Raw genomic sequence first — 115,343 nt, 5'->3', positions numbered from 1 at the left:
AGCTCAATTTCAAAACGAGTAATGACAGGCCCAGGTAAATAGTCAACGACTCTCGCTTTCACACGATAATCAGATAAACTTTTTTCCAGAAGATTAGCCGTTGCATTTAACGCTGAATGATCGATTTCAACTCGTGTTGTTGGTGGCGCCGTCAGTAAATTTAACGATGGTAAAGGTGTTGTTGGTTTCGGTAAAGGTTTATTGTTACGCCTTAATAAAGGGTGGATTAACCCATCTTCCTCGTTTTCTTGTTCATTATTTTCATCGTCCTCTTCATTCACCCGCTCTGCTTCTACTGTGAAAGTAGGTGATTGTGGTAGTTCTTCAATCTCGTCAATCTCTTCTTCATTTAGATAGATATCATCAATAACAGGATTCTCTTTTTTTAGCGACTCAATATCGACATCGTAAGGTTGTTCTTTTTCAATGACTTTTTCTTTAAGTTCATCATGCTCATTTTGATCATTAATTGTTGTGGAAAGATTAACTTTTGGAGGTGTTATTTCACTAATAGGCTCAAACGGTGTTAACTCAGCTTTTTGGGTTTGCTCTATTTTAGATGCATCATAGCCTAATGTGAATAAAGGTTTGCTTGGAGCATCAGAAATCGTATATTTGTCTTCTTCCAAAGCTTGCATTTCTTCAGATTTATCTGATTGTGTGTCAGATGATGTTTTTCGCTCATTCATATTTTTTATGATCATTTCCATACGAGCTAAAATATCATTAGAATCAACATCTTTTTTAGATTCATCACGAGTTGCTTGATTGGTTGAATCGACTTGAACTGTCGATGTTTTTTCAAGTTCTTGTAATAGTTGTTCTGCCTTTTTGACTAGTGTCTCATCATCTTTAAGTTTGTTGGATTCAATACGTTGTTCAGCTTTATCTGTATTGATATCATGCTTTATTTTTTCTTCACTTGCTATGATTGATGTTGATTGAGTGGTATCTGTATTTACCGGCTTACTATTAAGAGAAATAGTTAATTTGGGTTCTTGTTCTTGGTCAACAACGGGTGACTTTTTGTCGGGTTGTTGGTTGGTATTTATTATTTGGTTCGTTTTACGAGATAAAATCAACTTTGAGAATGGTGTAATGAGCCACATAACCAAAGCACCTAATTTTTCCAATAAGTAAAACCAAGATAATCCAGTTAATAAAGTGATACAGGCAAGGCTGGTAATTAATAATACCAATGAAGTTGTTAAGGCATTCATTACTGGTAAAAGGCTTTCAATTACGATTGCACCTAAATATCCTCCTGCGTTAAATTGTTCTGCATCACGAATATTTAAAGCAAAAAAACCTGTACTGCTAAAAATAAACGCTAAAATACCAATAATGCGGAATGACAAACTAAAGTAATTAATAGGTGCATTGGCGTTACGATAATAGTAGACCACCATTTGTGCGCTAAAGAATATCGAGATAAAAGGTATACTGAAAGCAATAAAACCTAGGAATTGGAAAAAGATATCTGAAACATAGGCTCCAATAAAGCCGCAATAATTACTGATTGGATGATGCCATGCAGTACGAGACCATCCAGGGTCAGATGGATTATAAGAATATAAGGATAAAAATAGACAAACAGATAATCCTATAATTGCCAGTAAAATGAATTGAGTGATTATCTGTTTTCTTGTTGTTTTTGACTTTTTCAAGTACGTACCTAAACAATTGCAACAGTTAAAATTGTAAGCATTTTATCATAAATTGCACTCTCTCACAGAGTGAATAAACCATAAAGAATCATTATTCTTTATGGTATTAATCAATTGGTGACAGGCATTTGCTAAATTTTTGTCCATTTTGTACATAATTTAGAGCATTATGTTTATTAGCAACAATTTCAGCTTCAGTAAGTTTGCGAATAATTTTGGCTGGTGACCCCATAATTAAACAACCTTCTTCATAAGGTATCGTATGTGTCACTAGTGAGTTCGCGCCAACTAAACAATTTTTAGCAATTTTCGCATTATTCAAAATAGTACTTCCCATACCGACTAAAACATTATCCTCGATGTGACAACTGTGCAGAATAACGTTATGTCCAATCGTTACATTTTCCTCTACAATACAGGGTATATCAGTTTCAACATGCACCGTACAATTATCTTGGACATTGCTATTTTTGCCTATATAAATTGGTGCAATATCTCCTCGTAAAACAGCATTAAACCAAATCGATACTCCTTGCTCTAAAACTACATTACCAATAATATCAGCAGATTTGGCAATAAAACAATGTTCATGAATTTGTGGATATAAATCCCCTAATTGGTAAATCATGATTATTTCCTTTTTATCTTTCTGATTTTTAAAAATAAACCCACAGCCAGAAAATTACATAAAACCATAGAGCCTGTCATTAGCCATTCAGAACTATTGTTCGAAACTGTCGTTACCGTTGTAAGATTTGAGACTAGGAATGATAGTGATATACCAACGGCTCCCGCTACTGCGAATCGGATTGTACCGGCAAGCGAAGAGGCCGTTCCTGCGATATGCGGGTAAAAATCTAAAATAATAGCCATACTATTTCCGCCTATAGTTGACATACAGCCAATATATCCAGCAATACAGATAACTAAATAGATGAAACCTAAATTAAATAATGTCACGATCATAAGTCCAATTGCCATGACAAATTGGATAAAAAGACCTAACTGCATCATTTTAAATGAGCCTACATGTTTAACCAAACGACTATTTAGGGTATTCATAAACACCATAACAACAATATTAAGTGCAAAGTAATAACCAAAATGTGTGGATGCAACACCATGTAGGTTCATGTAAACAAAAGGTCCCAAACTTAAAAATGAGAATAAACCTGCACCGGCAAAGGCGCCTATCATCATATACGCCAATACTTGTCCATGACGGAACAACATAATGAAATTACTCAAAATGCGGGTAAAACTAAATTTAGATCGTTTTGCCTTTGATAATGTTTCTGGAATAAAGATGATAACTAAAGCCAGCCCTATTAGTGCCGTTAGACTGATAGTGTAAAAATTAGCTTGCCAATTAAACCAATATAGAATAAATCCACCAATGATCGGTGCAAGGAGTGGAGCAACATTGGATATCAACATGACAAATGACATCATTTTAGAAAATTCATCGCGATCACGATAAATATCTTTCATTAACGCATTAATTACTATTGATGTTGCAGCGGCAGCAATACCGTGAAAAAAGCGAGCAGTAATTAATTGATTGATATTCGATGCAATACCACAAATTAATGCGGCAACTATAAAAATAATTAGACCTGCAATTAAAACGTAACGCCTTCCGTAGCTATCAGTAATAGGGCCAAATAAAAGTTGTCCAAAAGAAAATCCTAACAAATAACAGCTAATAGTAAGTTGTACTGTTGCATCGGCTACATTAAAATCTTGCGCAATGGTTGGCATGCTGGGTAGATACATATCTATGGATAACGGCATTAACATAGATAATAATCCAAGAATTAAAATCAGTTTTTTTTTGGAAATATCGATTCTTAACTGTAAATGTTGATCTTGCACCTATTAAGTCCTGTATCTGTTCTAGCCTATAAAGTAATTAATATATTGTTTAAAAACGGAAACTTCACATGCAATTTTATAAAAGATTTTGAACTATTAATTCTTCGTTTAAATACTTAAAGTATTTAAATTTGTTAAGTATCTTAATTCTGATTAAACGAATTAATCTCATCTTGGGTAAGCGGACGGTATTCACCCTCGGGAATATCGACCTTGATATTACCTATTTGTTTACGATGTAATGCAACCACATGATTATCTACAGCCGCAAACATACGTTTAACTTGATGATATCGTCCTTCGCTAATAGTAAGCTCAGCATGGAAATCATCAATAATATTTAATTTAGCTGGTTTAGTTAGTGATTTCTCACTTTTTAATTGAATGCCATTATTAAAAATTTCAATGAGATCTGCGGTTAATGGGTGCTCAACTGTTACCAAATAGATTTTTTCACAATGATGTTTAGGAGAAGTAATGCGATGTGACCACTTACCATCATCAGTCAATAATACCAATCCGGTTGTATCAAGATCCAATCTACCCGCGGCATGAAGTTTTTCAGGCATAGGCTCATCAATAAAATAAAGAATCGTTGGATGATCAGGATCTTCAGTTGAACACACATAACCTTGGGGCTTATTTAGCATAAAATAGCGGTTATTGGTTACAGGTGTAATTTCATAACCATCATATTCAACTATCTGTTCGGGTGACAATTGATAAGCACCTGATTTTATAATTTCACCATCGACCGTGACTTTTTTCGCTTTTAATTCTTTATTGACAATTGTTCGACTGATGCCGAGATGATGAGCAAGAAACTTATCTAATCGCATAAATTATGAATATTCCTGTATTACTTTAAAGGGGTATAAATATCAAAACGGTGATTTTTCGTTTTAATTTCTGCTGTTGGTTTTTGGTTGGCTAAAAAAGGCGCATAACTAGGACGTTTAACCACCACTCTTTTGTTCGCTAACTGTCTTGCTGGTTCAAGTAAACTGTCTGAATCATCATCGCTGCCCACTAATTGTTGAAAAATGCGCATCTCTTTTTTGACTAGTGCACTTTTGGTTCGATGAGGAAACATAGGATCAAGATAGACCACATCTGGTGTTTGAGTGTAAGTGCATAACCCATCAATACTTGAGTGATAAATCAGACGTAGATGTTGCTGTAACCAAGCACCCATATTTTCATCTAAATAAGCACGCCGTAGACCATCTTCTAACAGTGCAGCAACAACAGGGTGACGTTCAAACATAGTGACATGACAACCGATAGCGGCAAGTACAAATGCGTCGCGACCCAGTCCAGCGGTAGCATCTACAACCGTTGGTAAATACTCACCTTTAACGCCAACTGCTTTGGCAATAGCTTCACCTCGACCTCCGCCAAACTGACGACGATGTGCCATAGCGCCAGATAGAAAATTGACGCATATTGAGCCTAATTTTGGTTCGTCGTTTTTTTGTAATTCGAGTTGGTTATTTTGATTTACAATTATGAACGGCAGATCGGTATGTGTGGCTAACCACTGCTCAGCAAATAGCTTTAGCTGAGCAGTATCTGTATTACTTAATTCCATAGTGACGAAGCAATGCCTCAAGCTGTGGTTCACGACCACGGAAATTTTTAAATAACGTCATTGGTTCATCGCTGCCACCTTGTGACAAAATATTGTCAAGAAAAGCATTACCCGTGTTAGTATTGAAGATACCTTCTTCTTCAAAACGTGAAAACGCATCAGCCGACAATACTTCTGCCCATAAATAACTATAGTAACCAGCAGCATAACCACCTGCAAAAATATGACTGAAAGCGTGTGGGAATCGACCCCATTCAACTGTTGGAACCACAGCTACTTGTTGTCGGACTTTTTTTAGTGTTTCCAAAATATCTGGATCTTTCTGACAGTGTAACGTAAAGTCAAACAAACCAAACTCTAACTGACGTAAAATAAATAATGCTGCTTGATAGTTTTTAGCATCCAACATTTTATCTAACATCTCTTTTGGTAACGGCTCACCAGTTTGATAATGTCCAGATATAAACGCTAGTGCCTCGGGCTCCCAGCACCAGTTTTCTAAAAATTGACTTGGTAATTCTACTGCATCCCATGGCACGCCATTAATACCAGCAACACCCGGTACTTCAATTTCGGTTAACATGTGGTGTAAGCCATGCCCAAATTCATGAAATAGAGTAGTGACTTCGTCATGGGTAAATAATGCAGGTTTATCACCAATAGGGCGGTTAAAATTACACGTTAAATAAGCAACAGGATTTTGTGTATGACCGTCAGCAAAGTGCATACGACCAATACAATCATCCATCCAAGCTCCGCCGCGTTTATGTTCGCGAGCATATAAGTCAAGATAAAAGCTACCTTTTAATTCACCGTTAGCAGTATAAAGATCGTAGAATTTAACTTCAGAATCCCAAACATCAACGCCTTTGCGTTCTTTCGCTGTAATACCAAAAATGCGATGTACAACTTCAAACAAACCGCTAATTACGCGTTGCTCTGGGAAGTATGGACGTAACTCTTCATCATTGATGGTGTACAGGTGCTGTTTTTGTTTTTCACTGTAATAAGCGATGTCCCATGGTTGTATATCACTGGCACCAAAAAACTCATAAGCATAACGTTTGAGTTGGGCAAGTTCTTTTTCGCCTTGTGGTCTAGCTTTAGTGGCTAGGTCGGTAAGAAATTCCATTACTTGTGTGGTGGAGTTTGCCATTTTGGTCGCAAGTGATTGATCTGCGTAAGTATTAAATCCTAATAATTGTGCTAGCTCATCACGTAATTTTAAAATTTGTTTAATGATTTGAGTATTATCCCATTTGCCAGCATTTGGACCTTGATCGGATGCTCGGGTATTATAAGCTTGATAGAGTTCAAATCTTAGATCACGGTTATCACAATAGGTCATTACGGGAAGATAACTAGGGATATCTAAAGTAAGTAACCAGCCTTCCTCACCTTTAGCTTTAGCCTGTTCTTGGGCTGCGGCAAGGGCACTATCTGGTAAACCCGACAAGGATTTTACATCCGTAATTAATTTTGACCATCCCATAGTTGCGTCTAATACATTATTGCTATAGGTTGATGATAACTCTGATAACTTCGCAACAATTTCACCATAACGTTTCTGTTTTTCATCTGGTAAGCCAATACCTGATAATTCAAAATCACGCAGGGCATTATTAATAACTTTTTTCTTAGCTTTGGTTAATTTGTCGTATTGTTCACTTTCTTTAAGTTGTTTATATGCCTGATATAAAGGTTTATGTTGACCAACCCAAGTGCTGAATTCAGAAAGCAGTGGTAAACATGCTTCATAAGCTTCGCGTAATTCAGGGCTATTTTTGACTGAGTTTAGATGACTAACAGGTGACCATGCACGACTAAATTTTTCATCCACTTCATCAATTGGTTGAATTAAATTTTCCCAAGTATATTGGCTGTTTTGTTTTAATACTGTTTCGATCGTATTTCGGCTATTTTTTAATGCTTCTTGTATAGCTGGTAAAACATGTTCTGGCCTAATCTTCGAAAATAGGGGTAATGGTGCATTTGTTAATAATGGGTTAGTCATGTTGCGATACCTTATGTATATTGATATTTTCTATTAATAGAAAACAATATTGAGGCAAAAAACGTTTATTCAAGGGTTAATAAGAATCATTCTTATAATCCCATTAGCTTGCGCTCACGTTGCCATTCAGTGGGAGTATAAGTTTTTATGGATAGCGCATGGATACGATTATCATTAATAAATTCTGCTAAAGGGCCATAAATAGCTTGTTGTTTTTTTACACGGCTAAGATCGGCAAATAATTCTCCAACAGCAATAACTTGAAAATGACTTCCGTCGTCTGTCATTACATGAATATCATCAAGTTCAAGTGAACTTTTTAGTTTATTTATAATTTCTTGTTTATCCATTATTTATACTCATCATTAATATAAACTGTATGTTTTAATTTTTGTGAAAAAGTTTCAGATTATGGGGATGTTTCAGTATAAAATCCAGTATATTAATCATCAATGACATGTTGTAAATCATATAACGTAATTAAAGTTTGTAATTGTGGATTAATATTTTTTAATTTTACACAATATTTAATACAAAAATAGACTAAAGTCGCGAGTCCTGAAGAATCAACCCGGGTAAGCTCTCCTAAATTGATGTATTTAACACCATTTAATATAGAGCTTTGTGTTGTCCATAAATCATTTAAAGAGTGAACATCAAGTTCACCCTGTAAGTACAATACATCTTGTTGTTTATCTGTTTTGATTCGCGACATTATAAAATAGCCTTTTTATTTAGCGTTAGGATCAATATTGCGATTTGATAGATCATTTAATTGTTTGGTTAATTCATCAATACCTTTTTGGCGCAGAACAGTTGCCCATTCGTTTTGTTTAGTGGTAACCATGCTAACCCCTTCAGCGGTTAGGTCATAAGCTTTCCATTCACCTGTTACAGTATTTTTTCGCCATTGGAAATCGATACGGATAGGTTGTTGATTTTTGTCTGGCTGATTTAATAATATGCGGATTGAAACAAGTGATTTATCACCTAAATCTTTTGATTTTTCAACTTGATAAGTTTGTCCGTTGTACATTGAAAGTGCTTGAGCAAATGCTTGTACTAAATAGTTTTCAAATGCATTAAAATAAGCCGTACGTTGTGCATCAGTCGCTGATTTATAAGCATTACCTAATATTAATGCTCCTGCATATTTAACTTGCACGTAAGGTAGTAAATCCGTTCTTACAATATCTTTAAGTTTGTTCGGATCGGATTTAAGTGTTGAAGCCTCTGCTTTCATCGTGTTAAAAATTTTATCTGCTGCAACTTGCATATCTTGATATGGATCGTTTGCAAATGCTGTAGCACTTATCATTAAGGTAAGTACTAAAAAAAAGGTTTGTTTAAATTTGGTTAACATAGTTACTCCTTATTGTCATTACTATCTTGTTTTTTGTCTTTATCTGATGATCCACCCGCACTATATAAAAATTGTCCAATTAAATCTTCAATAACCACTGCTGGTTTTGTGTTATATATAATAGAACCATCTTTAAGATAAGGATGATTATCTCCTTGATTAAGACTATCCGTATTTGATGAAGATGTCGGTGCATCTAAAGCATCAATATCATGTTCTGTGCTTTGATCTAATCCAAAGTTGATATCAATAAATTGTTCACCTAATAAACCCGATGTTTTAATTGAAAGTGAACTTAATTTTGGGATTTTATTATATTGAGTGTCTAAATCCATAGTTACCCACGGTTTATAATCTTCATTGTTCGTGGTTTTTAAGCTTATATCACTGACACGACCAATAACAACACCACCAATTTTAATTGGTGAACGTACTTTCAAACCACCAATGTTATCAAATTGTGCATAAACTCTATAAGAGTTATGACTAACAAAAGATGTTGGGTCAGTTACTCTAAAGCATAAAAATAGTACTGAGACAATAACCAGCACCATAAATAATCCTACTGTAATTTCTACTTTACGACTCATGTTTAATGACCTCAATTACTAAACATTAATGCGGTTAAAATAAAATCTAACCCCAAAATAACTAATGATGAATAAACAACTGTATTAGTTGTTGCCCGACTAATTCCTTCTGATGTTGGTACACAATCGTATCCATTAAAAAGTGCAATCCAAGTACTGGCAATAGCAAATGCAAAACTTTTAACAAAACAGTTACCTAAATCATGCCACCAATCGACATTACTTTGGATGGATGACCAAAAGAACCCTGCGTCAATACCTTTCCAATCTACACCAACTAATACGCCACCTATGATTCCTACCGCAACAAAAATCGCTGTTAAAAATGGCATGCTAAAAAATCCTGCCCAAAACCGTGGAGCTATAATGCGGCGTAAAGGATCAACTGCCATCATTTCCATACTTGATAGTTGCTCGGTAGCTTTCATAAGACCGATTTCAGCCGTTAAGGCAGAACCTGCACGACCAGCAAAAAGTAATCCTGCAACAACAGGTCCTAGCTCTCGTAACAATGCAAGTGCAACTAACATACCTAAACTAGCTTCAGCACCAAATGTTGTTAAAATAAAGTAGCCTTGTAGCGCTAGTACCATGCCAATAAACAGACCTGATACGATAATAATGGATAGTGATTGTACACCAACAAAATAGAATTGTTTGACTAGTAATGGGAATTGTTTTTTAAATTGTGGTTGACCAATTAATGCGCCAAATAGCATTATTCCTGAGCGCCCTATCATGGCGATCACATTTATAAACCATTGTCCCATTTTAGCGAGTAAATTCGACATTATTTTATACCTCTGCTTAGGTCCAATTTGTAATCATTCGCAGGATAATGAAAAGGTACTGGCCCATCTGCAAGTCCTTCCAGGAATTGTTTGACTCGTAAATCATCATTGTCACGTAGTTGTTCTGAAGTACCACCTGCAATAATATGTTGTTCTGCTACAATGTAGGCGTAATCGGCAATACTCAACACTTCGCTTACATCATGACTGACTACGATACATGTTAATCCTAACGATTGATTTATCTCAGAAATAAGTTTAACGATTACACCCATTGAAATTGGGTCTTGCCCAGCAAAAGGTTCATCAAACATGATCAAATCAGGATCAAGCGCAATTGCTCTTGCTAATGCTGCTCGCCTAGCCATCCCACCAGATAATTCTGATGGCATCATATTTGCTGCACCGCGAAGTCCTACGGATTGTAACTTCATCAATACCAAGTTATGTAATATTGGTTCAGGTAATTTAAGATGTTCACGCAGAGGATAAGCGACATTATCAAATACAGATAGGTCAGTAAATAACGCGCCAGATTGGAATAGCATGCTCATGCGCTTGCGTACTTCATATAGTCTTGAGCGAGACATGCTTGGTATGTCTTCACCATCAAATAAAATGAATCCTGTTTGTGGTTTTAATTGTCCACCAATCAGTCTTAATAGTGTAGTTTTACCAATTCCAGAAGGTCCCATAATAGCAGTTATTTTACCTTTTTGAACGGTCAAACTCATATTTTTATAAATAGGTCGTGTTCCACGATAGAAAGACATATCATGTATTTCGACCAAATTGGGCTGTAATGCGTCAGTCACAATGATTTCCTACACTACCAGAATTAAAATTTCGCCTATTTTACTTGATATTTATAAATAATGAAATCTATTAAACCTATTATCAGTGAGTCTGTTCTTACTAATTTAAACATGTTATAACGAGTTTATTAGTCTGTTTTAAACTCGAACGTATAGTTAACCTGAAACTTTTTAACATTCATTACTTTTTATTAATATGCAATAAAATAGTATTTGGACCTTTGTAAAAGGACTTATGTAATAAAAAAGTGTAATTTACTCTATATATTATCATTTAATTAAGCTATTCATGCCGTGCCTTGCGGGCTAAGTAGTTACCCGTACTTTGTACAAATTGAATGACAATAACTAAAATAAACACACAGATGTAAGTTACCGTCGTGTCAAAACGTTGATAACCGTATGAAACTGCTAAATCGCCGATACCGCCAGCACCAATAGCACCTGCCATTGCGGTAGCTCCAATTAAGCCAATTGTGGCAGTTGTAAGCGTTAAAAGTAATGAGCTAAAAGCTTCTGGTAACATAAAGTGCCAAATTATTTGGATTGGTGTTGCGCCCATAGCTTCAGCAGCTTCAATGATACCACTTTTTACATCTAATAACGAGTTTTCCACTAATCGAGCTATGTAAGGAGCCACATAAAAAGTGAGTGGAACAATTGCTGCTGTAGTACCAATTGAACTGCCGACAATAAACTTTGTTAAAGGCAAAATTGCCACAAGTAGAATAATAAATGGCAATGAACGTACTAGATTAATGATTGGATTGATGATGCGATAGACCCGTTTATTTTCAAGTAGACCAGAAGGACGAGTGGTTACTAAACAGATACCAAGTGGAATACCAATCAATGAGCCCAATATTAATGAAAAGACGACCATAATCAAGGTTTCGTAAGATGCTTGTATAAACTGATCAGAGGTGACTGTAGTAGCAAATGTTGTGCTTAAATAACTAAGTATATTATTTATTATTTGCATTTAATTAATCTCCCATTGTTTTATTTCGGTAACTTGCACACCACGTTCACGTAAATAGTGTACCGCTTTGTCAATGTTGTTATCTTCTCCTTTTAATTGAACAAACATACTGCCTAAAACCGTTTTTTCGATTTCTGACATATGGGCAAATAAAATATTCACGATAACTATTTGTTGTAAAATGAGTGAATTAATGACTGGCTCAGAGGCTGAACGTCCTAAAAACTCCAATTTAAATAATTTGATATTATTTTTGTTTCCTTCAATTTTTAATAAATTTTCAACTACACCACTTGGAATTTGATCGTTTATCACAGAGCTGACAAAATTTTGTGTCGTATGATGTCTCGGGTGACCAAATACATCAAGCACATTACCATGCTCGATGATGTTACCTTTTTCCATAACGGCAACTTTATGACAAATTCGTTCAATAACACTCATTTCATGAGTGATTAATACTACGGTTATTTTATATTTTTCATTGATTTGCTTTATTAAATCTAAAATGGATTGAGTCGTTTGTGGATCAAGTGCTGATGTAGCTTCGTCACACAACAATATATCTGGATTGTTAGCTAAAGCTCGCGCAATACCTATGCGCTGTTTTTGCCCTCCCGACAGCTCTTTAGGATAGCTATTAGCTTTATCACTTAATCCCACAAATTCCAATAGTTCATATACTTTTTGTTTAATCGTTTGTTTATCTTTTTTGATTAGGACTAATGGAATGGCAACATTTTCAAATACGGTTTTTGATTCAAGTAAATTAAAATGCTGGAAGATCATGCCGATTTTTCGACGAACTTGGCGTAACTCTTGACTAGATAGTTGATTAAGTAATTGATTGTGAATCCTGACACTACCTTCAGTGGGTCTTTCAAGAAAGTTAATTAAACGAACAAGTGTGCTTTTTCCTGCACCGCTGTAACCGATAATGCCATAAATATCACCTTTCGCTATAGTTAGATTAATATTATTTAATGCTTGGGTAGTAATGCCATTGCGCTCGTATTGTTTTGATACATTTTCAAATTTAATCATGAGTTACCGCCTACTTTTTATCTTGTGCTAATTGGATTAGTGCTTGCTTGGCAAGTTCAGATAAATATTTAACCGCAGGCATTATCATATCTCGATTAAGCTGAAATTTAGGATGATGTACTGCGTAAGGGCTTTGTGAACCAAGGTTAATAAAGGCGCCAGGAACATGGTGTAAGTAATGAGCAAAATCTTCGCCACCAAGTTGAGGTTTAAAGTCGACGATTTCATAATTTGCATGTTTAGCAACTTGTTTGGCAAATTCAACCCATTTAGCATCATTAATAATGGATGGTGGACCATCAAACCAGCGTAGCTCAGCTTGCGCGCCTAAGGCAGAAGCAATATTTTCCGTAATATTTTTTAGCAGCTTTTTAACTTTAGCTCTAATATCTGGAGTGAGCGTTCTAACCGTTCCCTCCATTTCTACCGTTTCGGGAATAACATTCCAAGTATTTCCTCCTTGAAATTTGGTAATACTGACTATAACCGCATCTAATCCACTTACACCTCGACTGGATATTGTTTGAACTGCGTTAACTATTTGAGCGCCAACAACGATAGGATCAATGCCCGTTTCTGGTCTTGCTGCATGTGCACCCACACCTTTAACAGTAATTTCGATACGATCAACATTAGCAGAAAACGGCCCAGCACATGATGCCATCTGATTTATGGTTAAATTGGGATTATTATGTTGCCCTAATATTGCATCAACGCCTTTTAATGCACCAATTTCAATAAAGTGTAATGCACCACTAAAGTTTTCTTCAGCAGGCTGAAACAGTAATCGAATTGTTCCTTTTAAATCTTTTTCATGTGCTTTTAGTAAGTAAGCCGCTCCCATTAAAATAGATGCATGTACATCGTGCCCACAGGCGTGCATCACATCTGGATTTTTTGAACGGTAGTCACAAGTGGTTTGTTCTTGAATAGGCAATGCATCAATATCAGCACGTAGTGCTAGCACTGGTGAACCTGAGCCTATTTCTGCTATCACACCTGTTTTAGCGCCTAATTCCAAAATACGTATGTTAGCTTTTTGTAAATAAGATTTTAATCGCTTTGTTGTTTCAAATTCCTGATTAGAAAGTTCAGGATTTTGGTGTAACTCAACAAAAAGTTTATGAATAGTATCGGCGATAGTTTGACTCATAATATATCCAACGATTAATAATGATTGATAGTATTAACGGTAACATAGGCGTATTTATCTCTCTAATAATCGTTTTTTATATCTTATTCCAAAAAGTTATAAGATAGAATTACTTGGAATAAATGAACTATTTTTTCTATGTTAGAGTGTATTTAATTTTTATAGCTTACAAAGGGTAGCACACATGAAAATATGTTTTATAAGACAAAAATTATTTAAATACCTATCATTAGCATTCATCGTATGTTCTGCATTTTTTATAAATGCTTGTAACGATTCATCCAAGCAAGCTAATAATCAAACCAAAAAAGAGATTAGTATGGGGGTATCACCAGGTCCTTATAATGATCTTTTTAAAGATGCTGTTAAGCCAATATTAGAATCAGAAGGTTACAAGGTTAAGTTGGTCAATTTTCCACATTTGCTTGAATCGGATGTTGCTTTAAGCGAAGGTAGTATTGATTTAACGGTCGCTCAGCATACTGCTTATATGGATGTTTTTAATAGTCAGCGCAAAGCTAATTTAAAGCCAGTGGTTCATGTGCCGTCTGTACCGGCAGCCATATTTTCGAATAAATATACCTCATTGCAGCAAGTTTTTGCGGGGGCTAAAGTCGCCATTCCACAAGATGCGTCAAATGCAGCACGTTCTTATAACTTACTCGAAAAAGCAGGTTGGATAAAATTGAAGGAAAATGCTAATCCAATCATCGTTAGTAAAAATGATATCGCTCAAAATATTGCGGACATTGAAATTGTTGAAATGGATTCTGCTAATATACCTCGTGTCATGAACGAAGTTGATTTTGCTGTGATACCAGGAAGTATCGTTTATTCAGCTAACATTGACTCAAATAAAGCGTTACTTTCAGAAACTATTATTCCTGATTTAGAAATTATGGTTGTTGTGAACGGTGGTAATGAAAACAGTCAGTGGGCTCAAGATGTTAAACGTATTTATCAATCCCAACAGTTTAAAGATTATATGAAAGAGCATAATCAAAATGGTTATTGGGTAATGCCTAAGGAATAAAACAAAATACCCATTAATATAAAGTATATAATATTATAAAGCCCGTTTAGTCAGGGCTTTTTAATACCTTGTCATCTGTTCATCAATAGCGAGTGCCCAAGCGTCGATCCCACCTGTAAGGTTATATAAATACTCGGTATCAAAGCCATTTTCGGCTAAATAGTTAGCCACATTTAAGCTTCTAACACCGCGGTGGCAGTAAATAACGATATCAATTTCATCAGGAATTTCATCTAAATATAATGGAATGAGATTCATTGGTATATGTGTTGATCCATTAATACTACAAATGGCAACTTCATTAGGTTCACGGACATCAAGTAAGAATAACTTTTCAGATGCCTCTATTTTTTGTGCTAGCTCAGCAGGTGTTATTTCTTTTATGGTAATTGTCATTTAAAGTCCGTTATATTATTTTTTTAAAAGGTAAAAATGTCAAAAAGTTTGAGGTTAACTATACGTTTTAGTAAAAAACATCAAATAATAAAGTCATATCATCCAACTATAATTATGTCGGATGATATGTTTTATTAATTATGCCACTAAGGCTTTACTAATTTTTTCATATAAATCTTTAGAGAGATTATCAAGTTTTAGTAATCGTTCAAGCGCTGTTCGCATCAGTTGTTGACGTTTTTCGCCATAACGTTTCAACCGAATTAGTGGATCGATTAATCTAGCAGCAACTTGTGGATTTTTCTGGTTCAACTCAGTCAAGATTTCAACTAAGAAATGATAACCACTTCCATCTTCAGCATGAAAAGCAACAGGGTTATTATTTACAAAAGCTCCAATTAATGCACGAATGCGATTTGGATTACTCATTGAGAATGAACGGTGAGTTAATAATTTCTTCACAGTTGATAGCACATGGGTATCTGGACTTGTTGCATTAAGGGATAGCCATTTGTCCATTACCAAGCCATCTTGATGCCATTTATTATCAAAATCAGTTAACAATTCATTGTAACAATCAAGTTGCGCTTTAACTGCTGTAGTTAGAGCAGCTAAGCAATCCGTCATGTTATTAGCGTGATAGTATTGCTGACTTACTAATGTGTTGGCATGGGATTTATTATCCGCATAGGCTAATAAAGTTAAACAGCAGTTTTTAAGTGATCGCTTAGCAATATCTTTATGTTCAATATGATAGTCAGCGACTTTATTATTAAAATAAACAGCATTTAATTCGTCGTTCAGTCCATTGGCAAAACGACTTAGTAAAAACTGACGAACTTGATAAATGGCTGTTGGATCGATGACCTTAAATAAATTGGCTAATTCGTTTTCAGACGGTAAAGTCAAAATTTGTGCAATTAAAGCTGGATCTGCCGTTTCTGATAATAATACTGCTCTAAAGGCATCTAATACTGATTCTGGCAGTGTTAATTCACGGTTTTCTTGTAAATTTTCTACATTTAAACGTACATATTTTGCCAACAACATTTGTGCGGCATCATAACGACTAAAAGCATTAGTCGCATGTTGCATCAAAAAAATAAGATCATCATCTTGATAATCATAAGTTAATTTAACCGGTGCTGAAAAATCCCGTAATAGTGAAATAATGGGTTTTTCATTAACATGTTCAAAAATAAATTGCTGTTTAGACTGAGTTAAATTTAAAACATGGTGAATAGGTTTACCTTGATATTGTAGTGTAATTACTTGACCATTATGTTGATATAATTCAATATCTAGCGGAATATGCAGTGCTTGTTTTTTCGCTTGATCTTGAGTTGCAGGAGTATGTTGCTCGACTGTTAAAGTATATTGCTGATTTTTGGAGTCATAACTATCAGTAACAGTTAATTCAGGTGTTCCTGATTGGCTATACCATAATTTGAATTGAGTTAAATCGATTCCTGATGCATCTTGCATTGCTGCTACAAAATCATCACATGTTGCTGCGCTACCGTCATGACGTTCAAAATAGAGCTTCATACCCGCTTGGAATTTGTCTTCGCCTAATAGAGTATGCATCATACGAATCACTTCTGCACCTTTCTCATACACGGTTACCGTGTAAAAATTATTCATTTCAATAACTTGGTCAGGGCGAATAGGGTGTGACATCGGACTAGCATCTTCGGCAAACTGTACAGTGCGCATTAATTTAACGTCATCAATACGTTTAACGGCTCTTGAACCCATGTCTGAACTGAATTCTTGATCTCGAAACACCGTTAATCCTTCTTTTAAGCTAAGTTGGAACCAATCTCGACAAGTAACCCGATCGCCTGTCCAATTGTGAAAATATTCGTGACCAATTACACCTTCAATCCCCAAATAGTCGGTATCGGTTGCTGTTTCTGGTTTAGCTAATACATATTTGGAGTTAAAGATATTCAAACCTTTATTTTCCATTGCGCCCATATTGAAAAAATCAACCGCAACGATCATGAAAATATCTAAATCGTATTCTAAACCAAAGCGTGTTTCATCCCAGCGCATTGAATTCTTTAAGCTCGTCATAGCCCAATGTGAACGGTCTAAATTACCTTTATCTACATAAATTTCTAAATCAACCTTACGATTAGATTGAGTAATAAATTGATCTCTCAATATGTCAAAATCACCTGCAACTAATGCAAATAGATAGGCTGGTTTAGGGAAAGGGTCTTGCCATTGAACCCAATGACGACCGTCAGCAAGTTCACCTTGTGCAATACGGTTACCATTAGAAAGTAGATAAGGATAATGTTGTTTATTGGCAGTGATTCGAGTTGAAAAGCGAGCAAGAACATCAGGACGATCAAGATAATAGGTGATATGTCTAAATCCTTCTGCTTCGCATTGAGTGCATAGTGCTTCACCTGAAACGTATAATCCTTCCAGCGCTGTATTATCAATTGGCTTAATTTCGTTAACAATGGTAAGGGTGAATTCGCTTGGAACATTTTGAATGATTAGACCTGTTTCAGTGATTTGATAATCTTGCCAAGGTTGTTCATTAATGTTGATCGAAATGAGCTTAAGGTCCTCACCATCTAAAATGAGATCGTTTGCTTGCTGGTTTTTTTGCACAACACGGCTACGAGCAGTGACAGTGGTTGTTTCTGGCGCCAAATCAAAATCAAGATCAATGTCTGTAATGGTAAAATCTGGAGTTTTATAATCGAGACGATATTTGGCAATGGGCTGTAATTCAGCTGTTTTGGTATTCATTTTTGTCGTGACCTTTTTGGTTGGTATTCAATCTATATCCTATTTAGTTAGTATTATAGCTGATTAAAAATAATCTTATTACATAATTAATCTATATCTTCACTATTATTCTGCTATAATCTGAGGAATTTTCTTTATAGTAGTAATAATAGATACATATGTTACCAGCAATAATTACATCAATTTTAGATACTGATGCATATAAATTGCATATGCAACAAGCCGTTTTTCATCATTACCCAGATGCAACCGTTGTTGCGCAGTTCCGTTGTCGAAGTGATGATTTATTAGGACATTATGCTGAAGAAATAATGTATCAAGTTAAATTAATGGAATCATTATCGCTTACGGATGATGAATTCAACTATTTATCTGCCATTCCTTTTTTTAAATCCGACTATTTAAATTGGCTTAAAGGTTGGCACTTCAATAGCGATTTACTTACCATAAAAAATGAAGATGGTGTATTAGAAGTTTCAATTGAAGGTAAATGGTTAGATGTTATTTTATGGGAAGTCCCCCTGCTTGCGGTAATTAGTGAAATTGTACATAAGGATCGTTCGCCACAAATCGGCGTACCAGAGGCAATCGCTAGACTAAAAGATAAATTAGCTATATTTAATGAACAAACGGCTAATATGGATATGTCTAGTTTTAGTTTAATGGATTTTGGTACGCGTCGGCGTTATTCGTTTGCGGTACAAGAAGCCGTTGTTAGCTATTTGAAAGATAATTTTCACAATTTTAATAGCACCAGCAACTATTTACTTGCCTATCGTTTAGGGTTAACTCCCGTTGGCACACAAGCTCATGAATGGTTCCAAGCGCATCAACGATTAAGTCCAATTTTGAAAGATTGTCAAAAAGATGCGCTTCGAGTTTGGTTAGATGAGTATCCTAATGATTTAGATATTGCTTTAACTGATTGTATTACTATGGATGCTTTTTTGCGTGATTTCGATCATCATTTTGCTTCTTGTTATCAAGGACTCCGCCATGATTCAGGCGATTCTATTGAATGGGGTGAAAAAGCTATAGCGCATTATCAGCAGTTAGGAATAGATCCTAAAACTAAATTACTCGTTTTTTCTGATAGTTTAAATTTTGATAAAGCCATTAAAATTTATAACCATTTTAATCATCGGGTAAAACTGTCATTCGGTATTGGTGGCTTTTTGGCGTGTGATATTCCGTCAACCGAAGCGAATACCAAAGCTTTGAATATTGTGATTAAATTAACGCAATGCAATAATCAATCAGTGGCTAAATTATCTGATAGTCCAGGTAAAACAATATCTCAAGATTTAGCTTTTATTGATGAGTTAAAACAAACTTTCAATGTTAAATATTAATAATAAATTATTATTAATCTTATAAAAGTAAATCTGTATAAAAAATTTCTAATTGAGTATTAATTCCATTTTATTATGGGGAATCGTTAAAATTTATTTAAACAAATTAATGTAGAGATGGATAATTAAAATGAATTCAGTTGCACCTATTGTTGATGTGTTACAAGGCAAAATCGCCGTTGGTAGCACCATTTCCGTTCAAGGTTGGGTAAGAACTCGCCGTGATTCTAAAGCAGGTATCTCATTTCTAGCAGTTTATGATGGCTCTTGCTTTTCGCCGATTCAAGCTGTTATCGAGAATAATTTACCTAATTATGAACAAGATATTTTGCGTTTAACTGCTGGTTGTTCGGTTAAAGTCACAGGTAAAGTTGTGGAGTCACCAGGGCAAGGGCAAAAATACGAATTACAAGCAACACAGGTTGATGTGTATGGCTTTGTTGATGATCCTGAAACTTATCCTATGGCGGCGAAACGTCACTCAATTGAATATTTGCGTGAAGTAGCTCACTTACGCGCAAGAACCAATATTGTCGGTGCAATAACGCGTGTTCGTCATACGCTTGCTCAAGCTATTCATCAATTTTTTGATGAACGTGGCTTTTTTTGGCTTTCTACGCCAATTATTACGGCATCGGATACCGAAGGTGCGGGCGAGATGTTTCGTGTCTCAACGCTTGATATGTTGAATCTTCCAAAAAACGATAATGATAAAATTGATTACGATAAAGACTTTTTTGGTAAAGAAGCGTTTTTAACCGTATCAGGTCAATTAAATGCTGAAACTTATGCTTGTGCGCTTTCTAAAGTCTATACTTTTGGTCCAACTTTTAGAGCTGAGAATTCAAATACTACGCGCCATTTAGCCGAGTTTTGGATGATGGAGCCTGAAGTTGCGTTTGCTGATCTTGATGATAACGCCAAGCTAGCTGAAGACATGCTGAAATATGTATTTAAGACAGTACTTGAAAAACGTGCTGACGATATGCAATTTTTTGCTCAACATATTGATAAAGATGCAATTACTCGCCTAGAAAACTTTATAAATGCCGATTTTGCACAAGTTGATTACACAGATGCAATCACTATTTTACAAAATTGTGATGCTAAATTTGAAAATCCAGTGAGTTGGGGGATTGATTTAGCTTCGGAACATGAACGTTATTTAGCTGAGCAACATTTTAAAGCGCCTGTTGTTGTTAAAAACTACCCTAAAGACATTAAAGCATTTTATATGCGCATGAATGATGATGGGAAAACGGTAGCAGCAATGGATGTGTTAGCGCCAGGCATTGGTGAAATTATTGGTGGCTCACAACGTGAAGAACGTTTAGATATGCTAGATAAACGTATGGACGAAATGGGTCTCAAAAAAGAAGACTACTGGTGGTATCGTGATTTACGTCGCTATGGTACAGTCCCTCACTCTGGTTTTGGTCTGGGATTTGAACGCTTAATTGTCTATGTCACGGGTGTACAAAATGTCAGAGATGTTATTCCATTCCCAAGAACACCACGCAACGCAAATTTCTAACCTGATCGCATTTCATATGTCTAAACCGATATTAAGTCGGTTTAGATAAAAAAAACTAATCAAAATCCAAAAAAGTACAAAAAGTAGCCAAACAAACCCTTTTTTAACATTAGACATCATGTTTAACGAAAAGTTCACTTGATTTTAATTAAAATTTATACATAATTTACACTGCTGTGAAAAATTAGATAAAAATAATAGATAAAGATATTATTTTTGGATGAATAATCATTGTAGTAAAAATTGACTCAAATCCTATGGACTGTGTCAGTATTAAAATAACCATGAGGGTAAAAAATGAAACTTAATTTATTAGCAATCGCTATTCCTGCACTTTTAGTTGCAGCTGGTGCAAACGCTTCTATTGAAGTATGGAACAAAGACGGCAACAAAGTTGACTTTTATGGTCGAGTAAAAGCTGCTAACAACATCACTGACCGTGCTCAAAAAGGTCAAGGTGATGATACATCAGCTCGTCTAGGTATGTCTGGTCAAACTCAAATCACTGATAGCGTAGTTGGTTATGGTCGTTGGGAATATGAAGCTGATGCTGGTAAAGATTCTCACAACGAAGTTCGTTATGCATTTGCTGGTTTGAACTTTGGTGACTTAGGTTCATTCGATTATGGTCGTAACGATGGTGTGTTAAAAGCAATCACTGCTTATACTGACGTATTACCACAATTTGGTGGTGACGCGTCAAATAACACATGGAACGTACTTTCTTCTCGTACTAAAGCTGTAGCAACTTATCGTAACAACAACTTCTTTGGTTTGTCTGATGACTTCAGCTTTGCTTTACAATATGCAGATAATGGTGATAATTCTAGTCTTATTCATACAGACAGAATCAATCATCAATCAAGAGAAGCTTATGGTGCAAATGCACAATGGCGTATTTTTGATACAGGTTTAACTGCTGGCGCAGGTTATGCTCAAACAACAAAGAAAGGTACACGTCATAATACTTGGGCTGGTGGTCTTAAATATGAAAACTATGACTTATATTTAGGTGCTAACTACTTCCAAAGTAAACTGAAAAAAGCCGACGCTAGATGGATTAATGGTTATACTGTACGTCGTGATGAAAAAATCAGAGGCTTTGAATTAGTTGCTCAATATGGTATTGATTTAGAAGTAGGTCGTTTAACTCCATCTTTAGCTTATGTTCAACATAAATCTAAATTAGATTCTAAGCACTTCGCAAAACATAATTATGTGAGTGGAGAGAATTCCCCTATAGCTAAATATGTGTCTTTAGGTGCAACTTACGATTTAAACAAAAACTTTAGTGCAATTGTTGAATACAAATTCAACTTATTAGATGATGATGATAAAGGTGCTAGATTGAATTCTAACTCTAAACGTGGTAAAGACAAATGGAAACCAGGTACAAAAGATGTGTTAGGTGTTGGTTTAATTTACCAATTCTAATCTCTTGACCTCTTATAAAAAGGCACTTAGGTGCCTTTTTTACTACCTAAAATTTATCTTTTTGAGCAAAAAAACATTTAATGTTTAAAAAAATTAATATTAAATATTAAAATAATTGCAAAACCTCAGATTTAATCTAAAGAACATTGTTAAATATATAGTGTGTACGATTAAAATCTATTTTTAAAAACTAAAATAGATATCACCGTAATAATATAATTGCTATTTTTAGTAGTTAATTATTAAGTCCAGAGCAAAGTAATTTGCTTCTTTAAAAATAAAATATACCTACGAGGGTAACAAAATGAAACGTAATCTATTAGCAATTGCTATCCCTGCGCTTTTAATTGCAGGTACAGCTAACGCTTCTATCGAAGTATGGAACAAAGATGGTAATAAAGTTGACTTTTATGGTCGAGTTTATGCTTTAAACTATATTACTGATCGCAACAATCAAACTGGCGAAGGTGACAAAACTACTGCTCGTTTGGGGATGTCAGGACAAACCCAAGTTACTGATAGTTTAACGGGGTATGGTCGTTGGGAATATGAAGCTAAAACTGGCAAAAATGCAGATAACGAAACTCGTTATGCATTTGCAGGTTTAAACTTTGGTGATTTTGGTTCATTCGACTATGGTCGTAATGATGGTGTGTTAAAAACCTTAACTTCATATACCGATGTTTTACCTGAATTTGGTGGCGATGCATCAGATAATAATCTTTATGCTTTAACTGCACGTACTAAAGCTGTAGCAACTTACCGTAACTCAGATTTCTTCGGTCTAGTTAATGGTTTACGCTTTGCTGTTCAATACGCTGACAATGGTGATAATAGTTCAACTAGTCATTTCAATGAACATACTCTAAATGGTCACAACAGTGCTGAAGCATGGGGTTCAGTGGTAGATTGGGATGTGCTTGACACTGGTCTAACTGTTGGTGCTGGATATGCACAAACAGGTGGTCATAAAGATGCTAAATCATGGTCAGCAGGTGTTAAATATGACAACAATAATCTATATTTAGCAGCACTTTATATTGAAGGAAAACAAAAATATGGTTGGGACAATGCTACAACTGAGCGTCGTGCGGATGATTTAAAAACTAAAGGTTTTGAATTTGTAGCACAATATGGTATCGACTTTGAAGTTGGTCGTTTAACTCCATCTTTAGCTTATATCCAACATAAAGTTAAAGATGCATCTAGCTTAACAAGCGATGCTGGCCTTAAAGGTAATGACCTAGCTAAATATGTTGATGTTGGTCTAACTTATGACTTCAACAAAAACCTACAAGCTATCATTGATTACAAAATTAACTTGTTAGATAAAGATGATATTGGTGCACGTCGTGCGCTTTACGAAGACGGTGCATTTACTAAATCACAAATTAAAGCTACAACTAAAGATACCGTTGCACTTGGTTTAATCTATCAATTCTAATTGGTTGTAACTTATTAAATTCTAAAAAGGCACTTCGGTGCCTTTTTTATTATCAATTGATCAATAAATATCCCTTGCACTTTAATTCATACTCTGTTAAAAAATTAAAAAAATAATAAAGAATTAGGACAACAAAAATGCTTTATACCACTCGTAAATTACCGGCAAGAAAAAATATTGCATTAGTTGCGCATGATCACTTGAAACAATCACTATTAAATTGGTGTCAAAAAAATCGAGAAGAGCTTGCACATCATAATTTATGTGGAACAGGAACAACGGGCACCTTAATTAAAAAAGAAACAGGATTAAATATTACACCAATGCTTAGTGGTCCTATGGGCGGTGATCAGCAAATAGGCGCATTAATTGCGGAAGGTAAAATTGATATTCTTATCTTCTTTTGGGATCCACTTAATGCTGTACCACACGATCCAGATGTTAAAGCATTATTAAGGTTATCAACTGTTTGGAATATACCCGTTGCTACTAACCAAGCTACCGCTAATGCATTAATACAATCGGCAATCTTTAAACAAGAAGTTGATATCGAAATTCCTGATTATCAAAGTTATTTAGCTGAAAGAGTTAAGTAAATGCCAATACCATCCCAAATTCGCAAAACTGGCAGACAAATACTCTTATTGGATAATTTATTTATTGTCTTAGGTTTTTACGTAGTTTTTCCTTTGGTCTCGACGCATTTTGTAAGTCAAGTCGGATGGAGTGCTCTATTTGTCGGTTTTGCTTTAGGTTTTCGTCAATTTGTGCAACAAGGTTTTGGTATTATTGGTGGTGCGATAGCCGATCGTTTTGGCGCAAAGCCTATGATTGTTACTGGAATGTTTTTGCGTTGCGTCGGATTTATTTCGATGGCGGTTGCTAGCGAACCTTGGCTTTTGATACTTTCTTGTTTGCTTTCAGCATTAGGAGGATTACTTTTTGATCCACCTCGCATGGGATTGACCATTAAATTCACTCGTCCACATGAGCGCGGCAAATTTATTTCGCTATTAATGATACAAGACAATGCAGGTGCAGTTATTGGAGCGCTCATTGGTGGGATTTTAATTGATTACGACTTCCATTTAGTTTGCTGGTGTGGGGCTTTTATTTTCTTTTTGTGCGGTATTTTTAATATTTTCTTTTTGCCTGCTTACCATATTGCTATAGGTAAAGCGCCGATCATTAATGGTATGAAAATGGTTGTGAAAGATAAAAAATTTACCCGTTATGTGCTTACTCTGACCGGATATTATGTGTTATGGGTACAGATAATGTTGATGTTACCGCTCACTATAACGCAAGTATCTGGTAGCCCTAGTTATGTAAAATGGATGTATGCAATTCAAGCTTGTATTTCATTGGTATTGCTTTACCCACTTGCACGCTTAAGTGAAAAATATTTTAGATTGGATCAACGCCTTAAATTTGGTCTATTTTTGATGTCATTTGCTTTTATTATCATAGGTTTTACTACACATTTATCTATACTTTTATCACTGATTGCACTCTTTTATTTAGGGGCGATTATTGCTGAACCTGCCAGAGAAACTTTATCAACGGTCCTAACAAATCCTAAAGCTAAAGGTAGTTATATGGGGTTTAGTCGGTTAGGACTTGCTCTGGGAGGATTTATTGGTTATACCGGTGCGGGATGGCTTTATGATATTGCAATAAAGATTGGTTTCCCACACTTGCCTTGGATTATATTAACCTTTGTTGGTCTATTAACATTGGCGTATTTACAGTTTTTATTTAAAGATGAACCGCCACTGGTTCGCGTTAAGATGAAAAAGATTGGTTAATTTCACCATCTTTAAATAAAATTGCTTCACTGGTGTTAAGCTTATTCCATGTCTCATTTGACGTTAAAGGTAACGTAGAAATTATCGTTACTACATCATTAGGAGTTGTATGTTTTTGAAAATCAATTTCTACATCTTCATCTAGTAATTTTGCTTTGCCAAAGGGGGCTCTACGGGTTATCCAATGTAGATTGGTGGTACAGTAAGCAAAGACAAATTGCCCATCAGAAAGTAGCATATTAAATATACCCAGCTTACTGAGATTATCAGCACAAAGCTTTATAAAGCGAAATAAGGCTAAATCATCAGTAGGTTGTTGTGGATACGTTTGATGCAGTTGGTTAATTAAGTAACAAAAAGCATACTCACTGTCTGTTTCACCGACGGGTTGAAAAAGGCCTGTATCAAGATTTTGGTAATCAGTTAATTGGCCATTGTGGGCAAAAGTCCAATTTTTCCCCCACAACTGACGCGTAAATGGATGGGTATTTTCAAGCGCGACTCCGCCTCGATTCGCTTGTCGAATATGCGCAATTACAGCCTTAGACTTTATAGGATATTCTTGAACCATTTTGGCGATTGCTGAGTAGCTACAAGGTTCAGGATCTTTGAATGTACGGCAACCTTTTCCTTCATAGAAAGTGATTCCCCAGCCATCTTTATGGGGACCTTTATCCCCACCTCGTTTGATTAAGCTAGTAAAACTAAAACAGATGTCAGTTGGCACATTAGCACTCATGCCTAATAGTTCACACATTTTATTTGATCATCTCTTTTTCAATAAGCAGAATAAGAATATGGATAATTTTAATATGGATTTCTTGTACGCGATCTGCGTAGCCAAAATGTGGAACACGAATATCCACATCAGCAAGACCATTCATCTTACCACCATCTTTACCTGTTAATGTAATAATCTTCATGCCTTTTTGTTTAGCCGCTTCAATGGCTTTAATTACATTGGTTGAATTACCTGAAGTTGAAATACCGAGTAATACATCGCCTTTGTTACCAACACCTTCAACATAGCGTGAAAAAATATAATCAAATCCATAATCATTACCTACACATGAAATATGGCTTACATCCGATATTGCAATCGCAGGATAGGAAGGACGATTATCACGAAAACGACCTGTTAGCTCTTCAGCAAAATGCATAGCATCACAATGAGAACCGCCATTACCGCACGATAATACTTTACCACCTTGCTTAAATGAATCAGCAACTAATATCGCTGCTTGTTGAATTGCTTCAAGATTTTTATTATCCGAAACAAAGTTCGTTAATACCTCAATTGCTTGAGTTAATTCGTTTCGAATGTTGTCAATATACATCAGTCCTACCTCGTAATTAAAAAAGCTTCTTACCATTGTAGTTTTTTCCTAACTGCTTGCAAGCGATAATAAAAATTAAATTACAAATTTTATAAAAAAGTTTCAGCTAAGGAATACGTTTAAGTAAAGAAAGAGAAAGTGACAAGAAATTATCAGATTAATATATTAATTTGTTATGTTAACGAGTAATAAAAAATTATTGAGTATTAATAGACAAAATATTTGTATTTCTTTTCCAGTAAATTGTCAGAGAAAGCTTGCTCGAAACGTTATTTGCCAATAGGATAAGCCGTTAATTTGTGATACAATTTCACAAGAAAATTTTCACGAATAAAGATAGTGAAATTGCATTTAAAATCAATAGATAAGGAATTAATATGCAAACTGTTACAGGTCAAGTTGTTGCGCCCAATGCTAAAGTTGCCATTATTGTGGCTCGATTTAATCAATTCATTAACGAAAGTTTGGTCAATGGTGCAGTTGACGCGTTGACTCGTATTGGTCAAGTTGATGAAAAAAATATTACCATAATTTGGGTGCCAGGTGCTTACGAAATTCCTTTAACCGCTAAAGTTGCAGCGCAATCAAAAAAATACGATGCAATTGTGGCATTAGGTACGGTTATTCGTGGTAGCACAGCGCATTTTGATTTTGTTGCAGGTGAATCGAGTTCTGGATTATTAAGTGCAAGTTTGGATAACATCATTCCGGTAGGATTTGGTATTTTAACAACCGAATCTATTGAACAAGCTATTGAACGTGCAGGTACAAAAGCTGGAAATAAAGGTGCCGAAGCAGCTTTAACTGCATTAGAAATGCTAAATATTATCAAAGCAATTAAGGAGTAATTTAGTGGCATTAGTTAATCCTCGTCGTCGAGCAAGAGAGTGTGCGGTACAGGCCATTTACTCTTGGCAAGTTTCTAGAAACGATCTTGCTGATGTTGAGACCAGTTTTATTGCAGAACAAGACATGAAAGGTGTTGATACTAAGTATTTTCGAGAATTGTTACATGGTGTTGCTAAAAACACTGCGGAATTAGACGAAAAAATGGCACCTTATCTCACTGAACGTAAAGTCGAAGAGCTAGGCCAAGTAGAACTTGCCATATTACGCATTGCACTTTATGAATTAATGAAGCGTCAAGATGTACCTTATAAAGTAGTGATAAACGAAGCGATAGACTTGACTAAAACATTCGGTGCTGCTGATAGCCATAAATTTGTTAATGGTGTATTAGATAAGATAGCCCCAACCATCCGAACGCGATAACCGATTAATTGTGAGATTGATATGACCGACAATACTGAAAAAAGTAAACCAACTATTTTTTACGCTAAACATAGCGATCCTAAAAAGCACTCTCGTGCTAATAAAGAAAGTTCTACTGGATGGAAAGATAAGCGTAAAAATGATGTATTTCAGTCTAAACCGAAGCGTGATCGTAATGACCGTATTGAAACTTTTCAAGCGCGCAGTGATAGGCCAAGGTTTGCAAAACAAAGTATTGTTGTTGAATTAAATCGATCTCCATCAGAAATTGAACACGATTCACCATGGCAGAAAAAAGTACGTGCCAATGATCAAACACCAACATTTGGTTATGACGGATATAGACAACGCAAAGAAGAAACCTTAGTTTACAGCGAAAATAGCTGTAAAGCGGTATTCAAACATCGACGCACTGCTATTGTAAAATTGTTTATTATCCAAGAGATGACTTATCAGTTTAAAGAATTAATTAATTGGTTAGTTCAAGAGCGTTTAGGTTATGATATTGTCTCTAATGAACAGCTTAATAAAATAACTCAAACACCGCATCATGGTGGAGTCTGTTTGATTGTTAAAAAACGTATTCCATTAACCTTATTAAATTATTTAGAACAAAAAAGTGATGTCGATAAGGATTGTATTTTAGCCATTGATGATGTTAATAATCCACATAATTTAGGTGGTTTAATAAGAAGTGCGGCTTTTTATCGTGTAAATGCTGTCATGTTACGTCAAACTAATCTGCTTAATAGTGGCGCTGCAATGCGAGTGGCAGAAGGCGGTATCGAAGCGGTTGAATCAATTAAAAGTGATGATTTTATTGCTTCGCTTGATATGTTAAAGCAGCATGGTTATCAAGTCGTTGCTTTATTGCCTTGTCAAACAAAATCGGTTGCTTCTAGCGAATTACATAAAATTCGATTTAATAAAAAGGTTGCTTTGGTTATTTTTCAGCAAATTAATATGAAACTTATTAGCTGTGCTGATGTCGTTGTACATTTGAAAGGTAATGATAATATGCCGGCACTGAATATTTCAGTTGCTACAGGAATTTTATTATCAAATTTATAAAAATATTGGGTTATAATATTATTAATTATTGTCAAATAGTTATACCAAACTAGCTGAAAAATTATTTGGTAAAATATCTTCAATAGCATCATTTGGTTAGAAATTGCTTTTTTTTTCTGTACATTGTTAACTAGTAAAGCATATAAATGTGTTGGTGTTTGTTATGGCGTCTGAGTATAAAGTTGGTTTAATTTTTGGTAAGTTTTATCCTTTACATTGTGGTCATATCTATTTAATTGAAAAAGCGATGACACAAGTTGATGAACTGCATATTTTCCTTGGCTGTGAAGCAACTCGAGATAAAGAGCTTTTTGATAAAAGTAATCTACCAAGACAACCTCAAGTTAGCGATCGTTTTTCATGGTTGAAAGAAACATTTAAAGATCGTCATAATATTCATGTACATATTTTAGATGAAGCGGGTATTAAATCTTATCCCAATGGCTGGAAAGATTGGAGTGATCGTGTTAAACAGATTTTATCTAAGCATAAAATTAAACCAAATGTTGTGTTCACAAGTGAACCACAAGATGTCAAAGATTATGAATTCTATTTTAACAGCCCAGTAATTATTGTTGATGCTGATCGTAATTTTATGAATATCAGTGCAACACAAATTCGTCAGAATCCTTATAAAAATTGGTCATTTATTGCTGATGCAGCTAAACCATTTTTTGTTAAAAAAGTCGCAATTATTGGTCAAGGTAAATTCAATGATTTATCGCTACAACTAGCCAATATTTACAATACGCAACATGTTAGTAATGGCTACATTAACTATATAGACCGAGAGATTTCAACTCCATATAATCAACGTTATCTTAGTGAAACTGACTATATTCGCATAGCAATTTTACATGTGGAACGACTTTCAAGAGCAGTAGAAAATAGCAATAAACTGCTTTTTACAACAATTGACTTTGATACATTAGCTCAATATTACACACAGATTTTCGAAAAAGAAAATCAAGTGTTGAAAGGGCTGAAAGAGAGTTATCATTTTGATTTAGTGATTCATCAAAATGATCTCGATCCTAATCATACTCCTGCACAACATTTTGAGACTGTAAGCAAGATGGTTGAAGCATTATTGATTTAGTTCATCACATTTATTCATGCTTATGTTAAAATAAGCTAAATCTTTGTGATAGGTAAATTTTTATGTCTCAATCATCTGACAATCAAGATAAAGCAAATCAAGAAAAAATTGATTTTGGTTATCGCCAAGTCCTAAGAGAAGAAAAAGTTAAACGTGTTGCTGATGTATTTCATTCTGTTGCGGATAAATATGATGTAATGAATGATTTGATGTCATTTGGTATTCATCGTATTTGGAAAAAAATTACCATTGAATATAGCAGTGTACGCAAAGGTCAAAAAGTATTAGACCTTGCTGGTGGAACAGGTGATTTAACTGCAAAATTTTCTCAACTTGTCGGTGATAATGGCTTAGTTGTTTTGGCAGACATCAATGAATCCATGTTAAAAGTTGGACGTGATAAGCTACGCGACAAAGGGCTATTTAAAAATATCGAATATGTACAGGCTAATGCTGAAGAACTACCTTTTGCGGATAACTATTTCGATTGTATTACCATTTCGTTTGGTCTTCGCAATGTTACTGATAAAGATAAAGCATTACGATCTATGTGGCGAGTATTAAAGCCAGGTGGGCGTTTACTCATTCTGGAATTTTCTAAACCACAATACAAAATTCTAAATAAAGCTTATGATCTTTATTCCTTTACCATGTTACCACTAATGGGCAAAATTGTGGCAAATGATTCTGATAGCTATCGTTATTTAGCAGAATCAATCCGCATGCATCCAAATCAAAATACCTTAAAGAAAATGATGGAAGATGCAGGCTTTGTCGATGTTAAATATCACAACATGACAGGTGGAATTGTCGCATTACACACCGGCTTTAAATTTTGAAGCGATGACAAATAATGACATTTTTTCGACTTTATAAAATATTAACAGTATTTCATGCTTATCGTTTGGATGAGCTTTTGCCAGCGCATCGTTTATCAAAATGGCTACGCTTTTTATTGCTTTGCCTATTTTGGGTGAAACCGAAAGCCAAACAACAACCAATTGGTGAACGTTTACGTCAAGCTTTACAAGAGTTAGGACCAGTTTGGATAAAATTTGGGCAGATGATCTCAACTCGGCGTGACGTGTTACCTAAAGACATTGCCGATGCATTAGCAAAATTACAAGATCAGGTTGATCCCTTTGACGGTAAAATAGCTAAACAACTTATTGAACAAGCACTTGAGCAATCCATAGACTATTATTTTACTAATTTTGATGAAAAACCATTAGCCTCAGCATCGATAGCGCAAGTGCATACGGCTATATTAAAACATAGCCAAGCCGAAATTGTAATAAAGGTGTTACGTCCTAATATTATGCCCGCAATTCGAGCTGATATTAGTTTAATGTATTGGGTAGCAAAACAATTTACTAAACGTATAAAATTTGGCGAGAAACTGCGTGCTGTTGAAATCGTACGAGATTATGAATCAACACTACTAAAAGAACTTGATTTACTGCAAGAGGCTTATAATACTGCTAGATTACGAGAAAATTTTATCAATAGTAATATTTTATATATTCCTTATGTATATCAAGATCTATGTCGTAAGAATGTCCTTGTTGAAGAACGAGTTAAAGGCGTTCCTATTGCCAATATTGAGCAACTTAAACAAAATAATGTCGATATGAAATTACTTGCTCAGCGTGGTGTTCAAGCTTTCTTTACTCAAGTATTTCGTGATAACTTTTTCCATGCTGACATGCACCCAGGTAATATTTTTGTTGATATCTCTGATCCTAATGATCCTCGTTATATTGGGATTGATTGTGCAATTGTCGGCATATTAAGTAATGATGATCAGCGTTATCTTGCTGAAAACTTCTTAGCCTTTTTTAATCGTGATTATCGAAAAATAGCGGAAACCTATATTGCTTCTGGCTGGGTACCTGAAACAACCGATATTGTGGCTCTTGAAAGGGCTATGAAAAATGTTTGTGAACCAGCTTTTGCTAAACCACTGGCTGAAATATCATTTTCACAAATATTATTACAATTGTTTGAGGTAGCTCGACAATTTGAGATGGATATCCAACCACAATTAATACTGCTTGAAAAAACGCTGTTTTATATTGAAGGATTGGGTCGCCAGCTTTATCCTGAACTTGATTTATGGCAAACAGCCAAACCTTTTTTAGAAAAATGGTATGAAGATAAATATAGTGCACAAAAGCTATTACAACAAGCATGGGCTTCACTACCGCAGTGGCGTATCATCTTGCCACAGTTACCAGCAAAATTGAATGATTATGAGCGAATAACCAAACAGATGAATATCCAATTAAAACAAATTAACCAAGAGTTACAACAAAGTAAAAGATGTCAGCAATATCTAATGACAATACTTGCTTTAGTTAGTATTGTGGGTATTGGACTACTTATTATTCATTAATCGCTACTGTTGGAATCTTATTATTTAAGTGTATAATTTAAATCTCAACTTTATTGGAGATAGATATCATGATGCCAAGCTTGCCCCAACTACTCATATTAATTGCTGTTGTTGTGTTATTATTTGGAACTAAGAAGTTACGCTCATTGGGCTCAGATCTTGGTGCATCAATTAAAGGCTTTAAAAAAGCTATGAATGATGACGATGAAAAGCCACAGAGCAGTCATTCAGAGAAAGTCGAAAATCTTGATTCGACTGATGACAACAATTCCAAAAAAGAGTAACACGTGTTTGACATCAGCTTTGGTCAACTATTATTAGTATTAATTATTGGACTGGTAGTATTAGGACCAGAGCGATTGCCTGTTGCTATTAAAACAGTTGCTAGTTGGATAAAAATATTACGCCGTATGTCAGCAACAGTGCAGCTGGAATTAAACAAAGAACTAAAATTGCAAGAGTTGCAAGACAGTTTAAAAAAGGCTGAACAAAGCGGTTTAAAAACGTTGACCCCAGAAATCCAGGAATCAATTGATGAGTTAAAACGTGTAACAGAATCGCTACAAAAAGAGATCGATTCGGTCACTCAATTGGATCCTCAAATTCACACAGATAAAGATAAATCATGACTGACGACGCCACTCAACCTTTAATTGGACATCTTGTCGAACTTAGAACACGCCTACTACGTTGTATTATTTGTATCTTAGTTGTGTTTACAGGTTTAATCTATTTTTCTAATGATATTTATCATATTGTGGCTAATCCACTTATCAGCCAGTTACCACAAGGCAGCAGTATGATTGCAACGGATATTGCCGCGCCATTTTTTACTCCTATTAAGCTAACTGCTGTAGTAGCAATATTTATCTCAATTCCTTATGTACTTTACCAAGTATGGGGATTTATTGCGCCAGCATTGTATCAACATGAAAAACGTCTGGTCATGCCATTAATTGTATCAAGCACCATTCTTTTTTATCTTGGTATTGCTTTTGCTTATTTTGTGGTATTTCCACTGGCGTTTTACTTTTTTATCCACACGGCACCTATTGATGTAGCGATTAATACTGATATCACTAAATATCTTGATTTTGTGATGACACTTTTTATTGTATTTGGTTTCGCTTTTGAAGTCCCCGTTGCCATTATATTACTCTGTTGGACAGGCATAACTACGCCACAAAGCTTACGTAAAAAACGCCCGTATATCATTGTTGGGGTGTTTGCGGTTGCTATGTTTGTCACACCGCCAGATGTCTTTTCCCAGATTTTATTAGCTGTACCTATCTGTCTACTTTTTGAAATCGGTACTTTCTTTGCTCGTTTTTACCAACCACGTAAACACGAAGATGGCGAGGAAGATGATTTTTCATCTGATGATGAAGATGAAAAGTAATGACAGATAACTATGATTTAAATAACCAGTAAGGATAACTAATCATAATGAAAACATCATTACCTGATTTTAACCGTGCTAATGTACTTGTTGTTGGAGATATCATGCTCGATCGCTATTGGTATGGAGGCACTAATCGCATATCTCCCGAAGCACCTGTTCCAGTTGTCAAAATTGATGCATTAGAAGAAAGACCAGGTGGGGCGGCCAATGTTGCAATGAATATCACCTCACTGTGTGGTAATGCACGCCTAATTGGTTTAACTGGTATTGATGAACCTGCCAAAATTCTGGATGAAAAATTAAGTAAACATAAAGTACAATGTGATTTTGTATCGGTTTCAACACATCCGACTATCACCAAATTACGTGTTTTATCGCGCAATCAGCAATTGATTCGTATTGATTTTGAAGAAGGGTTTGACAATGTTGATTCAACCCCCATGCTTGAACGTATTCAAACTGCACTAGAAACACATAAAGTTATGGTCTTGTCAGATTATGCCAAAGGTGCGCTATCGGCGGTGCAGACCATGATAAAATTGGCTAATCAAGCTAATGTTGCGGTTTTGGTCGATCCTAAAGGCACGGATTTCGAGCGTTACCGAGGTGCTACATTACTTACACCAAATATGTCGGAATTTGAAGCCGTTGTCGGTCGATGTCAAACAGAAGAAGATATTGTTGAAAAAGGTTATCGGCTGATTAAACAATTTGAACTAAAAGCGTTATTAGTGACTCGTAGTGAAAAAGGCATGACATTGTTGCAATTAAATAAGCCAATTTATCATTTGCCAACACAAGCGAAAGAAGTATTCGATGTAACGGGGGCAGGTGATACAGTAATTGCCACATTGGCCGCGGCTTTGGCTGCTGGTCAATCATTAGAGGAGAGCTGCTTCTTGGCCAATGCTGCTGCTGGTGTTGTGGTTGGTAAACTGGGTACATCAACTGTTTCACAAGTTGAACTTAGCAATGCTATCCGTGCACGTGCAGATGATGGTTTTGGTGTAATGACTGAAGATGAGCTTAAAGAAGAAGTTAACAAAGCTCGCATGCGCGGTGAAAAAATTGTCATGACTAATGGTTGTTTTGATATTCTGCATGCAGGGCATGTATCTTACCTTGCTAATGCAAGAAAACTGGGCGATCGTCTTATCGTTGCTGTTAACAGTGATGCATCAGTAAAACAATTAAAAGGTGAATCAAGACCGATTAATCCACTCATGCAACGCATGATTGTTCTTGGTGCTTTAGATTCAGTTGATTGGGTCGTGCCATTTGAAGAGGAAACCCCACAAAGACTTATTGCTAACATCTTGCCAGATGTATTAGTAAAGGGTGGCGATTATAAACCAGATGAAATTGCCGGAGGCAAAGAAGTTACTGCTGCGGGTGGTACTGTCAAAGTGCTCAATTTCGAAGATGGTTGCTCAACCACCAACATTATTAATACCATTAAAAATCGTTAACTTTCTTCGATACAATCGGTTACCGAATCAAGTGGCCGATTAGTTTATCGAACATTATATCAATCAAACGTTTTATGCTCTTTTTTTATTTTAATATTACTCTCATGATAGAGTAAAAATTAAGAACCTTTATACCTAAATCTTTAATAAAATGATTCTTTATTCGATCTAAGTAAGATCAATCGTTAATATCTATTGTTAAATTTTATAATTAACGCTTTTTTTATTATTCACTTTGTGCAAAGCTATTACTAAATTTGGGAGAACGATTTCAGAGGATATTTAATGACCAAACATTATGATTATATAGCAATTGGTGGTGGAAGTGGCGGTATAGCATCAGTGAATCGAGCAGCGTCATATGGTAAAAAATGTGCAATTATTGAGGCGAAATTGCTTGGTGGAACATGTGTTAATGTAGGTTGCGTACCTAAAAAGGTAATGTGGTATGGTGCACAAATTGCCGAAGCAATTAATCACTACGGTCCAGATTATGGTTTTGATACGACGATTAACCAATTTAGTTGGGATAAATTACTTGATAGCCGAAATGCCTATATTGATCGTATTCATCAATCTTATGATCGTGTTTTAACTAACAACAATGTCGACATCATATATGGTTACGCTAAATTTGTTGATGCTCATACAATAGAAGTGAATGGTGAACATTACACTGCTGATCATATTCTAATTGCAGTAGGAGGTAAACCTACTATCCCAAATATTCCGGGTGCACAATATGGTATTACTTCTGATGGTTTTTTTGCATTAAAATCTTTACCTAAACGGGTTGCAGTGGTTGGAGCAGGGTATATAGCCTGTGAAATTGCAGGGGTTGTGCATGCTTTGGGTGCAGAAACTCACCAATTTATTCGTCAAGCAACACCATTAAGATCGTTTGATCCGCTTATTATTAAAACCTTAATGGAAGTGATAACGGAAGAAGGACAGCATTTACACACGTTTGCTATTCCACAATCAGTCACTAAAAATAGCGATGATAGTTTAACCTTAACGCTTGAAAATGGTGAAAGTTATACGATTGATTGTCTAATTTGGGCAATAGGTCGTGAACCCGCTACTCGGGATATGAATTTATCTGCGGCAGGTATTGACGTTAATGATAAAGGATTTGTGATTGTCGATAAATTCCAAAATACCAACGTGCCTGGCATTTATTCTGTTGGTGATGATACTGGTGCAATGGCTTTAACACCCGTTGCTGTTGCTGCTGGGCGCCGTTTATCGGAAAGACTATTTAATAACAAACCAGATGAACATTTAGATTATACCAATATTCCAACAGTGGTATTTACGCATCCAGCAATTGGCACTGTAGGCTTAACCGAACCGCAAGCGATTTTAGAATACGGTGATGAAAACGTCAAAGTTTACACTTCAAGTTTTACTGCTATGTATACGGCTGTTACAAGTCATCGCCAACCTTGTCGAATGAAACTAGTTTGTGTGGGGCCTGAGGAAAAAATTGTTGGAATTCACGGTATAGGTTATGGCATGGATGAAATGTTACAAGGATTTGCTGTGGCACTTAAAATGGGAGCAACTAAAAAAGATTTTGATAACACTGTTGCTATTCACCCAACAGCAGCAGAAGAGTTTGTTACCATGCGCTAATGTATTAAAAATTTATTATATTTTTTACAAAAAAACAGGGCAATTGCCCTGTTTTTATTTGGTATCTTAATTAATGGATTGATCATCTGTGTTATTTTGCCAACCATTTTGAGCTAACTGAGAAAACCCAACTAAAACAGCAAGTAAAGCTACAAAAGATTTTGATAACACTGTTGCTATTCACCCAACAGCAGCAGAAGAGTTTGTTACCATGCGCTAATGTATTAAAAATTTATTATATTTTTTACAAAAAAACAGGGCAATTGCCCTGTTTTTATTTGGTATCTTAATTAATGGATTAATTATCTGTGTTATTTTGCCAACCATTTTGAGCTAACTGAGAAAACCCAACTAAAACAGCAAGTAAAGCTACAAAAGATTTTGATAACACTGTTGCTATTCACCCAACAGCAGCGGAAGAGTTTGTTACCATGCGCTAATGCATTAAAAATTTATTATATTTTTTTTTAAAAAAAACAGGGCAATTGCCCTGTTTTTATTTGGTATCTTAATTAATGGATTAATTATCTGTGTTATTTTGCCAACCATTTTGAGCTAACTGAGAAAACCCAACTAAAACAGCAAGTAAAGCTACAAAAGATTTTGATAACACTGTTGCTATTCACCCAACAGCAGCGGAAGAGTTTGTTACCATGCGCTAATGCATTAAAAATTTATTATATTTTTTTTTTAAAAAAACAGGGCAATTGCCCTGTTTTTATTTGGTATCTTAATTAATGGATTGATCATCTGTGTTATTTTGCCAACCATTTTGAGCTAGCTGAGAAAACCCAACTAAAACAGCAAGTAAAGCTACAGCTGATATATAAATACCTGCACCAAGATAACTATATTCACCTAATATATGATCAGGACTTAATAAATAGATCGTTAAAGTAGGTGTGATTGCACTAAATAGCGCATAAGCTAAATTATAAGATAATGATAATCCAGAATAACGAATCGCAGGTGGGAACGTTCTAGTACCTATAATTGGAGTCATGGCGATCGATCCAATAAATAGGCCAAATACTGCCCAAATCGAATAAAGTTTTGTTAATGACATATCAGCGCTTAATGAACTATAAAAATAGATACTGACTATCGCTAATCCACCCCAAGTCACGATAACTGTTTTTGCTGTACCTAATTTATCATCTAACCAACCAGAAATAATACAACCGATCGATAATGTTAAAGCTGCAATACATCCACCAATACGCCAATCAAGATTAGCAAAATGATACATACCACCCACAATACGACCCGGAGTAATTAAAATACCAACCATAATTGCGGTTGATAATGACCAAGTTAATAAAGCGACAATCAAACAAGCTTTTTTATGTTTTTTTATAACAGTTACAACGGGAATGCTTTTTTCTAAAGCTTTACGGGCAGCTAATTCCTTAAAAATTGGTGTTTCAGATAAAAATTTTCGTAAGTAGACGGAAATTACTCCAAAAATACCACCAATAATAAACGGAATACGCCAAGCGAAATCTAAAATATTTTGGTTTGTAAAATAGAGATCAATAATAATCGTGACGAAAAAGCCAAGTAAAATACCACCAGTGATGCCAGATGTTAACGTGCCAACGCCCAAACCATAACGTTGTTTTGGCGTATGCTCTGCGATAAATACCCAAGCGCCTGGCATTTCTCCCCCGATTGCAGCACCTTGTAGCATACGCATTGCTAACAATAGTAAGGGGGCAAAAATACCAATGGTTTCGTAAGTTGGTAACACACCAATAATAAAGGTTGGTAGTGCCATCATTGCTACGCTTAGGGTAAACATCTGTTTTCTACCTACTTTGTCGCCAAAGTGTGCCATAATGATGCCGCCAATTGGGCGAACTAAATAACCAGCAGCAAAAATACCCCAAGCAAACAAATCTAATGTTAATGGTGATAAGGTATGAGGCAAAAACAGCGGTTTGACAATGGTATCAATATATAGCGCGTAAATAACAAAGTCATAAAATTCAAGCGTTCCACCTAAAGACGACAATATTAATGTTTTAAAATCCTTACTATTTAATGGTCGAGCACTGGGTTGCCATTGGGCATTGATTTCAGATTGACTCATGAAAAAACCTTCTGTTTATTTGAGGTAGACTGAAAAAAATCTATCCTTTTTGATTTTTTTAATGTAGAAATTATTCTGCCACAAAAAATTGGCTTTTTTTTCATCATAAAAAAATTTAATGTATGCGATAAAACTGAGGATTTGATTTATAATTTATATTAATAAATTTTTAAATATAGTGAATAGGTTGAAAAAAATTAAAATGAATAATACTAAAAAAACACGCTGTGACTGGGTGTTAAATGACCAAATTTATATTGATTATCATGATAATGAGTGGGGAATAGCTCAATATGATAGTTTAAAATTATTTGAAAAAATCTGCCTTGAAGGACAACAAGCAGGATTATCATGGATCACTGTTTTAAAAAAGCGCGATGAGTATCGTCGATGTTTTTTTAATTTTGACCCTTATAAAATCATTCAACTTATGCCTGAGGATATTGAACATTTACTTGAGAACAAAGGATTGATTCGCAACCGATTAAAACTCAATAGTATTGTTAAAAACGCTCATGCTTATTTAAATATGCAAAAAAATGGTGAAGATTTTTCGCAATTTATCTGGTCTTTTGTTGATAATAAACCGATTATCAACCATTTTAAAGATAAGAGCGAAGTATCCGTTAGTACTGACATCTCTGATAAAATGTCAAAAGCACTTAAAAAACGAGGATTTTCCTTTGTAGGTTCTACCATTTGCTATGCTTTCATGCAATCAATGGGACTTGTCGACGATCATTTTGAAAATTGTTTTAAAAAGCCAAATGCGAGGTAAAGTAATGTTAATTAAATTGGTAAAATATGGTTTTTTATTAATATTAGTCTATTTTATCGTCTGTAACATTTTTATTTTTATTTATGCTCAGCAAAAACCGAGTCAACATGCTCAAACCATGGTTATATTGGGCTCTCAAGTTCTTGGTACACCCGCTGTAGCATCACCTACTTTAGCAGACAGATTGGATGTTGCTGTTCAATACCTCAATGAAAATCCTGAAACTAAAGTTGTTGTATGTGGTGGACAAGGTGAAGATGAATCAGCAACGGAATCCAGTGTAATGGCAAAATATCTTATCGATAAAGGAATCGATGCAAACCGAGTTTATCAAGAAGATAAATCAAGGCGTACTGCTGAGCAATTTATTTTTGCTAATAGGGTTTTACCTTTAGGCAAAACTGTAGTTGTCACCAATGATTTTCATATCTTACGCTCAATAATGCTAGCTAAACGTTCAGGTATTCATGATGTATCGGGCTTATCGGCACCGTTAGCGTTAAATAATGGTGACAAATATGTTGCATTAATTCGCGAGCCGCTAGCATTAGCAAATTCTTTGCTCTTTGACCACCCTAGTGACAATACAAAACCGGCAAATTAACTACGAAATGATAGATAAAATACTCTAAAATTGGCGAATAACGGCAAAAGCGATAGTCATTACTGTTTTTGCCGCGCGTCCATGATATTATTAACTATTAAACTTTAAATTAGCTATAAATAAATATGAAATCAGATACAATTGTTGCGCAAGCAACGCCGCCAGGTCGAGGCGGCGTAGGTATTTTGCGTATATCAGGCTCTAAAGTGCAAGAGGTAGCGCAGGCAGTATTAGGTAAATTACCTAAACCAAGGTATGCCGAATATCTCCCATTTTTAGCTAACGATGGCTCAACACTTGATGAAGGTATTGCTCTATTTTTTCCTAATCCGCATTCATTCACAGGTGAAGATGTCCTTGAATTGCAAGGTCACGGTGGCCCAGTTATTTTAGATCTACTTTTAAAACGCGTACTTGAAATAGCTAACGTTCGCATTGCTAAACCAGGTGAGTTTTCGGAAAGGGCATTTTTAAATGATAAACTTGATTTAGCTCAAGCCGAAGCGATTGCTGACTTAATTGATGCCAGTTCAGAACAAGCGGCCAAATCTGCTATCTCGTCTTTGCAAGGTGTATTTTCTAAAAAAGTCAATGCACTGGTTGAATCCTTGATTCATTTGCGCATTTTTACGGAAGCAGCTATCGACTTTCCAGAAGAGGAGATTGATTTTCTTTCTGACGGTAAAATAGAAGCAGAGCTTAATCAAGTTATTGAACAATTAAACGAAGTTCGCCAAGAAGCTAAACAAGGCTCTTTATTACGCGAAGGTATGAAAGTTGTTATTGCTGGTCGACCAAATGCCGGAAAATCAAGTTTACTTAATGCGTTAGCGGGACGTGATGCAGCTATTGTTACCAATATTGCAGGTACTACTCGTGATGTACTGCGTGAACATATTCACATTGATGGTATGCCTTTGCACATCATTGATACCGCTGGACTGCGTGAAGCCAGTGACGAAGTAGAACGGATAGGTATTGAGCGTGCATGGCAAGAAATCGAACAAGCCGATCGCGTTTTATTTATGGTCGATAGCACAACAACAAATGAAACCAACCCTGAAAAACTTTGGCCAGAATTTATTGAACGATTGCCAAAAAATATACCTGTTACAGTGATTCGCAACAAAGCAGACTTAACGGGCGAGGCACTTGGTTATAGCGAAGAAGAGGGATATGCGCTTATTCAATTATCCGCTCGAACAGGTGAAGGTGTGACGTTATTGCGTGAGCATCTAAAACAAGCTATGGGATTTTCGAGTAGTACAGAAGGTGGTTTTTTAGCTCGACGTCGTCACTTGCAAGCACTTGAAAAAGCTTCAGAGCATTTAACTAATGGTCAATACCAACTTACCATATTTCATGCTGGTGAACTTTTAGCCGAAGAGCTAAGATTAGCTCAAGAAGCCTTAAGTGAAATTACAGGGCAATTTACTTCTGATGATTTATTAGGAAGAATATTCAGTTCATTTTGTATAGGCAAATGACTAAAACGTGCCCATAAATTTACATCCTTAAAAATATTTCCAATAAATAAGCCCATATTGCTTTTTAAGCTTTATGGGTTTAATCCATCAATCTTTAAAAAATAGGGATAGAAGTTAAAAGTTCCATCCCAAAGATAAGTTTCAAGATGATAAAGAGTTAAGCTGATTTATGCTTGCCGGCATTGCTTGGAACTAAAATTAAAATTGAAGTAAAGCATAATAGACAAAATCCAACATTAATCCAGAGTCCAAGCGCTGCACTTATTGCTATGCTTTGACCACTGGCATTAATTGCTGCATAGGTGGATGCGGAAATCGCCACACCAAATGCACCGCCTAATGAGCTTGCCATTTTATAAATTCCTGATGCAATACCGACCTTATCTTCAGGAGCGCTTGATATTGCGGTATCGATTGATGGAGTTGCATAAAAACCTAAGCCAAGACCAAATAAAATATAGCCAGCTAAAACCGAAACAATATAAAGCGTATCGGGTAAGAAAGTCAGCGTCATCAACGCAATTCCTGAGCCAGTAATTAACGGTCCAAGTAACATTGGTTTTTTTGCGCCCACTTTTTGTAAGATTTTTTCTCCAATTCGAATCATACATAATACCGACACTAAATAACCAATAGTTAATAATCCATTTTGAAAAGAGGTAAAACCGCGCCCTTGTTGAGTATAAGTACTGGCAACAATTAATGTACCAGCAACAGAATTGAGCAGAAAGTTAGATAAGGTAGCACCACGGTAAGGTACATTTTTAAATAATGAAAAATCAATAAAAGCGCCACTTGCTTTACGTTTTTCAATAACAAAAAATAAAATAAGAAAAACAAAACATACCGTAGCTAAAGATAATGTTACTGCACTTGTCCAACCAAATGTAGAGCCTTTGGTTATCACAAGATTTAATGAAACTAGAGTAATAACAAAAACAAATAGTCCAGCATAATCAAATTTTGGCAGACTTGAAGGATCTTCAATTTTGGTTTCTGGCGTTCCTTTCAATAACAGCATACCTAGTACAGCACAGATGATTGAAATAATAAAAATCCACTGCCAACCTAAATAAGTTGCTATGGCACCACCAGCAAGCACACAAGTACCTGAACCGCCCCAAGAACCAATCGACCAAAAACTTAATGCACGTTGGCGATCTTTACCTTGAAAATAAGTTTTCACTAACGCTAAAGTCGAGGGCATAATACAGGCAGCTGACAAACCTTGAATAATGCGTCCAATGATGAATAACACTTCACCTTGTGAGAAGATCAAACAAAGGCAACCAATAATACTTAAAATAAAACCTAAATAAGTAAAACGAACACGCCCAAAACGATCAGCCAGTCCGCCAGCAACCACAATAAAACAACCAGAAAAGAGGGCGGTTAAACTCACCGCCAAATTAAAAGAAGCAGGTGTAATACCGACAGAATACTGAACAGCAGGACCAACATTGACAATTGATTGAGCAAAAAGCCAAAAAGTAATGACCCCTAATACAATGCCTAATATCAACCGATTATAGTTTTTAAATGGCACGGCTTCAGAATTTGTTGAATTTGACATATTTAAATTTGCCATAGATGTACGCTATCCTTATTTACTTAAATATGTTTCAGTTAATGCAACCCAATATGACGCAGCAGGAACTATACATTTATCATTAAAATCATAACCAGGATTATGTACACTACAAAAACCTGGTTCATCGCCATTTCCTATAATCATGTAACAGCCATTTGGATTACTCTCTAACATAAAAGCAAAATCTTCACTGCCCATAAAAGGATGGCAATTATCATGAACGCGATCTTTACCGACTAATTTCTGGGCAACGTCAAGTGCAAATTTTGTTGCATCCGCACCATTATGTAAAACAGGGCTACCATTGACATGCTCGATTTTAACGCAAGCGCCAAAACTTTCTGCCTGCGAAGTGGCAATTTCAGTAATACGTTTAAGTAATAACGTTCGGGTATCATTATCTAATGCTCTAACGGTTAGTTTCATAAGTGCATCACTATTAACTACATTCGGCGCTTCACCAGACTCAATACAACCAATGGTGATAACGGCTTGCTCAAACGGTGAAACATTACGAGAAACAATACTTTGCAGTGCGGTACCGATATAACAAGCAACAAGGGTCGCATCAATTCCTCGTTCAGGCATAGCACCATGAGCACCTTTGCCTTTAATATTGATATGGATGGTATCGGATGAAGCCATAAGCGCACCGGCTCTAAAATAAAAATGACCTTCTTTGAATCCGGGCATATTGTGGATACCGAAAATAATATCACAAGGAAATTTTTTAAATAAACCATCATCAACCATTACCTTGCCACCATACAATAACTCTTCTGCAGGTTGAAAAATAACATGTAACGTGCCATCAAAATTACGGGTTTCGGCAAGATATTTAGCCGCGCACAGCAAAATAGTGGTATGTCCATCATGACCACAACCGTGAAATTTGCCGTGGATTAAACTACTCCAAGGTTTACCTGATGCTTCAACTATGGGTAAAGCATCCATATCTGCTCTGAAACCAATTTTTTTATTGCTGGTACCATTTTTTAAAACACCAACGATTCCTGTTTTGGCTAACCCTCGATGAACCTCGTATCCCCACTCAGCCAATTTATTTGCAACCAAATCGCTGGTTTTATTCTCTTCAAAACCTACTTCAGGATGTTGATGAATTTGATGTCGAATCTCAATAAATTCTTGTTCTGTTTTCCTAATTGTTTCCATAATATGTTGCATTTTTAGGCTCCTAATTAACCTGACTATCGTTTATGAAAAAATAAAAAAAGAAGACAACTACACATCTGAGCCAAGATCAAAATGAAAAACAGCGGACAAATTAATCACAACACCTGCTTAGATGAATAAATATACAATACCGCCAATTCTAATTGATGTCGATGATTTTTATCATGTAATATTTTAAAATTATTATGTCAAATTTGTCTTAAGATATGGGTTATCTAAAAATTGAGGAAAGAATACGCTAAATAAACCGCATTATTATTGATTTTAAAAAATAGATTTGATCAATAGAGACGCTTTCATTTATTTAATTAATCTTAAAGTATGTACCACTACACTAATTAAATTTTTTCACACAAAAGCATAGAGATTTTTTTTCAGTTTTACTGATTTAATTTAAATAACTTCTAAAAATTGACTTGGAACATTATTGGTCAACCAAACTCCATTATCAGCCAAATAAAATTTAAAACCTTGTTGATACATTGCTAGTGCATTAATTCTTAATACAATTGGTTTGCCATGACGTTTACCAACGGTTACAGCTGTTTTTTCATCACATGAAATATGAACATAATGACGTTTGCCTGCAATCAAACCTTGCTGAAAAATTGAATCAAGAAAATGAGTTGCTGTACCATGATATAAATGTTCAGGTGGGATTTTTTCAATATACGCTATATTAACTTGATTAGTTGAATGCCCTTGTGCTGCACGAATTTTTAAATTATCTTCGGACAGAGTAAAGCGTTTTTTATCATTTGTTCTAACGATTTCGGTAATTAAGTCTTGAGAAAGGTACATACGATGTTTCTTCGCTTGCCGAATTAAAACATCTATCCTAACCCAACCATTACTATCTAATGTGATTCCTATGGATTCTGGTTTATGCCTTAAAACATAGCTTAGAAATCTACTAATTTTATCTAAATCTTTACTCGTATGATTAATGTTTAATTTTTTGCTCATGTGTTTAATATTTGAATTGTTAAATAATAGGTTAGATTTTATCTTTTATTAATAGTATTACAAAGAATATTTAGAATATTATAAAAATATACTAAAAATTATCAAGCACATATAATCATATAAAATTCAAAAATATTCATGAAATGCTATGCACTTCTAAATTATTTTTACCAAAAATATCGACTAACCAAATCTCAAAGATACCCGCTACAACTATCAATAACCTATTATTAATTTATTCTAAATAGTTTGTGTACTTAACTATCAAAAGGATTAGCAATCTTTATTTGATAAATGGTTAAATTCTAATATTAATTAAAGCGGTAAAGATAATAATGAATTGTTTAAAACAACTATTATCAGAAAAAGAAATATCTGATTATGTGCCAGATCATGCAGTTAAATCTACTGAGTGGATAGCTAGTTTTATTATTTCTTATAATAACAATTTTTATAAATTTTTAAACTTAGTGAGATAGATGTTAATGACCATAAACTATCATTCAGAATTAGTTGGACTATTTTTTGGAATATGCAAAAAAATTCCTTAATACATTTGTTAATCATTGTGCTAAAGAATTAACTCAAGAGAAAGTCAAAAATTAAAGAATATATTGAAATATCTTATATTATGAACAAAAAATAGAGGAAGCAAAAAAAGACCAACTGGGTCTTTGTCTAATTAATTTTCATGGTTAGAACCAGATTAGAGAGAATGTTTTTAGTGTAATATTCATATATTTGGTGATAAAATAGACAATAAACAGTTTTTAATTTAAGCAACTTCATTAGATCCCTTTTTTTATCTGGCTTTTTGGAATAGTTATCTAGAGCTTATGGCGCTATTGAAGTTATATTTACCGATAATTTTTTTAAGTTATTTTCTTTCATTTTGATCTGATAAGTAAGTCAAACACAATTACTGTTTTATTTTGAAGCAATATAAATAAGTATTAATTAGTATTTTGATAATTACTAAACCTGCTACGCAAAGCTTTATATCCACTATTACTGTAAGAGTCGTAAATTTCGTTAGATAAGAATTAATTGACAATAAAATTAATAATTTGATGAAGGAGAAAGTAAGATGAAGAAGTATAGAAAATATTTAGCATTATTGTTTGTATGTATAGCGATACCTTTACTGTTGTTTTTGATTATTTTAATTACAAGTTTAATATCTTCAATTTTGCTTTATTTTAAAACAAATCAATTTGTAATTAACACTGAAGATATATATATAGCCTGCAAAATAGCGCCTTTAGGTATTCCAATCGGGATCGGTCTTTGGTATTTAGAATGCCGTCGTTTAGGAATTAAGATGTTTGGCTAATAATTAAGATCCCAGCCTAAAAACTGGGATTTTTTATATTTGCGATTCACTTACTAAGTTCATCGATAATCTAGCTGGCTTGAATGAACTATGACAAGCCTAGTAGATAAAATAAAGTGGCATGATTCACAACAAATACAGCAATATTTGGCATTACCATCGTTTATTACATATAGGGTAGATATGACAATATATTTAAAGAAATTAGTCAGATGGCTTTGTGGAATTTTACGATCTAGTATTAGACCATTATTTATTTCGATTATGATGATCAGTTATTTAATGAAACAGTGTATTTAATTGAGTGATTTTAAAAATATTCCAAACTATTTTTTTTATCAGTTTATTGGCGTAATATAGTCGTTACGCCTTACTTAGCTAGCAAACTTATTTAGCGTATACCTTAATTTTGCTAAGTGAGTAATTGAATTATTAAATAACTAAAAGGGGTTAATGATGAAATTAATAGTCGATAATATGAGTTGCCAACATTGTGTTAATACCATCACCAAAGCAATCAATGCTATCGATCCTAAAGCGAAAGTAACTGTAGATCTTACTAAGCATGAAGTTGATATAGAAGGCGGTACAATCTCACAAGAAGCAACAATTGCAGCAATTAATGACGCTGGATTTGAATTTGTGGGTATTTCATATTAGAAATTAATAATATCTACTTTGGTATTAATAAATTTAGGCGATTAAGTTGAAAAATCGCCTTTTTTATATCACAGAATAATTTAAGAAACGTTAAAGAAAATTCTTTAAAAATATTTAATAAATTACATTTATTTTTGTAAAAATTATTCAGGAGTCTATATCGTCACAAATGTATAGGTGACTTAAATTCAACTCTTATTTATGATAAATCTAAAAAGAGTAGCGGACTTGTTATAAGTGATAACAATAGGAAAAAATTAAATATTTTTCTAATAAAAACTTAAACTCGCCGATAATTACAATACAAGTTATAAAAATCATGATGATCAAAATAGTACAAAAATCTAAACCTAAAAATCAATAAAACGTATATAAATAGCGTTTATCAAAAAATAACTGAATATTTTGACTTAACTTGGATAAGTTGATTTTTTTCGACTCCCTAGAACGATATAAACATTCTTTGTTAAATAACTGGTAATGAAAATATCTTGGATAAACTACTTCTAATTAATATGATGCATTACCTTAAAAAATAATAATTATGTTTTATAAGGTAATAACTTATTATCAATTTATAATGAAACGATATAGACTCCTGAATAATTTTTACAAATGTGACAGTTTTTACTGAAACGTATGCGTTATCTGAAACTTTTTAACAAATTTGTCTTATACAAAATTTCTTATTCTATTTAAAATATTAATTCATCTTGATTTTTGTTATGGTGTTGGCATAATCATTTAAATAATAGCTGATTTTAAAAGGATTTATAGGATGAATAAAAAAAAGTTATGCATTACTGTAGTTTCAATGGCTTGGTTGTCTGCCGTTTTTGCTGTGAATGCTTATCAGATTGAATGTCCAAAAGAACTCAAAGTCAAAGAATCTGTCGAAAATCTTCCAGATGGCTGGGAAGTTGTTGAGAGTGAAGATAGTACTTTGTATGAGCCTTCCGACATATCCGTCTATTACGATAAACCAGTTAAAATGCTCTTACAAAAACCCCAAGAAACTTTAATCGGTCGTAAAAATTGGGGTAGTCAGTACGAGCTTACCTGGCTGGTAAGTCCACCTTTTGATGACGTGCCATTTTATGCCGACTGTAGTTATGATGGAACTTTTATCCAATTGATAAAAAAAATTGATCGTTCGGTGAATGTTTGTAAGGGCTTTTATTCTGAGGATAAATACGGCAAAGTAGAAAATAATATTGTTTCACTTGACTGTACCAATAATGAAACAAACAATACAAATAATTAGGTTGGAAATTTATTATCAAATTTCTTAAAAAATTAATTATAACTATCTAATATTGTTGTGTAATTGGTGTAATTATTTGCAATATTAATTGTTTTTCCTATTTATTAATAGCAAAGACAATATTTAGAGGAAAATAGAATATGAAAGGAAAAAGATTATACAGTACGATGATAGCCATTGCTTGTTTAGCTAGCGTTTTTAGTGTGAATGCGTATCAGATTGATTGTCCAAAAGAGATGTCATTTAAAATAAAATTTGAAGAAATACCAGAAGGATGGGAAATTTCTGAAGATAAAACTTATACTTCATCTTTTTCTACTTTGGGTCTTTTTCATGATAAACCTGCTCTTAAAGCTTCACTGGTACCGGCAAAAGGCACAATTGATGGTCAACAACAGAAATTAATATGGGAAGTGAATCATGTTAAAGATACCGTTCCTTATTATGTTGTTTGTCAATATGGGAGCGGAGTTGCAATCACCAAAAAGATAGATCTTTCAATGAAGAGTTGCTGGGCTGTCTATTCAGAAGATAAAGATGGCAAACAAGGCGCGCTTCACTGTAGTGTGAATGAAGCTAAGAATCTGCATTAGTTTTTTTGATGTTCCAATCTTCAATACAAAATCATATTTGAACAAAAGGGCAGATCAAAGCCCTTTAAATCACAATTCGTATTTTTAAGAATTTTTCTTAAAGATAGGGTGCTTTTGAATCATGTTAGATGTAATCACGGTTTTAATTCTTATATTTTTCATGGTTTTTAGTCATTGGATATTAAAAAGAAAACCGATTCTGTTTATTAATTGAAATTCAGATAATATTAAATATTTATACCGAGCAAGTGTGAGGTTATGTTTAAAAAACGTATTAACCATTTTTTCGGCACACTTGTTTCAGTATTTATTAAAAAATTTAATCTACCACCATCGATAAAAGTGGTGCGTTGGACCAATTCCATTACCAATCTTTAAATCATCTGCATGAGTAATTGCGCCTTGCAAGTAATCTTTCGCTTGATGTATGGCATCTTCTAAACAATGTTTAGGCAACAGTGCCGCAATTGCTGCCGATAATGTGCAGCCCGTACCATGAGTATTTTTAGTTTGGATTCGTGGTGATACTATTCTAATCGTTTGCATTGGAGTTATTAAATAATCAGGGCTTTCTTGACTTGGTAAATGGCCACCTTTCATTAATACTGCTTTACAACCTAACTTCAATAACTCATGACCTTGTAGTTGCATTTGATCTTCATCCTTTGCTTCCTCACAATCTAGTAAAGTTGCTGCTTCTGGAATATTAGGTGTTATTACCGTTGCTAAAGGTAATAATAGTTCACGAATTGCGCTAACTGCCTCAGGTTTTAACAGCGAATGTCCTCCCTTAGCAATCATTACCGTGTCTAGCACAATGTTGGCAATAGGATTATTGTTTAGCAGATGATAAACAGTAGTTACAATCTCTTTATTCATTAGCATTCCTATTTTTACGCTATCAATTTTTATATCGTGATACAGCGTATTAAATTGTTCAGCCACAAATGTAGGATCGATTGCCAATACGCTATCAACTCCTTGGGTACTTTGTGCGGTAAGAGCTGTGATTACTGACATTCCATATGCTCCGAGAGCTGAAAAGGCTTTTAAATCTGCTTGGATACCTGCACCACCACTTGGATCAGAACCGGCAATGGTTAAAGCAACAGTTGTCATAGTATTACCTCTTATTTATTTTTAGCTTGTTGTACTTTTTCAAGTAACGATAGCGTGGCTTGTTGAATATTTTTTTGACCACAAATTGCCGAAACAACAGCAATTCCCTCAATACCGCTTTGCAATATTGCGGTAGCATTATTGATATTAATACCACCTATTGCTACAGCAGGGCACTGTTTTAGCCTAACTAATTGGGTTAATTGTGGCATACCCATTGCCGGTGCAGCATCTTGTTTTGTTGTGGTAGGATAAATTGGACCAATTCCAATATAATCGACAAGTTGCCATGAGACTTCATCAAGTTGTTGGCGATTAGCAACCGAAAATCCTAACCATTTGTTATTGCCAATTAATTTGCGAGTAACATCGACAGGTAAATCGCTTTGCCCAATATGGACACCATCAGCATCAATTGCTAGTGCAATATCAACATGATCGTTAATAAATAAAGGAACGTGCGTATCGCTTAACGCTTCTTTTAATGCTAATGCAGCGTAATACCAATTTTTACCAGAAAATTCATGTTCTGATCTTAATTGGACTGCGGTTACTCCGTTAGCAACTGCGATTTTAGTGGTTTCTACCATGCCATTAATACCACCACATAAAATTGGATCTAAAACTAAATAGAGACTTAAGTCGAGTCGTTTATTCATCTGATTTCCTTATATATGTGATGGGTTAAATAGTGAAAGCTGATCTATCAGTGATACAGCGTAAGTGCCTAATCCTTGTTGTTTGTTGCCAAGTTCTCCAGCTTTTTTCATCATAAAACAGGCTGATGCTGTAGCAAGTAAGGTATTGGTTGAACCAGCAATAAAAGCTGCAACCATGGCTGATAGCGAGCAGCCAGTACCAGTAATTTTAGTTAATGCTATATCCCCGCCTGTGATGCTGTAAGTTTGTTTACCGTCAGTAATATAATCAACATCTCCAGTAATGCTAACGATGGTTTGATGTTTTTGTGCAAGCTGTTTAGCCGCATTTAAGGCTGATTCAGTAGAATCTTGACCATCAGGACCTTTGGATGATGAGTTATCACCATTTAAGGCTAATATTTCTGAAGCATTACCACGAATAACGGTAGGTTTAAAACTAATTAATTGATGCACAATCTCGGTACGATAAGCAAGTGCTGGTCCTACTGCGACCGGATCGAGTACCCATTGTATGTGATTTTTTTGGGCACTGGCAGCTGCTAATAACATGCTTTCTGCGCTATTGCTATCAAGGGTGCCAACATTGATTAGTAAACTATTGGCAATTTTTACAAATGAGGCAACTTCTTGCTTAGCAATGACCATTGCTGGTGATGCGCCAATTGCTAATAATACATTCGCTGTAAAATTTTGAACCACATCATTAGTAATACAGTGTACTAATGGATGATGTTGTTTTACATGATCGATAAAAGGTCTTACTTGGGATATTTGCAGGGCTTGAGTGGCAGACATATTCTTTCCTTACAACAATTTATAAAGTTAACTAAGGGAAGAGTGTGCCAATTGAGGATTTTCAAGGCTTAGACTTCCCTACGCTGGTATAATCCAGATCAGGTTCAACGGGTAAAATCTCAGTTTTTTGTAAGCAACAAAAAACACCCCGAGTCAAAAGAGCTTTTATTATGGACTGACTAATGATTTAACACAAGTTATTGTAATAATTTTTCTATATCAGTTATGTCACGTCGGTCAGGTAAGAAGATGATGAGATGATCATTACTTTCGATGGTTAAATCTGTATTAACGATAATCACATCTTCGCCACGGACTACCGCACCAATGGTAGCACCAGAAGGTAATTTTAAGCCGTTGATATTTTTACCCACCAATTTGGAATTTTCTTTATTCCCATGAGCAACCACTTCGACAATTTCAGATTCGCCCTGTCTTAAAGAGACAACTTTAACAACTCCTGTTTGTCTTACATGGCTTAATAGCTCTGAAATAGTGGCATGTTGTGGTGAAATAGCAATATCAATAACGCTATCATTAATCAGTTCAAGGTAGGCTTGCTTTTGAATTAAAACAATAACTTTTTTAGCGCCCATTCTTTTAGCTAACATTGATGACATTATATTAGATTCATCGTCACTTGTTACAGCAATAAACAGATCCGTAAGTTCAACTTGTTCTTGTGATAGCAGTTCTTGATCTGACGATTCACCATGTAAAACAGTGGTATTAACTAGTTGTTCAGCAATTAACTCGGCACGTTCAGCATTACGTTCAATTAATTTAACTTGATAGTCATTCTCTAAACGTTTAGCTAAAGCAATCGCGATGCCACCGCCACCACTAATTATAATTCGTTTATAAGGTTTTTCTAACCGCTGTAATTCACTTGTAACTGCTTTGATATTGCTAGGCGGGGTAATGAAATAAACCATATCACCCGCTTCAATGAGGGTGGAGCCTAATGGACGAATAAAGCGATTTTTTCGATATATTGCAACAACTCTCGCTTCAACATGTGGTAGGTGTTCTTTCAGTTCAGACAACTCACTTCCGACTAAGGCACCACCATAGTAGGCTGTCACAGCAACTAAACATACACGATTATCGTAAAAAGAGGCAAACTGTAATGAGCCTGGATATTGTACTAACTGACTTACGTGATTGGTGATCAGATTTTCTGGGGCAATAATATGATCGATATTAATGCAATCTTTATTGAAAAATGGATATTTCTCGTCGTTATATTCTGGTGCACGAATGCGTGCGACTTTTTGCGGAATATTGAACATAACGTGACCTATTTGACAGGCCATCATATTAACTTCGTCCGAATTTGTGACGGCAACCAACATATCAGCCGATTCAGCACCTGCACTTTCTAATACTTGCGGGTAAGATGATTTGCCACAAATGACTTGTAAATCAAAACGTTCTTGTAAAGATTGCAATTTGTCGTGATCTTCATCGACCACAGTAACATCGTTTTGTTTTTCGGTAACAAGGTATTCAGCTAAAGCACTGCCTGTTTGTCCGGCACCAAGAATAATAATCTTCATAACTAACCCATATATTTAGATGGCTTTAATCGTTACTCACAAAATTCGTTGATTAAAGCCAATCTATACTATTTTTTGTGATAGTTAGTGATTTTAAGTTATAACTATCAGTTTGTGGTTTAGCAGTTAATGGTTTATTGTTTATAAAAAACAGTTTATTAAAATTGTTTATACAAAACCAATTGCATCATAAACCTTTTTCAAGGTTGGTTCGGCTTTTGAACGTGCTTTTTCAGCACCTTCTTGCATGATTGAATGTAAGTAATTTTCATCATCACGATATTGGTGATATTTAGCTTGTAACTCTGTTAGCATATCAATCACTTGCGTTGCCACTTCGGTTTTAAGATGTCCGTACATCTTGCCTTCAAACTCTTTTTCAAGTTCAGCAATCGGTTTACCTGTAATACCTGTTAATATATCGAGTAGGTTTGATACGCCAGTTTTATTTTTTAAATCATAACGTACAACTGGTGGTTCGTCAGAATCGGTCATAGCCCGTTTGATTTTCTTTTCCACATCTTTAGGATTTTCGAGTAAACCAATCACATTATTGCGGTTTTCATCTGATTTAGACATTTTTTTTGTTGGATCTTGTAATGACATCACTCGTGCACCAACTTTAGCGATAAACGGTTCAGGCACAGTGAAAATATCGCCATAAAGTGCATTAAAACGCATAGCAATATCGCGCGATAATTCAAGATGTTGTTTTTGATCATCTCCAACTGGTACCAAATTGGCTTGATATAATAAAATATCGGCAGCCATTAGAACAGGATAATCAAATAGACCTGCATTGATGTTTTCAGCATGGCGAGCTGATTTGTCCTTAAACTGTGTCATTCGACTAAGTTCACCAAAATAGGTGTAACAGTTTAATGCCCAACCCAGTTCAGCATGAGCGGGCACATGGGATTGTACAAAAATAGTGCTTTGCTTTGGATCGATACCGCAAGCTAAATATAAAGCTAATGTATCAAGAGTCGCTTTGCGCAATTTTTGTGGATCTTGACGTACAGTAATTGCGTGCTGATTGACGATACAATAAACGCAATCATATTCGTTTTGCAACGCTACCCAGTTTTTTAAAGCCCCTAAATAGTTGCCAAGTGTTAGTTCGCCTGATGGCTGAGCGCCACTAAATACAATCGGTTTACTCATAATTTATTCCTAATTTGGTTATTTTTTATCTTTGCTCATTATTTTTTAGCTTCAGCTTTGGGCTGAGGTAATAAGGTTAATATATCTTTAAAATCATCAAATAAAAAATCGGGATTGCTTGTTGCAATCGAGATGCCATAATTATATCCATAGGTTAGTGCAACCGTCGGGCATTTGGCATTTTGCGCGGCAGTAATATCGTTTTTAGAATCTCCTACAAACAATAATTGATCGCTAAATAAACCAAAGGTTGCCATAACTTGGTATAACGGCGCTGGATGAGGTTTTAATTTAATAACATCACCACCACCAAGCACTAAAGAAAAATACTCTTTTATGCCAAGCGATGATAATAGGGCTGGCAAGAATTGGGCTGGCTTATTGGTCACGAGTGCTAGTGGATATTGATTCTCATGCAATGTTTTTAAGGTTTCTTTTACATGTGGAAACAGCTTGGTTTCTGCGTCCATGACTTTATCATAATGTTTATTAAATAGAGCTTTAGCTTGAGCAAGTTGTTCTGCAGATGGAATCACATTAATCGCTTTGAAAACACGCTCTAACATTACATCAATACCATTGCCAACAAAGTTTTTTATTTGTTCATTTGTTATTGTGTCGAGATTTAAATCTGCAAGCATGTTTTGTGCAGCAAGTGCAAGTCCTGGCACACTATCAACCAGTGTACCATCTAAATCAAAGGCGATTGCTTGAATATCTTGTAATTTATGCATGTGTTACTCCTGCTAACTGTTGGCGCATAGCGTCAATTACCGCTTTGTAATCTGGTTCACCAAAAATAGCCGAGCCTGCTACAAACATATCGGCCCCAGCTTTGGCAATTTCGGCAATGTTATCAACTTTTACTCCTCCATCGACTTCTAAACGAATATCTCGTCCTGAATCAATAATGCGTTTTTTGGTTTGTTGTAATTTTTTAAAGGTGGATGGAATAAAAGATTGTCCGCCAAAACCAGGATTAACGCTCATTAATAAAATAATGTCAATTTTATCAATTATATAATTTAAACAATCTAAAGAGGTGGCTGGATTAAGTACAATACCAGCACTACAACCATGATCTTTAATTAACTGTATCGAGCGATCCAAATGGATGGTTGCTTCTGGATGAATAGAAATATTAGTGGCCCCCGCTTTAGCGAAAGAAGTAATTAATTCTTCGACCGGTGAAGCCATTAAATGTACATCAATGGGTGCTGTGATCCCATAGTCACGTAACGCTTTACAAAACATTGAACCCATGGTTAGATTAGGTACAAAATGATTATCCATTACATCAAAATGGATAACATCGGCACCTGCATCAAGTACTTTTTGAGTATCTTCACCAAGACGAGCAAAATCAGCGGATAATATGGATGGAGCAATAATAAATTCTTTCATAAACTACCTCTAAATAATCATCTTTACATATAAGCCTACTCATGACTTTTTATATAAAGCTAGAATTTCATCAATCTTTTTTCTACTTCCACCCGCACAACTGATTGAGCGACGCATTTCAGCTCGATAAAGATGACTTGCCTTATTATATAGCGTCATGGTGTAATCAGTATAATGGTTAGACACCAGTACGGGTATATTTTTTTTGTATGCCACTTTTTCCGCTAATTTAGACAAATTTTCGTGCTCTTCAAAGCCAAAAATATTGGAATAATAAGAGGTAAATCCTCCTGATTTATTAGGTGGAATATAAGGTGGATCACAATATATCACCGAATTTTGTTCAGCCTTTTTCATGACTTCGTGATAAGGAGCACAAATAAACTCTGCCTTTTGCGCTTTTTCAGCAAAAAAGTAGAGCTCTTTTTCGGGAAAATAGACTGTTTTATATCGACCAAAGGGTACATTGAATTTTCCATTGCTATTATAACGACATAAACCGTTATAACCATGTCGATTAAAATAGACAAAGAGTAACGATCTTAAATACTGATCGTTGCTACCATTAAATACGTCTCTAAGTTGGTAAAATGCCTCAGGCTGATTATTTTGCTCATTAAATAATAGTCTAAGATCATTAATAAATTGATCAGGGTTTGTTTTTAGTAGTTTAAATAGTGCAATTAAATCATGATTGATATCAGCTAAAATATAACTTTTGTAATCGGTATTTAAAAAAACAGAACCTGCGCCAACAAAAGGTTCAATTAATTGCTCCCCTTCTGGTAGATATTGCTTAATGGTGTCTACAAGCGCATATTTTCCTCCGGCCCATTTTAAAAAGGCTCGTTGCTTCTTCAACGGTTGCTCCTATTTTTTCGTTGCTAGTAGGATAAATGGACGATATCCTTTATTAATTTACTATTTTTTCTTTATTAACTGCTGCTCCCGATTTAACCCATGGTTTGTCTTTTTGGAGAGCAGGTGGTAGTGATTTGATTGCTTTATGAGCCTCATCAAGTGATGAATAATTACCTTTAACTAAAATAAACCATTTACCATTGCTGTATTGAGTTTCATAAATCTGGTAATCCGTTATTTTATTTTGTGTAACAAATTTTTTTAAGCCCTCAGCCGACCTAGATGCAGTAATTTGAATCACATAATGATCATCTTCTATCCTAAATTTTTTTATTAAGCTATTGTTGTCATCGTTTAGATTAGCTACCTTTTTAGTTGGTTTTTTTTCACCTTCATGATTGGCATTTGACGCCATATTTAGGTTATCAGTTGAGTTTATACTACTACTGCTATTTTCAGATGGTTTTGGCTCATCAGGTTTAGATGGAGTTGATATTTCTGAATTCGCTAAAGAACTATCAGGCGCCTCTCCATTATCTGTAACATTGAGCTGTCCATCATGAGCAGCATTAGTCGTATCCGTATCATCTGTTGAAGCAACACCGTTAACCACAGGAGGTGTTAATGGTGTTGGTTCACTTTTTTGTGATGGTCGAAAGACAATCAAGCTAAGTAATAAAAAAATAATTAGGATTATCAAACAGCAAATAATAAGTTTTTTCTTAGGATAATTTTGAAGAAAATCTGGTAATTTTAGTGGGAGTGATGAATCCTTGTTAGGTTGTTCTGATATATAACGATCGTCTTTATCTACACGCATATTTACTCCTTAACCTATCAAAAGATTTATAGCCTCACAAAGTACCATTATTTCTAAAATAAGCGACTTAAATTTGCTCTATTTTCTCAATAATATAATTTGCAACACCTTTAGCACTTTGCTCATCAGTTTTGATTGTAATATCCGCAATTTCTTCGTAAAGAGGTTCGCGTTCTCCAGCAAGTTCTTCATAAAGTTCTCTTGGAGTATTACCGCCTTGTAAAAGTGGTCGACGTTTATCTTTTTGTGTTCTAGCCATTTGCTTTTCAATGGTAGTTTCAAGATAAACAACAATGCCACGGGCCGATAGTCGATTACGCGTCTCTTTCGATAATACTGAACCACCACCAGTAGCAAGTACTACACCTTGTTTTTCAGTCAATTCATTAATAACTTTTTCTTCTCTGGCTCGGAATCCGTCTTCACCCTCTAAATCAAAAATCCATGCAATATCAGCGCCTGTACGTTTTTCAATCTCTTGGTCTGAATCAAAAAATTCCATGCCTAGCTGTTGTGCAATCTGTCGGCCTATTGTGCTTTTTCCTGCCCCCATTGGGCCAATTAGAAAGATATTTCGCTTTTCTGCCATTGTAGTTTCATCATCTATTAATTTTGGTTAAAATATACAACACAACATTAACTTTCAATGATTTATTTAATCATTCACATTGTTAACGGTGTAACTTTTCTTGGATCTCCGTCTAACGACAAAAATTTAGGTCGGTAATTATCTCAATAGATAGTACCTTTTTGCAATAAGTATTTATAATAGTTTTTAGCTTATTCCTGCTTGGTGTAAATCATGAATATTTAATGCGCCTACTAATTCACCAGCACTATTAACAACAGGTGCTGCGGTAATATTATGATCATTAAATGATTTTAAAGCTTCGACAGCTTTCCAACTCTCAGGTATTTGAAAGCCAGGACTGGTCATAACCGAGCTAATACTGTCTTGCAATGTACCATTTTTAAGTAATAATCGGCGTAAGTCTCCATCGGTAAAAACACCCGCTATTTTATTATTATCTTGACAGATTGCAACTAAACCGACTCCAGTACGGCTTAATTCAAGCATAGCATCGAATACGGTTGCAGTATGTGGTATTTTGGGAACTAAGTCACCTTGTCGCATGACATCTTTAACATGGTTGAGTAATTTAGCTCCTAAGCTACCCGCAGGATGAGAGCGAGCAAAATCTTCTTCTTTAAATCCACGTGCACGCATAACAGCAATAGCAAGCGCATCACCCATGAGTAACGTATTGGTTGAGCTTGACGTCGGTGCAAGCCCCATTGGGCAAGCTTCTTGTTCGATTGATATATCAAGTACTGCTCGCGCTGATTTAGCCAACGGAGAATCCAATCCACCTGTAATTGCTATCACAGGTACATTCATTGCTGAAAGTATAGGTAAAATAAAATTGAATTCCTTTGCTCGTCCAGAATATGAGATAAGAATGGCAACATCATTTTTAGTTATCATGCCCAAATCTCCATGTAATGCTTCAGATGGATGCATAAAAAAAGCTGGACTACCAGTACTTGCTAATGATGCTGCAATTTTTTTCCCAATATGGCCAGATTTTCCAATACCTGATACAACGACTTTCCCTTTATTCGATAAAATAAGCTGACAAGCTTCAACAAAATCTTTACCTAGCCTATCGGGTAACTTTTTGGCTTCTTGAAGTTCTAATTTAAGAAGTTCTCGACCATATTGTAACAATTTGTTCATATGTACTAACCTAATGTAATTAAATATAATTAAATCATGATGCTATAATTGACAAAAAAGGATAGCTAATTCTAGTCAATCATATTGTTAACAGTGTATCAATTAACAATACAAGATTCAAAAAAAGAAAATTTTTATGTAAAAAAGTTTCAGAAGAAGATAACGTTTCAGTAAAAATTATTGATGAATTTACCTTAAAATCCTAAAGCAACTTTTATCCCCAATGTTATTAAAATGATTCCTAATAATTTATCGATAATAATTTGTATTTTAAAGTATCTTCGTTGTACTGCTTGTGTTTGAAATATATAGACAACAAAAGGCCACCAAAAAACAGCTTCAATCCAAATAATAAGTGCTACGAGTAGTTTATCCATTATTGATGAATCAGCATTCAATACCTGAGTGAAAATTGCTAAGAAATATAATGTTGCTTTAGGATTAAGCAGGTTGCAAAACAGACCTTGCATAAAGGCTGTTTTAGCAGAAATACATTTGTTGTTTGATTGCTGTGAAAGATAAGTTGTACCAGTGTTTTTTGCTAGTAATGCTTTTATTCCGAGCCATAACAAGTAAGCTGAACCTGCATAACGTAACCCGTTATAAAGTATTGGTGTTGTTGCAATGAGTATGGCAATACCTGCAACACAGTAACTCATATGAATTAATATTGCCATTATTACGCCCAGACAAGACAACAACGCGATTTTTCGGCTATAACTTAAACTGTTTTTTAAAATCAGAAAGAAATCTGGCCCAGGAGAAATCATCCCTAAAAAACTGATAGTAATGACTAAAATTAATGTATCAGTCGTCATTTTGTACCTATTTAAATACTTGCGCAGAGTTATTTATTGTTGCAATTTTTGATTTATTTTGTTCAATAAACTGTTTTTTATTCAAATTTGGCTCAGTTAGGTAATCTGTTAAAAATTTAGCATTACTTTCAACTTGTGCACCATTTAAAATTAAACGCGGTAGATCAATTTGGTAGATAACTTGATCGGGCGTTTTATGTAAATTTTCACTCTTAGCATTGGTTAGTAAATAAAGTTTACGCTCTTTTTCTGATAGGCGATTAATTGTTGCTGTACCAGCTCCCATCATTAAATGGTCGGGGAAAATATAAAAGACAGTATTATCTAATAATTTATTATCTTTTAAATGTCGGATAAATTGTCCAACATTATAATCGAGTGAAGCTGCAACAAATGACATATTATCATTTTTAGGTGATATAACTGACTTCATGCGATCATCATTAAAGCCATTAGGCGCATGAGTTGAAACTGTTGAGATAAATAACGCAAATGGTTTACCTGATTGATTCATATCGATAATTTGTTTTTGAGCTATATCTAAAATATCCTTGTCATATAATCCAAATGGGGCATTAGGATATTGACCAACGTAATTTTCTTCCGAGACGATTTGCATACCAAATAACCCTGCTGTATGACCAATTCCAGCGAAATTAGGACCCGCCATTACGTAACGTGTTTGGTAGCCAGCTTGTCTTAATACATCACCCAAGCTTACTAATTGTGTTTGATCTGCTTTCATTAATGGGGAAGTTGTGTATCCTCCAATTAGAAACGGCATGCCTGTCATATAAGTATACATTGAAGCGGTAGTCCAACTACTGCCTGCACTCATTGGCATATTAGCAAAGAAAGTATAATCTTGGCGTAACTGTCGTAAGTTGGGTGTAATTTCTTCAAAATCTAAAAAACCTTGTTCAAAGGATTCAAGAGACAAAACAATAATATTTTTGCCCTTTTGACTCACAATCTGTTCTTTGGTTGGATAATCAACCATATTTAATGATGCTAGTGCTTGTTTAAATGGTTCGCGAGGAGCACTTGTGACTTGATATATTTCATATAAACGACTTAAAGGACCGTTATGGTAACTTATTGAGAAGATTGCAAGACAGGCAAATAATAAGCGGATAAATAACCGACATTTAGATTTGCATAGATTGGCTAATTTTGACAGTAAAAATACCAATCCTAAAAAGACCGCAATAACTAGTACTGCTTGCAGCTTAAAAATGAATAACCCTTCAATGATATCATTTACATTTAAATTTACATAAAACTGATAGTCAATAAAACCTCCACTAAAGTAGACAGAGGTGAGTTCCATCACGATAAGAACGGTCATGAATGTGATGGTCACTAATTGCCATTTTTTTTGTTGAAATAGTGAAGCAAAAATAATAGTTAATACCAAAAAAGGCAAAATAACGAGCGTAGATAAGGGCATAAAATGTGTTACTCAATAATAAATTTTGGCAACAGTATATACATAATATTAATAAATAAAAAAGTGCTATTGTAATTTTGTGATAATCAAAATTGATTTGCTATGTTACTTTTATCATTACTTAATTGTTTATTTCTATATAATAATTTATAGGTAAAATTGATTTATGTTAATTAAATGATTGGCAATTAACTTTTTCAGTTTTAATATTAACCTCATCAAGTAAAAAGGAATAATTAAAGGTGATGATATGAAAAAATTAACTATCTTTGTATTGTTTATGTTTAGTCCGTTACTCTCCTTTGCTAAAGGACCTGATTGTTATACTTGGCCTATGAATATGACCGAAGGTTGGCTAAAAAATATGAATATTGTGGATATTGTGGATTTAGATGAATCGAAAACTCAAATTACGCAATTAGCATCACAAGAGATCGAAAAAGGTTTATATAATCAAATTTATCATTTTGTTTTCTACGATAAAAAAGGAAATAGTTACGAAGTTATTACTCAAAATAATGCTTCGGACGAAGAATGCTCAATGAGTCAGGTCAATCATTACTTAGTATCACAAAGTAATGTACATTAATGGCGAATATAACATTATATTAGTAAATTCAATATTTTTAATGCTTGTTATAAAGTAACAAAGGAATTTTAAGGTAATAATATGAGGAAACTTTCTATTCTAATGCTGTTGGTATCACTTCCACTGATGTCCCACGCCCAAGAGCCTGATTGCAAAGCTTGGTCTTTAGATAAAGCCAAAGAGTGGTTAAAAAGTAGTAATATTGTTGATAGTCAAAATTTAAGTGAATCAAAAATGAGAATCACACTTTTAGCGACTGAACAAAAAAGTAAAAATCTTTATACACAAATTTATCATTTTATTTTTTATGATAATCAAAATAAAGCTTATGATGTGATCACAAAAAGTAAGGCCTCTAAAACAGAATGTTTTGGTGACGTAGATAGTTATTTTATTTCAAAACGCCAGATCAACCATTTAAACTAAACAATTAAATTAAATAAAGATTTAATCCATTAATGTTCAATTTCACTTGTCAACGAAACAGGCGAAAATAAAAGCAAAGTAAAACATAAGGTTATAAAATGAAAACAATTTTTCTTATTGTAGGAGTAATGTTATGGTCAACATACTCCTTTGCTAAAGCACCCGATTGTGCTTCTTTTCCGATGAATACTACCGCGACATGGATGCAGAATGAAGGCATCCTTGCTATGGGGGATATAGATTCTTCAAAAACTAAAATTAATTTATTGGCATCAGAAAAAAAGATTAATACCAATAAAATGATTAAAAAGAAGTTTATTTATACAAATATCTATAATTTCGTTTTTTATGACGATGATGGCAAAAGTTATCAAGTTATCACTAAAATTGATACAGTTGAATCACCTAAAAATAGGTTTGATTGTTCGTATGGTGGTTATAGCGAATTTTATTTTATCTCAAAAGAAGGTGGCTTTTGAGACTTAAAAATTGTAACTCTTAGTTGTTTTCAAAGATTAGGTTAACAATAAAAACTCTCTTATTTAATTACTGTTTTAATATAAAATTTTTTTATAATTAAAAAAAAAGATTGAAATAATATGCTGATTAAGTGAGGATAATTGCCAATGATGTTTTTTAAACCAATTTAGGTGCAGTAATGCTTAATAGTTGATGCAATTAATAACTAGGAGTCAATATGTTCAGTAAAGAGATGACCATTGCCACTTATGATAAAGAATTATGGGATGCAATTAAAGGTGAAGAGCAACGTCAAGAGGATCACCTTGAATTAATCGCATCTGAAAATTATACCAGTCCTCGAGTAATGCAAGCACAAGGATCGCAATTAACCAATAAATATGCCGAAGGTTACCCTGGCAAACGTTATTATGGTGGTTGTGAGTATGTTGATATCGTCGAGACTTTAGCTATTGAGCGAGCAAAAACTTTGTTTGGTGCTGATTATGCTAATGTGCAACCGCATTCGGGGTCACAGGCTAATTTTGCCGTTTATATGGCATTATTAAAACCTGGTGATACGGTATTAGGCATGAATTTGTCAGAAGGTGGTCATCTAACACACGGTTCACCTGTAAGTTTTTCTGGTAAATTATATAATGTCGTCGCTTATGGTGTAGACGAAACTGGCCATATTGATTATGAACAATTAGAAAAAATAGCCTTAGATTCAAAACCTAAAATGATTATTGGTGGGTTCTCTGCTTATTCAGGCGTTGTCGATTGGAAACGTATGCGCGAGATTGCTGATAGTGTCGGAGCGTTCTTGTTTGTGGATATGGCGCATGTGGCAGGTCTAGTTGCAGCAGGCGTATATCCTAATCCAGTACCTTTTGCTCATGTCGTTACCACGACAACTCATAAAACATTAGGCGGACCACGTGGCGGGTTAATTTTAGCCAAAGGTGGTAGTGAAGAACTTTATAAAAAATTAAATTCGGCAGTTTTCCCTGGTGCACAAGGTGGACCATTAATGCATGTGATTGCCGCCAAAGCTGTAGCATTAAAAGAAGCGATGGAACCAGCCTATAAAGAGTATCAACATCAAGTGATTAAAAATGCGCAAGCCATGGTTGATGTAATTTTAAAACGTGGTTATAAAGTGGTTTCAGGCGAAACACAAAATCATCTATTTTTAATTGATCTAGTCGATAAAAAAATTACCGGTAAAGAAGCTGACGCCGCATTAGGTAGCGCAAATATTACGGTAAATAAAAATAGTGTACCAAAAGATCCACAAAGCCCATTTGTAACTTCAGGTGTGCGTATCGGTTCACCAGCCATTACACGTCGAGGATTTAAAGAAGCTGAATCACGTGAGTTGGCAAATTGGATTTGTGATGTGTTAGATAACATTGATGACGAGCAAACCATTCAAGCAGTAAAAGCTAAAGTGTTAGATATTTGTCGCCGTTTACCAGTTTATCAACACTGATTAACTATTATTTAGTTAAGCATTGCCGATAAATCGATTGGCAATTAGTTTGTATTGGCTATCGGATTGAATTTCCAATAGCCATTTTGTTTTTTAATGATTTTCACTTGTGTTACTATTGTTTTGCTTTTCTGACTGTTGTTGCACATTTTGTTCAGCATGATGTTGTGGTTCAAAAATTTTATCTAAATAACCTTTGTGCCAAAGCCAGCCACCACTAATCCCCACACCTAATAATATGGCTAACCATAGAATAATGATGAATTTATGATTATGTTGCTTCAATGGATCGCTTAAATTGCGTTTAGCATTGTCAGGCAGTTCGGCTTTGCTTGTGAGCAATCCTCCTAACATTAAGTTGATTTTTACTTGTCCATTAATAGCCCATCCCGATGCTTCAAGTAATGGTCCGAGAGTGCGACGACGTAGTTTTAACCATGCTAAAATCACCGAAGGACCGGATACAATTAGAAATAGTCCAATAATGACTAATGGAAATTGCCACCAAGCGAGCGAAAAGATAGCCTGAAAGATAGATGCCAAAGCGGTACCAATAGCACCAATGGCTAAGCCAATTGCAGCAAAAATCCCCATACTTTTACCGATATCAAATTTATTAGCAGGATTTTGTAACGCTTGTTCGCTAGACTTATCAATATCAGCATCTTTGTCTGTTGCCCACTTATTAATTTGTTCGGTAATTAAACGACCAATGCGTTGATAAGGCGCCCAAATGGCTTGTTGAATACTAATTGGCTTAGAGATTATTTTAACCACATTGGCATCCCAATCATTGCCATTATTATCAATAAATACACCATTACGACCTTCAATCAATAAATCACCTTGTCCAGCGGTCATAGCTGCAGCAATCAGTTTCTTTTCACCCTGACGAGTACATTCGCAGTAGAGTAAACAGAGCTCAGAATAATTTGCCATATTGGCATGTTTGGCAATGTTATCGACGGCGACACAAAGAGTAGCACAGCGACCATCAATATACAGTTTACCAAGTTGGAAAGCGGCTCTTTTTTCAAGTGAGAAGAAATCAGCGAACGAAGCAAAATTAACTAGTAAACGATAAAGATGTTTATGAAACAGAACTAACTTTTCAAGTACGAGTACATCCGATGCTGAAATAGGGGTTTGGTTATCTTGTTCGACCATTTGCTTAAATTCTGTAAATAAATCCGAATTTATCAAACTGGTGATAACATCATTGTGAATATCTTCTATACTTGCTGTTGGTTCGGTTACAACCTTTAACTGAGTTAGTTCGGGTTTTGAACTAATTAGCGTAGTGTAGGCTTGTAAACTTTGTTGAATATTTTGCCACTCTTGCTGGGTAAGTTGGTCAGGATTTGATAATGATGAGGCAACTAATGTTTTAAAACGGCTGATTTTATCTTTCCAAAGTGGATTGAGCCCATTGACTAAATCAAGATAACGGGTGGAATCAATTTTTGATAAAGGTAATTCAGCCAAAGCTTCGTCTGACAGTAAACCATTTTCAGTTGGGACAATATATTTTTCATCAACATTAAGCGCGGTTTGTGCTTGTGGGGCATATTCGGCCAATTCAACACGTAAAAAATAATCATCAATTTTGGGTTTTAAAAGTTGGACTAATTTCCAAATTTCAGCTCGGTCTTCACCAAAAGGTGTATGGGTATTACTAATATCGGTTTGCCAATTCTGCCAAGTTTTTAGATTATCAACAAAGGTTTGTGCAATCTCTAGGTCAATACCATCTTGCCCACTCATGTCTTTCTGGGCACCGGTTGTTTTAATTGCAGTTTCAATGAATGTTTGCATTTCAGGTGATAATTCTGCAGAAGGTGGAAAAATTAAATCACCATTATAAAGCTTACCTGCATTAATTTTTATTGATTCTTGTACATCTTCTTGAGTTAAATAATTTGTATTATGCTTGTTTAAATTAGCAAGAATGCTGTGTGCTGTAACTGACAGTTTTTTACCTTGTTCTGTTGAGGTGTCGATTTCAGATAAGGGTAATGTGTCAGAGGAGTGTAAAATCGTCTCAAACGATAGTATTTTGTCTTTGGTCCAACTAATTGCATCTAAAATATCGGGTATACGAATGCGTCCATCTTGGTCAGTATCAAGTAAAGCTAAGGTTCGTTCATCAAAATCTAAACCTGTTGTTGGGCAGCTTAACGCTACCCACAATTTAGGATCTAAATCAGGCAGATTGATAATGTCGTTAGCATTTTTAAATACTACTTGATCTAATCCACCTACTCGCTGGAATGTCCACATATGACTCATAAATAACCTCCGCACCAAAATATTATTAGTATATTCAATTGGTAATAAATTTTTTAACTATAATTATTAATATATATAGCTGTATTTGTTTTTGTTATAGAAGAGAAGCGCAATTATCATTTTGTAAGGGTTTTATTTTCTTTGAAAGTTGATTTTTAGCTGCCTTTAACAACTTTGTGATAGAATAACGCTTTATTATTTAATATCCAAATAAAAATCATAAATATGTCATTAATTAATCTTACCAATGCTTATCTTTCATTCAGTGATGCGCCTTTATTAGATCATATTGATATGTCGATCGAAGTTAACGAACGCGTTTGTCTTGTAGGCCGTAATGGTGCAGGTAAATCCACTTTACTTAAAGTGCTTAATAAAGAAGTACCATTGGATGATGGGCAAATTGTTTATGAAAATAATGTTGTTGTGTCACGCTTACAACAAGATCCGCCCCGTGATGTTCAAGGTAATGTATTCGATTTTGTGGCGGAAGGATTACAAGAACAAGCTCAGTTGTTAAAAGATTATCACGAATTATCGCATCGAGTTGAGCAAGAACCTAGTGAAAGTAACTTAGCAAAACTAGCAAAAATGCAAGAACAGCTCGATCACCAAAATGGTTGGCAACTTGAAAATCGAATTCGCAATGTGATTTCATCGTTATCCCTAGATAGTGAAGCTCAATTATCATCACTATCTGGAGGTTGGCTGCGTAAAGCTGCTTTAGCTAAAGCTTTGGTTTGTCAACCAACCGTTTTATTACTTGATGAACCAACTAACCATTTAGATATTGAAACTATTAAATGGTTAGAAGAATTTTTAAAAGGCTTTAATGGCAGCATTGTATTTATTTCACATGACCGTTCATTCATTCGTCAAATGGCAACACGAATTATTGATTTAGACCGTGGCAAAATCGCCTCTTGGAGTGGTAATTATGATAATTACTTACTTGGTAAAGAAGAAGCATTACGTGTTGAAGAATTGCAAAATGCCGAGTTTGATAAAAAATTAGCTCAAGAAGAGGTGTGGATCCGTCAAGGTATCAAAGCGCGTCGTACTCGTAATGAAGGGCGAGTACGAGCATTGAAGGCTATGCGACAAGAATATTCTGAGCGTCGCCAAGTGATGGGCAGCGCTAAAATGCAAATTGAGGAAGCGTTACGTTCCGGAAAAATCGTTTTTGAATTGGAAAACGTGACTTATCAAGTTGATGATAAATTATTAGTCAATGACTTTTCTGTGCAAGTTTTACGAGGTGATAAGATTGCCCTGATTGGTCCTAATGGTATTGGTAAAACTACTTTGTTAAAACTGATGCTTGGTAATTTAAAACCAACATCAGGCAGAGTACATTGCGGCACTAAACTTGAAGTCGCCTATTTTGATCAGTATCGTTTAGAGCTGGATCCTGAAAAGACAGTCATGGATAACTTAGCTGAAGGCAAGCAAGAGGTGATGGTAAATGGTCGTTCGCGTCATGTATTAGGTTATTTGCAGGATTTCTTATTTCCACCTAAACGAGCTAGAACACCAGTAAGGGCATTATCTGGCGGAGAACGTAATCGCTTGTTATTGGCAAAACTATTCTTAAAACCTAGCAATTTACTGGTATTGGACGAACCAACAAACGATTTAGATATTGAAACGTTGGAATTGTTAGAAGAACTGGTTAATGATTATCAAGGAACTGTTTTATTGGTAAGCCATGATCGGCAATTTGTTGATAATGTTGTTACGCAATGTTGGTTCTTCGAAGAGAAAGGGCATATTGGTATTTATGCTGGAGGTTATGCTGATGCGTTGCAACAACAGCAGCAGGCTCAACCCGTTAAAGTTTCGACGGTAAATAGCAGTCAACAACCTAAAAAAGAATCAAATACGGTCAATAATCAGAATAAAGAATCTGCGGTTAAAAAGAAAGTAAAACTTAGCTATAACGAACAACGTGAATTAGCCCAGTTGCCAAGCAAAATAGAACAGCTTGAAATTGCGATTGCTGATTTACAAGCGCAAATTGGTCAAAGTGACTTTTTTAATCAACCTCATGATATAACCGGTCCTATTTTACAATCATTAAGCGACAAAGAAGCAGAATTAGAAGCAGTGTTTGAACGCTGGGAACAGTTAGAAGCACTTAGTCAACAGTAATGAATTTTACTTCCAAATCAATAAACAAAATTAATAAGCGCTGTTACAACCAGCGCTTATTTGCTTTTTACCAAGTTTTTTTGGATAAAACGAAGAAAAGAAGTAACGCAAGGATCACAAAAATAGCACCGACTATCCCAATATAATCCGTTGACAGTTTTACTAACACTTGGCTGCCGACAAAGGCTCCTCCGCCGATACCAATATTATAAATTCCTGAATAAACAGATGTGGCAATGTCAGTTGCATCGGGTGCTACGTCGATCACTTTACTTTGCATGACCATACCAATAATTGTAATTGCTAATCCCCATATTATGCCTTGCATCATCGCGGTGTAGAGACTAAATGAGCTGAAGTAAAGTGATAATAAGCATGCCATCAATAATATTACGGGTACAACTAATATAGCTGTAGGATATTTACTTGCGTATCGAGTAAAAATAACACTACCAATCATGCCTGAAAATCCAATAACTAATAATAGATGGACAACAATTTCTTGACTGAATCCACCCACTTTCATCATAAATGGGGTAATGTAAGTATAGGCGGTAAAATGCCCAGTGATAATTATTGCCGTTAATAAGTAAATATTGAGTAAGGCTGGGCGTTTTAACACTTTGGGTAGATCCTTGATAGAAATGGTGTTAATACTAGGTACTTTAGGAAGTAAGTAAATTAGTAAAATTAAGATACCAAAAGCAATACCACCAATACATAAAAACGTGATACGCCAACCTACTAATTCTCCTATTTTGGTACCAATAGGAATGCCGAGAACCGTTGCCATAGATGTGCCTACTACAATAAAGCTCATTGCTTTGGCCTTTTTGCCATTCGGCGCTAATCGAACCGCTAATGGCGTGGTAATAGCCCAAAATACTGCATGTGCACAAGCGATACCAATGCGAGCAGTCATTAAACTATAAAAATCCCAAGCAAAGCCAGCTAATAAATGGCTGCTAATAAATAGACAAAACAAAAAAATAAGGAGCTTGCGGCGCTCCATTTTGGATGTTAATACTGTTAAGGGTAACGATAATAATGATACAGCCCAAGCATATATCGTTAATAATAACCCTGCATGAGCGACATCCATCGAAAAGCTTTCCGCAATATTAGGTAGTAAACCAACTGGTACAAATTCGGTGGTATTGAAAATAAATCCGGCAAAAGCTAAACAAAGAATCGACGACCAGATCCGAGAGCGCTTTTTAGCATTATTCATGATGTAATTAAAGACGGGATAAATTGATTGTTGGTAATTATAACTGAATATTGACCATAGTTACATATATCGGAATGATAATTCTTAACAAAGACCACCTGTTGCAGTAAGGTGGCATGAATATCATCATTGTATTTATTTTTATAATAGCGTTTTGACTACCTTTAATATTTTATCGTAATCAGGTTCATTTGAGATCTCTTTAACATATTCCACATAGGCAATTTTATCATTTTTATCAACGACAAATACTGCACGTGCCAATAAACGCATTTCTTCAATTACAACTCCATATTTTAATCCAAAATCGAGAGTTTTGTGATCTGATGTGACTTTAACCTCATCAATTCCCTCAGCAGCACAATAGCGATTTAAAGCAAAAGGTAAATCGACACTGACTGAAAATATAATGGTATCTTTTAATTTTGTTGCTTCGACATTAAAGCGATGCACTTGAGCACTACATACCGAAGTATCAATGGAGGGTACTGAGTTAATAATTCTGACTTTACCTTTAAAATCCGATATTTTTACTGGTTGCATTTCGCTATTTTCGACAACAAAATCGGGTGCCTTATCACCAACTTTGATTTCAGGTCCGAGTAACGTAATAGGATGACCTTTCATAGTAACTTGATTTACTCTTTTTTGCATAATGGTTTCCTTTGTGTCGAGTTGAAGTGAATGCAGTTTTTAATTTTCATTTACTATAAAGCTAGAATCAATAAGCAACAACAATTTACTTTGCTTAAAATCTGCAATTGATCGTATTGTTAAATTTGTTGGTGATGATGTAATAAGTAAAAAAATAACCTTGCCTTTTTGCGAGTTATTTATGCAAAGGTATATAATGATATTCCCTTATTTTAATACACTAATGATTATTATGAACCCTCTTTTTATCACTGTCTGTTTACTCATTTTAAGTAATATTTTTATGACCTTTGCTTAGTATGGGCATTTACGCTTTTTGCATAATCAAACTTTGATTATTGCGGTATTTGTTAGCTGGGGAATTGCACTTTTTGAATATTTATTGCAAGTTCCAGCCAATCGTATCGGTTTTCAAGTCGCAACGGCTGGTCAGTTAAAAATTATTCAAGAAGTGATTAGTTTATCTGTCTTTATCCCATTTTCAATCTTTATCTTAAAAGAACCTTTTAAAACTAATTTTATTTGGGTGGGGTTATGTCTGCTTGGTGCTGTGTTTTTTATGTTTCGAGATAAAATCTTTGTGTAATAGAAGGTTAGAATCAGCTGGTGGTCGGTTAGTTTTTCAATCTTTTAATCCGAAACAATACTTTTTATAAAATCTTTTTAGATTTAGTCGTATAGGCTGTTTAATATTGAAATGTGATACTTATCACACAATAAAAGATCGTGATTTATTAATATAAAATTCATTTATGATTAATCAATTTATAAATAAGTCAGTATTATTAAGCAACGATTAAACAACCTAATGTAATTGCTTTTTATCACTTTAAAAAAATGAATAAGGAAATTTATGTTATTAAAGCAGCTGACTAAATTTCAAATTTTATTTTTTATTAAGGAGATAAGTATGCAAAAAGTATTTGTAAAAAGTATTATCATCTGTTCTTTATTATGTACGAATGTGTTTGCCATTGAAGCAAAGGATGTAACAACTGATCCGCAAGATTATTATCTTCGAGAAGACCAAGCTCCAGATAGTTTATTACTTTTGCCGCAACCACCCGCCTACAATAGTATTGAATTTCTTAGAGATAAAGCTCAATATGATTGGGGGAAATCCATGCGTAATACGGAACGAGGACATCAGGCATATTTAGATGCGGATGCGACAAAAGATAATGTTACAAAACAATTTTCCCCATCTTTTGGTTATGAGATTTCGAGCACTAAAACACCAGAGATTTACAAGCTTATTACCACAATGAAAGAAGATGCTGGTGATCTTGCCACACGATCTGCAAAAGTTCATTATAACCGGGTTCGACCATTTTCATTTTTTAAAGAACCAACTTGTCGACCTGAAGATGAGAAAACATTATCAACCAATGGTTCTTATCCATCAGGGCATACTACTTTAGGATTTGCTATTTCGTTAGTGCTTGCCGAGATAAATCCACAACGCCAAAATGAGATTTTGAAACGTGGTTATGAAATTGGGGAAAGTCGAGTAATTTGTGGTTATCATTGGCAAAGTGATGTTGATGCTGCCAAAGTGATGGCTGCAGCTGTAGTTGCACATCTACATACCAATGAAGAGTTTAATAAACAGTTAGTTAAAGCTAAAGCGGAATTTAGTCAATTGAAAAAGTAAATATCAAATCTGAAAGGCTTTATTCGATTACTATTTTTTAAAATCTATCTTGATATTGGCTTTTAGTCGTTAAAAGCCAATATATTTTTGCGTATTAAAGTGCTTTAAAGGATATATCTGGTAAGATCGCTTGACCTTGCCAATAAAGTTCGCTGGCAATGCGGCCTGCAATTTGACAATAAATTTGGGTAAATTCACTTTCTGGATGATTGATAACCGTCGGTTTACCTGTATCCAGATCTTGGCGCAAAATTTTGTGTAATGGGATCTGTCCGAGTAATGTTGTATGATATTGTTCAGATAGACGCTTTGCACCGCCTTCGCCGAAAATTGCTTCATGATGACCACAGTTTTCACAAATATGGTAACTCATATTTTCAATAATACCCAAAGTAGGAATATTAACTTTAGTAAACATGGTAATCCCTTTTTTGGCATCAATGAGTGCGATATCTTGCGGAGTGGTGACAATAACTGCAGCTGTAACGGGAATACTTTGCGCAAGAGTTAACTGGATATCGCCCGTTCCTGGTGGCATATCAATAACCAAATAATCAAGTTCAGGCCAAAATGTGTCTTGTAAGATTTGTAATAAAGCTTTACTGGCCATTGGACCACGCCATACCATTGCACCATCAGAATCCACTAAATAGCCAATTGAATTACTGGCGAGTCCATATGCCATTATAGGTGTCATATGTTTATTATCAGGTGTTAATGGTTGCTGTTTTTCTGTACCTAACATGGTAGGAATGGATGGACCATAAATATCTGCATCTAAAATCCCTACACTGGCGCCTTGTTTTTGTAGTGCAAGTGCTATATTAACGGCAGTTGACGATTTACCAACACCACCTTTACCAGAACTAATGGCAATAATATTTTTTATATTGTTTATAGCATGTTGGTTGTTGGCACGCTTAAGTGTAGCGATATTGTATTCAATATGCCATTTAACTTCTTTAACATTGGTAAGTTTGAGTAACTGTGGCGTAAGCTCTGATTTAAGTTCTTCGAAAGCAATTTGCCAAGCAAATGGCATAACTAATTTTATGATTAAATGTTGATCGACTATTTCACAAGTTTTTACAGCACCAAGTTCAATCAAATTTTTTTGTAAGGTAGGATGAGAAAAATTTTCTAGAATTTTTTTTACTTCCATTATTTTAGCCCTAATTTTGTGCATCTACTTTATACTCATATTGTTTTGGTTTTAGATTATTTCAACTCTTGTCATATATTTATAAAATATATTGTTATACGCTTTCTTAATCTAACATTTTGGCTTTTACATTTTACAATTTTGTTGAGCATATAAAGAAATTTTATCAAATTATGGCATAAATCTAGCGATAATCACACGTTTGATGTACTATTTCTGTCATTATGTAATAGAAGGTAATTAATTAACATGACAACGCAACGCAAAATATTGGTGACTTGTGCACTTCCTTATGCAAACGGTTCAATTCATTTAGGTCATATGCTTGAACATATTCAAGCAGATGTTTGGGTACGTTTTCAACGTATGCGCGGTAACGAAATCTATTTTATCTGTGCCGATGATGCACACGGTACGCCAATTATGCTTAAAGCTCAGCAATTAGGTATTACACCAGAGCAGATGATTGAAGAAGTTAAAACTGAACACCAACGCGATTTTGCTGGTTTTAACATTAGTTATGATAATTACCATTCAACCCATAGCCCTGAAAATCGTCAAATATCAGAACAAATCTATAAACGCTTAAAAGCTAACGGCTATATTAAAACTAAAGTTATTTCTCAATTGTTCGATCCAGAAAAACAGATGTTTTTACCGGACCGTTTTGTTAAAGGGACATGTCCTCGTTGTAAGGCACCAGACCAATATGGTGACAACTGTGAAGTATGTAGTGCTACTTATAATCCTACTGATTTGATTGATCCAAAATCAGTTGTTTCAGGTGCAACGCCAATTTTGAAAGAATCGGAACATTTCTTTTTTGATCTGCCTGCTTTTTCAAATATGTTACAAGCTTGGATCCGTTCTGGTACATTGCAAGAGCAAGTTGCAAATAAAATGCAAGAGTGGTTTGAAGCAGGTTTACAACCATGGGATATCAGTCGTGACGCTCCTTATTTTGGTTTTGAAATTCCTGATGCACCGGGAAAATATTTTTATGTTTGGTTAGATGCGCCAATCGGTTATATGGGCTCTTTCCTTAATTATTGTAATAAAAATAACAAAGCAATCTTTGATGAATTTTGGAAAAAAGATTCAAGTACTGAACTTTATCACTTTATTGGTAAAGATATTGTCTATTTCCACAGCCTATTTTGGCCAGCGATGCTTGACGGTAGTGAACACCGTAAACCGTCCAATATTTTTGTACATGGCTATGTTACGGTTGATGGCGCGAAGATGTCTAAATCACGCGGTACTTTTATTCAAGCCAGCACTTACTTAAAACATTTAGATCCAGATTGTTTGCGTTACTATTATGCGGCAAAACTATCACCACATATTGATGATATTGATTTAAATTTAGAAGATTTTGTACAACGTGTTAATAGTGATTTAGTGAATAAAGTCGTGAACATCGCATCGCGTTCGGCTGGATTTATTAGCAAACGTTTTGATGGCAAATTATCTGATAAAGTTGCAGAGCCAGAGCTTTATGCACAATTTGTTGAAAAGGCTAAAGTGATCGCCGATTACTATGAACAACGTGAATCAAGTAAGGCTATTCGTGAAATTATGGCATTAGCAGATGAAGCAAATCGTTATATTGACGAAAAAGCACCGTGGGTTGTGGCTAAACAAGAAGGACAAGATCAAGCTTTACAAGATATTTGTTCAATGGGTATTTTCCTATTCCGTATTCTAATGACTTACTTAAAACCTGTTGTACCATCGTTAGCACAGCGTACTGAAGAGTTTTTAAATAGCCAATTGGAATGGCGAGGTATTGATAACGCCTTAACTGGACACACTATTAATCGCTTTAAAGCCTTATTTAACCGAATTGATATGGATAAAATTACTGCAATGATTGAAGAAACTAAAGAATTAACGACATCGACAGCACCTGCTAAAGAAAAAGTAGCTGAGCCAATTGCTGATACTATTACTTTTGATGATTTTGCTAAAGTTGATATGCGCGTTGCATTAATAAAGAATGCTACTTTTGTGGAAGGTTCTGATAAATTATTGCAATTGACCCTCGATATTGGTGATGAAACGCGTAATGTATTTTCGGGCATAAAACAATTTTATCCTGATCCTCAAGTTTTAATTGGTCGTTTAACAATTATGATTGCTAATTTAGCTCCTCGTAAAATGCGTTTTGGCGTTTCAGAAGGTATGGTACTTTGTGCAAGCGGTAAAGACGATGGTGAGGGTGTTTACCTTTTATCACCGGATAGCGGAGCAAAACCAGGAATGCGAATTTCATAATTCATATCAGCATTTTTAAAATAACATCTTAACAAGTTCATATGCTTGTTAAGATGTTTGAGGTTACACATACGTTTTAGTAGAAAAATTTATTAATTAAAGTAATATTTATTTAAGTCTCTTTTTCGATTATAAATGTTTATTTAACTAACTTTTATGTAACCATTTTGTTTTTGTCGACCCTCTCAAATAAAATCTCATTCGGCATCTTTTGCAAATACCATTACTGTTTCATTGGGTTCAATAATCTTCCATAAATAAAGTTTATGTTTAAATTACGATACATTATTTCATACCAGTTAACGTAATCCAATATTACTTGGCGTTGTATGTTCAACAAAGAGCAATAAATTTTTAGAAACTTACCTGATTTAGCAAATATTAAAAAATCATTCTTATTTAAGAATTAATTGATGACAGTTATTGATTAGAAGGCGCAGTTAAAAAAGTGGAACATAGAATAGCTAAAATAGAGTTGATAAGTCTAATTCAATTGTATGTTCACATATCAGCAATTAGGTTGTCGTGAATCTTAATTTATGAACATATCATTGCTCTTTTATGTTAAAAAGTTTCAGATTAAGTATACGTTTCAGTATAAAATTTATTGAATTTAAGCTGTTATTATTGGCGATAGCTAATAACTGAAAAACTTAGCAATAAATCCAATTGCCATTATTTTAAATTTAGTATGATGTTATAAATGAGAGGCTAGGGTATAACAATGTTGTTATACCCTAAGTGTCGTCGGTTAGTAATGTTGGATAAAAATGTTGTTTATCTTTAGATTTATAAACTGTACATCCGATCTTGTTATTAATGAGTAAAATAAATTAATTTTTTCTTAACTCTTCTGATTTTGTGAAGGATTTCCAGAATAAGGTAATATGCTATCTTTTAACGAAAATGAAAAATCTTTCGTGTCAATTTCCCCAATAATTTTATCGCTATCATACAGTGCTAACAAAAATTGCGCCATGTCATCGGCGGAATGATATTTTGCAAAACGTTTATCATAATCATATTCATCAATATCATTAGCTTTTTTTCCAAATTCGGTTTGCGTTGCTGCGGGAGCTAGAACTTTTGCACGTAACTGCGCATTAGCTTGTATCAATTCTTGTGCTAATCCTTCGGTAAAAGCATTCACGTAAAACTTAGTTGCACAATAGGTGACCGCATTTGGAACAATAGTGTATCCTCCTCTTGATGAAATATTGATAAGTTGTGTATCTGATTGATTATGATATTTACGCACATAGAGAGTTGATAGAATCGTTAATGCCTCAATATTCAAATGCAACATTGACTCTATTTTGTTTAAATCTTGCTCGCCTACACTGCCATAATGACCAAAACCAGCATTATTGATCCATGTTTCAATAAAATATGGTTCTAATTCTGTAAAAAGTGAATGCACATTGCTAGATATAGATAAGTCACATTTTTTTATAATGACATCTAATTCAGGATTAATATCTGCAATTTTTTGTTTAAGTAAAGTTAGCTGTTCTTGCCGTCTAGCAATAACAATTAGTGGTTTATTTCGTTTTGCAAAGGCGATGGCTGTTGCATAACCTATTCCTGAACTTGCGCCAGTAATGACTGTATATCTCAAATCTTTTTTGACCATTTTTTCTTATCCATTTTTAAAGTTGTTATTAAAATTTTGCTTAATGATTAAATTAACTTCTTAATATCATCTGTAATTATAGAAGTGTTAAGATGATAGTATTTTCTATTTTAGCTTAAGATTTCCACGAGTTGTGTTGTAATTCGAGTTGTCTATCAGCTTTAGATAATGCATGCTTTAATTGATCAAGATTGAGTGGCACACAATAAGCTGGTTTAGCACGCTCAAAACGCCAACTTTCGGATAATTTACCTACGTCGAAATAGTCAAATCCGATTCGATCAATTAACTCATATACAGTTTGTTTTGCTAAATCATCATTACCTGCGATAGGGAGTGCTCTTCGATTTGTTTTATCATTTGGTTTTGCATCTTTCAAAATATCTCTTGCAAGAATAGCATTAAATACTTTAACTATTTTAGATTTACAAAGATGTTGGGCGACTAATTCACTTGTGGTCGTTTGATAAGTATCTAAAAGTTCTATGTGTCCATCACGTTCAGGATAATAATTCATTGCATCAAGAACGATCTTATTGCCAAGAATATTCGCTGGTAACTGTTGATAATTGATAAAAGGAATTGCAACGAGAATAATATCACTGAAATCTATTGTTTCTTCCTGACTACCAATTTCACAACCCAAACTGCTTGCTACACTAAATAATGTGTTTTTATCTCGTGAGTTACATAACATGACTTGATATCCATTTTGTAGAAATAACTTAGCCCAAGCCTGACCAACAAAGCCAGCTCCAATTATTCCAATTTTTTTTAACATATTAATTCCTAAGTCATAAATGAATTTGTTATATTATTCTCTTAAAATAAAAGAGAATAAATGATATCAAAATTGTTTTATTAACAACTAGAGGTTGGTAATGTGGATCTTTTAAGAAGTATGGAAGCTTTTGTATTGACCGTAAAAACAGGTTCATTTGCAGCTTCAGCCATTTCACTAAATACTTCACCACAAATGATCGCCAAATATGTGGTATTTTTAGAAGATTATTTAGGCTTAAAATTACTGAATCGTACAACACGGTCGCAAAAGTTAACTGAGTTTGGTAAACAATATTATGAAAAGTGTTTATTCATCCTTGATGAAGTGAAAAGCTCAAAAACATTAGCGCAACAATTTATTGAGGAACCTAAAGGTCGGCTTAGAATTAGTGCACCAGTGAGTTATGGACATTTTAATTTAATTTCTGTGCTTAGTCGTTTTATGAGATGCTATCCAAAAGTCAATGTAGATCTTCAATTAAGTGATCGCTATGTCGATTTAGTAAAAGATGATTTTGATATTGTTTTTCGAATCGGTGAATTATCTAATTCAAGTTATATTGCTCGTAAACTCAATTGTTATAAACTTATTTTTGCAGCTTCCCCAACCTATCTTGCTAAAAATGGTATACCGGCGACGCCTAATGATATAAAAAAACATCAGTGTTTAATTTATCAATATGTCAATCCTACTAAAAAAGATTATCTTTGGCCTTTTAGTATCAATGGAAAGGTAATCAATATCCCCATATCTGGATCCTTAAAAAGTAATGATACTTTAGCTTTAGCAAATGCTGCTGTCGAAGGTTTGGGTATAACTATGTTACCTCAATCAATGCTAAGTGAGCTTATTCGTCAGAATAAATTATTTCCAATATTACAAGATTTTTTACCACCAGCAAGAGAAGTTCATCTACTTTATAAATCTGATAAACAGCAGCTACCTAAACTTAAAATGTTTATTGAATTTATCACTGATTCAATGTGATAAATAGAATGTTTTTTGAAGTTTTGAATTAGTTTAAAAATTCGGATTTGCTTTATTTAGATACTCAATAAAGTCAACAATAACAAAAAAGGCGATAAAAATCGCCTTTTTATATGTGAGAGATTCTAAAATAATCAGCAATGCTTACTATTTTATGGTAACTAGAGTGCTTAGTTCTTTTCCTAACATGTTGTTTAAATATACTAAGTCATCTGCTGTTAAAGTCCCAACGGCATATTTTAACTGTAGTAAACTTGTTAGGTAATTATATTTTGCATCTGATAAGTTTCGTTTAGAACTATAAAGCTGAGTCGTTGCATTTAACACATCAACAATGGTACGTGTACCAACTTGATATCCAGATGAAGTTGCTTCTAATGAACTTTCGGCAGACACAACAGCTTGTTGGTAAGCTTTGATTGAACTGATTGAAGATGCAATATTGTTGTAAGATGAGCGCACCTGATTGATTACACTACGATTAGTGCTTTCTAATTTCTCGCTGAAACTGACAAAATTATGCTGTGCTTGTTCTACTTGTGACATAGTTGCGCCACCTGAAAAAATTGGCATGTTGACACTTACACCAACATAATTATTACCAGAGTAGCTTTTACTGTGATGAGATCCTATAGCTCCATTTGATGAGTAACTTCCATATCTCTCACTTTTATTTAAGTTTGTCGATGCATCTAAACTTGCAGTTGGCATATATCCAGATTGTGCAAGTTTAATTTGTTCACGGGCAATATCTTGATTTAATTTCATTGTTAATAAATTAAGATTAGATGCTTCTGACTGTTTTAACAATACGCCAATTTGAGTTGGTGTTTCGGTTTTAAATGTTTTGGTATCAATAGTTGCTAAACTAGAATAGAAACGCCCACTGACTTGACGTAAGTTTTCAATTGAATTATTTAACTCATTTAATGCGTTAACCTGTTGGGCAACCGTTAAATCATAATTAGCTTGAGCATTTTGTACATCAGTAATGGCCACTAAACCAACTTGATGTTGTTGACGCGTTTGCTCTAATTGGCGACCAATTGCTTTTTTCTGAGCATCGATAAAGCTTAAGGCATCAAGTGCTTTTAAAACATTAAAATAAGCAACCGATGTATTTAGAATTAATGTTTGGCCTTGGTATTGATAAGCAATATCAGCAATACTTGCTTGTTTTTTGGTAATATCTAAAGCTTTCCAACTTGAGAAATTAAAAATACTTTGTGATACCGTTACTTGATATAAATTACCACTTTTATTTTTTTGTCCACTGATGTCGCGACGACCATGTGTTACACCATAAGATGCATTTAGACCAACTTGTGGTAATAAACTTGCTCGTGAACCTGAAATTGCTGAGTAAGCTTTCTCTTTTTCAGCTAAAGAACTGCGTAAATCTGGGTTTGTCTCTTTAGCTTGTTCATAAACCTGAATCAAATTTTCAGCAAAAACTGCTTGGCTTAATGTTAAGCCGATTAAAAAAGTTAGCGTTTTTTTCATCAATCATCTCTTTAAAAACATATAAAATATAATTGTATTTTCATTTATGCGATTTTAACAGATAATTAGCATATAGTAAGCATAGTTTATTTGTCATTCGCACTTTTTATTAAAATTCAGCCCAAAACGAGACACAATATGAAAATTAACAATAATCCTATAAATTTTAACAAAAATGATGTTTTTAATCTAACTAAACGAGTTCTTTATAAAGGCTTTTTTTCTTTATTAGAATATCGTTTTCAATATCGTAAATTCGATGGTACAACAAGCGATGTTGTTACCAGAGAGGTGTTAGAGCGTGGTCATGCGGTAGTCTTGCTAGCATATGATGTTAAACGTGATGAAGTCGTTTTAATTGAACAAATCCGTATTGCTGCAATAGAAACTCAAGAAACTCCATGGATGTTAGAGTTGATAGCAGGAATGATGGATCATGAAAATGAATCATGTGAAGAAGTGGCAAGGCGTGAGGCAATTGAAGAAGCAGGTATTGCCATTGGTCGTTGTAAACCTATTATTAGTTATTTAGCTTCTCCTGGTGGCTTAACTGAAAAATTGCATATTTTGATTGGTGAAGTTGATGCGTCCACCGCAACTGGTATTCATGGACTTGCGGAAGAAAATGAAGATATCAAAGTTCATGTTGTCAGCAGAGATCAAGCATATAAATGGGTTGAAGATGGAGTAATTAATAATGCTGCATCAATTATTGCGTTACAATGGTTACAACTTAATTATTTGAATCTAAAAAATCAATGGAAGTAATTAATATTATTAATTATATTTAATTATTTCTTTCATTAAAATGTGATCTATTTTACATTTTTATATAACGCTAGGATTTATAATAAAATAATATTGTCTGCAGCAATGTTTTGTTTTGCTATTAACATTATTAACCATAATATATTGATGAATAACTGAGGTGAATTTTGGAGTCACTTTTACAGCTGCCAACAAAAAATAAAAATTACGGTAAAATATTACAAATTACAGATACCCATCTTTTTGCTGATGGTAGCCGTGCTTTGCTTGGCGTGAATTCAAACACAAGTTTTTTGGCTGTAATTGATGAGATAAAAAACCTCAGCAGAACATATGATTTAATTGTAGCCACAGGCGATTTTGTTCAAGATGGTACTAAAGAAGCGTATAAATTTTTTGCAGAGCAAATAACTACATTAAATACACCTTGTGTTTGGTTGCCTGGAAATCATGATAACTATGATTATATGCAATCGGTTTTTGCTAATTATCGACTTTTAGATAATAAAATCGTTTTATTAAGTGATAAATGGCTAATTATTCTTTTAAATAGTCAGGTTGAAGGGCAAGCTTACGGTTTATTATCTAGTTCAGAACTACTTTTTTTACAAAAAAATTTAGATAAGTATTGTGACAGAAATGCATTGGTCTTTTTACATCATCACCCAATCAATTCAAACTGTCACTGGTTGGATCAACATATATTGAAAAATAGTGTTGATCTGGAAAAAATTATACAAAATTACCCTCAAATAAAAGGATTAGGGTGGGGACATATCCACCAAAGTCAAGATCATCTATGGTATACATGCAAAGCATTTTCTACTCCTTCAACTTGTGTACAGTTTAAACCCAATAGTTATGATTTTGGATTAGCAGATAAAGATGCACCTGGCTGGCGTGAAATAATACTAACCAATGATGGTATGCTTGAAACAGAAGTATTTCGAATTAATGATAACCGTTTTGTTCCTGATTTATCGCAAAATGGCTATTAGTTATAATAAGTAATAATTTTATCTAATTATTATAGTAATGGGGCAAAAAAGTAAAATAGCCGTTCAACAATACGTTGCCAAATAGGTCGTTGTTTCCATATTTCATTATTTACTTTCTCAGACTGAGCTAAATACTTTTGTAGAAGAGAAAAAAGTGATTGGGCAAATTCAGCATCATCAATGACAGTTGTAATTTCAAAATTTAACCATAAGCTTCGCATATCTAAATTGACTGTACCAACTAAACTTAATTGATTATCAATTAATACACTTTTAGTGTGTAATAAATTATCATTGTATTGATAAAGTTTGACTCCTCCTTCAAGTAATTCTGAAAAAAATGCTCGACTAGCCCATTTAACCATTAAGGAATCGTTTTTTTTCGGAACGATAATAATAACTTCTACTCCACGCTGAGCTGCAGTACATACTGCATGTAAGATGTCATCACTTGGAACTAAATAGGGTGTAGTAAAAATAATTTGTTTTTGTGCTGCATAAATTGCTGTCAATAATACCTGATGTATCATGTTTTCTGTATAACCAGGGCCAGAAGCAATAAGTTGCATAATATGTTTTTTTTCTTCTGGTGGTTCAGCAAAATCCGTAATTTGAGGTAAAGCAAGATCGGTACCAGTTTCTAATTCCCAATCACTAGCATAAATTGCGCCCATTAACGTGGTAACTGGACCACGCATCCTTACCATGATATCGACCCATTCACCAACATGCTTATTCTGTTTAAAAAAGCGAGGATCGACAATATTCATGCTACCTGTATATGAGATATAGTTGTCTATGATTGCAACTTTGCGATGTTGTCGTAAATCTAGTCGTCTAAACATAAATCTAAGTAAGTTGACTTTTAGGGCTTCAATAATGATGATTCCCGCTTCACGCATTCTTTTACTTGCATTTGTTCTAAGAAAACGGCGACTACCAGCAGAATCTACCATTAAATGACAAGTCACACCACGCTTAGTTGCTTCAATCAATGCTTTTTCAACATCATCGGCTCTGCCACCTTCATTCCAAATATAAAATACCATCTCGATGTTAGAGGTTGCTTGATTAATATCTTCAATTAGGTGATCAAAAATAGTGTCAGTATCACTCAGTAGTTCAATATGATTACCGTTTATACCATCTAGCCCTGTTTGATGTTTGCAAAGTTGAAAAATAGGTTTACTAACTTGACTGACTTGGGTTGTGAAAATATCTGGAAAAATGCTAATTCTATTTATAAAGTTAGCAATGATTGGACGCATTTTCTGTGCGCGTTTAACACGCTGTTGCCCTAAATGAGCTTCACCTAATGAGAAATAAAGTATGATTCCAACTATCGGTAAAATATAAATCACTAGCATCCATGCAATTACATAGGTAGTTGGCCTTCTTTTAAACACAATTCGTAACGTCGTAGCAACAATCATCAACCAATAAACTAAAAAGATCAATGAACTGACTAAGGCGTGGAATGAAGTATATTGCATATAAGTTAGCTATTGCTTAGGTTGAGTTTACTAATCCCATCTTTAGTACAATCATAATCCTGAAATACTTCAGGTAATGGTTTGGGATTATTGTGTTTATCTACTGAAACATAAGTAAATACTGCATCAGTGATACAAAAACGTTTTAGTGAATCTGTTGTATCAATTACTTTTTTTACCCAAACTTCAATACCAATAGTAATAGATGTTTTTCCTGTTTTGATACAATGAGCATAACAACAAACTACATCTCCCACCATTGCCGGCTTGTGAAAAGTAATACTACTTGCGTTTACCGTTACAACTCGATTTCTAGCGATCTCTTTTGATAGAATACCGCCAGCAAGATCCATTTGCGACATTATCCAACCGCCAAAAATGTGACCATGAGGATTTGTATCAGCAGGCATTGCCAGTGTTCTTAGTACTAGTTGACCTTTAGGGGTTGTATCGGATTGTTTCATATTAAAATACTCCATCTGTGCTATTTATTGTCTATATCTTTATCCATATTTTTATATATATAGATTCCTGATATCAAGGATAATAATAACGATGCGCCAGGTAAAATAAATACTTTAAAAATCCAGAAAAAGTCATCTGTTGTATAATAGGTTGCACCTAAACTGAATACTCCACAGGTCATGAAGAAAGCTATCCATAATATATTTAATCTATTCCAAATGACTGAATCTAGCTGGATTTCTTTACCTAGTAGTTTTTGAAGCAAGTTTTTTTTGAAACCATACTGACTAATGAGTAAACCTGATGCAAACAAAAAGTTAATAATTGTCACTTTCCATTTTATAACGTTTGGTTCTCGGGTATAAAGAGTAAATCCACCAAAAACCATCACCATTAAATAAGATATCAATTCTATTTTGTCGATTTTTCGATAAATGATAAGAACAATTAGAAAACAGACTGTTGCTGCTATCATTAAGGCTTGTACACCAACAAAGACATCATACATTGTCAAAAAAATAAAAAAGATTACAAGTGGTATAAAGTTCAAAAGCTGTTTCATGTAAATATTAACCTAGTAGAAAAGATAACTTGTCTTAGTTATAATTGTAAGTGAAAAAGCCTATCAAAAATAGGCTTATTTTTTTGTATGAAGTTCGGGATGGGCTTTACAATTACCTGATTGGCAATGTCCATAAAGATATAAGCTATGAAAAGTTAATTTAACTCCATATTGCTCAGCAATTTCTTTTTGTCTTGCATTGATAATTTCATCTCGAAATTCAAATACTTCACCACAATCTAAACAAATTAAATGATCATGGTGTTTTTGCGTTGCAAGCTCAAATACCGCTCTGCCACCCTCAAAATTATGACGTGTGACGATCCCAGCATCATCAAATTGGTTTAAAACACGGTAGACGGTGGCGAGTCCGATTTCTTCGCCCATATCAAGCAATTTTTTATAAAGATCCTCGACAGTGATATGTTGACATGAAGGATCTCTCAATAATTCTAAAATCTTTAATCGTGGTAACGTAACCTTTAAACCAGCACTTTTAAGCGCTGCATTATTATCATTATCATGATTTTTCATATTACATCCCAATTAAGTTATTAATAATTACATATTATAGAAACTATGCACGGTAAATAAAAGAAATCATTTTAATTGATTAAATATTCATCTCGGTTTTGACTTGATTGACCCAATTATTGATTCGTTCTTCTGTTAATTCTGGTTGACGATCTTCATCAATAGCTAATCCTACAAAGTGAGTATCGTCTACTAGACTTTTCGATGCTTCAAAACTATATCCTTCAGTTGACCAATGTCCAACTATTTTCGCGCCATTAGGCTCAATAATATCGCGTAATGAACCCATCGCATCACAAAAATATTCTGCATAATCTTCTTGATCGCCACACCCAAAAATAGCAACTGTTTTTCCGTTGAAATCCATTTGTTTTAAGTTAGGAAAGAAGTCTTCCCAATCAGCTTGTGATTCACCATAATACCAAGTTGGAATACCTAAAAAAAGGTAATTATATTGTTCTATTGTTTCTTTAGTTGTTTTTGCAATATCAAAAATATCTGCTTTGTCACTGCCTAAAATTTGTTGGATTTGCTTTGCTACATTTTCTGTATTGCCTGTATCACTACCAAAAAAAATACCAACGTTCGCCATATTTATACCTTTTACTGTTATTACTTCATCGAAAAATATTTTTCGAGTATATCATTGTCAATTAATATCAGCAATCATTCTCAATTACTATCAACATAACATATTATTTACTACACAATTTATTCATCTTGGATTAGAATTATTATTAGTGTTTATATTAATTTAAATCATGGAATTTATTTATGAACCTGCACGAGTATCAATCAAAATATATTTTTAAAGAATACAATTTACCTGTACCTGAAGGCTATGTTTGCAATTCAGTTGATGAGGTGAAAGATATTATATCAAAGCTACAACCACAATCGGATATTAGTTCTTGGGTTGCTAAATGCCAGGTTCATGCCGGAGGAAGAGGAAAAGCTGGAGGCGTAATTTGTACTAAGAACTTCAACGAGATTAAAAGTTTTGCTGAGAAGTGGTTAGGCAAATATCTAGTCACTTATCAAACAACATCTAAAGGACAACCCGTAAATCAGATTTTAATTGAAAAAGCTTCAAATATTTATAAAGAACTTTATTTGGGTGCAGTCATTGATCGAAGTACTAAACGTGTTGTTATTATGGCATCAACGGAGGGTGGAGTTGATATTGAAAGTGTTGCTGAAAAATCTCCACACTTAATTCATAAAACGCCGCTCGACCCGTTAACTGGACCATCTGCTTTTCAAGGTCGTGAACTAGCTTTTAAATTGGGATTAACAGGCAAACTTGTTAACCAATTTTCTAGATTATTTGTTAATTTTGCCACTCTATTTTTAGATAACGATGTAGCATTAGCTGAAGTTAACCCACTGGTTATTACTGATGAACAGGAGCTCGTTTGTTTAGATGCTAAAATCGTGCTTGATGATAATGCTCTCTTTCGTCATCCTAAATTAAATTATTTAAAAGATACAACGCAAGAAGATGAACTTGAATCCATTGCTGCCAAGCAAGGTATTAGTTATGTTTCTTTAGATGGAAATATAGGATGTATGGTTAATGGTGCTGGATTAGCTATGGCTACTATGGATATCATTAAATTACATGGTGGAGAACCAGCTAACTTTTTAGATGTTGGCGGTAGTACCACTCAAGAACGTGTATCAGAAGCGTTTAAATTGATTTTATCAGAAAAAAATGTCAAAGCAATTTTAGTCAATATTTTTGGTGGTATTGTCCGTTGTGATTTAATCGCTCAAGGTATTATTAGTGCAATTCAAGAAATAGGTCTTAAGGTTCCAGTTGTTGTACGACTTCAAGGTAATAATGCCGAAATAGCCAGAGATATTTTAGCTGAAAGTAAGTTAAATATTATTACTGCAAAAGGTTTAACAGATGCTGCAAAGAAAATCGTTGCTGTTGCAAAATAGTAAGAATGGAGAAGATTTATTATGTCAATTTTAGTTAATAAAGAAACCAAAGTCATCTGTCAAGGATTTACTGGAAGCCAAGGTACTTTCCATTCTCAACAAGCGATTGCATATGGTACTAAAATGGTTGGAGGCGTCACACCAGGTAAAGGTGGAACAACACATTTAGGTTTGCCAGTCTTTAATACCGTTAAAGAGGCCGTCGCGGCTACTGGCGCTACTGCCACCGTCATTTATGTGCCAGCTGCATTTGGAAAAGATTCCATCTTAGAAGCAATTGATGCTGGAATAAAATTAATTGTTTGTATAACTGAAGGCATCCCAACTTTAGATATGTTAATCGTCAAAGAAAAATTGATACAAAATGACGTAACATTGATTGGACCAAATTGCCCAGGAATTATCGTACCGAATGAATGTAAAATTGGTATTATGCCTGGACATATTCATTTAGAGGGTAAAGTTGGGATCGTTTCTCGTTCGGGAACGCTAACTTATGAAGCAGTTAAACAGACAACGGATATAGGTATAGGTCAATCTGTTTGTGTTGGTATTGGCGGAGACCCAATTCCTGGAAGTGATTTTGTTTCAATTTTGAAATTACTTGAGCAAGACCCTAAGACAGAGGCTATCGTTATGATAGGTGAAATTGGTGGTAGTGCAGAGGAAGAGGCTGCTGAATATATTAAAAAATACGTAACTAAACCCGTTATAGCCTATATTGCGGGAACATCAGCTCCAGCAGGTAAACGTATGGGACATGCTGGTGCAATTATTTCAGGTAATAAAGGAACTGCTAAAGAAAAAACTAAAGCGTTATTATCAGCAGGTATAACTATTGTTACTAATCTTGCTGATATCGGAAATGCTGTAAAAAAACAATTTGAAATATAATTTTTGATCTCCGTCAATTTTTATTCTTTAAATAATGTTGTACAATTGCTAAAATAACGTTACAAAATTTGTGGGCATTTAAGGATAAGGGAGCGCTTTATGTTAGATATAGTAGAACTGTCACGCCTTCAGTTTGCACTCACAGCAATGTATCATTTCATTTTTGTACCATTAACACTGGGTATGGCATTTATGCTTGCAATTATGGAAACAGTATATGTTGTAAGTGGCAAGCAAGTCTGGAAGGATATGACTAAATTCTGGGGTAAACTATTCGGTATTAATTTTGCCGTTGGTGTTGCTACAGGTCTAACCATGGAATTTCAATTCGGTACCAACTGGTCTTATTATTCGCACTATGTGGGTGATATTTTTGGAGCACCGCTTGCAGTTGAAGGATTAATGGCATTTTTCTTGGAATCAACGATGGTTGGTTTATTCTTTTTTGGATGGGATAGACTTAGTCGTGGTAAACATTTAATGGTTACTTGGTGTGTAGCTTTTGGTTCAAACTTTTCGGCGCTTTGGATTTTAGTTGCAAATGGTTGGATGCAATTCCCTATTGGATCAGACTTTAATCCGATAAACTCCCGTATGGAAATGGCCAGTTTTTTTGAGCTAGTTACCAATTCTGTTGCTCAATATAAGTTCGTGCATACTGTCGCGGCAGGGTATTTAACTGGTGCGATGTTTGTTTTAAGTATTAGTTCATATTATCTTTTAAAGAAACGAGATTTACCTTTTGCTAGTCGTTCTTTTGCAGTAGCCGCCATGTTTGGCTTTGTCATGTCAATTGTTGTTGCCGTCATGGGGGATGAAGCAGGTCACGAATTGTCGACTGTACAACCTACTAAACTTGCAGCAATTGAAGGTGAATGGGAAACTCAACCTGCACCAGCGTCATTTAATGTGATTGCATTTCCATCACAAAAAAATAAGGAAAATTCATTTGCAATTGAGATTCCATATGTAATGGGAATAATGACAACTCGTTCGCTTGATAAACAAGTAATCGGTTTGAAAGATATTATTACTAATAATGAAACCAGAATTCGTAATGGTATTTTAGCCTATTCTAATTTAGAAAAAATTCAAAAGGGTGATCAAGATCCATCTGTTCTTAAAGCCTTTGAAGATAATAAAGCCGATTTAGGATATGGATATTTAGTTAAACGTTTTACTGATCGTGATAATTTAACGATTCCAGAAGCGACTGAAGAACATATTAAAGCGGCTACAGAAGATTCAATACCAACTGTATGGCCTTTGTTCTGGGCATTTAGAGGGATGGTTGGCTTTGGAATGTTGATGATTTTAGGTGCTGGACTAGCTTTGTGGGTAACTTACAAAAATAACATTGGTCAAAAACGCTGGTTACATCGTTTACTACTTCTATTATTGCCTGCGCCATGGCTTGCTTGTGAATGTGGCTGGTTTGTTGCTGAATATGGTCGTCAACCTTGGGCAATTCAAGATATTTTACCAACTGGTGTTGCGAATTCATCATTAACACCAGGAGAAGTATTATTTACTATGACCTTAGTTTGTGGTCTATATACGCTATTTTTAGTTGCTGAATTGTTCTTGATGTTCAAGTTTGCACGATTAGGACCGAGTTCATTAGGTACTGGCAACTATTATTATGAAAAAACACAAGCGATATCAGAATAGGCATAGGGAGTATATACAATGATTGATTACGAAATTGTACGCGTCATCTGGTGGTTGTTGATTAGTGTTGTTTTAATCGCTTTTGTTATCACTGATGGCTTTGATATGGGCGTTGGTATTCTATTACCTTTTATCGGAAAAACTGATGCCGAACGCCGTATAATGATAAACGCAATTGCCCCACACTGGGATGGTAACCAAGTTTGGTTAATTACTGGCGGTGCTGGTATATTTGCTGCTTGGCCTATGGCTTATGCTGTATCTTTTTCTGGTTTTTATATTGCGATGATTTTAGTGCTATGTGCATTATTCTTTAGACCTATTGGTTTTGATTATCGTAGTAAACTAGAAAACACTAAATGGCGTAACATGTGGGATATTGCTATCTTTTTAGGAAGCTTTGTCCCTGCACTTGTGTTAGGGGTAGCTTTTGGAAACTTATTAGAAGGCGTACCATTTAGATTTGATAATTCTTATCGTGCTTTTTATGATGGGTCTTTTTTTGGTCTACTTAATCCATTTGCATTATTAGCTGGCATTGTCAGTTTAATGTTAATGGTTGCTCATGGTGGTGCTTGGTTACAGTTAAAAACTTCTGGTGAGCTTTATCTAAGAGCTAGAAAAGCAACCCAAGTTGCTAGTTTGATTATGTTAATTGCATTTGTATTGGCTGGTGTTTGGGTTACTTTTGGTATTCATGGTTATGAGGTTACTAGTGCAATAGATTACAATGGCGTTTCTCACCCATTAAGCAAGACAGTATCAACGGATGTTTCATGGCTAAAAAATTATATGAATTATCCAATTTTATGGGTGGTACCTGCATTAGGTGTATTATTACCTTTATTAACTATTTTTTGTTCTGGTTTGAATAAAAATGGATTAGTGTTTTTAACATCTTCTTTAACCATTGCTTGTGTATTATTCACATATGGTATTGCAACATTCCCATTCGTTATTCCGTCAAGTATCATGCCAAATGCTAGTTTAACAATATGGGACGCAAGTTCTAGTCAATTAACACTGAATATAATGTTTGGAGTGGTGGTGATATTCTTACCTATCATTCTTTTCTATACTATTTGGAGTTATATAAAAATGTTTGGACGATTAGACAAAAATCATATTGAAAATAATAAACATTCACTTTATTAAGGATTAATTATGTATTATGTTTTATGGTTCATTGGTGTTATTGCAACTTGTATGCTTGCTGTAGTTACTGGACTTTGGGTTGAAAATTCTAGTAATGAAAAAGAAACAAACAAATAGTAAAATCTACAAAAAATAAATATAAAGGTGACAAATTGTCACCTTTTTGATTATTAGTCTGTCAATGTGACAAATAATTTACAAATGATAATTGTTTTCATTTAACTATTTTTATATCATAGTGCAGCGAATTTTATATTCGGATATAATGTCGCTAATTTTTTAGTTTAAATTAGATCTAAGAATATGAAACAATTCAATTGGAATGCAAGAGTCTATTATGAAGACACAGATGCTGGCGGAGTTGTTTACCATGCTAGGTATCTTGCTTTTTATGAACGAGCTAGAACAGAAATGCTAAGACTGCTTGATATTAAGCAACAAACGTTACTACAAGAAGGTATTGCTTTTGTTGTTAAAAAGATGGATATTAGCTATGACTTTCCAGCTCGTTTAGATGACATGCTAACTATCAGCACTCAGGTTGAGCAAATTCGTAAGGCGTCTATTATTTTTAAGCAGACTATATTAAATCAGAATAAGCAGATTATCAGCAATGCTGATGTAATTATTGCTTGTGTCAATATAACTAAAATGAAGCCATGTGCGCTTCCGAAGTTATTAGTTTTGGAGTTTATTTAAGTGGAAAATTTGAATATCATTGATCTTTTTTTACAGGCAGGTCTTTTGGTGCAAGGTGTTATGTTACTGCTACTAACATTTTCTGTGATGTCTTGGGCTATTATATTCCAGCGTACTAAAATTTTAGGCAAGGCTAAAAAACAAATAGATCAATTTGAAAATAGTTTCTGGGCATCGGAAGAACTGAATATGTTGTTTGATAAAGCAAAATATCATAAAGAAGACATTAGTGGTACAGAACATATTTTTTATTCGGGTTTTAAGGAGTTTACACGTCTTTACCAAATTAACCCTAATATGCCTGAAGCTGCATTAGATGGTGCTTCTCGCTCTATGCGCTTAGCAATGAACCGTGAGCTGGATAATTTAGAATTACATATTCCTTTTTTGGGTACTGTAGGTTCAATTAGCCCTTATATCGGTTTATTTGGTACTGTGTGGGGAATTATGCATGCATTCATTTCGTTAGGAGCAGTAAAACAAGCAACATTACAAATGGTTGCCCCGGGGATTGCTGAAGCTTTAATTGCAACGGCAATTGGTTTATTTGCTGCTATACCTGCTGTTCTTGCTTATAATCGTTTATCATTACGTGTTAGCCGAATTGAACAGAATTACCTTAACTTTATTGACGAATTTTCAGCTATTTTACAACGTCAAGCTGTGGCTGTTAGGAAATAACTATGAGTAGACGTTCACGATATTCAACTAAATCTGAAATCAATATAGTTCCGTTGCTTGATGTATTATTAGTATTGGTACTTATTTTTATGGCAACAGCGCCAATTATAAGTCAGAGTGTTGAGGTTGATTTACCTGAAGCATCAGAATCAAAAACAGTTTCTCCTGCAGACAATAAACCGATAATCATTGAAGTATCTGGTATTGGTGTATATGCACTCATTATTGATCAAACTCGTCAATCCGACTTACCTCAAGAGCAGATTATTGCTGAGGTAAAACATCAAATTTCTATAAATGAAAAAGCTGTTTTTTTAGTTGGTGGTGCTAAGAGTGTTCCTTATGAAGAAATTATAAAAGCGTTGAATTTATTGCAATCTGCAGGCGTTAAATCCGTTGGATTGATGACCCAACCAATTTAACTAACCATAATAATACATTAAAAATGTCAGCAATGTCTTATATGCAAAATTCTAAATTAAGTATACCAATTGTAATATCAATTATATTACATTTAATATTAATTGTTGTTCTTGGTTATCAAGCTATACAAAATATAGATGGTGTCAATTATGGTAGAGAAACTGGAAACAGTATTGATGCTATTATGATCGATCCTTCTGTTATGACTGATCAATATCAACGCCAATTAAAAACGAAAGAGAGCCAACAGCAAGCTGATAGAAAAAGAGAACAGCAGTTAGCCGATCAAGCTAAAGAATTGCAAGAAAGACAATTAGCTGAACAGCAACATTTAAAGGATTTAACCAAAGAACGTATAAAACTTGCTGAGCAATTGAAACAGCAAGAAGAAGAAAGGATTGCTGCGGAAAAGGCGGCAGCAGAGAAAGCCGCAGCGGAAAAGGCGGCGGCAGAAAAAGCAGCGGCAGAGAAAGCAGCGGCAGAAAAGGCGGCAGCAGAAAAGGCGGCGGCAGAAAAAGCAGCGGCAGAAAAGGCGGCAGCAGAGAAAGCAGCAGCAGAAAAGGCGGCAGCAGAGAAAGCAGCCGCTGAAAAGGCGGCGGCAGAGAAAGCAGCAGCAGAAAAGGCGGCGGCAGAGAAAGCAGCAGCAGAAAAGGCGGCGGCAGAGAAAGCAGCAGCAGAAAAGGCGGCGGCAGAGAAAGCAGCCGCTGAAAAGGCGGCGGCAGAGAAAGTAGCAGCAGAAAAAGCAGCCGCTGAAAGGAAGGCAGCAGAGGCGAAAAAAGCTAAACAAAGGGCCGAACAGGCTAAAAAAGATAAAGCTATTAATGATCTGTTAGGTGGTCTGACTGCTGGTGCTCCAAATTCTCCAAGTAATCAAAATGGAGCAGCCGCAAGCCGTAAAGGTTCTTCCGATGATGAACTAGCTAAATACAAAGCATTAGTTACAAATGCCATAAGTAATAAATTTATAAATCCAGCTAATGTTTACAGTGGTAAAAGTTGTGTTTTACAAATTCAAATAGCACCAGATGGGTTATTACTTAATGTAAGCTCTGGTGGAGGCGATAGTGCCTTATGTCGTGAAGCGGTTGCTGCAACTAAACTTGCAACCATCCCAAAGCCAGCGAGCGGTTTATATGATGAAGTAAAAAATATGATAGTTGAATTCCAACCAAAATAGTATTGAAATTATTTTATCAAAATGATTTGACCAAAAAGCTTCTTTATAGAAATAAATTTTCAACATCTTTTAATGGAGATGTTGAAAATCAGTTATTCGTCCTCATATATTCTCTATTCATTCCAAATTTAGTTATTTTAAGTAAGAGAAGGAGCAGAATATGACAACAATAGTCAGCGTTCGCCGTGAAGGGCAAGTGGTTATTGGTGGTGATGGTCAAGTTACACTTGGTGAACGTATTATTATGAAAGGTAATGCACGTAAAGTTCGTCGTTTATATAATAATAAAGTAATCGCGGGTTTTGCTGGTGGTACTGCCGATGCTTTTACACTTTTTGAGCTATTTGAACGTAAATTAGAAATGCACCAAGGTCATTTAACTAAAGCTGCTGTTGAACTAGCCAAAGATTGGCGTACAGACAGAATGTTACGTAAATTAGAAGCATTACTTGCTGTTGCCGATGAAAGTGCCTCACTGATTATTACAGGTACTGGTGATGTTATACAACCAGAAGATGATCTTATTGCCATTGGTTCGGGTGGACCTTATGCTCAAGCAGCAGCCAGAGCTTTGTTAGATAATACATCACTATCTGCACATGATATCGTACAAAAATCTCTATCAATAGCGGGTGACATTTGTGTTTACACCAACAACTTCCAAACTATTGAAGAGCTCAATTATTAATTAAACTGATTTAAGAGAACTACTATTATGTCTGAAATGACTCCTCGCGAAATTGTAAGCGAATTAAACCAACATATTATTGGACAAGATAAAGCAAAACGTTCCGTTGCTATTGCTTTACGTAATCGCTGGCGTCGAATGCAACTTGATGAAGCATTACGTCATGAAGTTACGCCAAAAAATATTCTTATGATAGGTCCAACAGGTGTTGGTAAAACAGAAATAGCAAGAAGATTAGCTAAACTTGCTAGAGCTCCATTTATTAAAGTCGAAGCAACAAAATTTACCGAAGTTGGTTATGTAGGTAAAGAAGTTGACTCAATCATTCGAGATCTAACTGACTCTGCTGTTAAGATGATTCGGCAAGAAGCAATTGAAAGAAACCGAAATAGAGCTCAAGAACTAGCTGAAGAACGTATTTTAGATGTGCTTGTACCGCCTGCTAAAGATGGTTGGGGGCAAGTTGAAAATAATAATGATTCGACTGCTCGACAAGCATTTAGAAAAAAATTACGAGAAGGTTCACTTGACGATAAAGAAATAGAAATCGAAGTTGCTGGCGTTAATATTGGCGTTGAAATTATGGCGCCACCAGGAATGGAAGAAATGACTAATCAATTGCAGTCAATGTTCCAAAATTTAGGTGGGCAAAAAACTAAAGCTCGCAAAATGAAGATTAAAGATGCCTTCAAGCAGCTTACTGAAGAAGAAGCGGCAAAATTGGTTAACCCTGATGAGCTTAAACATGAAGCAATTGAAGCAGTTGAACAAAATGGTATTGTGTTTATTGATGAGATTGATAAAGTGTGTAAAAGAGGGAATTCCTCTGGACCAGATGTTTCGCGTGAAGGTGTTCAGCGAGATTTATTACCACTTGTTGAAGGTTGTACCGTTTCAACTAAACATGGCTCAGTAAAAACCGATCATATTTTATTCATCGCTTCAGGAGCATTCCAAACAGCAAATCCATCAGATTTAATTCCTGAACTTCAAGGTCGTTTACCAATTCGAGTTGAATTACAAGCGTTAACTACCGAAGATTTCGAAAGAATTTTAACTGAACCTAATGCCTCACTAACCGTGCAATATAAAGCATTAATGGCTACGGAAGGTGTGAATATCGATTTTACTCCTGATGGTATCCGTAAAATTGCAGAATCAGCTTGGCAAGTGAACGAGCAAAATGAAAATATAGGAGCGCGTAGGTTGCATACTGTGCTTGAACGCCTTATGGAAGACGTATCATTTGATGCAAGTGAACTTAATGGCAAAACAGTTACTATTGATGCAAAATATGTAAGTGACCATTTAGATAAACTTGTGGCAGATGAAGATCTGAGTAAGTTTATTCTATAATAGATAGATTAAGATTTTACTAACAATAAAAAAGGTGAGTTAAACTCACCTTTTTTATTATACTTGCCAGTTAAATTAGCTTGTTATTTGCTCAATAAATTTTCTAACATATCGACGGCTTTTTGTTTGGACTTTGATTTTGAGTCATCTTTTGAATTTCGATTCTCTAATTTAATGCGAAATTTATCTAAACTTTCTTGTAATTTATCATTAAAGAGATCTTTAATCACTTGACCTATATCAAGTTGATAATGAAGTTTAGAAAATTGTCCATAAATACGCAATGGAATTACCAACTTTTGTAGTTTAGCAATAGTGTTGCTTTTTCCGTTCCAACCACCAAGAATTTTGATATTCATGTTGATATCAAGATCTTTTTGAGTCATACCAACTCTGCCTGAACCGTCAATCACTTCAAGGGTTGGTGAAAGGGCATTTAATGTTGTTAATTCCAGATTTCCTTTATTTAAATAGGCATCAGTACTGATTTTAGAAAATTCTGTATAATTTTTCATATTTTCAGTTGATGAAATATCCTTCGTATATTTAGTTGCAGCATTCTCAATGATGCTATTTATATTGATTTTATTTAATTTCGCATTAGTTACATTAATTGATAAGTTACCTTTTAAACTTTCTAATAACTTATTTCCAGATAATGTATTTACTTCTATATCTCCGTTTGCATTAAATAATCCTTCTAAATCATTAGGTGTTTCCATTTGATTAAAGAATGTATTTAAATCAATATTAGTAACTTTTGGAATTAGTTTTATTTGAGTATATTTTTGTTTACCATTTGCCATACCCGTAGCTGCTATGTGACCTTTAGCGAAGTCAAAACTAATATTTTGGAATGTTGCAACTCCATCATTATTGGTTAAAGCTACATCGATATTATTTAATATCATCTTGTTAATATTTAATTTTTTAATATCTAATTTTGCTTTAGCGCTAAAACTATTTAGAAAGCTTAGTTCGTTATCTACTTTTGTAACATTAGATACAACAGGTGGAGTTTGTTGTATTGTAATGTTTTCATTTGTTTTTTTGTCTTTCTCTAAAAAAGGAGTAAGATTTAACTCATTACTTGTTACTGTTAAATCGATATAAGGCTTTTTGTCAAAATTAGCATTAAAGGCGCCAGAAAAATAATTTTCATTAACTGAGAAAGATAAATCTTTGCTTGTTAATTGTTTTGAATTGTGTTGATAATTAATAACACCTTTTAAATTGCCTTTTAATTCTTTGGTAGGAAGAGCTATTCCCTTATAGGTGTAATCAAATTTCTTTAAATCTATTATGGCTTTTTCTGGAAATAGAGTTAAATCGACATCTGCATCAGCCACATAAGAAAAATTCTGCTGATTACGATCGATATTGCCCTTAACATCAATAGCGATCTTTTTATCAGCCTTTTGGATGATAGCAAGGTTAATGTTTCTAAAGTTGATAAAATCATCTTTATTTTGTAAAACAATAGTGCTATCAGAAACTTCAAGTTTATTTAAGGTAAATGCCCATTTTGATGAATCTTTCTGCTGATTAGTTTGTGTAGTTTGACTTTCATTTGTAGAGGGTAGCTGTTCAGCTTTATGTTTATAAACTTTTCCTTTACTGTTATCGGTAATATTGATGATAGCCGATTTTATAAATACATTTTTAACTTCTAATTTTTTTGAAAATAAAGGAAATAGTTCTACATCAAGGCGCATATTATCTGCTGTTAAAATTGGTTTTTTGGCATCAATGTCAGACAATTTAACTGAATCAGTTAATATGCTTATTTGTGGCCAGATGTGCCATCGTAAATTTCCGTCAATAGTTAATTCATAACCTGTTTTATCTTTAACTGTATCAGAAATAAAGCCTCTATAATTGTTAGGATCAACAAAAACAATAAGGGATACGATACCAATGGCAGTAAGAAGAATTAAAATTAAAAGAGTAACCAATATTTTTTTGATCATGTTAATATTCCTTCAGAATAAAAACTACAGAGTGATTTAGTCTTTATCAATACGGCTTGCAACTGCGCCATGTTGATCTTTATATTTTGCATCTTGTCTACTATTATACGGTCTAGCTGCGGGACCGGTTAGTGTTTCAAAGCTAAGTGCGCCTATTGTCATTCCCGGTCTAAGTGCTAATGGAATTTTTCCAGAGTTAAAAAACTCTAATACAATTTGTCCTTGCCAGCCAGGATCGATACGATGAGCTGTTACATGTACCATAAGCCCAAGTCTAGCAAGGGATGAGCGTCCATCTAACCAACCAACTAAATCATTGGGGATAGTAACAGACTCTAAAGTGACGGCTAAAGCTAATTCACCTGGATGAAGATAAAATGCATCACCTTCAGGTAATACTATTTCATCACTCATCACTTTTTCTAATACTGCAGATACTTCTTCTTTAGGACCGCTCAAATCAATATAAGGAGTTGTATGTTCCTTAAATGTACGAAATTTATTACCTAATTTAACATCAATAGTTGCACCATTGATGCAGTTTGGTGCTGGTTGAGGGGTTATTTTTAATTTACCATTTTGTAAATACGTTTCGATATCTCGATCGCATAATCTCATGAATAATCCTTAGTGCAACTTATATTACTTTATTCTAGCAGGTTCTTTTAATGTCGTCGATGTTCGTAAATTAAGGTTTTATGACCCATACTCGTCCATAGTGATTATAAAAACCAGCAAGCTCTCCTGGTTTTTCGCCAACACCTAGATAAAGATCAAAGTGTTGCCCTTTGATGGCACCTCCTATATCTAAAGCTACCATTAATCTCGTCTCTCTTCTTCCTCGATGTTGACCATCTTCATCAAGCAGTGGCACATCGGCTAAGATTACTGAACCAATGGGAATTAAAGATTTATCAGAAGCAACCGATGCATTAGCAATTAAGGGTACCGATGCCGCACCTTTTACTTCTGCATTATATTTCGGTTCAAAAAAGACAAAAGAACGATTTTTAATGAGCAATTGTTTAAGTTTTTCTTCACTTTTATTTTTAGACCAATCTTTTATTGCTTGCATTGATAAATCTTCTTTTTTGATTTCACCTTGTTTTACTAACAATTGACCGATACTTGAGTAGCTGTAACCATTTTTACCAGCATAACTGAAAAATACTAAGGGCTCACCATCTTCAAAATCAATATAAGCACTTCCTTGAACTTCCATAATAAAGTTATCCATTAGAGAGTTGCTGTAAGCTATTTCTAACCCTTTACCTGCTAATGCACCATTATAAATTTGTTCACGACTCGGAAATTGCCCTTCTGTTAGGGTCGGCATTTTATAAATAGGGTATTTGAATTCAGATGTTGGAGTATGTCTTGCTTTAATGACGGGTGTATAATAACCAGTAAAATGTACATTACCGTAGCCATCTTGCCCGACCATCCCATAACTATTTAATCCTACTTTATATAATTCATCAAAATCTAATAAGTTATTAATCCAGTTATTAACAGCGGTATAAATATGTTCATTTTGACGATATAACTCAGGGGATGAAGATTCAATCATAGCAACTTGAATAACATAATCGGATATGTTAACAGGAGCACTTAATTGAGGATATGGTTCATTAGAAGTTAATATCATCTTACCATCCATGTATTGTTGTTGCTTAAGATCTTTATTTAAATGACTTTGGCAACCAGTAGATATTGATAGAATAATTAAGATATATAAGAGCGATAAGTAAAAAGAACGTTTATTTTGTTTCATATTGATCATTTTTTATAATAAGTTATTAAATAGTGGATTATGCTACACAATTCTATTATAAGAAACTATAGATAATTACTATGTACCAATAAAAAGTTTTCATAACAATTCAGCTTGCGATTTGATTCTATAGACTTTATAGTCCTATATTCTTGTGAATCGGAAAATTGTGAAAATAAAAGGTAATAATAGCAATGAGCATTAAATCCTCTAACCATGATCTAAAGCGAAACCTTTCTAACCGACATATTCAGTTAATTGCCATTAGTGGCGCAATTGGTACTGGCTTATTTATGGGGTCAGGTAAAACGATAAGTCTTGCTGGACCTTCAATTGTTTTTGTATATATGGTAATTGGTTTTATCCTGTTTTTTGTTATGCGTGCAATGGGTGAAATTCTACTTTCAAACTTAAATTATAAATCGTTTAGTGATTTTGCAAATGACCTTTTAGGACCTTGGGCTGGTTTTTTTACAGGATGGACTTATTGGTTTTGTTGGGTAATTACCGGAATTGCAGACGTTGTTGCCATTGCGGGATATGCACAACATTGGTTTCCTGAATTACAGGCATGGATACCTATGTTTTTGACGGTTATTTTATTAGCAACTCTAAATTTATTAACCGTAAAAATGTTTGGTGAGACAGAATTTTGGTTTTCAATGATCAAAATCGTTGCGATTCTTGGATTAATTGTTATTGGGATTGTATTAATTTTAATTTCATATCACTCTACAGAAACTGGTACAACAGCGGCTTTTTCAAATTTATGGCAATATGGCGGTTTCTTCCCTAATGGTAGTATGGGCTTTTTTGCTGGCTTTCAAATTGCGATTTTTGCTTTTGTAGGAATTGAGCTAGTTGGCACTACCGCAGCAGAAACTGTCGATCCAAATAAAAATTTGCCACGAGCAATTAATTCTGTGCCCGCTCGGATTATCTTTTTCTATGTGTTTGCTTTAATCATAATTATGAGTGTTACACCTTGGACATTAATTTCACCAAATAAAAGTCCGTTTGTGGAATTATTTACTTTAATCGGTTTACCTGCTGCAGCAAGCATTATTAATTTTGTAGTGCTAACATCAGCGGCTTCTTCTGCTAATAGTGGTATTTACTCAACCAGTCGTATGTTATTTGGACTTGCAAAAAAGCAAGATGCTCCAGAACCTTTCGGAAAACTGTCAAGTCGGTCTGTTCCAGCTAATGGTTTGTTATTTTCTTGTCTCTGCTTATTTGGTGGTGTGGTATTGATTTACCTTGTGCCTAATGTAATGGAGGCCTTTACCATAGTTACGACGATTTCGGCTATTTTATTTATGTTTATTTGGTCGATGATTTTGATTTCTTATATTGCTTATCGTCGTAAGAAAGCTGATTTGCATGAGCAGTCTGACTTTAAAATGCCTGGCGGTATTTTGATGTGTTTTGTCTGTTTGGTCTTTTTTGCATTTGTGATTGTGTTGCTTACTTTCGAAGCTGACACTCGCCAAGCTTTAATCGCAACACCTATTTGGTTTGTAATATTAGGAATAAGTTATTATTTTCGTTCATTAAAAAGATAATAATGTAAATTAAATATTGGCAGGTTTCTCCTGCCAATTCTCTTTTAATTATTCATCATTTTTTGCTGGCCAGATAAAGCTTGCAATAATGCCTAAAACTAAAATTCCTAAAACGATGTAAAGACTCATGTTTGGGCTAATATCAATTCCATAGCCAAACAGATGATGACTGGCATTTAAAGCTAATTTACCTGCAATAAAAAATAATAAACAGATAACGGCTTTACCAAGATGAACCAAATATTGTTGCATAGCTTCTAAAACAAAATACATCGTTCTAAGTCCTAAAATTGCAAAAATCATGGCACTATAAACAATTAATGGTTCTTGACTAACCGCAATTACTGCAGGAACAGAGTCAAAAGCGAACATAACATCACTGAGTTCAATAACAACAATACATAGAAATAAAGGTGTTGCATAAACTGCACCCTTAGATATTTTACCAATTAGATCGCTGTTTTCTGGTTTTTTTAGTTCCGTATCTACTTGTTTTTGAGTTAATAAAAAAGAGTGTCCTACAATTTTAGGGTATGCGGGAAAAATACGTTTAGCTATACGAAAAGCAATATGATTGGAATAATCTTTAATTTCGTTATCATTGTTTTGGTTTTTTAGCATCATTACTCCTGTAAAAGCAACCATAACTGAAAAAGCCAATTCCATCCACGGTCCTAAAGATAATAAACTTGTACCAATTATTACAAAAACTGCTCGGAATATAATGGCACCAATAACCCCCCAATAAAGTAAACGATGACGGTAATTATTAGGTACGGTAAACCATGAAAAAATAGCCATAATAACAAATAAATTATCGACGGATAACGCTTTTTCAAGAACATAACCAGTTATAAATAAATTTGCTGCTGTGCTACCATGATGAACATATAAAAATAGTGCAAATCCTAATGCAACAGCTATCCAAAAAATTGACCATCCAATTGCATTTTTTAAACTGATAGGTTTATCATTGTGGTGAGCATATAAGTCGATAATAATTGCAGCTATGGATAGCCCAACAAATACTAATACTGTCTCTATTGGAAATCCTAATGAGTGTTGAATCATATTTATGTCACCTAGTTATAATATTGATATACAGATAATTTGAAAGGTAGGTACTGTTTAATATAAACGGTATCATGTAATTATAAAAGTGATACAGTATATATTGCTAGCTAAATCAAAAAAAGTTATATTTGAACATCCATTAACTATTATAATTAAATAACATTTTGAGCCACATTTCATGATTAATATCAGGATAATTATTTTATGTATTCTTCCTTTTTTATCAGGATTATTACATGCACAACCAGTAGAACCTTATCTATCAACATTACCTAAAGGAAGTGATTTATCCATTTTGGTACAATCTGTTGGTAGTAATCCGAAAACATTAGCAAAATATAAGAGCAGTGAATTTAAACAACCTGCTAGTACTCAAAAAGTTATTACTGCTTTAGCCGCTCAACTCGAATTAGGTAGTGATTTTCGCTTTAATACGCTTATGAAAACTAATGGTTCAATAAGTAATAAGCAGCTAAATGGCGACCTTATTATTCAATTAAGTGGAGATCCCACTTTTTCAAGTGATAGATTAAAGATCATGCTTACTGAACTGCACCAAAAAGGTATTGAAAAAATTGCGGGAAATATCATTTTAGACACTTCAGTTTTTTCCAGTCATGATAAAGCAGCTGGTTGGTCATGGAATAATTTAACCGCTTGTTATAATGCACCTCCATCCGCTGCAATCATAAACGATAACTGTTTTTATGCAACAGTTACACCAGGGAAGGTAGGTTCTAAAGCATCTGTTTCAGTAGCGTCTAATATTCCTGTAGTGGTATCTGCTGATATCAAAACAATTGCCGCCAATAGTAAAGATTTAAATGATAGATATTGTGAGTTAGATGTAAGCTATTCAGATAAAAATCGTTATCATCTATCTGGGTGCGTTGCTTCTGGTAATAATAAAATACCATTAAAATTTGCGATACTTGATGGAACAGCTTATTTTTCCGCAATATTAAAAAAAGAACTTAAGTTACAAAAAATAGTTTATACCGGTAAAATTTTAGAGAACAACCAAAAAAATAATTCACAATTGACTTTATTAACTTCCAGTCAGTCAGCCCCACTTTCTGAATTACTGACCGTTATGCTCAAAAAGTCAAATAATTTATATGCTGATGCTATTTTTAGAACGCTCGGGGCACATCATTACAATATTGCAGGAACTTGGCGCAATAGCAGTGATGCAGTTAAACGAATTTTAATTAAGAAGGCAAGTATTAATCTTGAAAATTTAGTCATTGCTGATGGTTCAGGTTTATCACGATTAAACTTGGTTAGTGCAGACAAATTAATGGAAATATTACAATATATTTCAGCAAATAATGCACAATTAGGCATTATTGAGATGCTTCCAATTGCTGGTGTTGATGGAACCTTGCAAAATCGTAAAAGCTTTAATCAATTACCATTTAAGGAAACCATTAGGGCCAAAACTGGTTATATTCAAGGTAGCTATAATTTAGCTGGATTTATTCAAAAGTCCGATGGTCAATATTTAGCATTTGTGCAGTTATTATCAGGATATCATGCTGATACTAAAGGTGAACCGAAAAATGGTGCAATAATGCGATTCGAATCAGAATTTTATAAGAATTTTATTGATTGATTAATAAGGACACATATCATTTAACTTTATATGTGTCCTACCACTTTTTTTATAACGTATCAATGATTAAATATTTTCAGCTAAGAATCCACCACTCTGATGCTTCCAAAGTTGAGCGTACAGTCCATTTTTATCAAGCAATTCTTGGTGAGTTCCTTGCTCAATAATCCTTCCTTGATCAAGTACAACTAATCTATCCATTGCCGCGATAGTCGATAATCGATGAGCAATGGCAATAACAGTTTTACCTTCCATTAAAGTATATAAACTTTCTTGGATGGCCTGTTCAATTTCAGAATCCAAGGCACTGGTTGCTTCATCTAATAATAGAATTGGGGCATTTTTTAATATAACTCTGGCTATTGCAATGCGTTGTCGTTGTCCACCAGATAATTTTATGCCTCGCTCTCCTACAAATGCGTCATAACCTGTTCTACCGTTTGCATCAACAAGTGTTTGAATAAAGCTATCAGCATGAGCTTTTTTGGCTGCTATAATCATTTCTTCTTCAGTGGCTTGATTGTTGCCATAGAGTAGGTTTTCTCGTACCGAGCGGTGTAGTAGAGATGTATCTTGAGTTACCATACCAATTTGGGCGCGTAAACTTTCTTGAGTAATGGTTGTGATCTCTTGTCCATCAATAATAATTTTACCGCTTTGTAAATCATAAAAGCGTAATAATAAATTAATAAGCGTGGATTTACCTGCTCCAGATCGACCAACTAAACCTATTTTTTCACCTGGATTAATCGTTAAATCCAAATCTTGAATGATTGAATTTTGCCTTTTGGCATCATAATTAAAGTTAATATGTTGAAACTCAATTTTACCTTGTTTTACAACAAGTTCAGTTGCATCAGGTTGATCATTGACTGTTTTAGTTGAAGAGAATGTATTGATACCATCTTTCACTACACCAATGTTTTCAAATAGAGCAGCCATTTCCCACATGATCCAATGAGAGAAACCGTTTAATCGTAATGCGACCGCGGTCGTTGTAGCAATTGCCCCAACACCAACTAACTGATCTGTCCATAACCATAAAGCAACACCAGTCGTGCAGAGTATCAATGTAATAGATAATAGATGGTTAACAATTTCAAAACTGCTGACCAAACGCATTTGTCGATTAACAGTAACTAAAAACTCATCCATTGATTCTTGAGCGTATCTAGCTTCATTACCTGCATGTGAGAACAGTTTAACAGTCATGATATTGGTATAAGCATCGGTCACTCGTCCTGTCATGGTCGAACGTGCATCGGCCTGCATACTGGCAACTTTACTTAAGCGTGGAATAAAGTAATACATTGCAATTCCATAAAGCACACCCCAACCAAGAAAAGGCATTAACAACCAAGGATCTAATTGTCCAATAATAGCTGCCATGGTAATAAAGGAAATAAGAACATAGATAAAAATATCTGCGACTAAAAAACAAGTATCTCTAACCGCAAGCGCTGTTTGCATAACTTTTGCTGATATTCTTCCTGCAAATTCATCTTGGAAAAAGCGCATACTTTGATTAAGAACTAATCTGTGCAAATTCCAACGCATTCTCATTGGAAAATTTCCAGCAAGACATTGATGTTTAATAATTGTTTGTAAGCTAATAATTAACGTACTGGCTAAAATTATTACAGCTAATAAAATTAATGTTGTCTTTTCTTGCTGCCAAAATTTAGATGGCTCAACTTCTGCAAGCCAGTCAACTACTTTACCTAATGCAGCAAATAAAAAAGCTTCAAAAGCACCACTTAATCCACTTAGTATGATTAATAATAGTATAAATGTGCGTGTGCCTTTGGTTGATTGCCATATAAAACTAAAAAAGTTTTTGGCCGCTGGTTGAGGATCATCTTTAGGATAAGGTGACACCAATTTTTCAAAAAATCGATACATAATAGACCTAATTAGTAAAATGATATTTTATTGGTAAATATATCAATGATATTGGAATATGAGGTTAGGGCTAATGGATATAAGTTATCCTGATACCCAATTTAAAGTGAAATTTTAAATAAACATTATTTAGCTATCTACCTGTCTGTCATTAAAGAAGTTATGAACATAAAAAATAGTGAGGAAAATATCTGACTAATATTTCCTCACTCTAGTAATTATATATTGAAAAACAGTAGATTTCTATTTATTGATTTAAAAAACGTCTTTAATTATCTGTACAACACGACCAACTATATTGTACTTATCAAAATGTGCTTTAGGTACTTCTATTGTTGAATATTGATCATTATTACATATTAAGATCCAACTACTCAAAGTTAAACGTATTTTTCTTAACAAGGTGAAATTTTCATATTCGATTAAATATGTTGCACCATCAACTATCTCAGTTATATCCGTGTTTATTATAAGCCCATTATTATTTTCAATTTCAGGAGACATTAAATCACCTTTTGCCCAATAGATAATTAATTTTTTTATATCTAAACCACGATGAGATGCCCAGCCTTCCACAACTGGATAATTCATTACAGGAGGTGTTTCTCGAATATAGCGTTGATATTGTGCTTCTTCTTTGGTAGGTAATTGTTTTTTATAAACAGGAATACGGTAAATATTTTCATTATATACATCATCGTCATCGTCTTTTGGGTCAAATACTTCAAGTCTATAACCCGTGGCAAGCCAGTTAAATGAAACATTACATTTTTCAGCAATTACTTCTAGACGAGTAAGTGAGGGATAGGTTTTTCCTGATAAATAATCCCTAATAACAGTTTCTGACATATCACATTTTTTCGCAAAAGCAGAAACAGATAAACCTTGCATTGAATTATATAGTCTGTCTTTGAAGGTTTTGACATTTTTATTTTTGATCATACTCATTTCTGTCTCGTTTTCTTTTTCATCCGTTTGCTAATTATAGAGCATATTTTTTTAGTTTTATATACACGGTATTGGGAATAATATGTGTTTTAATGTGTTTTTCTACGATTTAATGTTTTTAATTCGTGTTATATCGCGGTTTATGCTTTTTTTTGCAGTTTTAGATTTTTGAACCAAAATTTAGAAAAAAACTTTTGAATTGTTTTTTCCGCTTTAAATCTGTAGTTTTGCGCGTTATTTGTATTATTTTTATGAGTAATAAGGTTTTTTTTACATTTTTTTGATATTTATCTAATTAACGAAAGAGCTTAATTTCATTGGAAATCTATTTTAATAACATGATTTTTAATATTTTGTACACAATTTAAGCTATTCGTTTTTATAAAACAAAAAAACAAATAAAAACGTTGACTAAAGCGAAAAAAAATGGATAATAAGCAGGGTAAGGATTTTTCATTGTTTTCTTTCCTTATATTCCTTATATTTCATGTTGGCCTGTATAGCTTTATACAGGTCTTTTTTTATTCATAAACTAGTTATGAAATCCTTTCACAAAAAGAGTATAATCAAACCTCATTAAAACTTACGTCTAAGAAGAAAGTTTGAATAGATAAGAGTAGTTAATTAAGAGGATTTTATTATGTCATTTAGTATCCCACACCTTTTAGTGTTTCTTGCTGTGGTCGTTCTATTATTTGGTACTAAAAAATTACGTAATTTAGGTTCAGATCTTGGTTTCGCATTAAAAAGCTTCAAAAAAGCGATGAATGATGATGAAATTGAATTAAAAAAAGATAATAAGTAATGATTGATTAGTATGAATACTCAGTTTGATATTGTAATCGTTGGTGGTGGTTTAGTTGGATTAGCAACAGCTTGTGCACTTAGTAAATATGATTTAAAGATAGCTATCATAGATGCTAAGGTTCATCACAATGAATCTTTTCCACACAATGAAATCGGTGTAAGAGCTTCAGCAATTAATGGCGCTAGCCAAAGATATTTTTCTCAAATAGGCATTTGGGATGATTTATTGAATAGTCATCGTGTTCAGGAATTTACCGAAATAGGCGTATGGGAAAAAAACGGCTTAGCGCAACTTTCGGCCCACGCAAAAGATTATAGTTATCCCAATCTTGGCTATATCATCGAAAATAATCTGATTTCTCACTATTTATATCTCTTTGTTAGAGAAAATCACAATATAACAATTTTTAATTTGGCTGCCATTGATAATTGTTACAATGACGATTATGCTTTTTTAACATTGGCTGATAATACTATTTTACAAGCTAAACTTATTATCGGCGCTGATGGTGCACACTCTTGGTTGCGTAAACATGAAAAGATTTCAGTTTTTGAACGTAACTATCTTCATCATGCGGTAATTACAACCGTTGAAACTCAATATCCCCATCAATCTTGTGCCAAACAAATTTTTTATCCAAATGGTATTGTTGCTTTTTTACCACTTTGGCAAGCAAATAAAAGTTGTTTGGTCTGGTCAACTAAACCTGACCAAGCAACAATTTTAACATCGCTTACAGAATCAGAGTTCTGCCAAGAACTGTTTAAATTAACCGGCGATAAAGTAGGTAAATGCCAATTAATCAATCAACGGATGGTCTTCCCACTAAAAGCGCGTTTTGCCAAACAATTTGTTAAACATCGAACAGTGCTTATTGGTGATGCAGCTCATACTATTCATCCTTTGGCTGGGCAGGGGGTGAATTTAGGTTTTCAAGATTCTGCTTTGTTAGTTTCGGCAATTAAGCAATTACATGATAAACAAAAGGATATTGGACTTGCTGATAATTTGAAATCTTTCCAATTCACTCGTCGTAAAGATACATTTGTTATGTTAACAGCGATGCGAACTATTCAAGATATGTTTAATGGCGATAACGTTCTGAAGAAAACGTTAAGAACTGTAGGCATGAATGCTATAGACAATTGTTCACCCTTGAAAAAACAACTTATTAAATATGCAATGCATATTTGATCAAATCAGAATATTTAAATCCTGTAATGCTTTTACAGGATTTAATAATAGTTGAGTTATTTGAATGCAACTTGATAAGATGTTGGTACAAATGGTGAAGATGGTAGATGTAATGCCCAATATGGATCGTTTAATAATCCTCGCCCAATAGCTACTAGGTCAGCATCTCCAGTACTCAATACATAATCTGCTAGGTATGGATCTTCTAACATACCAACAGCTATTACAGGTAAATTGATTGCTTGTTTGATCGCACGAGCTAGGTATACTTGGTATCCAGCATGAAACTGCGGTGTATGAGCTGGATCTAATTGCCCATCGCCACCACCACTTACATCCAAAATGTCAGCGCCTGCATCAGCAAAACGTTTTGCTATTTTACGTCCATATTCTATATCATATCCATCTTTACTATACTCTTGTGCTGAAAAACGGATAATAAGTGGCATATCACTAGGCATTACCGATTTAACAGCTTGTATGACTTGTTCACCAAATAATAATTTATCTTGGCCATATTCATCGGTTCTGTGATTAGTTTTTGGTGAGCTGAACTGATGAATTAAATATCCATGAGCACCATGAATTTCAATGGCGTCAAAACCTGCTTCAACAGCCCGTTTTGTTGATTCTTTAAATTTATGAATGATATCAATAATTTCATCTTTTGATAATTCTCTTGGCATTTGATATTGCCATTTTTGATTAGCTTCATTTGAACCATCGTAAAGAATAGGTGAACAAGAGACAACATCGGAAGCACCTAAAGCTTTACGACCAGCATGAGCAATTTGGATAGCAATTTTACCATTTTGAGCATGTACAGCATCAACAATTCGTTTAAATTGATCACGCTGCTCATCATTCCATAACCCAAGACAATTTGGCGAAATACGACCATTAGGTGCAACATTTGTCATTTCAACTATAATTAAACCTACACCTCCAATTGCTCGAGATACATAGTGAACAAAATGCCAATCATTAGGCATTCCGTCGGTAGCCTGATATTGGCACATAGGAGGCATAACAATGCGGTTTTTGAGTGATAAATTTTTGATACTAAAGGGAGTATTGAGAAAGGAAATTTTAGCCATAAATGACTCCTTGAGTAACTTAATAAAAATACTAAATTAGTTTATTCGTCAGTAAAAGTAAATATCAACATCTTAATTCAATTGAGTTTAGAATTATTCATTATTTTCAATGAGTAAAATGCAAGAGCAACTATGCTTAAAAATATGATAGCACGATTCTTTGTTTATTTATTCGAAAAGAAGTTTTTATTATTAGTTCTATTTGTTCCTTATTGCCTAATAGTTTTTTGTTGAGGAATAATTATTTACTTGTATTTATAGATAGAAAATGAACAATAAGTTAATTATCAATTAATTTGTAAAAAAGTTTCAGATTAACTATACGTTTTAGTATAAAATAGCCAACAAATGATACCCATTAACCCCAATATTGTTCCTGATACTACAATTGCTATCCAACCATAATGGCTAAATAAGTAGGTTGAACCGACAGAACCAAGCATACCACCAATAAAATAACATACCATGTAACCAGTATTCATTCTGCTACGAGCTTCTGGTCTTATTTGATAAATTGCACTCATATTTGAAACATGCGTAACTTGTACTGAAAAATCTAATATAACGACACCTAAAATTAAAGCAATGATTGAGCACTGTGCGAATGAAAGTGGTAACCATGATAATAATAACAAACACAATCCTATTGTGGTAGCAAGCCAGCCTTTACCTTTGTCTGATAATTTACCCACTATAGGCGAACCCAATGCACCAGCTGCTCCAGCAATTCCAAAAAGGCCAATAATAAAATCTGAGTAGTGATAAGGATCATTGCTTAATAAAAAGGCAAGAGGTGTCCATAATAAAGAAAACAGTGCAAATGATATAACTGCTAATAATGAACGAATTCTGAGGATGGGTTCTTGTTTGTATAATGAGCTAATTGACCACAACAGTTGAAAGTAATTGATATTGATTGTACTACGGTAAGTCGGAAGTGAAATCGAAAGTAACAGCGTAACAATAACCATGATACCTGTTGCAATCCAATATACGTAATGCCAATCGGCGATAGTTGAAATAGCACCAGCAAAAGCTCTACCTAATAAAATCCCTAGTAACATTCCACTCATTAAAGTACCAACGATTTTACCTCGCTGTTCAGGTTTTGCTAAGGTAGCAGCAAAAGGGATTAAAACCTGCGCAACGGTTGAAAATAGTCCTGTCATGGATGTACCTATTATTAACATCCATAAATTCTTTGATAAAGCGCTGACAATAAGCCCACAGGTGGATAACACCATTAAAATAATAATTAAATGTTTTCGTTCAAATTTATCACCAAGAGGTGTAATAAAAAGTAGACCAACAGCATAACTAAACTGCGCTGCCATTATGATTGAGCCAGCATGCTCAACAGCAATATTTAAATCATGAGTAATTGAATGTAGTAGTGGTTGAGCATAATAGTTGCTAGCAATAGTTACTCCAATAGCAAATGCCATTAAAAAAACTAACCAATTTGATAAATCTTGAGATTGTTTACTGTTCATAAAAATGAATGTTACATAAAAATAATAATAAATTATATATTAAAAATAAGAATGCTTTTACTTGTTAGTAATTTTAAGCAGATTGTTTTAGTAAGTTATATACTGGTGTAGCAAGTCCTATTTTGGCATTATCTGATTCGAGTTTATACCAATAGCCAGAAGATTCATCCCAACATTTTGTGAAATTGCTAATAACACAATAAATTGGAACAATATTTAAATGAAAATGGCTAAATGTATGTCTGAACGAGTTTAATGGTTTAGGTTCAGTTGATACTATTCCTTTTTTTTCTAACCAATCTTTTAGCTCTTGCTCGCTTAAAAATTCTGGTAGGCAATATAAGCCTCCCCATATACCTGTTGGTGGTCTTTTTTCTAACCAAATGGCGCGATTATATTCTAACATTAAAAAATAAGCCGTTTTTTCTGGCTTGTTTGTTTTAGGTTTTGGAGTTGGATATTGTTGCCAACTTTCTGCTTTATAAGCAATACAATCTTCATGCAATGGGCACTGTGTGCACTTAGGTTTTGTACGAGTACAAACCATCGCGCCAATATCCATCATTGCTTGATTAAATTTGGCAATATTTTGTTTAGGCGTAACTTGTTCACTTAACTGCCAAAGTTTATCTTCGATAGTTTTATTACCAGGCCATCCTTCAACGGCAAAATATCGTGTTAAAACTCGCTTTACATTACCATCTAAAATTGGGTAATGTTGATTTTGTGAAAGTGATAAAATTGCTCCAGCTGTTGAACGACCAATTCCTGGTAATGCAATGACATCCTCAAATTTGGTTGGAAATAGCCCATTAAACTTATTATTAATAACTTGTGCGGCTTTGTGTAAGTTACGAGCACGAGCATAATAACCAAGCCCCGTCCAAAGATGCAATACATCATCAATAGGTGCTTTTGCTAAATCCGTTATTTTAGGAAATAGTTTAATAAAATGGTTAAAATAGGGGATAACAGTTGCAACTTGTGTCTGTTGCAACATTACTTCTGATAACCATACATGATAAGGCGTTTTCTCAATCTGCCATGGTAGTGTTTTTCTGCCGTACTGTTCATACCATTTTAATACAGACTTTGCAAAGGAAGGCATTGTTACCCGCATTACATTACAGCAGTAATTGAGTCATTTGGATAACAGCCCAATACTTTTGTGTATAAGGTAATTTTAGCTAACTGTTTTAATGCGTTTTGCATTTCGTCAGAATAAAGATTGCCTTGTAGATCAATATAAAACATCTCTTCCCATGGAGTACCATGAATTGGACGAGATTCAAGTTTAGTCATGACAATGTTATGATTACGTAACACAGAAAGGGCATCAACGAGAGCGCCTGCTTGCTGACCTGTTTTCATCAATATTGTAGTTTTAGCTGGGATTTGATCAGATACATGAACTGGATCACGAGATAACACTATAAATCGCGTTATATTCTCTTTTTGATTAGCAAAACTATGTTCAAGAACTTGTAATCCATAAAGTTCACCACCATCTTTATTACCCATAGCTGCAAAATTAGTTTTGTTTGACTTAGCAACCATTTCCATTGCTGATGAGGTACTATCACAAAAGACAATCTTCCAATGCGGGTATCCTTCCAAAAAGTGAGAACATTGTTGGAATGGTTGTGGGTGACTATAGACGGTGTCAATTTGATCTAATTGAGCGTTTGGGAGTGCCAAAATACAGTGATCAATCGGTAGTGATAACTCTCCGATAATATGCAAATTCGTTTTTTGTAGTAAATCATAAACTTCGTTAATGGATCCAGAACTGGAGTTTTCGATTGGTACAACACCATAATCAACAACGCCTTTATCTAATTGTTCAAAAACATCTTTAAAATTACTACAACTTGATTCAACTATCTGTTCTAAATGAGCACTAGCGTAGCGGCGAGCAGCCGAATGAGAATAAGATCCCATTGGCCCTAAAAAAGCAATTTTAGCTGTTTTGATAGTGCCATGATTCAGTTTTTCTTGTAGAATTTTTTGTTGTAAAAGTACAGAATCTTCGATAATTATTTGATATAACCGTTTGATAAAAATATCATCGAGATGATAGTTTTTGCCCTGTTCAATTAATGATTTAACCAAGGAACGTTCACGCTGAATGTCACGTACAGGAATGTTTGCCTTAATTTTAGTATTTATTACTTGTGTCGAAAGTTCACGACGTTTAGCTACAAGTTCTAATAGCGCTTTATCAAGCTCGTTAATTTTATCGCGTAAAGGTAATAAAGGATTTGTAGTCATTTTTATTCGATATTTTAAAAAAGATTGATGTTATTATAACAAGCAAAAAAAAAAGCACTACATAAAGTAGTACCTTTTAAATAAAATAGAATGATTTATTTATTAAATTTCTTCTTCAAGAATTGCTCCTTTAATACTTTCCGTTGCTCGACGGGCTTCACCTTTATGTTGAATTTTATTCAATTGTTTTTCAAGTTTACCAATAAGATCGTTAATAGCCGCATACATATCAATATGCTTTGCAGACGCAACAAGTGGAGTTCCTTTTGTGGCAATTGTTGCATCAATGATAAATCCATCTGGTTCTTTAGATAATATAAAATGAGGATTGATTAACAGCGCTCTCCACTTATCCAACTTCGAAAATTTATCTTCTAAATAACTACGAATTGCAGGGGTAATATCCATTTGTTTACTGGTAATACTTAAAGCCATATCGACCTCCTTTATAATTTCAAACAACTAAGTTGATTTTTTTAGCTTCCATTAATACATTGGCAAATTATTTTTATTTCGTCAATAAGAACTTTGCTA

General features: G+C 34.4%; 107 protein-coding genes, 5 pseudogenes and 1 riboswitch (1 of these 113 cut by a window edge). Of the genes and pseudogenes, 53 read left to right on the top strand and 59 right to left on the bottom strand.

The annotated features are described in order from the left end of the window. The 15 genes and pseudogenes from GAPWK_RS15625 to GAPWK_RS10805 all read right to left on the bottom strand — a co-directional run. Positions 1-1,625 (bottom strand): annotated as a pseudogene (locus GAPWK_RS15625) (DNA translocase FtsK 4TM domain-containing protein) (its annotated part extends 1,306 nt beyond the left edge of the window); the annotation flags it as partial. Between the two features lie 148 nt (positions 1,626-1,773). Further along, on the bottom strand, positions 1,774-2,295 hold the full coding sequence (locus tag GAPWK_RS10870) for a gamma carbonic anhydrase family protein (RefSeq protein ID WP_025316253.1): 522 nt from the start codon (positions 2,293-2,295) through the stop codon (positions 1,774-1,776). Positions 2,296-2,297: 2 nt separating this feature from the next. Then, entirely contained in the window at positions 2,298-3,542 is a 1,245-nt protein-coding gene (locus GAPWK_RS10865) for a Bcr/CflA family multidrug efflux MFS transporter (RefSeq protein ID WP_202961649.1), read from the bottom strand. Between the two features lie 143 nt (positions 3,543-3,685). Further along, complete coding sequence (rsuA, locus tag GAPWK_RS10860) at positions 3,686-4,381, bottom strand: 16S rRNA pseudouridine(516) synthase RsuA (RefSeq protein WP_025316252.1); 696 nt, start codon at positions 4,379-4,381, stop codon at positions 3,686-3,688. A 20-nt stretch (positions 4,382-4,401) separates the two neighbouring features. Beyond that, positions 4,402-5,133 (bottom strand): class I SAM-dependent methyltransferase, encoded by a 732-nt coding sequence (locus GAPWK_RS10855; protein ID WP_025316251.1) that lies wholly within the window; start codon positions 5,131-5,133, stop codon positions 4,402-4,404. Continuing rightward, positions 5,120-7,147 (bottom strand): oligopeptidase A, encoded by a 2,028-nt coding sequence (gene prlC / locus GAPWK_RS10850; protein WP_025316250.1) that lies wholly within the window; start codon positions 7,145-7,147, stop codon positions 5,120-5,122. The genes GAPWK_RS10855 and prlC overlap by 14 nt, the downstream gene beginning before the upstream one ends. A 92-nt stretch (positions 7,148-7,239) precedes the next feature. Continuing rightward, positions 7,240-7,497, bottom strand: a complete 258-nt coding sequence (locus GAPWK_RS10845) for a BolA family protein (RefSeq protein ID WP_025316249.1) — start codon at positions 7,495-7,497, stop codon at positions 7,240-7,242. Positions 7,498-7,589: 92 nt separating this feature from the next. Then, positions 7,590-7,862 (bottom strand): STAS domain-containing protein, encoded by a 273-nt coding sequence (locus GAPWK_RS10840; protein WP_025316248.1) that lies wholly within the window; start codon positions 7,860-7,862, stop codon positions 7,590-7,592. 15 nt (positions 7,863-7,877) lie between these two features. Beyond that, complete coding sequence (gene mlaC / locus GAPWK_RS10835; RefSeq protein ID WP_025316247.1) at positions 7,878-8,510, bottom strand: phospholipid-binding protein MlaC; 633 nt, start codon at positions 8,508-8,510, stop codon at positions 7,878-7,880. Between the two features lie 2 nt (positions 8,511-8,512). After that, entirely contained in the window at positions 8,513-9,100 is a 588-nt protein-coding gene (gene mlaD, locus GAPWK_RS10830; protein ID WP_025316246.1) for an outer membrane lipid asymmetry maintenance protein MlaD, read from the bottom strand. Positions 9,101-9,111: 11 nt separating this feature from the next. After that, positions 9,112-9,891, bottom strand: a complete 780-nt coding sequence (gene mlaE, locus GAPWK_RS10825) for a lipid asymmetry maintenance ABC transporter permease subunit MlaE (RefSeq protein ID WP_086271159.1) — start codon at positions 9,889-9,891, stop codon at positions 9,112-9,114. Beyond that, a complete protein-coding gene (gene mlaF, locus GAPWK_RS10820; RefSeq protein ID WP_038517491.1) occupies positions 9,891-10,706 on the bottom strand; it encodes a phospholipid ABC transporter ATP-binding protein MlaF in 816 nt (271 codons plus the stop codon). Before mlaF ends, mlaE begins: the two co-directional genes overlap by 1 nt. Before the next feature lie 283 nt (positions 10,707-10,989). Continuing rightward, positions 10,990-11,688, bottom strand: a complete 699-nt coding sequence (locus GAPWK_RS10815) for a methionine ABC transporter permease (RefSeq protein WP_025316243.1) — start codon at positions 11,686-11,688, stop codon at positions 10,990-10,992. Beyond that, positions 11,689-12,732, bottom strand: coding sequence for a methionine ABC transporter ATP-binding protein (locus GAPWK_RS10810; RefSeq protein ID WP_025316242.1), 1,044 nt, complete (start codon positions 12,730-12,732; stop codon positions 11,689-11,691). A 10-nt stretch (positions 12,733-12,742) separates the two neighbouring features. Next, a complete protein-coding gene (locus GAPWK_RS10805; RefSeq protein WP_025316241.1) occupies positions 12,743-13,885 on the bottom strand; it encodes an amidohydrolase in 1,143 nt (380 codons plus the stop codon). A gap of 184 nt (positions 13,886-14,069) precedes the next feature. Here GAPWK_RS10805 and GAPWK_RS10800 point away from each other — a divergent pair, with 184 nt between their 5' ends. Beyond that, positions 14,070-14,918: a MetQ/NlpA family ABC transporter substrate-binding protein gene (locus GAPWK_RS10800; protein WP_038517487.1), complete on the top strand. Its 849-nt coding sequence runs from the start codon at positions 14,070-14,072 to the stop codon at positions 14,916-14,918. A 60-nt stretch (positions 14,919-14,978) separates the two neighbouring features. Here the strand turns inward: GAPWK_RS10800 and GAPWK_RS10795 are convergent, their stop codons facing one another. Both GAPWK_RS10795 and pepN read right to left on the bottom strand, forming a co-directional pair. Next, a complete protein-coding gene (locus GAPWK_RS10795) occupies positions 14,979-15,314 on the bottom strand; it encodes a rhodanese-like domain-containing protein (protein WP_086271154.1) in 336 nt (111 codons plus the stop codon). Between the two features lie 138 nt (positions 15,315-15,452). Continuing rightward, positions 15,453-18,086, bottom strand: a complete 2,634-nt coding sequence (pepN, locus tag GAPWK_RS10790) for an aminopeptidase N (protein ID WP_025316238.1) — start codon at positions 18,084-18,086, stop codon at positions 15,453-15,455. A gap of 158 nt (positions 18,087-18,244) precedes the next feature. Between pepN and pncB the strand changes: the two genes are divergently transcribed. The 6 genes from pncB to mdtH all read left to right on the top strand — a co-directional run bounded on the left by pncB (position 18,245) and on the right by mdtH (position 25,658). Next, positions 18,245-19,438, top strand: coding sequence for a nicotinate phosphoribosyltransferase (gene pncB, locus GAPWK_RS10785; RefSeq protein WP_025316237.1), 1,194 nt, complete (start codon positions 18,245-18,247; stop codon positions 19,436-19,438). A gap of 130 nt (positions 19,439-19,568) precedes the next feature. Next, complete coding sequence (gene asnS / locus GAPWK_RS10780; protein WP_025316236.1) at positions 19,569-20,972, top strand: asparagine--tRNA ligase; 1,404 nt, start codon at positions 19,569-19,571, stop codon at positions 20,970-20,972. A gap of 297 nt (positions 20,973-21,269) precedes the next feature. Next, positions 21,270-22,406 carry a porin gene (locus GAPWK_RS10775; RefSeq protein WP_025316235.1) on the top strand — a complete coding sequence of 379 codons (1,137 nt, stop codon included), beginning with the start codon at positions 21,270-21,272 and terminating at the stop codon, positions 22,404-22,406. Positions 22,407-22,710: 304 nt separating this feature from the next. Continuing rightward, positions 22,711-23,850: a porin gene (locus GAPWK_RS10770; protein ID WP_025316234.1), complete on the top strand. Its 1,140-nt coding sequence runs from the start codon at positions 22,711-22,713 to the stop codon at positions 23,848-23,850. 137 nt (positions 23,851-23,987) lie between these two features. After that, positions 23,988-24,446: a methylglyoxal synthase gene (locus GAPWK_RS10765; protein ID WP_025316233.1), complete on the top strand. Its 459-nt coding sequence runs from the start codon at positions 23,988-23,990 to the stop codon at positions 24,444-24,446. Then, positions 24,447-25,658: a multidrug efflux MFS transporter MdtH gene (gene mdtH / locus GAPWK_RS10760; protein ID WP_025316232.1), complete on the top strand. Its 1,212-nt coding sequence runs from the start codon at positions 24,447-24,449 to the stop codon at positions 25,656-25,658. It abuts the gene before it with no gap. Here the strand turns inward: mdtH and GAPWK_RS10755 are convergent. Together GAPWK_RS10755 and lpcA are read right to left on the bottom strand one after the other, a co-directional pair. Beyond that, a complete protein-coding gene (locus GAPWK_RS10755) occupies positions 25,636-26,415 on the bottom strand; it encodes a class II glutamine amidotransferase (protein WP_025316231.1) in 780 nt (259 codons plus the stop codon). The two genes, mdtH and GAPWK_RS10755, sit on opposite strands and share 23 nt — an antisense overlap. 1 nt (position 26,416) lies before the next feature. Further along, on the bottom strand, positions 26,417-26,995 hold the full coding sequence (lpcA, locus tag GAPWK_RS10750) for a D-sedoheptulose 7-phosphate isomerase (protein WP_025316230.1): 579 nt from the start codon (positions 26,993-26,995) through the stop codon (positions 26,417-26,419). A gap of 377 nt (positions 26,996-27,372) precedes the next feature. On the opposite strand from lpcA, the gene ribH reads away from it, so the two are divergent. The 13 genes and pseudogenes from ribH to GAPWK_RS15615 all read left to right on the top strand — a co-directional run. Continuing rightward, complete coding sequence (gene ribH, locus GAPWK_RS10745; protein WP_025316229.1) at positions 27,373-27,843, top strand: 6,7-dimethyl-8-ribityllumazine synthase; 471 nt, start codon at positions 27,373-27,375, stop codon at positions 27,841-27,843. Positions 27,844-27,847: 4 nt separating this feature from the next. Continuing rightward, a complete protein-coding gene (gene nusB / locus GAPWK_RS10740) occupies positions 27,848-28,267 on the top strand; it encodes a transcription antitermination factor NusB (protein WP_025316228.1) in 420 nt (139 codons plus the stop codon). Between the two features lie 21 nt (positions 28,268-28,288). Beyond that, entirely contained in the window at positions 28,289-29,338 is a 1,050-nt protein-coding gene (locus GAPWK_RS10735) for a TrmH family RNA methyltransferase (RefSeq protein ID WP_051516282.1), read from the top strand. A gap of 163 nt (positions 29,339-29,501) precedes the next feature. Further along, positions 29,502-30,437, top strand: coding sequence for a multifunctional transcriptional regulator/nicotinamide-nucleotide adenylyltransferase/ribosylnicotinamide kinase NadR (gene nadR, locus GAPWK_RS10730; RefSeq protein ID WP_025316227.1), 936 nt, complete (start codon positions 29,502-29,504; stop codon positions 30,435-30,437). Positions 30,438-30,499: 62 nt separating this feature from the next. Beyond that, positions 30,500-31,276, top strand: coding sequence for a bifunctional demethylmenaquinone methyltransferase/2-methoxy-6-polyprenyl-1,4-benzoquinol methylase UbiE (gene ubiE, locus GAPWK_RS10725; RefSeq protein WP_025316226.1), 777 nt, complete (start codon positions 30,500-30,502; stop codon positions 31,274-31,276). 14 nt (positions 31,277-31,290) lie between these two features. After that, positions 31,291-32,832: a ubiquinone biosynthesis regulatory protein kinase UbiB gene (gene ubiB, locus GAPWK_RS10720; RefSeq protein WP_110287269.1), complete on the top strand. Its 1,542-nt coding sequence runs from the start codon at positions 31,291-31,293 to the stop codon at positions 32,830-32,832. Between the two features lie 71 nt (positions 32,833-32,903). Beyond that, entirely contained in the window at positions 32,904-33,116 is a 213-nt protein-coding gene (gene tatA / locus GAPWK_RS10715) for a twin-arginine translocase TatA/TatE family subunit (RefSeq protein WP_407919839.1), read from the top strand. A 3-nt stretch (positions 33,117-33,119) separates the two neighbouring features. Then, positions 33,120-33,440 (top strand): annotated as a pseudogene (tatB, locus tag GAPWK_RS10710) (Sec-independent protein translocase protein TatB); the annotation flags it as partial. Positions 33,441-33,457: 17 nt separating this feature from the next. Beyond that, on the top strand, positions 33,458-34,231 hold the full coding sequence (tatC, locus tag GAPWK_RS10705; RefSeq protein ID WP_025316223.1) for a twin-arginine translocase subunit TatC: 774 nt from the start codon (positions 33,458-33,460) through the stop codon (positions 34,229-34,231). Positions 34,232-34,278: 47 nt separating this feature from the next. Further along, positions 34,279-35,703, top strand: coding sequence for a bifunctional D-glycero-beta-D-manno-heptose-7-phosphate kinase/D-glycero-beta-D-manno-heptose 1-phosphate adenylyltransferase HldE (gene hldE / locus GAPWK_RS10700; protein WP_025316222.1), 1,425 nt, complete (start codon positions 34,279-34,281; stop codon positions 35,701-35,703). A gap of 285 nt (positions 35,704-35,988) precedes the next feature. Further along, complete coding sequence (gorA, locus tag GAPWK_RS10695) at positions 35,989-37,341, top strand: glutathione-disulfide reductase (protein ID WP_025316221.1); 1,353 nt, start codon at positions 35,989-35,991, stop codon at positions 37,339-37,341. Positions 37,342-37,495: 154 nt separating this feature from the next. Further along, positions 37,496-37,561, top strand: a pseudogene (locus GAPWK_RS15620) (hypothetical protein); the annotation flags it as partial. A 154-nt stretch (positions 37,562-37,715) separates the two neighbouring features. Beyond that, positions 37,716-37,781: pseudogene (locus GAPWK_RS15615) on the top strand (hypothetical protein); the annotation flags it as partial. 290 nt (positions 37,782-38,071) lie between these two features. Here the strand turns inward: GAPWK_RS15615 and GAPWK_RS10690 are convergent. Continuing rightward, positions 38,072-39,433, bottom strand: a complete 1,362-nt coding sequence (locus GAPWK_RS10690; protein ID WP_025316220.1) for an MFS transporter — start codon at positions 39,431-39,433, stop codon at positions 38,072-38,074. 202 nt (positions 39,434-39,635) lie between these two features. On the opposite strand from GAPWK_RS10690, the gene GAPWK_RS10685 reads away from it, so the two are divergent. From GAPWK_RS10685 to mnmE, 3 genes are all read left to right on the top strand, one after another. After that, positions 39,636-40,211 carry a DNA-3-methyladenine glycosylase I gene (locus GAPWK_RS10685; RefSeq protein WP_025316219.1) on the top strand — a complete coding sequence of 192 codons (576 nt, stop codon included), beginning with the start codon at positions 39,636-39,638 and terminating at the stop codon, positions 40,209-40,211. 4 nt (positions 40,212-40,215) lie between these two features. Next, a complete protein-coding gene (locus GAPWK_RS10680) occupies positions 40,216-40,815 on the top strand; it encodes a YdcF family protein (protein ID WP_051516281.1) in 600 nt (199 codons plus the stop codon). 125 nt (positions 40,816-40,940) lie between these two features. Beyond that, entirely contained in the window at positions 40,941-42,302 is a 1,362-nt protein-coding gene (gene mnmE, locus GAPWK_RS10675) for a tRNA uridine-5-carboxymethylaminomethyl(34) synthesis GTPase MnmE (RefSeq protein WP_038517484.1), read from the top strand. Between the two features lie 157 nt (positions 42,303-42,459). Here the strand turns inward: mnmE and GAPWK_RS10670 are convergent, their stop codons facing one another. The 3 genes from GAPWK_RS10670 to GAPWK_RS10660 form a co-directional block, all read right to left on the bottom strand. Further along, complete coding sequence (locus GAPWK_RS10670; RefSeq protein WP_025316216.1) at positions 42,460-43,890, bottom strand: MFS transporter; 1,431 nt, start codon at positions 43,888-43,890, stop codon at positions 42,460-42,462. Positions 43,891-43,905: 15 nt separating this feature from the next. Beyond that, positions 43,906-45,078 carry a M20 aminoacylase family protein gene (locus tag GAPWK_RS10665; protein WP_025316215.1) on the bottom strand — a complete coding sequence of 391 codons (1,173 nt, stop codon included), beginning with the start codon at positions 45,076-45,078 and terminating at the stop codon, positions 43,906-43,908. A 402-nt stretch (positions 45,079-45,480) separates the two neighbouring features. Beyond that, complete coding sequence (locus tag GAPWK_RS10660; RefSeq protein WP_025316214.1) at positions 45,481-46,053, bottom strand: RNA 2'-phosphotransferase; 573 nt, start codon at positions 46,051-46,053, stop codon at positions 45,481-45,483. A 1,087-nt stretch (positions 46,054-47,140) separates the two neighbouring features. On the opposite strand from GAPWK_RS10660, the gene GAPWK_RS10655 reads away from it, so the two are divergent. The 4 genes from GAPWK_RS10655 (at position 47,141) to GAPWK_RS10640 (ending at position 49,903) form a co-directional block, all read left to right on the top strand. Continuing rightward, a complete protein-coding gene (locus GAPWK_RS10655) occupies positions 47,141-47,386 on the top strand; it encodes a hypothetical protein (protein ID WP_025316213.1) in 246 nt (81 codons plus the stop codon). Positions 47,387-47,842: 456 nt separating this feature from the next. After that, a complete protein-coding gene (locus GAPWK_RS10650) occupies positions 47,843-48,046 on the top strand; it encodes a heavy-metal-associated domain-containing protein (protein ID WP_202961648.1) in 204 nt (67 codons plus the stop codon). A 778-nt stretch (positions 48,047-48,824) separates the two neighbouring features. After that, positions 48,825-49,310 carry an STY0301 family protein gene (locus tag GAPWK_RS10645; RefSeq protein ID WP_025316211.1) on the top strand — a complete coding sequence of 162 codons (486 nt, stop codon included), beginning with the start codon at positions 48,825-48,827 and terminating at the stop codon, positions 49,308-49,310. A gap of 140 nt (positions 49,311-49,450) precedes the next feature. Continuing rightward, positions 49,451-49,903, top strand: coding sequence for an STY0301 family protein (locus tag GAPWK_RS10640; RefSeq protein WP_025316210.1), 453 nt, complete (start codon positions 49,451-49,453; stop codon positions 49,901-49,903). Positions 49,904-50,227: 324 nt separating this feature from the next. Here the strand turns inward: GAPWK_RS10640 and thiD are convergent, their stop codons facing one another. From thiD to GAPWK_RS10575, 13 genes are all read right to left on the bottom strand, one after another. Continuing rightward, complete coding sequence (gene thiD, locus GAPWK_RS10635; RefSeq protein ID WP_025316209.1) at positions 50,228-51,022, bottom strand: bifunctional hydroxymethylpyrimidine kinase/phosphomethylpyrimidine kinase; 795 nt, start codon at positions 51,020-51,022, stop codon at positions 50,228-50,230. 11 nt (positions 51,023-51,033) lie between these two features. Beyond that, complete coding sequence (gene thiE / locus GAPWK_RS10630) at positions 51,034-51,681, bottom strand: thiamine phosphate synthase (protein WP_025316208.1); 648 nt, start codon at positions 51,679-51,681, stop codon at positions 51,034-51,036. Between the two features lie 9 nt (positions 51,682-51,690). Further along, the gene (gene thiM / locus GAPWK_RS10625) at positions 51,691-52,479 is read right to left on the bottom strand and encodes a hydroxyethylthiazole kinase (protein WP_025316207.1); all 789 of its coding nucleotides are present in this window, start codon (positions 52,477-52,479) and stop codon (positions 51,691-51,693) included. 58 nt (positions 52,480-52,537) lie between these two features. Then, a riboswitch (TPP riboswitch) is annotated at positions 52,538-52,640 on the bottom strand. 36 nt (positions 52,641-52,676) lie between these two features. Continuing rightward, positions 52,677-54,038: a Trk system potassium transporter TrkA gene (gene trkA / locus GAPWK_RS10620; RefSeq protein WP_025316206.1), complete on the bottom strand. Its 1,362-nt coding sequence runs from the start codon at positions 54,036-54,038 to the stop codon at positions 52,677-52,679. 168 nt (positions 54,039-54,206) lie between these two features. Then, complete coding sequence (gene trpS, locus GAPWK_RS10615; RefSeq protein WP_025316205.1) at positions 54,207-55,202, bottom strand: tryptophan--tRNA ligase; 996 nt, start codon at positions 55,200-55,202, stop codon at positions 54,207-54,209. Between the two features lie 38 nt (positions 55,203-55,240). Continuing rightward, entirely contained in the window at positions 55,241-55,936 is a 696-nt protein-coding gene (locus GAPWK_RS10610; RefSeq protein WP_025316204.1) for a phosphoglycolate phosphatase, read from the bottom strand. Next, positions 55,929-56,606, bottom strand: coding sequence for a ribulose-phosphate 3-epimerase (gene rpe / locus GAPWK_RS10605; protein WP_025316203.1), 678 nt, complete (start codon positions 56,604-56,606; stop codon positions 55,929-55,931). The genes GAPWK_RS10610 and rpe overlap by 8 nt, the downstream gene beginning before the upstream one ends. A 39-nt stretch (positions 56,607-56,645) precedes the next feature. Beyond that, complete coding sequence (locus GAPWK_RS10600; protein WP_025316202.1) at positions 56,646-57,467, bottom strand: Dam family site-specific DNA-(adenine-N6)-methyltransferase; 822 nt, start codon at positions 57,465-57,467, stop codon at positions 56,646-56,648. A 52-nt stretch (positions 57,468-57,519) separates the two neighbouring features. Beyond that, on the bottom strand, positions 57,520-58,287 hold the full coding sequence (locus tag GAPWK_RS10595) for an SPOR domain-containing protein (protein ID WP_025316201.1): 768 nt from the start codon (positions 58,285-58,287) through the stop codon (positions 57,520-57,522). A gap of 67 nt (positions 58,288-58,354) precedes the next feature. Beyond that, positions 58,355-58,876: a shikimate kinase AroK gene (gene aroK / locus GAPWK_RS10590; RefSeq protein WP_025316200.1), complete on the bottom strand. Its 522-nt coding sequence runs from the start codon at positions 58,874-58,876 to the stop codon at positions 58,355-58,357. Between the two features lie 186 nt (positions 58,877-59,062). After that, on the bottom strand, positions 59,063-60,025 hold the full coding sequence (gene gutQ, locus GAPWK_RS10585; protein ID WP_025316199.1) for an arabinose-5-phosphate isomerase GutQ: 963 nt from the start codon (positions 60,023-60,025) through the stop codon (positions 59,063-59,065). Positions 60,026-60,219: 194 nt separating this feature from the next. Beyond that, positions 60,220-60,843: a LysE family transporter gene (locus GAPWK_RS10580; protein ID WP_038517481.1), complete on the bottom strand. Its 624-nt coding sequence runs from the start codon at positions 60,841-60,843 to the stop codon at positions 60,220-60,222. Positions 60,844-60,850: 7 nt separating this feature from the next. Next, entirely contained in the window at positions 60,851-62,293 is a 1,443-nt protein-coding gene (locus tag GAPWK_RS10575) for an LTA synthase family protein (RefSeq protein WP_025316198.1), read from the bottom strand. A gap of 250 nt (positions 62,294-62,543) precedes the next feature. Here GAPWK_RS10575 and GAPWK_RS10570 point away from each other — a divergent pair, with 250 nt between their 5' ends. From GAPWK_RS10570 to glyA, 4 genes are all read left to right on the top strand, one after another. Then, positions 62,544-62,882 (top strand): hypothetical protein, encoded by a 339-nt coding sequence (locus GAPWK_RS10570; RefSeq protein ID WP_025316197.1) that lies wholly within the window; start codon positions 62,544-62,546, stop codon positions 62,880-62,882. A gap of 81 nt (positions 62,883-62,963) precedes the next feature. Beyond that, a complete protein-coding gene (locus GAPWK_RS10565; protein ID WP_038517478.1) occupies positions 62,964-63,308 on the top strand; it encodes a hypothetical protein in 345 nt (114 codons plus the stop codon). A gap of 98 nt (positions 63,309-63,406) precedes the next feature. Next, positions 63,407-63,787: a hypothetical protein gene (locus tag GAPWK_RS10560; protein ID WP_025316195.1), complete on the top strand. Its 381-nt coding sequence runs from the start codon at positions 63,407-63,409 to the stop codon at positions 63,785-63,787. Between the two features lie 218 nt (positions 63,788-64,005). Further along, on the top strand, positions 64,006-65,262 hold the full coding sequence (glyA, locus tag GAPWK_RS10555; protein ID WP_025316194.1) for a serine hydroxymethyltransferase: 1,257 nt from the start codon (positions 64,006-64,008) through the stop codon (positions 65,260-65,262). 93 nt (positions 65,263-65,355) lie between these two features. On the opposite strand, the gene GAPWK_RS10550 is transcribed toward glyA, so the two are convergent. After that, positions 65,356-67,551 (bottom strand): MerC domain-containing protein, encoded by a 2,196-nt coding sequence (locus GAPWK_RS10550; protein WP_025316193.1) that lies wholly within the window; start codon positions 67,549-67,551, stop codon positions 65,356-65,358. Positions 67,552-67,776: 225 nt separating this feature from the next. Here GAPWK_RS10550 and GAPWK_RS10545 point away from each other — a divergent pair, with 225 nt between their 5' ends. Further along, a complete protein-coding gene (locus tag GAPWK_RS10545; protein WP_025316192.1) occupies positions 67,777-69,702 on the top strand; it encodes an ABC transporter ATP-binding protein in 1,926 nt (641 codons plus the stop codon). Positions 69,703-69,769: 67 nt separating this feature from the next. On the opposite strand, the gene GAPWK_RS10540 is transcribed toward GAPWK_RS10545, so the two are convergent. Beyond that, positions 69,770-70,933 carry a sugar transporter gene (locus GAPWK_RS10540; RefSeq protein ID WP_025316191.1) on the bottom strand — a complete coding sequence of 388 codons (1,164 nt, stop codon included), beginning with the start codon at positions 70,931-70,933 and terminating at the stop codon, positions 69,770-69,772. Positions 70,934-71,074: 141 nt separating this feature from the next. Beyond that, positions 71,075-71,587: a thiol peroxidase gene (tpx, locus tag GAPWK_RS10535; RefSeq protein ID WP_025316190.1), complete on the bottom strand. Its 513-nt coding sequence runs from the start codon at positions 71,585-71,587 to the stop codon at positions 71,075-71,077. Positions 71,588-71,819: 232 nt separating this feature from the next. Here tpx and GAPWK_RS10530 point away from each other — a divergent pair. Both GAPWK_RS10530 and GAPWK_RS10525 read left to right on the top strand, forming a co-directional pair. Beyond that, positions 71,820-72,173 (top strand): annotated as a pseudogene (locus tag GAPWK_RS10530) (DMT family protein). Positions 72,174-72,497: 324 nt separating this feature from the next. Then, positions 72,498-73,241, top strand: a complete 744-nt coding sequence (locus GAPWK_RS10525; RefSeq protein ID WP_025316189.1) for an acid phosphatase — start codon at positions 72,498-72,500, stop codon at positions 73,239-73,241. 94 nt (positions 73,242-73,335) lie between these two features. Here GAPWK_RS10525 and apbC read toward each other — a convergent pair whose 3' ends face one another. Further along, entirely contained in the window at positions 73,336-74,427 is a 1,092-nt protein-coding gene (gene apbC / locus GAPWK_RS10520; RefSeq protein WP_051516280.1) for an iron-sulfur cluster carrier protein ApbC, read from the bottom strand. A gap of 225 nt (positions 74,428-74,652) precedes the next feature. On the opposite strand from apbC, the gene metG reads away from it, so the two are divergent. Beyond that, positions 74,653-76,680 carry a methionine--tRNA ligase gene (gene metG / locus GAPWK_RS10515; RefSeq protein ID WP_025316188.1) on the top strand — a complete coding sequence of 676 codons (2,028 nt, stop codon included), beginning with the start codon at positions 74,653-74,655 and terminating at the stop codon, positions 76,678-76,680. Between the two features lie 844 nt (positions 76,681-77,524). On the opposite strand, the gene GAPWK_RS10510 is transcribed toward metG, so the two are convergent. Continuing rightward, positions 77,525-78,313: an SDR family NAD(P)-dependent oxidoreductase gene (locus GAPWK_RS10510; RefSeq protein ID WP_025316187.1), complete on the bottom strand. Its 789-nt coding sequence runs from the start codon at positions 78,311-78,313 to the stop codon at positions 77,525-77,527. Between the two features lie 115 nt (positions 78,314-78,428). Continuing rightward, positions 78,429-79,094 (bottom strand): NADPH-dependent F420 reductase, encoded by a 666-nt coding sequence (locus tag GAPWK_RS10505; protein ID WP_025316186.1) that lies wholly within the window; start codon positions 79,092-79,094, stop codon positions 78,429-78,431. A gap of 102 nt (positions 79,095-79,196) precedes the next feature. Between GAPWK_RS10505 and GAPWK_RS10500 the strand changes: the two genes are divergently transcribed. Beyond that, the gene (locus tag GAPWK_RS10500; RefSeq protein WP_025316185.1) at positions 79,197-80,084 is read left to right on the top strand and encodes a LysR family transcriptional regulator; all 888 of its coding nucleotides are present in this window, start codon (positions 79,197-79,199) and stop codon (positions 80,082-80,084) included. 147 nt (positions 80,085-80,231) lie between these two features. On the opposite strand, the gene tolC is transcribed toward GAPWK_RS10500, so the two are convergent. Next, positions 80,232-81,587: an outer membrane channel protein TolC gene (gene tolC, locus GAPWK_RS10495; protein ID WP_025316184.1), complete on the bottom strand. Its 1,356-nt coding sequence runs from the start codon at positions 81,585-81,587 to the stop codon at positions 80,232-80,234. 138 nt (positions 81,588-81,725) lie between these two features. Between tolC and nudF the strand changes: the two genes are divergently transcribed. Both nudF and cpdA read left to right on the top strand, forming a co-directional pair. Further along, a complete protein-coding gene (gene nudF / locus GAPWK_RS10490; protein ID WP_025316183.1) occupies positions 81,726-82,355 on the top strand; it encodes an ADP-ribose diphosphatase in 630 nt (209 codons plus the stop codon). Positions 82,356-82,522: 167 nt separating this feature from the next. After that, positions 82,523-83,353, top strand: a complete 831-nt coding sequence (gene cpdA, locus GAPWK_RS10485; protein WP_025316182.1) for a 3',5'-cyclic-AMP phosphodiesterase — start codon at positions 82,523-82,525, stop codon at positions 83,351-83,353. A gap of 29 nt (positions 83,354-83,382) precedes the next feature. On the opposite strand, the gene cls is transcribed toward cpdA, so the two are convergent. The 5 genes from cls to fldA form a co-directional block, all read right to left on the bottom strand. After that, positions 83,383-84,846, bottom strand: a complete 1,464-nt coding sequence (cls, locus tag GAPWK_RS10480; RefSeq protein WP_025316181.1) for a cardiolipin synthase — start codon at positions 84,844-84,846, stop codon at positions 83,383-83,385. Positions 84,847-84,851: 5 nt separating this feature from the next. Continuing rightward, positions 84,852-85,310: an acyl-CoA thioester hydrolase YciA gene (gene yciA / locus GAPWK_RS10475; protein WP_025316180.1), complete on the bottom strand. Its 459-nt coding sequence runs from the start codon at positions 85,308-85,310 to the stop codon at positions 84,852-84,854. 20 nt (positions 85,311-85,330) lie between these two features. Continuing rightward, positions 85,331-85,873, bottom strand: a complete 543-nt coding sequence (locus GAPWK_RS10470; protein ID WP_025316179.1) for an inner membrane-spanning protein YciB — start codon at positions 85,871-85,873, stop codon at positions 85,331-85,333. A 75-nt stretch (positions 85,874-85,948) separates the two neighbouring features. Then, entirely contained in the window at positions 85,949-86,407 is a 459-nt protein-coding gene (gene fur / locus GAPWK_RS10465) for a ferric iron uptake transcriptional regulator (RefSeq protein WP_025316178.1), read from the bottom strand. Positions 86,408-86,486: 79 nt separating this feature from the next. Continuing rightward, the gene (fldA, locus tag GAPWK_RS10460; RefSeq protein WP_038517473.1) at positions 86,487-86,999 is read right to left on the bottom strand and encodes a flavodoxin FldA; all 513 of its coding nucleotides are present in this window, start codon (positions 86,997-86,999) and stop codon (positions 86,487-86,489) included. Positions 87,000-87,181: 182 nt separating this feature from the next. Here fldA and sucC point away from each other — a divergent pair, with 182 nt between their 5' ends. The 11 genes from sucC (at position 87,182) to hslU (ending at position 97,098) form a co-directional block, all read left to right on the top strand. Next, a complete protein-coding gene (gene sucC, locus GAPWK_RS10455) occupies positions 87,182-88,354 on the top strand; it encodes an ADP-forming succinate--CoA ligase subunit beta (protein WP_025316177.1) in 1,173 nt (390 codons plus the stop codon). A 21-nt stretch (positions 88,355-88,375) separates the two neighbouring features. After that, the gene (gene sucD / locus GAPWK_RS10450) at positions 88,376-89,248 is read left to right on the top strand and encodes a succinate--CoA ligase subunit alpha (protein ID WP_025316176.1); all 873 of its coding nucleotides are present in this window, start codon (positions 88,376-88,378) and stop codon (positions 89,246-89,248) included. Positions 89,249-89,347: 99 nt separating this feature from the next. Continuing rightward, entirely contained in the window at positions 89,348-90,919 is a 1,572-nt protein-coding gene (locus GAPWK_RS10445) for a cytochrome ubiquinol oxidase subunit I (protein ID WP_025316175.1), read from the top strand. A gap of 18 nt (positions 90,920-90,937) precedes the next feature. Beyond that, entirely contained in the window at positions 90,938-92,074 is a 1,137-nt protein-coding gene (gene cydB, locus GAPWK_RS10440; RefSeq protein ID WP_025316174.1) for a cytochrome d ubiquinol oxidase subunit II, read from the top strand. 9 nt (positions 92,075-92,083) lie between these two features. Further along, the gene (locus GAPWK_RS15610; protein ID WP_110287270.1) at positions 92,084-92,191 is read left to right on the top strand and encodes a cytochrome bd oxidase small subunit, CydX/CbdX family; all 108 of its coding nucleotides are present in this window, start codon (positions 92,084-92,086) and stop codon (positions 92,189-92,191) included. A 186-nt stretch (positions 92,192-92,377) separates the two neighbouring features. Continuing rightward, a complete protein-coding gene (gene ybgC, locus GAPWK_RS10435) occupies positions 92,378-92,773 on the top strand; it encodes a tol-pal system-associated acyl-CoA thioesterase (protein WP_025316173.1) in 396 nt (131 codons plus the stop codon). After that, positions 92,774-93,454, top strand: a complete 681-nt coding sequence (tolQ, locus tag GAPWK_RS10430) for a protein TolQ (protein ID WP_025316172.1) — start codon at positions 92,774-92,776, stop codon at positions 93,452-93,454. Positions 93,455-93,456: 2 nt separating this feature from the next. Beyond that, complete coding sequence (gene tolR / locus GAPWK_RS10425; protein WP_025316171.1) at positions 93,457-93,876, top strand: colicin uptake protein TolR; 420 nt, start codon at positions 93,457-93,459, stop codon at positions 93,874-93,876. A gap of 41 nt (positions 93,877-93,917) precedes the next feature. Continuing rightward, positions 93,918-95,054 (top strand): cell envelope integrity protein TolA, encoded by a 1,137-nt coding sequence (gene tolA / locus GAPWK_RS10420; RefSeq protein ID WP_051516278.1) that lies wholly within the window; start codon positions 93,918-93,920, stop codon positions 95,052-95,054. Between the two features lie 160 nt (positions 95,055-95,214). Continuing rightward, positions 95,215-95,742, top strand: a complete 528-nt coding sequence (gene hslV / locus GAPWK_RS10415) for an ATP-dependent protease subunit HslV (protein WP_025316169.1) — start codon at positions 95,215-95,217, stop codon at positions 95,740-95,742. Positions 95,743-95,769: 27 nt separating this feature from the next. Next, on the top strand, positions 95,770-97,098 hold the full coding sequence (gene hslU / locus GAPWK_RS10410) for an HslU--HslV peptidase ATPase subunit (protein WP_025316168.1): 1,329 nt from the start codon (positions 95,770-95,772) through the stop codon (positions 97,096-97,098). An 83-nt stretch (positions 97,099-97,181) separates the two neighbouring features. Here the strand turns inward: hslU and asmA are convergent, their stop codons facing one another. The 3 genes from asmA to mltA all read right to left on the bottom strand — a co-directional run bounded on the left by asmA (position 97,182) and on the right by mltA (position 100,842). Further along, positions 97,182-99,068: an outer membrane assembly protein AsmA gene (gene asmA / locus GAPWK_RS10405; RefSeq protein WP_025316167.1), complete on the bottom strand. Its 1,887-nt coding sequence runs from the start codon at positions 99,066-99,068 to the stop codon at positions 97,182-97,184. 36 nt (positions 99,069-99,104) lie between these two features. After that, on the bottom strand, positions 99,105-99,686 hold the full coding sequence (dcd, locus tag GAPWK_RS10400; RefSeq protein WP_025316166.1) for a dCTP deaminase: 582 nt from the start codon (positions 99,684-99,686) through the stop codon (positions 99,105-99,107). A 70-nt stretch (positions 99,687-99,756) separates the two neighbouring features. Continuing rightward, on the bottom strand, positions 99,757-100,842 hold the full coding sequence (mltA, locus tag GAPWK_RS10395; RefSeq protein WP_051516277.1) for a murein transglycosylase A: 1,086 nt from the start codon (positions 100,840-100,842) through the stop codon (positions 99,757-99,759). Between the two features lie 194 nt (positions 100,843-101,036). Between mltA and cycA the strand changes: the two genes are divergently transcribed. Further along, positions 101,037-102,407 (top strand): D-serine/D-alanine/glycine transporter, encoded by a 1,371-nt coding sequence (gene cycA / locus GAPWK_RS10390; RefSeq protein ID WP_025316164.1) that lies wholly within the window; start codon positions 101,037-101,039, stop codon positions 102,405-102,407. Between the two features lie 48 nt (positions 102,408-102,455). Here the strand turns inward: cycA and GAPWK_RS10385 are convergent, their stop codons facing one another. Then, positions 102,456-103,478: a TerC/Alx family metal homeostasis membrane protein gene (locus GAPWK_RS10385; RefSeq protein WP_025316163.1), complete on the bottom strand. Its 1,023-nt coding sequence runs from the start codon at positions 103,476-103,478 to the stop codon at positions 102,456-102,458. A gap of 181 nt (positions 103,479-103,659) precedes the next feature. Between GAPWK_RS10385 and dacB the strand changes: the two genes are divergently transcribed. Further along, the gene (dacB, locus tag GAPWK_RS10380; protein WP_025316162.1) at positions 103,660-105,096 is read left to right on the top strand and encodes a serine-type D-Ala-D-Ala carboxypeptidase; all 1,437 of its coding nucleotides are present in this window, start codon (positions 103,660-103,662) and stop codon (positions 105,094-105,096) included. 66 nt (positions 105,097-105,162) lie between these two features. Here dacB and GAPWK_RS10375 read toward each other — a convergent pair whose 3' ends face one another. Both GAPWK_RS10375 and GAPWK_RS10370 read right to left on the bottom strand, forming a co-directional pair. Beyond that, complete coding sequence (locus GAPWK_RS10375) at positions 105,163-106,998, bottom strand: ABC transporter ATP-binding protein (RefSeq protein WP_025316161.1); 1,836 nt, start codon at positions 106,996-106,998, stop codon at positions 105,163-105,165. Positions 106,999-107,253: 255 nt separating this feature from the next. Further along, a complete protein-coding gene (locus tag GAPWK_RS10370) occupies positions 107,254-107,940 on the bottom strand; it encodes a LexA family transcriptional regulator (protein ID WP_238551118.1) in 687 nt (228 codons plus the stop codon). 646 nt (positions 107,941-108,586) lie between these two features. Between GAPWK_RS10370 and tatA (GAPWK_RS14315) the strand changes: the two genes are divergently transcribed. Beyond that, a complete protein-coding gene (tatA, locus tag GAPWK_RS14315; RefSeq protein ID WP_051516275.1) occupies positions 108,587-108,751 on the top strand; it encodes a twin-arginine translocase TatA/TatE family subunit in 165 nt (54 codons plus the stop codon). 12 nt (positions 108,752-108,763) lie between these two features. Continuing rightward, complete coding sequence (locus GAPWK_RS10365; RefSeq protein ID WP_025316158.1) at positions 108,764-109,948, top strand: FAD-dependent monooxygenase; 1,185 nt, start codon at positions 108,764-108,766, stop codon at positions 109,946-109,948. Positions 109,949-110,004: 56 nt separating this feature from the next. On the opposite strand, the gene GAPWK_RS10360 is transcribed toward GAPWK_RS10365, so the two are convergent. The 5 genes from GAPWK_RS10360 to raiA form a co-directional block, all read right to left on the bottom strand. Further along, positions 110,005-111,045, bottom strand: a complete 1,041-nt coding sequence (locus tag GAPWK_RS10360) for an NADH:flavin oxidoreductase/NADH oxidase (protein ID WP_025316157.1) — start codon at positions 111,043-111,045, stop codon at positions 110,005-110,007. A 314-nt stretch (positions 111,046-111,359) separates the two neighbouring features. Beyond that, positions 111,360-112,538, bottom strand: coding sequence for an MFS transporter (locus GAPWK_RS10355; RefSeq protein WP_025316156.1), 1,179 nt, complete (start codon positions 112,536-112,538; stop codon positions 111,360-111,362). 73 nt (positions 112,539-112,611) lie between these two features. Continuing rightward, positions 112,612-113,646: an A/G-specific adenine glycosylase gene (gene mutY / locus GAPWK_RS10350; protein WP_038517468.1), complete on the bottom strand. Its 1,035-nt coding sequence runs from the start codon at positions 113,644-113,646 to the stop codon at positions 112,612-112,614. 11 nt (positions 113,647-113,657) lie between these two features. Next, complete coding sequence (pheA, locus tag GAPWK_RS10345) at positions 113,658-114,809, bottom strand: bifunctional chorismate mutase/prephenate dehydratase (protein ID WP_025316154.1); 1,152 nt, start codon at positions 114,807-114,809, stop codon at positions 113,658-113,660. A gap of 102 nt (positions 114,810-114,911) precedes the next feature. Then, positions 114,912-115,244 carry a ribosome-associated translation inhibitor RaiA gene (gene raiA, locus GAPWK_RS10340; RefSeq protein WP_025316153.1) on the bottom strand — a complete coding sequence of 111 codons (333 nt, stop codon included), beginning with the start codon at positions 115,242-115,244 and terminating at the stop codon, positions 114,912-114,914. Positions 115,245-115,343: the final 99 nt, after the last annotated feature.

The sequence above is a fragment of the Gilliamella apicola genome, assembly GCF_000599985.1.
Classification (GTDB): domain Bacteria; phylum Pseudomonadota; class Gammaproteobacteria; order Enterobacterales; family Orbaceae; genus Gilliamella; species Gilliamella apicola.
This window is presented reverse-complemented; position numbering and strand designations above follow the sequence as displayed.

Coding starts and splice junctions, on each gene's coding strand:
- GAPWK_RS10640 (WP_025316210.1), top strand. CDS start 49,451: ATGAAAGGAAAAAGATTATACAGTACGATGATAGCCATTGCTTGTTTA.
- GAPWK_RS10510 (WP_025316187.1), bottom strand. CDS start 78,313: ATGGTCAAAAAAGATTTGAGATATACAGTCATTACTGGCGCAAGTTCA.
- GAPWK_RS10845 (WP_025316249.1), bottom strand. CDS start 7,497: ATGGATAAACAAGAAATTATAAATAAACTAAAAAGTTCACTTGAACTT.
- asnS (WP_025316236.1), top strand. CDS start 19,569: ATGAATTCAGTTGCACCTATTGTTGATGTGTTACAAGGCAAAATCGCC.
- GAPWK_RS10570 (WP_025316197.1), top strand. CDS start 62,544: ATGAAAAAATTAACTATCTTTGTATTGTTTATGTTTAGTCCGTTACTC.
- GAPWK_RS10550 (WP_025316193.1), bottom strand. CDS start 67,551: ATGAGTCATATGTGGACATTCCAGCGAGTAGGTGGATTAGATCAAGTA.
- GAPWK_RS10540 (WP_025316191.1), bottom strand. CDS start 70,933: ATGAATAATGCTAAAAAGCGCTCTCGGATCTGGTCGTCGATTCTTTGT.
- hslV (WP_025316169.1), top strand. CDS start 95,215: ATGACAACAATAGTCAGCGTTCGCCGTGAAGGGCAAGTGGTTATTGGT.
- mltA (WP_051516277.1), bottom strand. CDS start 100,842: ATGAAACAAAATAAACGTTCTTTTTACTTATCGCTCTTATATATCTTA.
- yciA (WP_025316180.1), bottom strand. CDS start 85,310: ATGAAACAATCCGATACAACCCCTAAAGGTCAACTAGTACTAAGAACA.
- tatC (WP_025316223.1), top strand. CDS start 33,458: ATGACTGACGACGCCACTCAACCTTTAATTGGACATCTTGTCGAACTT.
- GAPWK_RS10755 (WP_025316231.1), bottom strand. CDS start 26,415: ATGTGTGAACTATTAGGCATGAGTGCTAATGTGCCAACTGACATCTGT.
- metG (WP_025316188.1), top strand. CDS start 74,653: ATGACAACGCAACGCAAAATATTGGTGACTTGTGCACTTCCTTATGCA.
- GAPWK_RS10370 (WP_238551118.1), bottom strand. CDS start 107,940: ATGATCAAAAATAAAAATGTCAAAACCTTCAAAGACAGACTATATAAT.
- fur (WP_025316178.1), bottom strand. CDS start 86,407: ATGAAAAATCATGATAATGATAATAATGCAGCGCTTAAAAGTGCTGGT.
- GAPWK_RS10525 (WP_025316189.1), top strand. CDS start 72,498: ATGCAAAAAGTATTTGTAAAAAGTATTATCATCTGTTCTTTATTATGT.
- mnmE (WP_038517484.1), top strand. CDS start 40,941: ATGAAATCAGATACAATTGTTGCGCAAGCAACGCCGCCAGGTCGAGGC.
- trpS (WP_025316205.1), bottom strand. CDS start 55,202: ATGAGTAAACCGATTGTATTTAGTGGCGCTCAGCCATCAGGCGAACTA.
- GAPWK_RS10560 (WP_025316195.1), top strand. CDS start 63,407: ATGAAAACAATTTTTCTTATTGTAGGAGTAATGTTATGGTCAACATAC.
- mdtH (WP_025316232.1), top strand. CDS start 24,447: ATGCCAATACCATCCCAAATTCGCAAAACTGGCAGACAAATACTCTTA.
- GAPWK_RS10795 (WP_086271154.1), bottom strand. CDS start 15,314: ATGACAATTACCATAAAAGAAATAACACCTGCTGAGCTAGCACAAAAA.
- GAPWK_RS10735 (WP_051516282.1), top strand. CDS start 28,289: ATGACCGACAATACTGAAAAAAGTAAACCAACTATTTTTTACGCTAAA.
- GAPWK_RS10815 (WP_025316243.1), bottom strand. CDS start 11,688: ATGCAAATAATAAATAATATACTTAGTTATTTAAGCACAACATTTGCT.
- mlaD (WP_025316246.1), bottom strand. CDS start 9,100: ATGAGTCGTAAAGTAGAAATTACAGTAGGATTATTTATGGTGCTGGTT.
- GAPWK_RS10840 (WP_025316248.1), bottom strand. CDS start 7,862: ATGTCGCGAATCAAAACAGATAAACAACAAGATGTATTGTACTTACAG.
- thiM (WP_025316207.1), bottom strand. CDS start 52,479: ATGTCTGCCACTCAAGCCCTGCAAATATCCCAAGTAAGACCTTTTATC.
- GAPWK_RS10650 (WP_202961648.1), top strand. CDS start 47,843: ATGAAATTAATAGTCGATAATATGAGTTGCCAACATTGTGTTAATACC.
- glyA (WP_025316194.1), top strand. CDS start 64,006: ATGTTCAGTAAAGAGATGACCATTGCCACTTATGATAAAGAATTATGG.
- GAPWK_RS10810 (WP_025316242.1), bottom strand. CDS start 12,732: ATGATTAAATTTGAAAATGTATCAAAACAATACGAGCGCAATGGCATT.
- GAPWK_RS10575 (WP_025316198.1), bottom strand. CDS start 62,293: ATGCCCTTATCTACGCTCGTTATTTTGCCTTTTTTGGTATTAACTATT.
- mlaE (WP_086271159.1), bottom strand. CDS start 9,891: ATGTCGAATTTACTCGCTAAAATGGGACAATGGTTTATAAATGTGATC.
- cls (WP_025316181.1), bottom strand. CDS start 84,846: ATGCAATATACTTCATTCCACGCCTTAGTCAGTTCATTGATCTTTTTA.
- tolA (WP_051516278.1), top strand. CDS start 93,918: ATGCAAAATTCTAAATTAAGTATACCAATTGTAATATCAATTATATTA.
- GAPWK_RS10670 (WP_025316216.1), bottom strand. CDS start 43,890: ATGGCAAATTTAAATATGTCAAATTCAACAAATTCTGAAGCCGTGCCA.
- GAPWK_RS10855 (WP_025316251.1), bottom strand. CDS start 5,133: ATGGAATTAAGTAATACAGATACTGCTCAGCTAAAGCTATTTGCTGAG.
- trkA (WP_025316206.1), bottom strand. CDS start 54,038: ATGAAGATTATTATTCTTGGTGCCGGACAAACAGGCAGTGCTTTAGCT.
- gutQ (WP_025316199.1), bottom strand. CDS start 60,025: ATGAACAAATTGTTACAATATGGTCGAGAACTTCTTAAATTAGAACTT.
- GAPWK_RS10800 (WP_038517487.1), top strand. CDS start 14,070: ATGAAAATATGTTTTATAAGACAAAAATTATTTAAATACCTATCATTA.
- gorA (WP_025316221.1), top strand. CDS start 35,989: ATGACCAAACATTATGATTATATAGCAATTGGTGGTGGAAGTGGCGGT.
- GAPWK_RS10470 (WP_025316179.1), bottom strand. CDS start 85,873: ATGAAACAGCTTTTGAACTTTATACCACTTGTAATCTTTTTTATTTTT.
- ubiE (WP_025316226.1), top strand. CDS start 30,500: ATGTCTCAATCATCTGACAATCAAGATAAAGCAAATCAAGAAAAAATT.
- apbC (WP_051516280.1), bottom strand. CDS start 74,427: ATGCACAAAATTAGGGCTAAAATAATGGAAGTAAAAAAAATTCTAGAA.
- ribH (WP_025316229.1), top strand. CDS start 27,373: ATGCAAACTGTTACAGGTCAAGTTGTTGCGCCCAATGCTAAAGTTGCC.
- tpx (WP_025316190.1), bottom strand. CDS start 71,587: ATGCAAAAAAGAGTAAATCAAGTTACTATGAAAGGTCATCCTATTACG.
- pepN (WP_025316238.1), bottom strand. CDS start 18,086: ATGAATACCAAAACAGCTGAATTACAGCCCATTGCCAAATATCGTCTC.
- fldA (WP_038517473.1), bottom strand. CDS start 86,999: ATGGCGAACGTTGGTATTTTTTTTGGTAGTGATACAGGCAATACAGAA.
- tatA (WP_407919839.1), top strand. CDS start 32,904: ATGCCAAGCTTGCCCCAACTACTCATATTAATTGCTGTTGTTGTGTTA.
- GAPWK_RS10655 (WP_025316213.1), top strand. CDS start 47,141: ATGAAGAAGTATAGAAAATATTTAGCATTATTGTTTGTATGTATAGCG.
- GAPWK_RS10665 (WP_025316215.1), bottom strand. CDS start 45,078: ATGCAACATATTATGGAAACAATTAGGAAAACAGAACAAGAATTTATT.
- pncB (WP_025316237.1), top strand. CDS start 18,245: ATGTTACCAGCAATAATTACATCAATTTTAGATACTGATGCATATAAA.
- nadR (WP_025316227.1), top strand. CDS start 29,502: ATGGCGTCTGAGTATAAAGTTGGTTTAATTTTTGGTAAGTTTTATCCT.
- thiE (WP_025316208.1), bottom strand. CDS start 51,681: ATGAATAAACGACTCGACTTAAGTCTCTATTTAGTTTTAGATCCAATT.
- thiD (WP_025316209.1), bottom strand. CDS start 51,022: ATGACAACTGTTGCTTTAACCATTGCCGGTTCTGATCCAAGTGGTGGT.
- GAPWK_RS10775 (WP_025316235.1), top strand. CDS start 21,270: ATGAAACTTAATTTATTAGCAATCGCTATTCCTGCACTTTTAGTTGCA.
- ubiB (WP_110287269.1), top strand. CDS start 31,291: ATGACATTTTTTCGACTTTATAAAATATTAACAGTATTTCATGCTTAT.
- hldE (WP_025316222.1), top strand. CDS start 34,279: ATGAAAACATCATTACCTGATTTTAACCGTGCTAATGTACTTGTTGTT.
- rpe (WP_025316203.1), bottom strand. CDS start 56,606: ATGAAAGAATTTATTATTGCTCCATCCATATTATCCGCTGATTTTGCT.
- nudF (WP_025316183.1), top strand. CDS start 81,726: ATGAAAATTAACAATAATCCTATAAATTTTAACAAAAATGATGTTTTT.
- GAPWK_RS10765 (WP_025316233.1), top strand. CDS start 23,988: ATGCTTTATACCACTCGTAAATTACCGGCAAGAAAAAATATTGCATTA.
- aroK (WP_025316200.1), bottom strand. CDS start 58,876: ATGGCAGAAAAGCGAAATATCTTTCTAATTGGCCCAATGGGGGCAGGA.
- GAPWK_RS10360 (WP_025316157.1), bottom strand. CDS start 111,045: ATGGCTAAAATTTCCTTTCTCAATACTCCCTTTAGTATCAAAAATTTA.
- mutY (WP_038517468.1), bottom strand. CDS start 113,646: ATGCCTTCCTTTGCAAAGTCTGTATTAAAATGGTATGAACAGTACGGC.
- GAPWK_RS10580 (WP_038517481.1), bottom strand. CDS start 60,843: ATGACGACTGATACATTAATTTTAGTCATTACTATCAGTTTTTTAGGG.
- GAPWK_RS10690 (WP_025316220.1), bottom strand. CDS start 39,433: ATGAGTCAATCTGAAATCAATGCCCAATGGCAACCCAGTGCTCGACCA.
- GAPWK_RS15610 (WP_110287270.1), top strand. CDS start 92,084: ATGTATTATGTTTTATGGTTCATTGGTGTTATTGCAACTTGTATGCTT.
- GAPWK_RS10870 (WP_025316253.1), bottom strand. CDS start 2,295: ATGATTTACCAATTAGGGGATTTATATCCACAAATTCATGAACATTGT.
- asmA (WP_025316167.1), bottom strand. CDS start 99,068: ATGATCAAAAAAATATTGGTTACTCTTTTAATTTTAATTCTTCTTACT.
- GAPWK_RS10385 (WP_025316163.1), bottom strand. CDS start 103,478: ATGATTCAACACTCATTAGGATTTCCAATAGAGACAGTATTAGTATTT.
- GAPWK_RS10805 (WP_025316241.1), bottom strand. CDS start 13,885: ATGAGTCAAACTATCGCCGATACTATTCATAAACTTTTTGTTGAGTTA.
- GAPWK_RS10610 (WP_025316204.1), bottom strand. CDS start 55,936: ATGCATAAATTACAAGATATTCAAGCAATCGCCTTTGATTTAGATGGT.
- sucC (WP_025316177.1), top strand. CDS start 87,182: ATGAACCTGCACGAGTATCAATCAAAATATATTTTTAAAGAATACAAT.
- lpcA (WP_025316230.1), bottom strand. CDS start 26,995: ATGTATATTGACAACATTCGAAACGAATTAACTCAAGCAATTGAGGTA.
- ybgC (WP_025316173.1), top strand. CDS start 92,378: ATGAAACAATTCAATTGGAATGCAAGAGTCTATTATGAAGACACAGAT.
- GAPWK_RS10770 (WP_025316234.1), top strand. CDS start 22,711: ATGAAACGTAATCTATTAGCAATTGCTATCCCTGCGCTTTTAATTGCA.
- GAPWK_RS10660 (WP_025316214.1), bottom strand. CDS start 46,053: ATGAGCAAAAAATTAAACATTAATCATACGAGTAAAGATTTAGATAAA.
- cydB (WP_025316174.1), top strand. CDS start 90,938: ATGATTGATTACGAAATTGTACGCGTCATCTGGTGGTTGTTGATTAGT.
- GAPWK_RS10565 (WP_038517478.1), top strand. CDS start 62,964: ATGAGGAAACTTTCTATTCTAATGCTGTTGGTATCACTTCCACTGATG.
- prlC (WP_025316250.1), bottom strand. CDS start 7,147: ATGACTAACCCATTATTAACAAATGCACCATTACCCCTATTTTCGAAG.
- mlaC (WP_025316247.1), bottom strand. CDS start 8,510: ATGTTAACCAAATTTAAACAAACCTTTTTTTTAGTACTTACCTTAATG.
- tatA (WP_051516275.1), top strand. CDS start 108,587: ATGTCATTTAGTATCCCACACCTTTTAGTGTTTCTTGCTGTGGTCGTT.
- GAPWK_RS10685 (WP_025316219.1), top strand. CDS start 39,636: ATGAATAATACTAAAAAAACACGCTGTGACTGGGTGTTAAATGACCAA.
- GAPWK_RS10595 (WP_025316201.1), bottom strand. CDS start 58,287: ATGCGTGTAGATAAAGACGATCGTTATATATCAGAACAACCTAACAAG.
- raiA (WP_025316153.1), bottom strand. CDS start 115,244: ATGGCTTTAAGTATTACCAGTAAACAAATGGATATTACCCCTGCAATT.
- rsuA (WP_025316252.1), bottom strand. CDS start 4,381: ATGCGATTAGATAAGTTTCTTGCTCATCATCTCGGCATCAGTCGAACA.
- cycA (WP_025316164.1), top strand. CDS start 101,037: ATGAGCATTAAATCCTCTAACCATGATCTAAAGCGAAACCTTTCTAAC.
- GAPWK_RS10645 (WP_025316211.1), top strand. CDS start 48,825: ATGAATAAAAAAAAGTTATGCATTACTGTAGTTTCAATGGCTTGGTTG.
- pheA (WP_025316154.1), bottom strand. CDS start 114,809: ATGACTACAAATCCTTTATTACCTTTACGCGATAAAATTAACGAGCTT.
- GAPWK_RS10365 (WP_025316158.1), top strand. CDS start 108,764: ATGAATACTCAGTTTGATATTGTAATCGTTGGTGGTGGTTTAGTTGGA.
- sucD (WP_025316176.1), top strand. CDS start 88,376: ATGTCAATTTTAGTTAATAAAGAAACCAAAGTCATCTGTCAAGGATTT.
- GAPWK_RS10545 (WP_025316192.1), top strand. CDS start 67,777: ATGTCATTAATTAATCTTACCAATGCTTATCTTTCATTCAGTGATGCG.
- GAPWK_RS10445 (WP_025316175.1), top strand. CDS start 89,348: ATGTTAGATATAGTAGAACTGTCACGCCTTCAGTTTGCACTCACAGCA.
- GAPWK_RS10505 (WP_025316186.1), bottom strand. CDS start 79,094: ATGTTAAAAAAAATTGGAATAATTGGAGCTGGCTTTGTTGGTCAGGCT.
- tolR (WP_025316171.1), top strand. CDS start 93,457: ATGAGTAGACGTTCACGATATTCAACTAAATCTGAAATCAATATAGTT.
- dcd (WP_025316166.1), bottom strand. CDS start 99,686: ATGAGATTATGCGATCGAGATATCGAAACGTATTTACAAAATGGTAAA.
- hslU (WP_025316168.1), top strand. CDS start 95,770: ATGTCTGAAATGACTCCTCGCGAAATTGTAAGCGAATTAAACCAACAT.
- tolC (WP_025316184.1), bottom strand. CDS start 81,587: ATGAAAAAAACGCTAACTTTTTTAATCGGCTTAACATTAAGCCAAGCA.
- GAPWK_RS10375 (WP_025316161.1), bottom strand. CDS start 106,998: ATGTATCGATTTTTTGAAAAATTGGTGTCACCTTATCCTAAAGATGAT.
- GAPWK_RS10355 (WP_025316156.1), bottom strand. CDS start 112,538: ATGAACAGTAAACAATCTCAAGATTTATCAAATTGGTTAGTTTTTTTA.
- dacB (WP_025316162.1), top strand. CDS start 103,660: ATGATTAATATCAGGATAATTATTTTATGTATTCTTCCTTTTTTATCA.
- GAPWK_RS10680 (WP_051516281.1), top strand. CDS start 40,216: ATGTTAATTAAATTGGTAAAATATGGTTTTTTATTAATATTAGTCTAT.